Origin of the sequence: Falsihalocynthiibacter sp. BN13B15, assembly GCF_041205415.1 — a bacterium.
Taxonomy (GTDB): Bacteria; Pseudomonadota; Alphaproteobacteria; order Rhodobacterales; family Rhodobacteraceae; genus Falsihalocynthiibacter; species Falsihalocynthiibacter arcticus.
Genome location: NZ_JBGFCE010000005.1, coordinates 1 through 113,561, shown reverse-complemented (window position 1 = coordinate 113,561; position 113,561 = coordinate 1). Strand labels below are relative to the sequence as shown.

105 protein-coding genes and 1 tRNA gene (1 of these 106 running past the window's edge) are annotated in these 113,561 nt (G+C 53.5%); 60 read left to right on the top strand and 46 right to left on the bottom strand.

Annotation, left to right across the window (positions count from 1 at the left end; genetic code table 11):
- The 8 genes from ccoN to ccoS form a co-directional block, all read left to right on the top strand.
- On the top strand, positions 1 to 663 hold the final stretch of the coding sequence (gene ccoN / locus AB9F26_RS10325) for a cytochrome-c oxidase, cbb3-type subunit I (protein WP_335583713.1). Its footprint begins 930 nt before the window's first position; only the last 663 of its 1,593 coding nucleotides appear in the window; its start codon lies beyond the left edge, outside the window; it ends in the stop codon at positions 661 to 663.
- A gap of 13 nt (positions 664 to 676) precedes the next feature.
- A complete protein-coding gene (gene ccoO, locus AB9F26_RS10320; protein WP_369767970.1) occupies positions 677 to 1,402 on the top strand; it encodes a cytochrome-c oxidase, cbb3-type subunit II in 726 nt (241 codons plus the stop codon).
- Positions 1,403 to 1,413: 11 nt separating this feature from the next.
- Positions 1,414 to 1,626, top strand: coding sequence for a CcoQ/FixQ family Cbb3-type cytochrome c oxidase assembly chaperone (locus tag AB9F26_RS10315; RefSeq protein ID WP_039001894.1), 213 nt, complete (start codon positions 1,414 to 1,416; stop codon positions 1,624 to 1,626).
- Positions 1,627 to 1,628: 2 nt separating this feature from the next.
- Positions 1,629 to 2,489: a cytochrome-c oxidase, cbb3-type subunit III gene (gene ccoP / locus AB9F26_RS10310; RefSeq protein ID WP_369767969.1), complete on the top strand. Its 861-nt coding sequence runs from the start codon at positions 1,629 to 1,631 to the stop codon at positions 2,487 to 2,489.
- A gap of 271 nt (positions 2,490 to 2,760) precedes the next feature.
- Positions 2,761 to 4,203, top strand: coding sequence for a cytochrome c oxidase accessory protein CcoG (gene ccoG / locus AB9F26_RS10305; protein ID WP_335583710.1), 1,443 nt, complete (start codon positions 2,761 to 2,763; stop codon positions 4,201 to 4,203).
- Positions 4,200 to 4,661, top strand: coding sequence for a FixH family protein (locus tag AB9F26_RS10300; protein ID WP_039001897.1), 462 nt, complete (start codon positions 4,200 to 4,202; stop codon positions 4,659 to 4,661). Before ccoG ends, AB9F26_RS10300 begins: the two co-directional genes overlap by 4 nt.
- A complete protein-coding gene (locus AB9F26_RS10295) occupies positions 4,661 to 6,859 on the top strand; it encodes a heavy metal translocating P-type ATPase (protein ID WP_369767968.1) in 2,199 nt (732 codons plus the stop codon). Before AB9F26_RS10300 ends, AB9F26_RS10295 begins: the two co-directional genes overlap by 1 nt.
- A 3-nt stretch (positions 6,860 to 6,862) precedes the next feature.
- A complete protein-coding gene (ccoS, locus tag AB9F26_RS10290) occupies positions 6,863 to 7,021 on the top strand; it encodes a cbb3-type cytochrome oxidase assembly protein CcoS (RefSeq protein ID WP_039001899.1) in 159 nt (52 codons plus the stop codon).
- Here the strand turns inward: ccoS and AB9F26_RS10285 are convergent.
- A complete protein-coding gene (locus tag AB9F26_RS10285) occupies positions 7,018 to 8,403 on the bottom strand; it encodes a D-alanyl-D-alanine carboxypeptidase family protein (RefSeq protein ID WP_039002014.1) in 1,386 nt (461 codons plus the stop codon). The genes ccoS and AB9F26_RS10285 overlap by 4 nt on opposite strands.
- 263 nt (positions 8,404 to 8,666) lie before the next feature.
- The gene (locus tag AB9F26_RS10280; protein WP_335583708.1) at positions 8,667 to 9,371 is read right to left on the bottom strand and encodes an HAD family hydrolase; all 705 of its coding nucleotides are present in this window, start codon (positions 9,369 to 9,371) and stop codon (positions 8,667 to 8,669) included.
- 119 nt (positions 9,372 to 9,490) lie between these two features.
- On the opposite strand from AB9F26_RS10280, the gene clpS reads away from it, so the two are divergent.
- Genes clpS through hemF form a run of 4 tightly spaced genes read left to right on the top strand, consistent with a single transcriptional unit; the run spans position 9,491 to position 12,582 of the window.
- Positions 9,491 to 9,811: an ATP-dependent Clp protease adapter ClpS gene (gene clpS / locus AB9F26_RS10275; RefSeq protein ID WP_039001901.1), complete on the top strand. Its 321-nt coding sequence runs from the start codon at positions 9,491 to 9,493 to the stop codon at positions 9,809 to 9,811.
- Positions 9,812 to 9,827: 16 nt separating this feature from the next.
- Complete coding sequence (locus AB9F26_RS10270; RefSeq protein ID WP_369767967.1) at positions 9,828 to 10,832, top strand: methyltransferase; 1,005 nt, start codon at positions 9,828 to 9,830, stop codon at positions 10,830 to 10,832.
- A 38-nt stretch (positions 10,833 to 10,870) separates the two neighbouring features.
- The gene (locus AB9F26_RS10265) at positions 10,871 to 11,677 is read left to right on the top strand and encodes an SDR family oxidoreductase (protein WP_335583706.1); all 807 of its coding nucleotides are present in this window, start codon (positions 10,871 to 10,873) and stop codon (positions 11,675 to 11,677) included.
- 11 nt (positions 11,678 to 11,688) lie between these two features.
- Complete coding sequence (gene hemF / locus AB9F26_RS10260) at positions 11,689 to 12,582, top strand: oxygen-dependent coproporphyrinogen oxidase (protein WP_335583705.1); 894 nt, start codon at positions 11,689 to 11,691, stop codon at positions 12,580 to 12,582.
- On the opposite strand, the gene hemE is transcribed toward hemF, so the two are convergent.
- On the bottom strand, positions 12,579 to 13,610 hold the full coding sequence (gene hemE, locus AB9F26_RS10255; RefSeq protein ID WP_335583704.1) for a uroporphyrinogen decarboxylase: 1,032 nt from the start codon (positions 13,608 to 13,610) through the stop codon (positions 12,579 to 12,581). The genes hemF and hemE overlap by 4 nt on opposite strands.
- 113 nt (positions 13,611 to 13,723) lie before the next feature.
- On the opposite strand from hemE, the gene hemC reads away from it, so the two are divergent.
- Complete coding sequence (hemC, locus tag AB9F26_RS10250; RefSeq protein ID WP_369757602.1) at positions 13,724 to 14,671, top strand: hydroxymethylbilane synthase; 948 nt, start codon at positions 13,724 to 13,726, stop codon at positions 14,669 to 14,671.
- Here hemC and AB9F26_RS10245 read toward each other — a convergent pair.
- Positions 14,668 to 16,074: an FAD-binding oxidoreductase gene (locus AB9F26_RS10245; protein ID WP_369767966.1), complete on the bottom strand. Its 1,407-nt coding sequence runs from the start codon at positions 16,072 to 16,074 to the stop codon at positions 14,668 to 14,670. The two genes, hemC and AB9F26_RS10245, sit on opposite strands and share 4 nt — an antisense overlap.
- A gap of 155 nt (positions 16,075 to 16,229) precedes the next feature.
- Between AB9F26_RS10245 and AB9F26_RS10240 the strand changes: the two genes are divergently transcribed.
- A complete protein-coding gene (locus AB9F26_RS10240; RefSeq protein WP_039001908.1) occupies positions 16,230 to 16,898 on the top strand; it encodes a GntR family transcriptional regulator in 669 nt (222 codons plus the stop codon).
- A 35-nt stretch (positions 16,899 to 16,933) separates the two neighbouring features.
- On the opposite strand, the gene AB9F26_RS10235 is transcribed toward AB9F26_RS10240, so the two are convergent.
- Complete coding sequence (locus tag AB9F26_RS10235) at positions 16,934 to 19,441, bottom strand: response regulator (protein ID WP_369767965.1); 2,508 nt, start codon at positions 19,439 to 19,441, stop codon at positions 16,934 to 16,936.
- A gap of 385 nt (positions 19,442 to 19,826) precedes the next feature.
- On the opposite strand from AB9F26_RS10235, the gene AB9F26_RS10230 reads away from it, so the two are divergent.
- Positions 19,827 to 20,525 (top strand): response regulator, encoded by a 699-nt coding sequence (locus AB9F26_RS10230; RefSeq protein WP_369767964.1) that lies wholly within the window; start codon positions 19,827 to 19,829, stop codon positions 20,523 to 20,525.
- A 1-nt stretch (position 20,526) separates the two neighbouring features.
- Here AB9F26_RS10230 and urtE read toward each other — a convergent pair whose 3' ends face one another.
- The 5 genes from urtE to urtA form a co-directional block, all read right to left on the bottom strand.
- Positions 20,527 to 21,222 (bottom strand): urea ABC transporter ATP-binding subunit UrtE, encoded by a 696-nt coding sequence (gene urtE, locus AB9F26_RS10225; RefSeq protein WP_335583699.1) that lies wholly within the window; start codon positions 21,220 to 21,222, stop codon positions 20,527 to 20,529.
- A 2-nt stretch (positions 21,223 to 21,224) separates the two neighbouring features.
- Positions 21,225 to 21,965: an urea ABC transporter ATP-binding protein UrtD gene (gene urtD / locus AB9F26_RS10220; protein ID WP_369754756.1), complete on the bottom strand. Its 741-nt coding sequence runs from the start codon at positions 21,963 to 21,965 to the stop codon at positions 21,225 to 21,227.
- Positions 21,962 to 23,194, bottom strand: a complete 1,233-nt coding sequence (urtC, locus tag AB9F26_RS10215; protein ID WP_369754755.1) for an urea ABC transporter permease subunit UrtC — start codon at positions 23,192 to 23,194, stop codon at positions 21,962 to 21,964. Before urtC ends, urtD begins: the two co-directional genes overlap by 4 nt.
- Positions 23,195 to 23,198: 4 nt before the next feature.
- A complete protein-coding gene (urtB, locus tag AB9F26_RS10210; protein ID WP_369767963.1) occupies positions 23,199 to 25,154 on the bottom strand; it encodes an urea ABC transporter permease subunit UrtB in 1,956 nt (651 codons plus the stop codon).
- 67 nt (positions 25,155 to 25,221) lie between these two features.
- Positions 25,222 to 26,484 carry an urea ABC transporter substrate-binding protein gene (gene urtA / locus AB9F26_RS10205; protein ID WP_335583695.1) on the bottom strand — a complete coding sequence of 421 codons (1,263 nt, stop codon included), beginning with the start codon at positions 26,482 to 26,484 and terminating at the stop codon, positions 25,222 to 25,224.
- 141 nt (positions 26,485 to 26,625) lie between these two features.
- Here urtA and AB9F26_RS10200 point away from each other — a divergent pair, with 141 nt between their 5' ends.
- Entirely contained in the window at positions 26,626 to 27,498 is an 873-nt protein-coding gene (locus tag AB9F26_RS10200; RefSeq protein ID WP_335583694.1) for a LysR family transcriptional regulator, read from the top strand.
- Here the strand turns inward: AB9F26_RS10200 and AB9F26_RS10195 are convergent.
- From AB9F26_RS10195 to AB9F26_RS10170, 6 genes are all read right to left on the bottom strand, one after another.
- Positions 27,495 to 28,226, bottom strand: a complete 732-nt coding sequence (locus AB9F26_RS10195) for a formylglycine-generating enzyme family protein (protein WP_369767962.1) — start codon at positions 28,224 to 28,226, stop codon at positions 27,495 to 27,497. The genes AB9F26_RS10200 and AB9F26_RS10195 overlap by 4 nt on opposite strands.
- Positions 28,227 to 28,245: 19 nt before the next feature.
- On the bottom strand, positions 28,246 to 29,319 hold the full coding sequence (gene nirK, locus AB9F26_RS10190) for a copper-containing nitrite reductase (protein ID WP_369768090.1): 1,074 nt from the start codon (positions 29,317 to 29,319) through the stop codon (positions 28,246 to 28,248).
- Between the two features lie 387 nt (positions 29,320 to 29,706).
- Positions 29,707 to 31,650, bottom strand: a complete 1,944-nt coding sequence (locus AB9F26_RS10185; protein WP_369767961.1) for a nitric oxide reductase activation protein NorD — start codon at positions 31,648 to 31,650, stop codon at positions 29,707 to 29,709.
- A 3-nt stretch (positions 31,651 to 31,653) separates the two neighbouring features.
- Positions 31,654 to 32,466: a CbbQ/NirQ/NorQ/GpvN family protein gene (locus AB9F26_RS10180; protein ID WP_369754749.1), complete on the bottom strand. Its 813-nt coding sequence runs from the start codon at positions 32,464 to 32,466 to the stop codon at positions 31,654 to 31,656.
- Complete coding sequence (locus AB9F26_RS10175) at positions 32,466 to 33,830, bottom strand: cbb3-type cytochrome c oxidase subunit I (RefSeq protein ID WP_335583689.1); 1,365 nt, start codon at positions 33,828 to 33,830, stop codon at positions 32,466 to 32,468. The genes AB9F26_RS10180 and AB9F26_RS10175 overlap by 1 nt, the downstream gene beginning before the upstream one ends.
- Before the next feature lie 15 nt (positions 33,831 to 33,845).
- Positions 33,846 to 34,298: a cytochrome c gene (locus AB9F26_RS10170; RefSeq protein ID WP_039001924.1), complete on the bottom strand. Its 453-nt coding sequence runs from the start codon at positions 34,296 to 34,298 to the stop codon at positions 33,846 to 33,848.
- A gap of 300 nt (positions 34,299 to 34,598) precedes the next feature.
- On the opposite strand from AB9F26_RS10170, the gene AB9F26_RS10165 reads away from it, so the two are divergent.
- Complete coding sequence (locus AB9F26_RS10165) at positions 34,599 to 34,862, top strand: hypothetical protein (RefSeq protein ID WP_039001925.1); 264 nt, start codon at positions 34,599 to 34,601, stop codon at positions 34,860 to 34,862.
- Here AB9F26_RS10165 and AB9F26_RS10160 read toward each other — a convergent pair.
- The 3 genes from AB9F26_RS10160 to AB9F26_RS10150 form a co-directional block, all read right to left on the bottom strand.
- Positions 34,859 to 35,626 (bottom strand): FCD domain-containing protein, encoded by a 768-nt coding sequence (locus AB9F26_RS10160; protein ID WP_335583688.1) that lies wholly within the window; start codon positions 35,624 to 35,626, stop codon positions 34,859 to 34,861. The genes AB9F26_RS10165 and AB9F26_RS10160 overlap by 4 nt on opposite strands.
- 143 nt (positions 35,627 to 35,769) lie before the next feature.
- Positions 35,770 to 36,420, bottom strand: coding sequence for an OmpA family protein (locus AB9F26_RS10155; protein WP_039001927.1), 651 nt, complete (start codon positions 36,418 to 36,420; stop codon positions 35,770 to 35,772).
- 106 nt (positions 36,421 to 36,526) lie between these two features.
- Entirely contained in the window at positions 36,527 to 37,378 is an 852-nt protein-coding gene (locus tag AB9F26_RS10150; protein WP_335583687.1) for a bifunctional helix-turn-helix domain-containing protein/methylated-DNA--[protein]-cysteine S-methyltransferase, read from the bottom strand.
- A 116-nt stretch (positions 37,379 to 37,494) separates the two neighbouring features.
- Here AB9F26_RS10150 and nth point away from each other — a divergent pair, with 116 nt between their 5' ends.
- From nth to denD, 3 genes are read left to right on the top strand one after another with little or no spacing between them, the layout of a single operon-like run.
- Complete coding sequence (gene nth, locus AB9F26_RS10145; protein WP_335583686.1) at positions 37,495 to 38,142, top strand: endonuclease III; 648 nt, start codon at positions 37,495 to 37,497, stop codon at positions 38,140 to 38,142.
- Positions 38,135 to 39,127, top strand: coding sequence for an adenosine kinase (locus tag AB9F26_RS10140; protein WP_335583685.1), 993 nt, complete (start codon positions 38,135 to 38,137; stop codon positions 39,125 to 39,127). Before nth ends, AB9F26_RS10140 begins: the two co-directional genes overlap by 8 nt.
- A gap of 58 nt (positions 39,128 to 39,185) precedes the next feature.
- Complete coding sequence (gene denD / locus AB9F26_RS10135; protein WP_335583684.1) at positions 39,186 to 40,175, top strand: D-erythronate dehydrogenase; 990 nt, start codon at positions 39,186 to 39,188, stop codon at positions 40,173 to 40,175.
- On the opposite strand, the gene AB9F26_RS10130 is transcribed toward denD, so the two are convergent.
- Positions 40,172 to 40,930 carry an SDR family oxidoreductase gene (locus AB9F26_RS10130; protein WP_369767960.1) on the bottom strand — a complete coding sequence of 253 codons (759 nt, stop codon included), beginning with the start codon at positions 40,928 to 40,930 and terminating at the stop codon, positions 40,172 to 40,174. The two genes, denD and AB9F26_RS10130, sit on opposite strands and share 4 nt — an antisense overlap.
- Before the next feature lie 77 nt (positions 40,931 to 41,007).
- Between AB9F26_RS10130 and AB9F26_RS10125 the strand changes: the two genes are divergently transcribed.
- Complete coding sequence (locus tag AB9F26_RS10125; protein ID WP_369767959.1) at positions 41,008 to 41,631, top strand: TetR/AcrR family transcriptional regulator; 624 nt, start codon at positions 41,008 to 41,010, stop codon at positions 41,629 to 41,631.
- On the opposite strand, the gene AB9F26_RS10120 is transcribed toward AB9F26_RS10125, so the two are convergent.
- Together AB9F26_RS10120 and AB9F26_RS10115 are read right to left on the bottom strand one after the other, a co-directional pair.
- Positions 41,595 to 42,575, bottom strand: a complete 981-nt coding sequence (locus tag AB9F26_RS10120) for a threonine/serine dehydratase (RefSeq protein WP_369767958.1) — start codon at positions 42,573 to 42,575, stop codon at positions 41,595 to 41,597. The two genes, AB9F26_RS10125 and AB9F26_RS10120, sit on opposite strands and share 37 nt — an antisense overlap.
- Positions 42,572 to 43,393, bottom strand: coding sequence for a sulfotransferase family protein (locus AB9F26_RS10115; RefSeq protein WP_335583680.1), 822 nt, complete (start codon positions 43,391 to 43,393; stop codon positions 42,572 to 42,574). Before AB9F26_RS10115 ends, AB9F26_RS10120 begins: the two co-directional genes overlap by 4 nt.
- A gap of 148 nt (positions 43,394 to 43,541) precedes the next feature.
- On the opposite strand from AB9F26_RS10115, the gene AB9F26_RS10110 reads away from it, so the two are divergent.
- Entirely contained in the window at positions 43,542 to 45,119 is a 1,578-nt protein-coding gene (locus AB9F26_RS10110) for a DUF5928 domain-containing protein (protein ID WP_369767957.1), read from the top strand.
- Between the two features lie 24 nt (positions 45,120 to 45,143).
- Positions 45,144 to 45,524, top strand: coding sequence for an HIT domain-containing protein (locus AB9F26_RS10105; RefSeq protein ID WP_335583678.1), 381 nt, complete (start codon positions 45,144 to 45,146; stop codon positions 45,522 to 45,524).
- A gap of 8 nt (positions 45,525 to 45,532) precedes the next feature.
- Here the strand turns inward: AB9F26_RS10105 and AB9F26_RS10100 are convergent, their stop codons facing one another.
- Positions 45,533 to 46,459 carry an ABC transporter ATP-binding protein gene (locus AB9F26_RS10100; protein WP_369754739.1) on the bottom strand — a complete coding sequence of 309 codons (927 nt, stop codon included), beginning with the start codon at positions 46,457 to 46,459 and terminating at the stop codon, positions 45,533 to 45,535.
- A 107-nt stretch (positions 46,460 to 46,566) separates the two neighbouring features.
- On the opposite strand from AB9F26_RS10100, the gene AB9F26_RS10095 reads away from it, so the two are divergent.
- Entirely contained in the window at positions 46,567 to 46,746 is a 180-nt protein-coding gene (locus AB9F26_RS10095; RefSeq protein WP_335586991.1) for a zinc-finger domain-containing protein, read from the top strand.
- Between the two features lie 118 nt (positions 46,747 to 46,864).
- Positions 46,865 to 49,666: a DNA polymerase I gene (polA, locus tag AB9F26_RS10090; protein ID WP_369767956.1), complete on the top strand. Its 2,802-nt coding sequence runs from the start codon at positions 46,865 to 46,867 to the stop codon at positions 49,664 to 49,666.
- Here the strand turns inward: polA and AB9F26_RS10085 are convergent.
- From AB9F26_RS10085 to AB9F26_RS10075, 3 genes are all read right to left on the bottom strand, one after another.
- Positions 49,663 to 50,352 carry a helix-turn-helix transcriptional regulator gene (locus AB9F26_RS10085; RefSeq protein WP_369767955.1) on the bottom strand — a complete coding sequence of 230 codons (690 nt, stop codon included), beginning with the start codon at positions 50,350 to 50,352 and terminating at the stop codon, positions 49,663 to 49,665. The two genes, polA and AB9F26_RS10085, sit on opposite strands and share 4 nt — an antisense overlap.
- On the bottom strand, positions 50,353 to 50,730 hold the full coding sequence (locus AB9F26_RS10080; RefSeq protein WP_335586988.1) for a VOC family protein: 378 nt from the start codon (positions 50,728 to 50,730) through the stop codon (positions 50,353 to 50,355). It lies immediately after the preceding gene.
- An 85-nt stretch (positions 50,731 to 50,815) separates the two neighbouring features.
- On the bottom strand, positions 50,816 to 51,418 hold the full coding sequence (locus tag AB9F26_RS10075) for a DUF1285 domain-containing protein (RefSeq protein WP_335586992.1): 603 nt from the start codon (positions 51,416 to 51,418) through the stop codon (positions 50,816 to 50,818).
- A 95-nt stretch (positions 51,419 to 51,513) separates the two neighbouring features.
- Here AB9F26_RS10075 and AB9F26_RS10070 point away from each other — a divergent pair, with 95 nt between their 5' ends.
- The 4 genes from AB9F26_RS10070 to AB9F26_RS10055 are packed head-to-tail and all read left to right on the top strand — an operon-like array spanning position 51,514 to position 58,288.
- A complete protein-coding gene (locus AB9F26_RS10070; RefSeq protein ID WP_369757606.1) occupies positions 51,514 to 52,521 on the top strand; it encodes an AAA family ATPase in 1,008 nt (335 codons plus the stop codon).
- The gene (locus AB9F26_RS10065) at positions 52,518 to 53,396 is read left to right on the top strand and encodes a DUF58 domain-containing protein (protein WP_369767954.1); all 879 of its coding nucleotides are present in this window, start codon (positions 52,518 to 52,520) and stop codon (positions 53,394 to 53,396) included. The genes AB9F26_RS10070 and AB9F26_RS10065 overlap by 4 nt, the downstream gene beginning before the upstream one ends.
- Positions 53,396 to 56,209, top strand: coding sequence for a DUF4159 domain-containing protein (locus tag AB9F26_RS10060; RefSeq protein WP_369767953.1), 2,814 nt, complete (start codon positions 53,396 to 53,398; stop codon positions 56,207 to 56,209). The genes AB9F26_RS10065 and AB9F26_RS10060 overlap by 1 nt, the downstream gene beginning before the upstream one ends.
- Positions 56,210 to 58,288, top strand: a complete 2,079-nt coding sequence (locus AB9F26_RS10055) for a hypothetical protein (protein ID WP_335584182.1) — start codon at positions 56,210 to 56,212, stop codon at positions 58,286 to 58,288.
- Here AB9F26_RS10055 and AB9F26_RS10050 read toward each other — a convergent pair whose 3' ends face one another.
- A complete protein-coding gene (locus AB9F26_RS10050) occupies positions 58,289 to 58,639 on the bottom strand; it encodes a hypothetical protein (RefSeq protein ID WP_335584181.1) in 351 nt (116 codons plus the stop codon).
- Positions 58,636 to 59,337 (bottom strand): DUF599 domain-containing protein, encoded by a 702-nt coding sequence (locus AB9F26_RS10045; protein WP_369767952.1) that lies wholly within the window; start codon positions 59,335 to 59,337, stop codon positions 58,636 to 58,638. The genes AB9F26_RS10050 and AB9F26_RS10045 overlap by 4 nt, the downstream gene beginning before the upstream one ends.
- A gap of 89 nt (positions 59,338 to 59,426) precedes the next feature.
- On the opposite strand from AB9F26_RS10045, the gene AB9F26_RS10040 reads away from it, so the two are divergent.
- From AB9F26_RS10040 to AB9F26_RS10020, 5 genes are all read left to right on the top strand, one after another.
- A complete protein-coding gene (locus AB9F26_RS10040; protein WP_335584179.1) occupies positions 59,427 to 60,881 on the top strand; it encodes an FAD-linked oxidase C-terminal domain-containing protein in 1,455 nt (484 codons plus the stop codon).
- Positions 60,874 to 62,016, top strand: coding sequence for an FAD-binding protein (locus AB9F26_RS10035; RefSeq protein WP_369767951.1), 1,143 nt, complete (start codon positions 60,874 to 60,876; stop codon positions 62,014 to 62,016). Before AB9F26_RS10040 ends, AB9F26_RS10035 begins: the two co-directional genes overlap by 8 nt.
- A gap of 3 nt (positions 62,017 to 62,019) precedes the next feature.
- Positions 62,020 to 63,303 (top strand): glycolate oxidase subunit GlcF, encoded by a 1,284-nt coding sequence (gene glcF / locus AB9F26_RS10030; protein WP_369754728.1) that lies wholly within the window; start codon positions 62,020 to 62,022, stop codon positions 63,301 to 63,303.
- A gap of 58 nt (positions 63,304 to 63,361) precedes the next feature.
- Positions 63,362 to 64,168 (top strand): serine protease, encoded by an 807-nt coding sequence (locus AB9F26_RS10025; RefSeq protein WP_369754727.1) that lies wholly within the window; start codon positions 63,362 to 63,364, stop codon positions 64,166 to 64,168.
- 140 nt (positions 64,169 to 64,308) lie between these two features.
- On the top strand, positions 64,309 to 64,776 hold the full coding sequence (locus tag AB9F26_RS10020; protein WP_369767950.1) for an Hsp20 family protein: 468 nt from the start codon (positions 64,309 to 64,311) through the stop codon (positions 64,774 to 64,776).
- Positions 64,777 to 64,833: 57 nt separating this feature from the next.
- Here the strand turns inward: AB9F26_RS10020 and AB9F26_RS10015 are convergent, their stop codons facing one another.
- Positions 64,834 to 66,714: a von Willebrand factor type A domain-containing protein gene (locus AB9F26_RS10015; RefSeq protein WP_369768089.1), complete on the bottom strand. Its 1,881-nt coding sequence runs from the start codon at positions 66,712 to 66,714 to the stop codon at positions 64,834 to 64,836.
- 26 nt (positions 66,715 to 66,740) lie between these two features.
- Positions 66,741 to 67,280, bottom strand: a complete 540-nt coding sequence (locus AB9F26_RS10010) for an RNA polymerase sigma factor (RefSeq protein ID WP_335584186.1) — start codon at positions 67,278 to 67,280, stop codon at positions 66,741 to 66,743.
- Between the two features lie 114 nt (positions 67,281 to 67,394).
- Here AB9F26_RS10010 and AB9F26_RS10005 point away from each other — a divergent pair, with 114 nt between their 5' ends.
- The 8 genes from AB9F26_RS10005 (at position 67,395) to AB9F26_RS09970 (ending at position 75,294) form a co-directional block, all read left to right on the top strand.
- Positions 67,395 to 67,781, top strand: a complete 387-nt coding sequence (locus tag AB9F26_RS10005; RefSeq protein WP_335584173.1) for a hypothetical protein — start codon at positions 67,395 to 67,397, stop codon at positions 67,779 to 67,781.
- Positions 67,782 to 67,861: 80 nt separating this feature from the next.
- Entirely contained in the window at positions 67,862 to 68,653 is a 792-nt protein-coding gene (locus AB9F26_RS10000; protein ID WP_335584172.1) for an alpha/beta hydrolase, read from the top strand.
- Positions 68,654 to 68,767: 114 nt separating this feature from the next.
- Positions 68,768 to 69,844 carry a hypothetical protein gene (locus AB9F26_RS09995; RefSeq protein WP_335584171.1) on the top strand — a complete coding sequence of 359 codons (1,077 nt, stop codon included), beginning with the start codon at positions 68,768 to 68,770 and terminating at the stop codon, positions 69,842 to 69,844.
- Between the two features lie 57 nt (positions 69,845 to 69,901).
- Positions 69,902 to 71,032 carry a hypothetical protein gene (locus tag AB9F26_RS09990; RefSeq protein WP_335584170.1) on the top strand — a complete coding sequence of 377 codons (1,131 nt, stop codon included), beginning with the start codon at positions 69,902 to 69,904 and terminating at the stop codon, positions 71,030 to 71,032.
- Positions 71,033 to 71,065: 33 nt separating this feature from the next.
- Positions 71,066 to 73,000, top strand: a complete 1,935-nt coding sequence (locus AB9F26_RS09985) for an ATP-binding protein (RefSeq protein ID WP_335584169.1) — start codon at positions 71,066 to 71,068, stop codon at positions 72,998 to 73,000.
- Entirely contained in the window at positions 72,997 to 74,343 is a 1,347-nt protein-coding gene (locus AB9F26_RS09980) for a DUF6638 family protein (protein WP_335584168.1), read from the top strand. The genes AB9F26_RS09985 and AB9F26_RS09980 overlap by 4 nt, the downstream gene beginning before the upstream one ends.
- On the top strand, positions 74,340 to 74,609 hold the full coding sequence (locus AB9F26_RS09975) for a hypothetical protein (protein ID WP_335584167.1): 270 nt from the start codon (positions 74,340 to 74,342) through the stop codon (positions 74,607 to 74,609). Before AB9F26_RS09980 ends, AB9F26_RS09975 begins: the two co-directional genes overlap by 4 nt.
- A gap of 7 nt (positions 74,610 to 74,616) precedes the next feature.
- Entirely contained in the window at positions 74,617 to 75,294 is a 678-nt protein-coding gene (locus AB9F26_RS09970) for a DUF1523 family protein (RefSeq protein ID WP_369767949.1), read from the top strand.
- A 51-nt stretch (positions 75,295 to 75,345) separates the two neighbouring features.
- Here the strand turns inward: AB9F26_RS09970 and AB9F26_RS09965 are convergent, their stop codons facing one another.
- Together AB9F26_RS09965 and deoC are read right to left on the bottom strand one after the other, a co-directional pair.
- Positions 75,346 to 77,706 (bottom strand): aldehyde dehydrogenase family protein, encoded by a 2,361-nt coding sequence (locus AB9F26_RS09965; protein ID WP_369767948.1) that lies wholly within the window; start codon positions 77,704 to 77,706, stop codon positions 75,346 to 75,348.
- A 4-nt stretch (positions 77,707 to 77,710) separates the two neighbouring features.
- The gene (deoC, locus tag AB9F26_RS09960) at positions 77,711 to 78,721 is read right to left on the bottom strand and encodes a deoxyribose-phosphate aldolase (protein WP_335584164.1); all 1,011 of its coding nucleotides are present in this window, start codon (positions 78,719 to 78,721) and stop codon (positions 77,711 to 77,713) included.
- Positions 78,722 to 78,901: 180 nt separating this feature from the next.
- Between deoC and rpe the strand changes: the two genes are divergently transcribed.
- The 4 genes from rpe to AB9F26_RS09940 all read left to right on the top strand — a co-directional run bounded on the left by rpe (position 78,902) and on the right by AB9F26_RS09940 (position 84,114).
- Entirely contained in the window at positions 78,902 to 79,594 is a 693-nt protein-coding gene (rpe, locus tag AB9F26_RS09955) for a ribulose-phosphate 3-epimerase (protein ID WP_335584163.1), read from the top strand.
- A gap of 4 nt (positions 79,595 to 79,598) precedes the next feature.
- A complete protein-coding gene (locus AB9F26_RS09950) occupies positions 79,599 to 80,027 on the top strand; it encodes an arsenate reductase family protein (RefSeq protein ID WP_335584162.1) in 429 nt (142 codons plus the stop codon).
- A gap of 54 nt (positions 80,028 to 80,081) precedes the next feature.
- Positions 80,082 to 82,796 (top strand): DUF2339 domain-containing protein, encoded by a 2,715-nt coding sequence (locus AB9F26_RS09945; protein ID WP_369767947.1) that lies wholly within the window; start codon positions 80,082 to 80,084, stop codon positions 82,794 to 82,796.
- Positions 82,797 to 82,872: 76 nt separating this feature from the next.
- Entirely contained in the window at positions 82,873 to 84,114 is a 1,242-nt protein-coding gene (locus tag AB9F26_RS09940) for an Hsp70 family protein (RefSeq protein WP_335584160.1), read from the top strand.
- Between the two features lie 5 nt (positions 84,115 to 84,119).
- Here the strand turns inward: AB9F26_RS09940 and AB9F26_RS09935 are convergent, their stop codons facing one another.
- Genes AB9F26_RS09935 through AB9F26_RS09925 form a run of 3 tightly spaced genes read right to left on the bottom strand, consistent with a single transcriptional unit; the run spans position 84,120 to position 86,126 of the window.
- Positions 84,120 to 84,914, bottom strand: coding sequence for a metal ABC transporter permease (locus tag AB9F26_RS09935; RefSeq protein ID WP_335584159.1), 795 nt, complete (start codon positions 84,912 to 84,914; stop codon positions 84,120 to 84,122).
- Entirely contained in the window at positions 84,904 to 85,659 is a 756-nt protein-coding gene (locus tag AB9F26_RS09930) for a metal ABC transporter ATP-binding protein (RefSeq protein ID WP_335584158.1), read from the bottom strand. The genes AB9F26_RS09935 and AB9F26_RS09930 overlap by 11 nt, the downstream gene beginning before the upstream one ends.
- A complete protein-coding gene (locus AB9F26_RS09925; RefSeq protein WP_335584157.1) occupies positions 85,656 to 86,126 on the bottom strand; it encodes a Fur family transcriptional regulator in 471 nt (156 codons plus the stop codon). The genes AB9F26_RS09930 and AB9F26_RS09925 overlap by 4 nt, the downstream gene beginning before the upstream one ends.
- Positions 86,127 to 86,212: 86 nt before the next feature.
- Here AB9F26_RS09925 and AB9F26_RS09920 point away from each other — a divergent pair, with 86 nt between their 5' ends.
- A complete protein-coding gene (locus AB9F26_RS09920; RefSeq protein ID WP_369767946.1) occupies positions 86,213 to 87,130 on the top strand; it encodes a zinc ABC transporter substrate-binding protein in 918 nt (305 codons plus the stop codon).
- A 38-nt stretch (positions 87,131 to 87,168) separates the two neighbouring features.
- On the opposite strand, the gene AB9F26_RS09915 is transcribed toward AB9F26_RS09920, so the two are convergent.
- Complete coding sequence (locus tag AB9F26_RS09915) at positions 87,169 to 88,062, bottom strand: GntR family transcriptional regulator (RefSeq protein ID WP_335584155.1); 894 nt, start codon at positions 88,060 to 88,062, stop codon at positions 87,169 to 87,171.
- A 397-nt stretch (positions 88,063 to 88,459) separates the two neighbouring features.
- On the opposite strand from AB9F26_RS09915, the gene AB9F26_RS09910 reads away from it, so the two are divergent.
- The 3 genes from AB9F26_RS09910 to metG all read left to right on the top strand — a co-directional run bounded on the left by AB9F26_RS09910 (position 88,460) and on the right by metG (position 92,197).
- Positions 88,460 to 89,584, top strand: a complete 1,125-nt coding sequence (locus AB9F26_RS09910; RefSeq protein WP_369767944.1) for a mannitol dehydrogenase family protein — start codon at positions 88,460 to 88,462, stop codon at positions 89,582 to 89,584.
- Positions 89,584 to 90,552 carry an aldo/keto reductase gene (locus AB9F26_RS09905; protein WP_369767943.1) on the top strand — a complete coding sequence of 323 codons (969 nt, stop codon included), beginning with the start codon at positions 89,584 to 89,586 and terminating at the stop codon, positions 90,550 to 90,552. Before AB9F26_RS09910 ends, AB9F26_RS09905 begins: the two co-directional genes overlap by 1 nt.
- 115 nt (positions 90,553 to 90,667) lie before the next feature.
- Entirely contained in the window at positions 90,668 to 92,197 is a 1,530-nt protein-coding gene (metG, locus tag AB9F26_RS09900) for a methionine--tRNA ligase (RefSeq protein ID WP_335584152.1), read from the top strand.
- Between the two features lie 70 nt (positions 92,198 to 92,267).
- Here the strand turns inward: metG and AB9F26_RS09895 are convergent, their stop codons facing one another.
- The 5 genes from AB9F26_RS09895 to AB9F26_RS09875 form a co-directional block, all read right to left on the bottom strand.
- The gene (locus AB9F26_RS09895) at positions 92,268 to 93,542 is read right to left on the bottom strand and encodes a 3-phosphoshikimate 1-carboxyvinyltransferase (RefSeq protein WP_335584151.1); all 1,275 of its coding nucleotides are present in this window, start codon (positions 93,540 to 93,542) and stop codon (positions 92,268 to 92,270) included.
- Between the two features lie 109 nt (positions 93,543 to 93,651).
- Complete coding sequence (locus tag AB9F26_RS09890) at positions 93,652 to 94,299, bottom strand: ThuA domain-containing protein (protein ID WP_369767942.1); 648 nt, start codon at positions 94,297 to 94,299, stop codon at positions 93,652 to 93,654.
- 13 nt (positions 94,300 to 94,312) lie between these two features.
- Positions 94,313 to 95,410, bottom strand: a complete 1,098-nt coding sequence (locus AB9F26_RS09885; RefSeq protein ID WP_369767941.1) for a Gfo/Idh/MocA family protein — start codon at positions 95,408 to 95,410, stop codon at positions 94,313 to 94,315.
- A complete protein-coding gene (locus tag AB9F26_RS09880; protein ID WP_369767940.1) occupies positions 95,407 to 96,555 on the bottom strand; it encodes an ROK family protein in 1,149 nt (382 codons plus the stop codon). The genes AB9F26_RS09885 and AB9F26_RS09880 overlap by 4 nt, the downstream gene beginning before the upstream one ends.
- Before the next feature lie 71 nt (positions 96,556 to 96,626).
- A complete protein-coding gene (locus AB9F26_RS09875) occupies positions 96,627 to 97,322 on the bottom strand; it encodes an endonuclease/exonuclease/phosphatase family protein (RefSeq protein ID WP_369767939.1) in 696 nt (231 codons plus the stop codon).
- A 262-nt stretch (positions 97,323 to 97,584) separates the two neighbouring features.
- Here AB9F26_RS09875 and AB9F26_RS09870 point away from each other — a divergent pair, with 262 nt between their 5' ends.
- Both AB9F26_RS09870 and AB9F26_RS09865 read left to right on the top strand, forming a co-directional pair.
- Positions 97,585 to 99,879: a glycosyl hydrolase family 28-related protein gene (locus AB9F26_RS09870; protein WP_369767938.1), complete on the top strand. Its 2,295-nt coding sequence runs from the start codon at positions 97,585 to 97,587 to the stop codon at positions 99,877 to 99,879.
- Positions 99,880 to 99,970: 91 nt separating this feature from the next.
- Positions 99,971 to 100,288, top strand: a complete 318-nt coding sequence (locus AB9F26_RS09865) for an antibiotic biosynthesis monooxygenase (RefSeq protein WP_039001987.1) — start codon at positions 99,971 to 99,973, stop codon at positions 100,286 to 100,288.
- Positions 100,289 to 100,290: 2 nt separating this feature from the next.
- On the opposite strand, the gene AB9F26_RS09860 is transcribed toward AB9F26_RS09865, so the two are convergent.
- Positions 100,291 to 100,692 (bottom strand): hypothetical protein, encoded by a 402-nt coding sequence (locus tag AB9F26_RS09860; protein WP_335584145.1) that lies wholly within the window; start codon positions 100,690 to 100,692, stop codon positions 100,291 to 100,293.
- A gap of 71 nt (positions 100,693 to 100,763) precedes the next feature.
- Positions 100,764 to 102,935 carry an excinuclease ABC subunit UvrB gene (gene uvrB, locus AB9F26_RS09855; RefSeq protein WP_335584144.1) on the bottom strand — a complete coding sequence of 724 codons (2,172 nt, stop codon included), beginning with the start codon at positions 102,933 to 102,935 and terminating at the stop codon, positions 100,764 to 100,766.
- A 379-nt stretch (positions 102,936 to 103,314) separates the two neighbouring features.
- Here uvrB and AB9F26_RS09850 point away from each other — a divergent pair, with 379 nt between their 5' ends.
- The 4 genes from AB9F26_RS09850 (at position 103,315) to AB9F26_RS09835 (ending at position 106,379) form a co-directional block, all read left to right on the top strand.
- Positions 103,315 to 103,626: an ETC complex I subunit gene (locus AB9F26_RS09850; protein ID WP_039001989.1), complete on the top strand. Its 312-nt coding sequence runs from the start codon at positions 103,315 to 103,317 to the stop codon at positions 103,624 to 103,626.
- Between the two features lie 160 nt (positions 103,627 to 103,786).
- A tRNA-Arg gene (locus tag AB9F26_RS09845) sits at positions 103,787 to 103,863 on the top strand.
- Between the two features lie 1,071 nt (positions 103,864 to 104,934).
- Positions 104,935 to 105,651 carry a ribonuclease activity regulator RraA gene (locus tag AB9F26_RS09840; protein ID WP_039001445.1) on the top strand — a complete coding sequence of 239 codons (717 nt, stop codon included), beginning with the start codon at positions 104,935 to 104,937 and terminating at the stop codon, positions 105,649 to 105,651.
- A complete protein-coding gene (locus AB9F26_RS09835; RefSeq protein WP_369767937.1) occupies positions 105,627 to 106,379 on the top strand; it encodes a FadR/GntR family transcriptional regulator in 753 nt (250 codons plus the stop codon). Before AB9F26_RS09840 ends, AB9F26_RS09835 begins: the two co-directional genes overlap by 25 nt.
- Here the strand turns inward: AB9F26_RS09835 and AB9F26_RS09830 are convergent.
- Positions 106,376 to 106,729, bottom strand: a complete 354-nt coding sequence (locus AB9F26_RS09830; RefSeq protein WP_369767936.1) for a cupin domain-containing protein — start codon at positions 106,727 to 106,729, stop codon at positions 106,376 to 106,378. The two genes, AB9F26_RS09835 and AB9F26_RS09830, sit on opposite strands and share 4 nt — an antisense overlap.
- A 255-nt stretch (positions 106,730 to 106,984) precedes the next feature.
- On the opposite strand from AB9F26_RS09830, the gene AB9F26_RS09825 reads away from it, so the two are divergent.
- From AB9F26_RS09825 to AB9F26_RS09810, 4 genes are all read left to right on the top strand, one after another.
- Positions 106,985 to 108,490, top strand: a complete 1,506-nt coding sequence (locus tag AB9F26_RS09825; RefSeq protein ID WP_369767935.1) for an aldehyde dehydrogenase (NADP(+)) — start codon at positions 106,985 to 106,987, stop codon at positions 108,488 to 108,490.
- Between the two features lie 277 nt (positions 108,491 to 108,767).
- Positions 108,768 to 109,754, top strand: coding sequence for a TRAP transporter substrate-binding protein (locus AB9F26_RS09820; RefSeq protein ID WP_335584140.1), 987 nt, complete (start codon positions 108,768 to 108,770; stop codon positions 109,752 to 109,754).
- A gap of 70 nt (positions 109,755 to 109,824) precedes the next feature.
- The gene (locus tag AB9F26_RS09815) at positions 109,825 to 110,355 is read left to right on the top strand and encodes a TRAP transporter small permease (RefSeq protein ID WP_039001441.1); all 531 of its coding nucleotides are present in this window, start codon (positions 109,825 to 109,827) and stop codon (positions 110,353 to 110,355) included.
- Positions 110,355 to 111,641: a TRAP transporter large permease gene (locus AB9F26_RS09810; RefSeq protein WP_335584139.1), complete on the top strand. Its 1,287-nt coding sequence runs from the start codon at positions 110,355 to 110,357 to the stop codon at positions 111,639 to 111,641. The genes AB9F26_RS09815 and AB9F26_RS09810 overlap by 1 nt, the downstream gene beginning before the upstream one ends.
- Positions 111,642 to 111,713: 72 nt before the next feature.
- Here AB9F26_RS09810 and AB9F26_RS09805 read toward each other — a convergent pair whose 3' ends face one another.
- Together AB9F26_RS09805 and AB9F26_RS09800 are read right to left on the bottom strand one after the other, a co-directional pair.
- Positions 111,714 to 112,364: an aldolase gene (locus AB9F26_RS09805; protein ID WP_335584138.1), complete on the bottom strand. Its 651-nt coding sequence runs from the start codon at positions 112,362 to 112,364 to the stop codon at positions 111,714 to 111,716.
- 15 nt (positions 112,365 to 112,379) lie between these two features.
- Positions 112,380 to 112,766 (bottom strand): methylglyoxal synthase, encoded by a 387-nt coding sequence (locus AB9F26_RS09800; RefSeq protein ID WP_039001438.1) that lies wholly within the window; start codon positions 112,764 to 112,766, stop codon positions 112,380 to 112,382.
- Positions 112,767 to 113,561 lie beyond the last annotated feature (795 nt).

Genomic DNA, 113,561 nt, shown 5'->3' with positions numbered 1-113,561 from the left:
GCGGGGCCACACCACCTTCACTATACCGCACTGCCTGACTGGGCGACGACGCTTGGTATGGTGTTCTCGATTATTCTCTGGATGCCAAGCTGGGGTGGGATGATCAACGGTCTGATGACGCTTTCGGGCGCATGGGATAAGTTGCGCACCGATCCGATCATTCGGATGATGGTCGTCTCGATTGGCTTCTATGGTATGTCCACCTTCGAGGGGCCGATGATGTCGATCAAATCGGTCAACTCGCTCAGCCACTATACAGACTGGACCATTGGTCACGTGCACTCTGGTGCGCTTGGTTGGAACGGTATGATCACCTTTGGTGCGATGTATTATCTCTTCCCACGTCTGTGGAACAAAGAGCGCCTTTATTCACTCAAGCTTGTGAATTGGCACTTCTGGCTGGCCACAATCGGTATCGTTTTCTATGCGGCCTCCATGTGGGTCACCGGAATTATGGAAGGTCTGATGTGGCGCGAGGTTGACTCACAAGGGTTCCTTGTTTGGGCATTCGCTGACACGCTTGGCCCGAAATTCCCAATGTTGGTCGTACGCGGTTTGGGCGGAGTTCTGTTCCTCTCTGGCGCATTGATCATGGCGTATAACCTCTGGATGACTGTTGTGCGGGCCCCTGAAAAGGCCCCCGCGATGGTCGCCGCAGAATAAGGAGGGTTCAGATATGGGAATTCTCGACAAACACAAAGTCATTGAGAAAAATGCGACTCTCCTGTTGGTCGGCAGCCTTTTGGTTGTCTCCATCGGGGGGATCGTAGAAATCGCGCCACTGTTTTACATCCAAAATACGATCGAAGACGTTGAGGGCATGCGTCCTTATTCTCCGCTCGAATTGACGGGGCGCGAAATCTATGTGCGCGAAGGGTGTTACGTCTGTCACAGCCAGATGATCCGCCCGATGCGCGACGAGGTCGAGCGTTATGGTCACTATAGTCTGGCGGCCGAAAGCATGTATGACCACCCGTTCCAATGGGGTTCAAAACGCACGGGTCCAGACCTTGCGCGTGTTGGTGGCCGCTATTCGGACGAGTGGCACATCGCGCACCTCAACAATCCACAATCCGTGGTGCCCGAGTCAATCATGCCAAAATACGGCTTCCTTGAGGATAATTTGATCGATGGTAAATACATCGGCGATTTGCTTCAGGCGCATAAAATGGTCGGCGTCCCTTATACGGAAGAAATGTTGGACAACGCCCAAGCTGACTTTATGGCGCAAGCGGATCCAGACAACGACTATGACGATATGCTCGAACGCTATCCAAAAGCGCAGGTGCGCAACTTCGATGGCCAAGAGGGTATTTCGGAAACCGATGCGCTGGTGGCGTATCTTCAAATGCTCGGGACATTGGTTGATTTCTCAACCTTCACGCCCGACCCAGACCGCTAGGAGGGCGCATCATGTATACATTCTTGCGTCAGCTTGCCGACAGCTGGGTATTGCTCCTTATGTTCGCTTTCTTCTTGGGGGTGTTCCTTTGGGTTTTCCGGCCGGGAAGCAAAAAGATTTATAAAGAGACGGCAAATATCCCATTTGAACATGAAGACCACCCCGCACCCGATGTGGCCCCAAAGGCCTCAAAGGCGCCCAGAGACGAAAGTGAGGAGGCGTAGCCATGTCAAAGAAACCTGTGAAAAAACAAGATCCGGAAACAACAGGCCACAGTTGGGATGGGATTGAAGAATTCAACAATCCTTTGCCGCGTTGGTGGCTCTGGACGCTTTATGCCTGCATCATATGGGGTATTGGCTACTCCATCGCCTATCCCGCGTGGCCCTTGATCAACGGGGCGACACGGGGGGTGCTTGGATACTCAACCCGCGCCGAAGTGGCCGAAGATATTGCGTATTTCAAGGCTGCCAATGCTGATCTGCGCGAAGAGTTGGTGGCTGCGGATTTGAGCGAAGTGGCCAATAATCCCGAACTTCTCCATTTTGCCAATGCAAATGGACGGGCGGTTTTTGCAACGTGGTGTTCGCAATGTCACGGGTCGGGTGCTGCGGGGGCTGTTGGCTTCCCCAACTTGCTCGACAATGACTGGCTTTGGGGGGGCGAGATCGAAGCGATCAATGAAACAATCACCGTCGGTGTTCGCAACGAAACCAACGACGATGCGCGTTACTCAGAGATGCCAGCTTTTGGCGACATTCTTGAAGAAGAAGAAATCGCACAAGTTACGGAATTCGTTCTCTCGCTTTCAGATGATGCCGCCGATCAAACGATGGCGCTCGCTGGGGCGACCATTTTTGCAGATAATTGCGCTGCCTGTCACGGTGACGAGGCTCTAGGTGACAAAAGTCAAGGCGCGCCGAATCTTGCGGATGCAATCTGGCTCTACGGAGGTGATCGCGAAACGATCATGGAAACCGTTACCTACAGCCGCTTTGGCGTGATGCCGGCATGGAATGTACGTTTGAGCGAATCAGATATTCGCGCCGTTGCGGTCTATGTCCACGGTCTTGGCGGTGGCGAATAACAAGTTCTGAGGGCGCGAGTCCTTAGTATGGTGCTGACGTCCTGTCCTGTTCGCGCGTTTCTTAGGGCGCAGTACCAAAACAAAGGCGGCAAGCTCCTTCGGGGTCTTGCCGTTTTTGCGTTTTGCACTGCGACCAAGGCGCACAGCCTGCCTGATTTCGAATTGGTCGCAGGGACAATTTCGCGTTTGTGTGAAACTTTGATACACATCAAAGAACCGCGCGGTGATTTCCACCATTAGTGCAGTTCACTATAGGCCCAAGGAGGCGTAAATGAGCGCGTCAGACACACCACCAAAACTCTATGCGGCCCATGAGCCAATTTTTCCACGCCGCGTTTCGGGTGTCTTTCGGAACCTGAAGTGGTGGATTATGGCGGTTACGCTTGGGATTTACTATTTGCTCCCTTGGGTGCGTTGGGACCGCGGAGCGAGTCTTTCTGACCAAGCCGTGCTGATTGATTTGGCCCATCGCCGCTTCTTTTTCTTCTGGATCGAAATCTGGCCGCATGAGTTTTATTTCATCGCGGGTCTGTTGATTATGGCCGGGCTTGGGTTGTTTTTGTTTACGTCCGCGCTGGGCCGTGTCTGGTGTGGATATGCTTGTCCCCAAACGGTTTGGACGGATTTGTTCATTCTGGTGGAACGTTGGATTGACGGTGACCGAAACGCCCGTGTGCGCCTCTGGAATGCTAAGTGGGATGCGCGCAAGGTACGTCTTCGGTTGACGAAATGGGCCGTTTGGCTCCTCATCGCGGTCGCGACAGGGGGCGCTTGGGTCTTCTACTTCACGGATGCACCCACGTTGGCCGTGAATTTATTGCATGGCACCGCGCATCCGATTGCCTATACAACAATCGCTATCCTGACGCTCACGACCTTCGTTTTTGGCGGATTTATGCGTGAACAGATTTGCATTTATATGTGCCCATGGCCACGTATTCAGGCAGCGATGACCGACGAAGACACGCTCATGGTGGCTTATCGTCACTGGCGCGGCGAACCTCGTGGCAAATTGCAAAAAGCTGCGCTCGAACCGGACGTTGATGTGGCGCCGCAGGGCGACTGTATCGACTGTATGGCCTGCGTGAATGTGTGCCCCGTTGGCATCGATATTCGCGACGGACAACAGCTTGAATGTATCACCTGTGCGTTGTGCATTGATGCCTGCGACGAGGTTATGGACCGGATCGGCAAGCCGCGTGGGTTGATCGATTATATGGCCCTCACGGATGAAATCGCAGAAATGGCGGGCAAACCGCCGCGTTCGCTCTGGAAGCATATCCTGCGTCCGCGCACGATCCTTTATTCCGTGCTTTGGTCGCTGGTTGGGTTCGGCCTTATGTTTGCGCTCTTTATTCGCAGTGATATCGATTTCGTGATCTCGCCCGTGCGCAATCCGACGTATGTAACGCTTTCGGACGGTTCTATTCGCAACACATACGAAGTAAGGTTGCGCAATAAACTTGGCGATGAGCGCGGCTTTCAGGTGTCTATCACCTCCGACGCCGACTTAACTGTGCAAGTTGACGATCGCGAAAATAATGTGGTCATGGTGAACCCCGACGAGACCTTCATGCAGCGGGTTCACATCGTCGCCCCATCCGGCTCGGCCGCCGCAAAAACCGATAGCACGCCGGTAAGGATTTGGATTGAAGATACCGAAACACTCGATCGCGCCTACAAGGACACGATTTTTAATGGGAACGGAAAATGAGCAGTAAACCAATCACAGGTCGGCAAGTCTTTTTCTTTGTCTCAGGGGCGTTTGCAATTGTTATCGGGGTGAATCTCACGATGGCCTATTATGCGGTGAGTACCTTCCCGGGGCTTGAGGTGAAAAACTCCTATGTGGCCAGCCAACAGTTCAACGACAAACTCAAGACGCAACTTGCACTTGGATGGACCGTTGTACCGACGTACGCCGATGGCGTTTTGGAGATTGCCATAACGGACGAAGCGGGCACACCCGTTGAGGCACAACAGATCTCGGGCATCTTAGGACGTGCGACCCATGATCGCGCGGATACTCTGCCCAGTTTCACCTATGCCAACGGTGTTTTTAGCACGCCTGCTGAGCTTGATGTCGGCAACTGGAATTTCCGCATGCAGGCCGTTTCTGTGGATGGAACACCGTTTGAACAACGTGTCGTCATCCATGTGAAAACGAAGTAATGAGCTCTATGGCTGCCTGTCCTGCATGTGCGGCGGCGCCAGCGGCCGAAGCTCTTGCTGCGCGGGTTCAGGCCGCGACAGGCCAGCATGAACCAATTATGCTCTCGCTTCCGACGGTCCATTGCGCCGCTTGTATTTCGGCTGTTGAGCGGGGACTTTTGGCAACCAAAGGCGTGACAAATGCGCGGGTCAACCTGACGCTCAAACGTGTGCGAGTTGAAGCTGAGCCGGAGGTTGATGCCGAGGCGTTGATTTCTGTCTTGGACGGAATCGGCTTTGAAGCGCATGAGCTAGATGCCGATACCATTGCCGCGACGCAAACCGACACGGCGGGCCGCGCACTTTTGATGCGCCTCGCGGTTGCGTTTTTTGCGTCGATGAATGTGATGCTCTTGTCGGTTGCCGTTTGGTCGGGGGCCGAGGGGCCCACGCGCGATATGTTCCACTGGATTTCCGCGGCCATTGCGTTTCCTGCGGTTGGTTTCGCGGCACAGCCTTTCTTTGCGAGTGCCTTTTCGGCGCTGTCAAAGGGGCGGATGAATATGGATGTGCCGATTGCCCTCGCTATTGCGCTGGCGCTAGGCACATCCCTGTATGAGACGATGCATTCGGGGGAATACGCCTATTTTGACGCGGCCCTCACGCTAACCTGCTTCCTACTCGCGGGACGTTACCTTGACCACCGCACACGTGCGGTGGCGCGCTCGGCGGCCGAAGAGCTTGCCGCGCTGGAGGTCCCTCGCGCGATCCGCTTGAGCGATGGAAGCACCGGGGGGCCGACAGAGGAGGTGGTGCCGTTGGCAGCCCTAGCCGTCGGGGATCATGTTTTGGTGCGCCCAGGATCGCGGATGCCGGTGGACGGGGTGATCCTAACGGGCGAAAGCGAGATTGATCGCTCGCTTCTGACGGGGGAAACTTTGCCGATATTTGCCGCCCCCGGGTATCAGATTAGTGCGGGCGAAGTGAACCTCACAGGGCCGTTAGTCATTCGGGCCACGGCCATTGGCCGCGATAGTTCGCTCCATCAAATGGCCGACCTTGTGGCCATCGCCGAAAGTGGTCGTAGTCGCTATACATCCCTCGCCGATCAGGCGGCCAAGCTCTATGCGCCTGGTGTGCATATCCTTGCATTGGCCTCTTTTATCGGCTGGTATTTCTTTACACGCGACATGCGCCAAGCGATCAATGTGGCTGCTGCCGTTTTGATTATCACATGCCCCTGCGCCCTTGGACTCGCGGTCCCTGCGGTCACAACGGCAGCCTCGGGGCGGCTTTTTAAGCGCGGAATGCTCATCAAGCACGAGACCGCCCTAGAACGCCTCGCTCAAGTGGATTGCGTTGTCTTTGACAAAACAGGCACGCTAACGACAGGCACCCCGATTTTGGCGAGCACTGAACACTCGGAGTTGGATTTGGAGATTGCCGGCGCCCTCGCGAAGGGATCAAGCCATCCCCTCGCACGGGCCTTGGCGCAGATGGGAGCGGGATCGGATGTTCCAAACGCGCAGCTTGTCACAGATATTGTCGAAAAGCCGGGTTATGGGCTTGAGGGGATGTGGAACGACTTGCCGGTTCGTCTTGGGCGCGGCGATTGGCTCGGGGCTGATACGTCGGGGGCCACTGGCCCATCTACTTACCTCAAAGTTGGCGCTTCTGCCGCAGTGTCGTTTGGTTTCGAAGACACCCTTCGAATGGGTGCTGAAGAAGCTGTGCGGGAGCTTTTATCGAGGGGAATCGAAGTTCATCTTCTGTCGGGGGACACCGAAGCCTCTGTGCGCACGCTCGCGCAAACGCTGAACATTCCGACCTATAGTGCGAGGGTGCTGCCTGCGCAAAAAGCGGATTACGTGAACGCACTGTCCGAATCCCATCACGTTTTGATGGTCGGAGATGGCCTCAATGACACGGCCGCGCTTGCCGCCGCTCATGTGTCGATGTCGCCCGCGACCGCCCTTGATGCCGCGCGTGTTGCGTCGGATGTTGTGCTGCTGGGGAATGATCTTTCCGTGCTTCCTGACGCGCTTAAAACAGCCCAAAACGCGACCAAACGCATTCGCGAAAACTTCCGCATTGCGACACTGTATAATGTGATCGCCGTGCCGATCGCCGTTGCAGGATTGGCGACCCCCCTTGCTGCAGCCCTCGCCATGTCGGCAAGTTCGATTACCGTATCCCTCAACGCATTGCGCCTAAGGTAAAACATGCAGATTATCGCCTACCTCATCCCGATTTCGCTTGGCCTTGGAGCCTTGGGTCTGGGTGCGTTTTTTTGGGCGCTGCGGCGGGGGCAATTTGAAGACCCTAAAGGTGACAGCGCACGGATATTAAGCGACGATTGGGACGATGAACCTCGCCCCTAAGATGCCGGTGTAATGACTTCACAGGGGGTGCTACGGGCGGATAAGCGGCGGCAGGCGAGTTCTGCGGCATCCTTAGACATTCCCGTGAAATTTGCTTTGAAACCTTGGCTGGAACTCTGCGCCTTACGCACGGTGCCATCTAAAGTCGCCATTTCGCGGAGTGCAGTCTTGAGCAACGCACGCTCCGCTTGGTAGCGGGTATTGAATGTCCCAACCGTGACACCCCAGTATCGGTCTGTGGAATTTGAAACACGTGTCACCACGATGGGAGTTTCTTGCGCGATGTGGACTTCTGGCGTTACTGCGGCCAAAACGATGGTCTCGGAAGGCGTGTCAAAAGCTTCTGGTCGCGCTTGCGGTGCACGCGAAACTTCATCAAACTTTACGTCTTGTGCCTCACGTAACGCATCTTCAATCGTGTCTTGGAGAGAGGCCGCAATTGCATCCATTGGCACTTGCTCGGTCATGACAACCGTCGGACGCGGTATGGGGCGTAGGCTTGTGTTTACGGCGGTCACTATGCGGATTGTTTTGGAACCAGTGTTTGTTGCTGCGGCCATGGCGGCACCACTGCCGTCATTGCCAACATATGCTGGGCGTTTTGGCTTACGTATAGAGGCTGTCTTGGGGGCGCGTCGAAAGCCTAGGTCCATGAGTTCCGCAACTTTTGCGTTGCGAGATGCCGTGGAGCGCCCGCCGAAAACAGTGGTAATAATGCGAACGTTACCACGTTCAGCAGAGGCGACCAAATTGAAACCGGCCGCGTTCGTGTACCCCGTTTTGATTCCGTCGGCCCCTTTGTAGGCTTTCAAAAAGCGGCGGTTTGTATGGTTGACGGTTGCAACACCCGCATCCGCCGAAATACGCGAAAATAGGTTGTAATATGCTGGATAGTCGTAAAAGACGTGCCGCCCAAGCTTGGACATATCGCTGGCTGTCGAAAGATGTCCAGATTCGGTGAGGCCATGTGCGTTTTTAAAGGTTGTTTTGGTCATCCCCATGGCTTTTGCTGTGCGGTTCATCCTGCGGGCAAAGGCGGCTTCACTTCCTGAAATGGCTTCGCCAAGGGCCGTTGCGGCATCGTTGGCTGATTTGACCGCCGCGGCTCGAATCAGATATCTAAGTTCAATACGTTGCCCTGATTTTAAGCCGAGCTTTGATGGCTGTTCACTTGCCGCTTTCTTTGAGATCAAAACTTTGGTGTCGAGGGAAATTTCGCCGTTCTCTACCGCCTCAAACACCACGTATAGGGTCATCATTTTTGTCAAAGAAGCGGGATGTAGTCGCGTATCAGCATTGCTGGAATGCAGGACTTCACCCGTTCGCGCATCCATCACATATGCGGCATAAGGGGCTGCACGCGCCATGGTCGCACCAAACATGGTGGCGCAAATAAACGCGATCAGAATCGATCTATATTGGACGTACCGCCCTAGACGTGTTTTCACGTCGCCCGCCTTTTTATAACTGCCTCGTGCCGTCGATTTTCCGACTGACATTGTTTTGTTACAGGAACGTTAGCACAGCCGATTCATTCAGAAAACACCCAATTTTGGGAAAAAGTCGTTAAGTTTGAAAGTGTTGCATTCAATATTTTGTACCTACGTCGGCGACTTCCTCTACATGTAGGAGTTGGTACGTCTGGTTAGGAATTGTTGAACGCGCTCAATGCAGCGCCAAGATGTGACAAGTCGGGGATTTCAGCCAGTCGCTCACTGGCCACGGGCATGGTGGCGTGCTCTAATTCCCAAGTCATTCCGTGCGGTACATACACGGCACGCGCCCCTGTGGCGAGGACGGGTATAATATCGGACTTTAGGGAGTTTCCGACCATCAACACTTCATTTGGATTAAGATTGTGTCGCGCGAAAACACCACGGTAAGAGGTTTCATTTTTGTCTGATAGAACTTCCACTCCATCAAAAAACTCTCCCAAACCAGATTGGGCCAATTTACGTTCCTGATCCAGAAGGTCTCCTTTGGTAATCAGAAGAATTTTGTGATCCGGCGCCAGCATCTCGAGTGTGGATTCGACATGGGGCAACAAGTGAATGGGGTGCTTAAGCATGTCCTGACCAGCGTCTAACAATTCTTGAATAACAGTTGCTGAAACCCGCGCGTCGGTCACTTCAATGGCGGTTTCAATCATCGAAAGGATAAACCCTTTCACCCCAAATCCATAATGGCCAAGATTGCGGCGTTCCGCTGCAAGAAGGCGCTCTGCGAGGTGATCCGCCTGTGTGAAATCTTGCAACAATACGGCGAATTTGTCTTGAGTTAGGCGAAAAAAGGCCTCGTTTTGCCAAAGCGTGTCATCCGCATCAAACCCAATTGTTGATATTTTTCGCATAAATCTCTCCACCTAACCCTTCGCCCCCCCTTACATAAGCTCCAACGAACTTATATGTTCCTGTCACAAAAGAAGTGGATACTTGTGTGACGTCAATCGAAAATACCTCCCCCGCTAGGATGTCTGACAAAGATGATCCGCCAGACAACGAAGCGGGTGTTATCACAAAAACCGTCACTAAGACGGCGAAGCCTCCTATGTATAAGGTGTTGATCCTTAACGATGACTATACGCCCATGGAGTTCGTAATTTTTGTATTGGAGCGGTTTTTTGGCGTGTCGCATCAACAGGCGTTTGATCTGATGCTGACGGTCCATAAAAAGGGCATTGCCGTTGTCGGTGTTTTCTCGCATGAAGTGGCGGAAACAAAAGTGTCTCAGGTCATGGACGCCGCACGTCAAAAGCAACACCCGTTGCAGTGCACGATGGAAAAGGAATAGGGCCGCGGCCCGAATTATGCAAAATCTTCGCCTCTCTCTTGCGCTTTCTGGTGCCGCTCTTACCCTTCCCGAAGACGGTAAAATTCTTGTTCTCAACGCGGGCCCCGACAGTGATCTTTCCGCGCTGCCCCGTGAACGTGTTATCGCGGTCCAAGGGTTTAAACCCGATTTTGACGCGCTTGAAAACGCGGGCTTCACAGTCCTAACAGAAGCAGAGGGCACATTCTCGATGGCGGTTGTTTTCTTGCCGCGCGCCAAAGCCGAGGCACGAGACGCAATTGCTATGGCAAATGCGTTTTGTCCGGAAGGGATTGTTGTGGTTGATGGCCAGAAAACCGACGGCATCGACGGCATGTTTAAAGCGTGTCGCCAAAGGGCCGATTGCTCTGCTGCTATCTCAAAAGCGCATGGAAAAATCTTCTGGTTCCCAGCAGGAACTAGTTTTGAAGATTGGGCTGCCCCAAAAGAGGCGCAACTTGCCGCTCCAGGGTTTGTGACGCGCCCGGGTGTATTCTCGGCGGATGGCATTGATCCTGGGTCCGCGATTTTGGCCGCAGCACTTCCGCCGAAACTCGGTGAAGTCGTGGGTGATTTCGGAGCCGGTTGGGGCTGGCTAACGGGTGAAATCCTCAAGCGCGAAACTGTAAAAACCGTGCATCTGGTTGAAGCGGATTTTGCCGCAATTACGTGTGCACGTGAGAATATTACCGACCCCCGCGCGGAATTTCATTGGGCGGACGTGACGCGCTATAAGGCGTTGCCCGCATTTGACTCGATTGTGATGAACCCCCCGTTTCATACCTCGCGGGTCGGCGACCCCAATATCGGGAAGGCGTTCCTATCGGCGGCTGGCCGCTTCTTAAAGCCGCGTGGTGATCTCTGGGTCGTCGCGAACCGGCATTTGCCCTATGAAGCACATTTAAAAGAGGTCTTTCGTGTTGTGACTGAAGTTTCTGGGGACAATAAATTTAAAGTGTTCCACGCAACGCAACCGGTACAAAAAACTCGCGCGCCTTCGTGATCTAAACTTCCGTTTGGCGATAAAAATGAGGTTAGGGAATGTCTTTTTCGATATCAGGCAAGACGGCGATCATCACTGGGGCCGCAAACGGGGTCGGATTGGCAATCGGGCGCCATTTCGTGGCAAAAGGCGCCAATGTCATGTTTGCAGACATGGACGAAAAACGCCTGCAAAATGAACTAGATGGCCCCCTTGATGACGGTCCCGTGCGTTACTTCGCAGGGGATTTGCGCAAACGCCTCACAATTGCCAACCTTCTTTCCGCGACGATATCCGCCTTTGATCGCGTCGATATCCTTGTGAATTGCAGCCGGCAAGTTGTTGTCTCCGATCCGCTCAACCCTCTCTCGGATGGGGTGAGCAAGCTGCTTGATCAGAACCTGATGACGCCTTTGCGGGTAAGCCAAGCGGTCGCCAAACGGATGATCAAACAGGCCGAGGACGACGGCCAAAGCGAGGGATGCATCGGGTCGATTGTGAACCTATCGTCCATTGCGGCACAACGCTCCAACCCCAATTTAATGGCGCTTTCTGTGAGCACAGCAGCCTTGGATCAAATGACCCGATCCTTTGCCGTTGCAATGGCCCCGAGCCGTATTCGCGTGAACTCGGTGGCTTTTGGGAGCGTAATGAGCGCGAGTTTGAAGCATGCCCTCAAAGAGGATGCGAGTTTACGCGAAAACATCACGCGCCATACGCCTCTGGGGCGGATCGCAAGTGCAAGTGAAGTTGCCGAGTCCGTGCAGTTTTTAGCCAGTGATGCGAGTGGCTTTATGACCGGTCAGATCGTGACAATCGATGGTGGACGTACGTTGCTCGACCCCGTCGCGGCGCTCGCTCACTAGAAAGACTTAAAATGACAGATAAGATGGACACCCAGAAGGCTCAAGCTTCGAACTGGTTTGGGACGTTGCGAAACGAGATTTGTGCCGCTTTTGAAGCGCTCGAAGATAGCCAAACTGAAGGGCCCACTTCGCCGTTTCCCGCAGGTCGGTTTGAGTTGCGCGAGACTTCACGCACGTCCGCAGATGGCAGTGATGCGGGTGGTGGACTGATGAGTGTGATGCGCGGTGGCCGCGTATTTGAAAAAGTGGGTGTCAATATTTCAACGGTTTACGGCGAGCTTGGCGAGGGTGCCCAAAGGGCGATGGCCGCGCGTAAGGGGCTTGCTGGAATGGCAGATGACCCACGGTTTTGGGCCTCTGGAATAAGCCTTGTTGCGCATATGCAAAACCCACACGCGCCAGCCGTTCATATGAATACCCGCATGTTCTGGACGCCACACGGCTGGTGGTTTGGCGGCGGTTCCGACCTCAACCCTTGCCTTGAATACGAACAGGACACGGCCGATTTTCACGCGGTGCAAAAAACACATTGCGATCGCCACGACGCGCAATACTACCCGAAATTCAAAGAGTGGGCTGACGAGTATTTCTATATTCCACACCGCAAGCGCGCGCGTGGCGTGGGTGGCATTTTCCTTGATGATCACAACACGGGTGACTGGGCCGTTGATTTTGCCTTCATTCAGGATGTTGGACGCGCATTCCTAGCGGCTTTCCTTCCGATCACCGAACGGCGTCGCAATACGCCATGGTCGGAAGCCGACAAAGACGCGCAGCTCGTACATCGCGGCCTCTATGCGGAATATAATTTAGTTTATGATCGCGGAACGAAATTCGGCCTCGAGAGTGGTCATGATCCCGAGGCCGTGTTGATGAGTCTTCCACCGCTGGCGAAATGGATTTAGCCGCGTAGGGCTTTGAGCATAACGTCCACATTTGCGGGGTCCGCATCGGGCGTGATGCCATGACCGAGGTTGAAGATATGGGGCCCGTTGGACAGGGCTTCCTTGATCCGCTTAGTTTCTGAAATCAAGCGATCCCCGCCTTCAACCATGAGTTTTGGATCAAGGTTGCCTTGAACGCACCCATCTTTTTGCAATTCTTTCGCGGCCCAAGCAAGGTCAACTTTGGTGTCGATTGCAAGGCAGTCCGCGCCCGTCGCTTTGGCGAATCCCACGTAGGCGTCGCCCGCTTCCCGTGGGAAGGCAATGACGGGGATGTGTGGAAAGCGTGCCTTGAGTTGCGAAATAATGCGTTTGGTTGGTGCGAGGGCGAAATCATTGAAGTCGGCCCCTTTGAGCGAACCGGCCCAGCTGTCGAACAGTTTGACGACTTCGGCGCCCGCTTCGATTTGGGCCGAAAGGTAGGAAATCGTGCCTTCAGTGATGAGGTCGATCAGGTTTTGAAAAGTCTCACGATCGGTAGATTTTAGCGCGTGTGCGGGGCCTTGATCGGGGGTGCCGCGCCCTGCGATCATATAGGTCGCGACGGTCCAAGGGGCTCCGGCGAAACCAATGAGGGCGGTCTCTTTGGGAAGTTCGGATTTGAGGATTTTCAACGTTTCATAGATTGGGTTGAGCGTCTCGTGAATGCCATCAATACCGGTCAACTTATTGAAGTCGCTTGCGGATGTGACCGTTGAAAGGCGCGGTCCTTCGCCCGTAACGAACCAAACATCTGCGCCTAAGGCTTGCGGCAATAACAGGATATCAGCAAAAACGATGGCGGCATCAAAGCCATAGCGACGGATGGGCTGTAGGGTAACTTCCGCGGCTAGTTCTGGATTGTAACAGAGCGACAAAAAGTCTCCTGCTTGAGCGCGAGTGGCGCGATATTCAGGCAAATATCGCCCCGCCTGACGCATCATCCAAACGGGGGGCACATCGAGTGTTTCACCCGCTAATGCGCGCAATAGTTTTTTCTGTTCAGCCATTTCGTGCCCCTATAGATTTTCACGCAACACTTTTCGTGTCGTGGCCGCGTTGTCAAGGTAGAGAGGCCAACTGACGCATTGTCAGGCGCATTTGCCGCGCGTAAACACGGGGCATGAAAACAACTTTACCCACTCCCGACGCACCGCTGAATATCGGCACCCGTGGCTCTCCGCTTGCACTTGCTCAAGCCTATGAAACGCGGGCGCGTTTGATGGCAGCATTTGATTTGCCTGAGGCGGCATTTAATATTGTGGCCATCAAAACCACCGGCGACCGTGTGCAGGATCGCGCTTTGCGGGAAATTGGCGGTAAGGGCCTGTTTACCAAGGAAATTGAAGAGGCCTTGCTCGACAAATCCATCGATATTGCAGTGCATTCCATGAAGGACATGCCCGTGGAGCAGCCCGAAGGGTTGGTTCTTTCGACATATTTACCGCGTGAAGATGTGCGTGACGCGTTTATTTCGCCGACGGTCGCGCGATTGGCCGATTTGCCCCTTGGCGCGGTCGTGGGGACATCGAGTATGCGCCGACATGCACAACTCAAAAAAGTACGGCCTGATTTGGACGTAATCGAATTCCGTGGCAATGTGCAAACGCGGCTGAAAAAGCTTTCCGAAGGGGTGGCCTCCTGTACGTTTTTGGCGATGGCGGGTCTTAATCGGCTGGGTATGACACATGTTGTCGCGAGCGCGATTGAGGTGTCCGAGATGCTTCCGGCCGTGGCGCAAGGTGCGATCGGCATTGAGCAAAGGGCCGACGACGCGCGGTCAAGCGAGATGCTCGCAGCCATTCACGACATCCCGACCGGCCAGCGCTTGGCCGCCGAGCGTGCATTTTTGGCGGCACTCGATGGATCCTGCGAGACTCCGATTGCGGGATTGGCGGAAATCTCCGGTGATACGTTGCGTCTAAGGGGCGAAATTATCCGCCCAGACGGAAGCGAGAGCCTCGCAGATGAAATTTCTGGCCCCATTTCAACCGGTGCCGAAATGGGTTTGACGCTCGCGAACCGTTTACGCGCCCGCGCGCCAGAAGATTTTTTTGACTGGATGCACTAGGGCAAAATTTTCCCAGGGTTCATAATCCCGAGGGGGTCCAGCGCAGATTTAATCGCCCGCATGGTCGTAAGGGCCGTCGCGTCTTTCTTGCGCGCCATTGACCCGAGCTTTGAAACGCCGATCCCATGTTCAGCAGAAAAACTGCCGCGCAAGTCAGAAACCACATCTTCGAGGATTTCAATAATGCGTTCTTCTAGTTCGGGTGACGCAGAGCTTGGCCAAATTGTAGGATGGACGTTTCCGTCGCCGAGATGACTGACATAAAGGGTCGTCGCTGTGGGATCGATGAGCGCTAGTCGGTTTTCAAATTCCAAAATAAAAACTTCGACTTTGTCCAGCGGAACGGAAATATCGCAGTTCACAAACGGCTTTTTGTGAAACGCGAGGTCGGCTGCTTGTTCGCGACGGTGCCACATTTCTATGCGCTGTGTTTCATTCTGTGCAACCGTGGCATCAAGAATTTCGCCAGTCTCAATCATTTCAGCTAGCGCAGTTTCCAGCAGGTCCACAATCGGGATTTCGCCGATTTCATTTGGCACTGTGTCGCGTGGTGCGGTCGCGCCGATTTCGACCAAAATGTTGACGGGGTGGATTTTCTCGAACGGTGCGCGCGCGTTGGGGAAAAGTTTGGCGTGGAGTTCCATATAGCTTGCCGGCATAAATTCAAACGCTTCAACCGCGCCACCAGTGGATATTTGCAGCTTGTTGAGCAAGTCCAACGCGGGAGAAAGGGATGCGAGTGCGACCATTGCTGTGCCATATGCCGCTGGTTTTGGCACGAGTTTCAAAACTGCGGCAGTGATGATTCCAAGCGTCCCTTCGGCTCCAATAAAGAGATCGCGCAAATCATAACCGGCGTTGTCCTTATGAAGCTCGCTCATCAGGTCCATGATTTCACCGGACGGAAGCACCACTTCTAGCCCCAAACACAGCGCACGTGTATTTCCATAGCGCAGTACGTTTGAGCCGCCAGCATTGGTGGCCAAATTTCCGCCAATCATTGCTGACCCACGCGCGCCAAATGTGAGGGGGAAGCTTAAACCGAATTCTGCGGCTGCAGTATGAAGGTTTGAGAGAATGACACCCGCTTCGACAATGGCGATGCGCGCTTCTGGTCGTATTTCGCGTATTGTATTAAGCCGACCAAGAGAGAGTAAGATGGCTCCATCGGCCATAGTTGCGCCAGTAAGTCCGGTGTTTCCACCGATTGGAACGATCGAGATGCGATTCGCAGCTGCCAGTTTGACGATTTCACTGACTTGCTGAGTGTCTAGGGGCCGGACAACAGCGAGCGGATTAGAAGTGTATTTTCCCGTCCAATCTGTTGAATAAGCTAAGACGTCTGCTCCTGTCAGAACGTGCTTTTCGCCAAGTAGATTAGAAAGTTCCGCAATAATGTTCATTAAAATTCCCAATTTTGAATGTGATTGTCTCGCAAAATGGCAGGAAGTGCCAGTGAACAATTCGGAATGGAAAGCTTTCCGACGACTGGCATTTTTTTTGAAACACCTGCATAGTCGTTTGATTCAGAAAGTTGTGTCTGTGGGGGAATTCGAGAGTGCCAGAAGTTAAGACGACACGAGTGGCAGATGCCTATTTGCGTTTGAAAGAAGAGATTCTTTCAAACCGGATGCCCTCAGGGTTTCAGGCGCCAGAGCCGGAAATTGCTACGCTCTTGGGTATGAGTCGGACGCCTGTACGCGAAGCCTTGATTAAGTTGGAAGCGGAGGGGTTGGTTGAGTTGATTCCTCGAAGAGGCGCGCGCGTGTTACCGGTTTCGCTAGAAGACATGGCCGAAATTTATGAGATACTTACTGCCCTTGAACCTGAAGCTGCGGCAGCTTTGGCGCGCCGACGTCCGAGTAAGGAAGAATTAAGTGGCATGGAGCAGGCCACATTGGAGATGGAAAAAGCTTTGACGGCAAATGATCTGGATGCATGGGCCGATGCCGATGATCGCTTCCATCGGTTGCTCCTAGAATTGCACGGGAACAAGCGGTTATTGGCGATGGTTTCAGTTTTGTTCGATCAGGCGCACCGTGCCCGAATGGTGACATTGCGCATGCGAGCGATTCCAGAGGATTCCACGCGCGTTCATCGGGAAATACTGGAAGGGATTGCCGCTGGAGATGAGGCGGGGGTTGCAGAACTCTTTCGGGAGCACCGCAAACGCGCATCTTCAGAGCTATTGGATATTCTTAAAAAGTTTCGCCTTTCGGTACTTTAAGTGTGCCATACATTTTTGACAAAATTGTAAGAAATTTATGGGTTTATCGCCGAGTTTAGGGCGGCTTTCGACGCATTTAGGATGGCGGGGAGGAAAGGTAGTTCGTTGATGAAACCGTCATTTTGCCCGGCTTTTCCCATCGACTCGAGATTTGCGAGGGTTGTCTGCAGGCGCTGCGCCCCAAATGTGGACGCAGAGCCAGCTAGACGGTGAACTTGCGGTATCGAGTTTTGGACACGAAGCGGGTCGTTTATGCGAGTGAGCTCGGCGATTGTGGTTTCTGCTTCAACGACAAACCTTTTGAACAGGTCGTCAACACGAGTTTGCCCAAGTATTTCGAGAAGTTGCAAGAGGATGTCTTGGTTGACAAGGGCAACGTTGCCGGCTCGGGTTTCGGTGTCACCTTTTACCTTTCTGTGTGGCTTCAAAACCTGCGAAACAGATTTTGCCAAAATCTCGCGAAGTTTGTCGCGGACGACAGGTTTGGCAAGGCAATAGTCCATTCCGGCGGCTTGAAAACGTTTAATATCGTCAGGGAGTGCATGGGCCGTGAGGGCAATAATCGGGACACCGGAATAGTCGGAATTAGACTCTCGAATACGCTCGGTTGCAGAGACACCGTCCAAACGTGGCATGGATATATCCATGAGGACCACGTCAAAAGCGCATTCGATTGCATACTGCGCGCCCTCTTCTCCGTCCTGAGCTTCCGTCACTATATGCCCATCTGCTTCTAGCATTTCGCGTGCTACAAATCGATTTATTTGGTTGTCTTCCACCAATAGTATTTTCAAAGGCTTTTGAAGCATAATGGGCGGCGAGTCTTCTGCCGCAACTTTTGGCAAATGTACTCCTTGCTCAGGCGCATCCATATGTCTTGCAAACGGAACTCTAAACCAGAACAGACTGCCTTCTCCCTCTTCGCTTTCCACCCCTATTTCTCCGGCCATTGCTTCCACAAGACGCTTCGCAATCGGGAGGCCAAGTCCTGTACCCTCGGCTTCGCGATCAAAATTGGGGTCGAGCGTCACAAAATCGGTAAAGATTTCGCCAATGCTTTTCTCGGCAATCCCCAATCCCGTGTCTGCTACGCGAAACTCAATTGTTCCAAGATCGTTTTCGAGGTCTTCGGCTTCAATTAAAATACTCCCTCGAGATGTGAATTTGTTGGCATTGCTGACGAGGTTCAGAAGTATTTGCCGTACCGCTCCCGGATCTCCAACCACGGTTCCCAATTCGAATTCTGAGGTCCCGATTGAGAGATTATTTCCCCTTGAGCTTGCCAGAGAACGCTGACCGTCGCAAACCTCGGTTAAGATGTCGAAAAGGTTGAATGGGCGTTTTTCAGATTTTGCATGCCCAGCCTCAATCTTGGAGATATCCAGCACATCGTTCACGTGCTCTAGCAGATGGTTGCCGGATTTTACGGCAATTGTCAGGTACTGGATTTGTTTGGTGGTTAGTGAAGTCCGGGCGAGGAGGTCCAAGGTTCCGAGAAGTCCATTTAGGGGCGTGCGCATTTCATGGCTCATAACTGCGAGAAAACGGGATTTAGCTTTTTCCCCCTCGAGAGCTTTGTCACGAGCCTGCATGAGTTCATTCTCTGCTGCTAGTTGAGCCGAGATATCGCGCAAATACGCAATGAAAAGACGTCCGTCCGGGGAATGCGTCGTTCCGATGGAAAGTTCGACGGGAAATGTTTTTCCACTTTTGCGACGCGCAACAAGTTGAACACGTCCATCACCAAGTAGATGATCATCGCCTGTTGCCAAATAACGACGTATCGAGCGCATGGACGGCTCTACCCGATCTTCGGGGAAGAAAAGATCAATCATATTCCCCCCTAGCGCCTGTGCCTTGGTGTGGCCAAATAGGGTCTCAGCAGACTTGTTGAAATCTAATACAATTCCGTGTTCGTTAACGACTAAAATAGCATCGAGAGATGCCGCGGTTGTTGATGTTAGGCGGGCGTCCAGTTCCAAAATTGCTTGTTCATTTCGACAGTTTGTTCTTATTCTGAGCGATAGTATGGCTGTGAGAATCGCGATGAGGGTGGCCATAGCTGCTGCTAAGTAGGTCAGGTTTTGGAATTTTTTTGCGGCTACGTTTAATTTATTTTCCAACTGATTATCAAAAAAACGCAGCGTCTCCAAACCCATAAGGCGAATTTCCACTGACATTCGTTGCGCGGTGGATTCAATTTGTTCTGCACGGTCAAAAATCGCCTCCGGCGTGGACAGGGGTATGAATTTAATTTCCTCAATAATCCTCAAATAGCGTGAAAGCGCGGCCCGAACTTCTGGAATACTGCGAAGTGCCTTAAACTTTGGACCTGTGTTTAAATCGTTAAACTGGTGAACCATCTTTTCGTAGGCATTGCGCAAATCGTTGCTGGGAGTTTGTGCTACGCCTTCTGACTTCGATACAAAATCCGCGCTTTTCCGAAGGAGGATGGCTGCATCTCCTAGCGAAGAAAGGACCTCAACCGCACCGCCTATTTCGGATGAGTTCGCATTGAGGGCAGTCTCAAAACGCGTTGTCATTAGGACATATACCGCTCCCAAACAGATAAGTATAAGACTCCAGAACCCAATTGGAGCGATAACGGCCCGTGCATTCATTCGAAACAGTCGGGATTGGGGCATCGGGTACTGTATCCTTGTGAAATTGTGCAAACAGTTGTGGTTAGAAACCTTTGGCGTCCGTGTTCAAGATCCATTTCTATGCAGCCAAGCTTTAAGAAAAGTGAATAATTATCTAAGCTTTTTCTAAAATTGTCAGAAGTTTTGGAAGGATATTAGCAAAGGCGAAAGGATAGTCTGATAGCACCTAATGCACAGGGCGCTATACTATTGCAGGGGTGCCCAGCCCCCTAGGGGAGTATGTTAGAGTTCTGTTAAGGTCGGGGCTTCAACATAGGAGATAGCAATGGCGGCATTTGGAAACGTGGTACCATTCAATCGGGAGCCCGCGCCGTCAGAGCTGATAAACGTTGGACCGTCCTTGAGGGGTGATACATTGAAGTTCTTGGTGGCAGACGATCATGACTTGGTACGCGAAGCGATTGGTTCTTTCATAGAAACCGAGGGCGCCGTGGACGTTTTTCTAGCGGCTGATCTTGACGAGGCACTAAAAGCCATCGACGAGCAAGGTGCCTTTGATCTCGTGTTGCTGGATTACAATATGCCAGGAATGAATGGTCTTGAGGGGCTCGGTAAAGCGATTGCGCAAAACGGAGGGAAGCCTGTAGCTATCCTTTCAGGATCGGCATCGCGCAGCACGGCCGAGGAGGCCATAAGGGCAGGTGCCGCTGGGTTTGTGCCCAAAACATTGGGGTCTAAGTCGATGGTGATGGCCGCTAAATTTATGGCGCAAGGAGAAATATTTGCCCCCTTTAATTTCATGCAGAAAATGGGCCAGCCAGAGGACGTTAAAACGGGGCTGACACAGCGTGAGCAACAAGTTTTGCGTGGAATCGCGGAAGGTAAATCCAATAAAGAAATCGCCCGCGACTACGACCTTCAGGAAGTGACTGTCAAACTGCATGTCAAAACCCTAAGCCGCAAGCTTGACGCGCGCAATCGGACGCATGCCGCGATGATCGCTCGTGACCGCGAGTTGATTTAGCCTAAACGGAAACTGATTTAACAAGTTCAGCTTTTTTAAGCTCGGCTTTTGTGCCGGCAAGCGATACCGAACCGCGTGTCAGTACACAAAATGCATCGGCGAGGTCGTAGGCAAAGCTAAAATACTGCTCAACCAGAATGATTGCCATATCTCCTTGATCGCGCAAATACTCAATGACGCGGCCAATTTGTTGAATGATGTTCGGTTGAATGCCCTCTGTGGGTTCATCCAACAGAAGCAATTTGGGCTTGGTGATGAGGGCTCGGCCAATCGCAAGTTGCTGCTGCTGGCCGCCAGAAAGATCGCCGCCACGCCGCGCCTCCATTTCCTTCAAAACGGGAAAAAGTTCGAAGATTTGATCGGGCACCATGTGTTCCGATTTGGGTAGGCAGGCAAAACCCGTTTCCAAATTCTCCCGTACTGTCATCAACGGAAAGACATCGCGCCCCTGTGGCACATATCCAACCCCTTTGAGCGCCAAGGCGTGCGCTGGTGGTTTTTCCAGCGCTTCGCCATTTAAGGTATAACTTCCATCCGTGCGATGATGGGTGCCTGAAATGGCTTTCAGAAGGCTCGTTTTGCCCACGCCATTCGTTCCCATAACACAGGTCACCTGACCGCTTTCTGCTGTCAAATCGATGCCGTTCAATATTTGAGAACCGGAATAGTGCAGGGTCAACCCTTTGATTTCCAACATATCTATCGTCCTAAATATACGTCGATGACGTCTTGGTTTGAGGTCACGTGATCGAGACTACCTTCTGCAAGGACTGAGCCTTCATGAAGGACGGTCACTTTGCAATTAAGGCGGCGAACAAACTCCATGTCATGTTCAACGACCACAACCGCGCGGGTTTTTGCGGCTTCGACGAGGATATCGGTTGTTTGTTCGCGTTCGGCCAATGTCATGCCTGCGGCGGGTTCGTCGACGAGAAGCAAACGCGGTTCCTGCGCCAGTAGCATGCCAATTTCGAGCCACTGTTTTTGTCCATGCGACAGTTCGCCTGAGTGGCGCTCAAGTTGCTCCGAAAGGCCGATTTGCGCCGCGAGGGCACGTACTTTTTCGGCATCTTGTTCTGACTTTCTATAGAACAAAACGGAAAACGGTGAACGGTTCTTCTTGAGGGCCAGAAGCAGGTTATCAAAAACGCTTTGGTCTTCAAATACGGTGGGGCGCTGGAATTTTCGACCCACACCCGCTTGGGCAATTTTGGCTTCGGACATGCGCAAAAGCGACAGGGATTTCTCGCCAAACAGGACCCGCCCTTCGTCTGGACGTGTTTTGCCAGTTACGATGTCCATAAACGTTGTTTTTCCCGCTCCGTTTGGCCCAATGACTGCCCGTAATTCCGCATCAGCGATTTGAAAGCTCAGATTGTTAATGGCCTTGAAGCCGTCAAAGGATACTGAAACGCCGGATACTTCTAAAAGTGTGCTCATTCTTTGGCCTCCTGTTCCCGAAGAGAGCCCGCATCAGGGCCGAGATCTGCACCGTGGCGATTTGGCGCCAGTCGACCAGAGAAGAAGTCAAACAAGCCCCCTAGTCCACTTGGCGCGTAAAGTGTGACCAATACAAACGAGAGGCCAAGAAGGACGAGCCACCAGTCAACCCATTGAACTGTATAGAAACCAAGGGGGATATCGGGGGCTTGGCCGCCTGTGAACCATGTGGAGAGAAGCGACACGAGGGCCGCGCCGAGAACCGCTCCATAGAGGCGTCCGCGTCCGCCGATTGCAACCCAAACTGCGAGGTAGATTGAGGCGATGGGCGCCATTTCTCCGGGATTGATGATCCCTGCCTGTGGGTAGTACAGCGCGCCAGCAATCGCAGCGATGATCGCCGTCAGCGTGAATATAAAGAGTTTGTAGCTTTCGACCGAATAGCCGAGGAACCGAACGCGAGCTTCATCGTCGCGAATGCCGCGAATGACGCTGCCGAACTTTCCAGAAACAACCCATGCAGAAAGGATATAGCCAAGCCCAAGCGCAAGGGCGGACGCCCAGAAAAACCAAAGTGAAATTGCCGATTGTGGCACGGCGTCTAGGCCGGGAAGGTTCTGCAATCCGGAAAGACCATTGTTGCCGCGCAAGCCGCTTTCGTTTTGAAAGAGGTACAGCGAGAGCGCGAGGGTCATGGCTTGGGTCAGGATGGAGAGGTAAACCCCTGTGACGCGACTGCGAAAGGCAAGCCAGCCAAAGATTGCGGCAAGGAGGCCCGGCACCAAAATCACGAGCGCTAATTGGATCGTCAGACTGTCGGCAAAACTCCAGATGAGGGGAATATCTGAGCCCCCCACAACGCCGAATATTTGGTTGCCGATGGCGTCGGACACTTCTTGAACGGTGGGCGGAATGCTGGCGTCCGAGAGGGAGCTTGCGACGATGAGTTCGGTCCGAGCATACATCAGCCACATGCCGATCATATAGCCGCCAATCCCGAAAAATGCGAAATGCCCAAGGGACAAAATCCCGCAATACCCCCAAACAAGGTCCATCGCGAGGGCGATCAAGCAGAGGCAGAGCGTTTTGCCTAAGGTCTTAATGAAGCTTGTAGAAATAATGCCCACACCAAAGCCTTCAGAGAGAACTGAGACCACGAGTGTCAGGAGCGCGAGGCAGGCTATGAATATGAGGACGGACGGGTTGCGCGCAAAAAAGGTGTTTTTCATGGGATCAATCTCCTGCCGCACGGCCCTTGAGGGCGATGATGCCTTTGGGGCGGAACTGGATGAAAATAATGATAAAGATGATCATATAGGTTTGGGCTGCCAGCGTGTTTGAGGGGTTGAACCATTCGATCGATTTTTGCAGTCCACCAATCATCAGGGCCCCTGCGAGGGTACCCCAAATATTGCCGACACCCCCAACAACAACCGTCATAAAACTTTGCACGATATAGTCGTTGCCGATCTCCGAGGTTACCTTGGCGAAGAGGCCAATCGCGACGCCCGCGATCCCCGCAATACCTGAACCCAGTCCGAAAGTGAGCATATTGATGCGGTCGGGATTGATCCCCATTGAGGAGGCCATACGGGGATTTTGAGTTACAGCGCGCACTTCAAGGCCGACCCGCGTTTTCTTCATGATGAAAAGAAACAGCATCAAGAAGATCAGTGCCAAAACAAAGATCGCGATGCGAATATAGCTAATGGACACCACGTCGTTGATGGACAATGCACCATCGAGCCAAGCGGGGGAGGTGAGGGGGCGAGCTTGCGTGCCGAAGATATTTTTGGCCAGTTGCTGGAGGGCGACCGAGATGCCGAATGTCGCCAGCAGGGTTTCCAGCGGGCGATTGTAAAGCCAGCGAATGACCAGCCGTTCCATCGCAACACCGGCTGCGAAGGTCACCAAAAAGGCCGCAGGAAGCGCGATAATGAGCGAGAGCGTATAGTTCGGAACGATTTGCTGAACCACATATCCTGTATAGGCCCCCATCATGATAAACTCGCCATGGGCCATATTAATAACGCCCATCACCCCAAACGTGATGGCAAGGCCAATGGCCGCGAGGAAGTAAATTGACGCAAGTGAAAGGCCATCTAGGGTCAGATCGACAGCTTGGCTAATCCCGACTTTGACCTCAATCGCATCCAGCGTTTCACGCGCGGCGGTTGTCACTTCGGCGTTCGGCTCGGCATAGATTTCGTAGTAACTGTGGGCTGCGATGCTTGCGCGCTGGGCGGCGGCGGAAATAAGCGGAGCCACAAGCTCTTGCTCTACCAGTGTTGTATAGGCGGCTTCACGGGCTACGTCCGTATCGAGGGTATAGGTGGGTACTCCTGCGACGAAACCGTCGACAATGTTTTCTTCAAGAGCCGCGCGAATTTCTTTGTGGGTAGGGATCGGAAGCGCAAGGTTCTCCTCAATCAGGAGGGCGTAGGCCTCGTCCGGACTGATGTCTGTGTCGACTTTAAGAGTGCGAGCGACGTTGCCCGTTGGCTTGCCCAAGTCTGCAAGGGGCGACGTTTGCAGGATCGGATTGAGGGCTGCACGGGCGTCAACGCCAAGGTCGCCTTTGAGGGATTTGATCCCAGCGACGCGCAGTTGAATATCGGTTTCATATTGGACAGCCAAAAGGCGCTCTAGACGAATTTTCTCAACTTTAAGCGCGGGGTCGGTTTCACCGTCAATAGCCCCCCGAATGGCGGGCAGGTGGTAGGCCGTTGAATCGCGGCCAATCGCGACGAGGGCGTCACGGCGTTTTTCGATGTCTGGGTCCATGAGTTGGAACCGCACAAGTGCAGCACCAATCAGCCCACGAACGCCTGAATTTGGTTTGATCTGATTGATCGCGTCTTTCTCAACTTCGCCCAAGGCTTCGCCAGAGATGACGTCGAAAATTGCATAGGTTTTGGTCGGTGTAATTTTGGCGGTCACAAAACGCTTGTCCGCTTCAAGTTGCCAAAGGTTTTTCCCCTGCCATGCTTCTAGTACCATTTGAGCTTCAGGGAGACCACTGTCGCGCAGGGCGACAATCGCGGGCTCAACCGTCAGACGGGAGCTTTTGACAATGGTGGCTTCATGCGTTGCCAGAATGTCTTGGATATCGACAGGTTGGGCATTTGCGTCAACAGGGGAGACAGAGAGCACAAACGCGGTAAACAGCGCTAGGAGGAGAGTTTTCATGGGAGCCTGTCGGGGTTATTCGTGAAAAAAGAGGGCGCGAACGCCCCCTTTGAGAATTTTCAAGCGCTTAGTAGTTGGATTTTATCTGAACGCAGGTCTTTGTTTCGGTGTTGTACATGCCACAACCAAGGTCTTTCCAATCGGATGTGAGAACCGCGGATTCTGGCAAGAAGTCAGTCCACGCATCGCCCGGAACTTCAGTTGTTTGGCTGACGATATCGAATTGACCGTCTGCTTGGATTTCACCGATCAAGACGGGTTTTGCCAAGTGGTGGTTTGGCAACATAACGGCCATACCGCCCGTGAGGTTCGGGAATTCTTGGCCATACATTGCGGCGCGAACGGCGTCGACGTCGGTAGTGCCCGCTTCTTCAACGGCGTTTACCCACATGTTGAAACCGATGTAATGCGCTTCCATTGGGTCGTTTGTGACGCGCTCGTCGCCCATTCTTTCTTTCCAAGCGGCGATAAATTCGGCGTTCGCATCGGATTCTGCGGATTGGAAGTAGTTCCAAGCGGCGAGGTGACCAACAAGGTTTGCTGTATCAAGTCCCGAAAGCTCTTCTTCGCCCACAGAGAAGGCAACGACGGGGATGTCATCCGCCGAGATTCCAGCAGCGGCAAGCTCTTTGTAGAAGCCGATGTTTGCGTCGCCGTTGATTGTAGAAATAACGCCAACTTTTTTACCGTCGGCCCCTAGGGCAACAACGTCTGCCACGATTTTGGACCAGTCAGAGTGACCGAACGGTGTGTAGTTTACGAAGATATCTTCAGCCGGAATGCCTTTGTCTTTGAGGTATTGCTCAAGGATTTTGTTGGTTGTGCGCGGATAAACATAGTCAGTGCCAAGGAGGGCGAATTTTTCAACGCCAAGCTCATCAAGGAGGTAGTCGGTTGCAGGGATGGCTTGCTGGTTGGGCGCCGCACCTGTGTAAAATACGTTTTTGGAGCTCTCTTCGCCTTCGTATTGAACGGGGTAGAATAGCAGACCATTAAGCTCTTCGATCACTGGAAGAACTGATTTGCGCGAAACCGAAGTCCAGTTGCCAAAAATAACGTCGACATCATGAACGGTGAGCAATTCGCGCGCTTTTTCCGCGAACAATGGCCAGTCGGATGCTGGGTCAACAACAACGGGAACAAGCATTTCGCCATTCACGCCGCCTTTGGCATTTTGCTCATCGATGAGCATCAACATCGTATCTTTGAGGGTTGTTTCCGAGATCGCCATCGTGCCGGAAAGAGAGTGGAGGATGCCAACTTTAATGTCGGCGTGGGCTGCGGTTGCGAGGGTTGCAACGGCTGCTGCTGTGGAGAGAAGTTTCTTCATCGTGTCAGGTTCCCTATTGTCTCTGTGGCGCAGTTCGGTCCGCGCCTAGGAAATAGGCTTAAAAAGCTATTGTGTTGCTGTCTGTAGCAAAATATAGCCTTATGTGTTGCAAATAATGCAACGCTTGAAAAAGGCAACACCGTGCGCCACCTCCAAATCTATCGTGCAATCAAGACAGTCGCAGAGCAGGGATCTTTCCGTAAGGCATCGGAATTATTGGGGATTTCGCCATCTGCACTTGTTCGGCAAGTGAAGGCCGTGGAGGAGGAACTTGGCGCGGAAATTTTTGACCGCCTTTCTGTGGGCGTTCGACTGTCGACCGTCGGAGAAATATACCACCGCCACTTTATTGGGCACCTTGCTGAATTAGATCGCGCAAATGGAATCGTGGCAGATATGAAGGGCGTGCGAATCGGGCAAGTAAACCTTGCCGTTAGCGCACCGTTTTTATTGGGGTTCCTGCCAAAAGAGATAGCCGCCTTTCGTGAACGCCATCCGCGCGTTAGTTTTTCGGTAGTGACCGGGGACAGCGACAGCATCAACGAAATGCTCCTGGACGGGCAGGCGGATTTGGGCCTCATCCTCGAACCCAAACCACGGTCAGGCGTCGAAACGATCTTGCAGGAACATGGGTCGATTTCACTCGTTTTGGGGAAGGGCAGCAAAACGGTCCTCTATCCCCACGAACTCGAAGATCACGACGTTATTTTGCCCACAAATGGCACGGGAATGCGGAACCTTTTGGATACGCATTTTGCCCAAGCGCGGTTAAATATTCATCAAATTCTGGAGATGGACACATTGGTTCCCCCGCATGTGTCCCCGCTGCCAAGTTTGCAATTCTGGCCAACGCTTGCACTGGATGCAGACATTGTGCAGCAAATGGGTGGACAGGTGGGGATCATGCAAAGCATGCCACGTTGCAACATTGCCCTATGCCAGATCGAGGGCCGCCCGTTGCCGATCGCTGCGGCACGCTTTGTTAGCCAGTTGGGTGCCAGAATCGGAGCTTAAACTCCGGGAACAGGGGTGTCTGTCATGAGGCGCAGGCCAAGGTGCGCTGGGGGCGACCCGACGGCGCATCCGCCGCGCGCGGGATCGCGAGTGAAAATCGGGATGGCTGCGATGTGTTCACCTGCTACAAAATAGGCGGGGCATTTGGCCAAATCCAAATTACCCGAGTCTCCCGAGTAACAATCGGCGGTCCATTCCCACACGTTGCCGTTCAAGTCGACAATACCCTCTGCGGTGGTTTCAAAGCTGCCCGATGGGCGCAAGGAGCGATTGATTTCAGGCTCCATTAAGTATGTTGAAGCCCAAGATAATTCCGGATCGGTGAAAATGGGGTCTTTTTCTTCGGGCAAAACCTCATGGGCCATTTCGTTCCACTCGTTTTGGGTGGGGAGGCGAAATGCATGCCGCGAAGCCGCATTAACCCATGTCAGGTATTCGTTCACGTCCATCCAATTGAGGTTCGTCGCAGGGAAATCTTCGCCCGTTTTGCGGATTTTCATTTTCTGAGAGCAGGCATCCGCATCAAAACAGCGGTTCCACTCGGCTGCCGTGACTTCGAACTTTTGCACCAACACACTGCGTCCATCGGAAAATTCAAATGCTTCCATTTGAGGAATGTATTGCATATCGGGGCCCCTGAGAGGCCTCAAAGTTATGGCGGCAATGCCCAAACCCAGCCCAACAAGGGCAGTTACGCCGATGATGATTTTTGCTCTGAGTTTGGTCATTGGTTTTCTCCGCTAAGTTTTAAACGCCCATTGGACGTGGCGCGACAACTTGTTCCATCAGGTCATTGTCCCATTCACCTTCGACAACAAAGTGTGCCGATGCGCCCAGAAGAACAGCCTCGATGAGGTTGTGATTGACATAGGCGTAGACGCCCGGCTGCTCAAAGGTGTACATCGCCGCCCCTGCGGAACCGCCGCGGATGAACCATGTTTCCATGCCGGTTTGTGGCGAGTCAGTGAATGAGCCGCCTTCCCAGACAAAGTTCCCATGACCACCAATAAGGTGTGGGCGGGTGTCACGGTTGGCTTGGGCGTGGATCATTAGAACGGTGTCGCCGACCTTGGATTTAAGTGCGTTTTCTCCAGTCAAAGCACCAACCGCACCGTTGAATACGGAGTGTGTTGGGATAAGAGTGCGCATGGCGTCGAGGCTATCGGAATAGTCTTCGCCCGCGCTTTCGTACTGGATGTACTCGCCTTCTTCGTCCATTGGCAGGTAGTAGTCTTGCTCGCCGATATAGGCGATTTGGTCGTAGGTCAGCCCATTGCCGTCGCCGTCTTTCAAGCCATCTCGTGGCAGAACCATAACCGCGCCGTTCATGCCGTGGCATACGTGGTATGGGATCATCGCACCGCCGGGGGCACAGTGATAAACAAACACACCGGGTTTGGTTGCCTTCCAGCGTAGAACCGCTTCTTCACCCGGAAGAACGTGGGTCAAGCCACCGCCACCAAGCGCGCCAGTTGAGGCGTGAAAGTCGATATTGTGTTCAAACACGGAGTTTTCTGGGTTGGAAATTGTCAACTCAACATAGTCGCCTTCGTGCACGATAATCATCGGACCAGGGACGGAACCGTTATAAGTCAACGCCCAGATTTTGGCGTCTGTATCTTCGTCGACAACCATTAATCTTTCTTCGGTAACAAAGCTGACTTCGACGATTTTTGGGCCACCTGTAGCGACTTGCTCGTGTTTTGGAGCCATTGGTGGCATCACCATTTCTTGCTTTACGCGAGGCAGGTGTGACAGGTCGACGGCTGCCGCGGACACTGTTGTTTTCTCAGCGACGGGAAGAACGAGGCCTTTGCCCATCGAAGGTACATGGGGTGCGCTGCGGCGGGTTGTGGCGAAGGATGGGGCTGCGCCTGTCATCATTGCAGCACCCGCCATTGCGGTACCAGTCAAGATTGTTCGGCGCGATGGTTGGAATTCTTTTTTTGTTGAGGCAGTCATTTTTTAGTCCTTCCAATTCAATGTCACGCACATTTGCGCAACTTCAATTAAGTGTCTCGGCCCTTCGTTGGGGCGGGATAACACGTTCGGTTGGCGCGGTTTGTATGTGTGCGCCGTTGGGGACTTTTTGACTGTGCTACCGAGTCTGCGCCTTGATGGAGATCAAGAGAAACAAAGAAAATTTGCACTTTTTGGGAAGGTTCGGTGAATTTTTAAGGGAAGGGTGGTTGGCTACGGCGCGCGCTCTTACGCGCCGATAAGTTGCTGGTATATCTGGGGCAAAGCCGTCGTCAGGTGGTCTGGATTCGGAATGACGCAATACCTTCCAGCGCCAAACATGCGTGCAAACCAAGCCTTTGACTTCGCGTCGATAGTGATACCAAATACCGCTGCCCCCGCGCGTTTTGCTTCGCGGATTGCCATCCGAGTGTCTTCGATTCCGTGGCGGCCTTCGTAGTGGTCAAGGTCGTTGGGTTTGCCATCGGTGATCACCAGCAACAGTTTGCGTTGTTGGCTTTGGGCCATGAGATCGACACTGACGTGACGAATTGCGGCACCAAGGCGTGTATAAAACCCGGGTGCCATTGCGGCGATACAAGATTCGACGTCACGACTCATGGGCGCATCAAAACTCTTGCAGCGATTCACGTAAACGCGGTTGCGTTTGAGGGATGAAAACGAGTTGATCGCGAAAGTGTCGCCACAGGCGTCAAGGCCCCATGCGAGCGCGGCCATGGCTTCGCGTTCGATGTCGATGACTTGGCGGTTGTGCACGCTGCTTTGGGTTGAACGTGAGGTGTCGAGCAAAATCGAGACAGCCAAGTCGCGCGCTTGGGGGCGGGACTGTCGCCAAATCCGGTCATTGGAAAGGCCGGTTGCCGCGAGGTCTACATGGGCGCGGACGGCGGCTTCCAGATCAAGGTCTTCGCCGTCGGGTTGGCCCGAGATGATGACGCGGCCCGGACGCAAAGCCTCAAACTGACGGCGCACGGCGAGGATGCGACGCTTGGCTTTTGGGTCGGTTTGAAAGGTTGCAGCGATATCGGTAGTGGGGGCTTCGGCGTCCAATACGCGTACGTGGTCGGGCATATAGACTCCCGTGCGGGTGTCCCATTCTGGGTAGGTAAATTTTCCGGAAACAGCTTCACGGTCCACGTCCTCGGGGGCAAGGTCGAGGTGGAGCTTGAGTTTTGTGGCGGGGGCTTTACTGGTTTGTCCAAGGCCAATCTCGTCTTGATCGTCGGCGGCCTTTTTTGCATCTTCGTTGTCGTCATCATCGATGCGACGGTTGAGGTTCAGGAACTCCGCCCAGCTTAGGATGGCTTCAAATTTGTGGAGGATCAAGCTGTCTTGGCGCTCTGCGAGGTCGGATTTACGACGACGGGCGCGGTGTGTTTTCTCGGAGGTGTTCTCTTCGGGTGTGCCTTCTGTTTCGCGATTTTCGACGCCGCTTGGGGCGGAAAATTGAACAGTGCGCAATTCGGGCCAAATCGGGACAGGAAGGAAGGGTCGATAGCCACGTGGGGCTGTAAGGTCCTCTGGCAGTTGGCCAGAAAGCACATGTGCCAAAAAGTCCGAGGCCAATGAATCTGTGGGGGCAGGGCCACCAAGAAGGTGACGTAAAACGGCCTCAACGGCGGCTTCGTGTTTGGGAAGTTTTTGCACGCGCCGCGCAGAGAGGCTGGCTGTTGTAAGGTCAGTATACAGACCCACGAGGCCGGGGCAGTTTTCCTGCGTGGCTTGGGTCATATTATAGGCCGCAGTGAGGGCGGCAAGGTCGGCGCGTAGGGCGTCTTCGATCTCAAGAAATGGAACGGCATGGGCCGTGGCGGCGGTGAGCCAAAGGTAAAGTGCGGCGTTGGCTTCGCGGGCGGGAAACAGGGCGAGGCGTGCGGGAAGGCGCAGGGCCTCCCCGTCAAAGCTTGTGCGCGGCAACTCTTCTGCTTCTGTTCCCAAGCGGCGTAAAAGCGATAGCCGGTGGTGGCTGCGCTCATCTTCTGTGGGTCGAATTTCAACCGAGGGGGTGCCGCCGAGCGCGCGGAAAAAAACGGCCAAGCGTCCCGAAACTTCGCCAAGGGTTACGGCGGCTTCGGGATAACGTTGGGGCGTTTCTATTCTGCTGGCAAGACTGTGCCAGAGTTTTCCGATGGTCTCTTCGGGTTCCCAAGGTTCAAACTCTAGTTTTGCCATGATCTATCCAAATACCGCTGTGACCAGATCCATCAATCCGGTTTTAACGTCTGCGTCATCGGTAAGGGGCTCAATCATCGCGGCTTCAATCGCGCGTTCAACGCTCATGCCACCTTGGATCAGAGTCGCCGTATAGACGATCAAACGGGTTGAAACGCCTTCTTCGATGTCTTGGCCCTTGAGTGCGCGAAGCTTGTTGGCCAAGCGCACAAGACCCTTGGCGCGATCCGCATCGAGACCAGTTTCGCGCGTGACGACGGCGATTTCCTGCGTGGCTTCGGGGAAGTCGAAGCTGAGCGAGAGGAACCTTTGGCGGGTAGAAGGCTTAAGCGTTTTGAGGATGTTTTGGTAGCCGGGGTTAAAGGAAGCCACGAGCATAAAGCCAGGAGCGGCCACAAGCTCTTCGCCCGTACGATCAATCGGCAGGATACGCCGGTCATCGGTGAGAGGGTGGAGAACAACCGTGACGTCTTTGCGCGCCTCGACAACTTCGTCGAGATAGCAAATCGCGCCTTCGCGTACGGCCCGTGTGAGGGGGCCATCGACCCAAACGGTTTCGCCGCCTTTGAGGAGGTAGCGCCCGATAAGGTCGGCCGCAGAGAGATCATCGTGGCACGCCACAGTATAGAGGTGGCGACCGAGCTTAGCGGCCATGTGGGTCACAAAGCGTGTTTTTCCGCACCCTGTCGGCCCCTTAAGAAGGAGCGGCAGATCATGGGCGGCGGCGGCTTCAAAAACCGCACATTCGTCCCCTTGGGGGAGGTAGAAGGGGGCGTTTGCCGCCCCCCCCTCGTTGATGAGATTATCCTTAGCCATTATTCAGCCGCCTCTGCTACTGCTGCAGTGATGATTTCGCGACGTGGCACGAACACCGAGTAAAGGAAGAGGAGCATTCCGATAAAGAATACCAGTCCAGCCCCAAAACGCATCCAGTAGAACAGGGCCAAAGCATCCTGTACGTCCATGTAATAGTCGCCAACAACACGTTGCATATGGGTTTGAATTGTCCCTGCAAATGTTAGAACGAAAGTCATGAACACCATCCCACCCGACATCAACCAGAAGGAAATCATGTTGAGAACTTGGTTGTATGGATCACGGTTTTTCAGGATTGGCATAGCGTAGGTCATGATTGCCAAGTTGAGCGCGACATACGCACCATAGAAGGCCAAGTGACCGTGCGCGGCGGTGATTTGGGTGCCGTGGGTATAGAAGTTCACCCCGTGCAATGTGTGGAGGAAACCCCAAACACCCGCGCCAAAGAACGCCAAGGTTGCACAACCGAGCGACCAAAGAAGGGCCGCCTTGTTTGGGTGGTCGCGGCGCCCTTTCCAAACCATGACAAAGGCAAAGGCCATCATGCCAAAGAAGGGAACAACTTCGAAGGCCGAGAAGATCGAGCCAACCCACTGCCAGTATCCCGGGGCACCAATCCAGAAGTAGTGGTGGCCAGTTCCCAGAATACCAGAGAAAAGCGCGGTCGCGACGATGACATAGAGCCATTTTTCGACGATTTCACGATCAACACCGGTGAGTTTGAGCATCAGATAGGCCAAGATCGAAGCCATGATCAGTTCCCAAACGCCCTCAACCCAAAGGTGAACCACATACCACCAGTACATTTTATCCAGCGATAGGTTGTCAGGGTTGTAGAACGAGAACAGGAACAACAACGCTAGACCCCAAAGGCCGAGCAGAAGAGTATTCGTGATCACGGTTTTCTTGCCCTTAAGGACAGTCATCGAGACGTTATACAAGAAAATCAACGCGGCAATGACGATCCCAGCTTTTACCCACTTGGGTTGCTCAAGGAATTCGCGCCCCTCTTTTCCAAGGAAAAAGTTCCCCTCAAAAAGGTTGAACACATAAGTCACCACAACGCCCAATGTCCCAATTACCAAAATGGCAAGCTGGATATAGGCAAGTTTTGTGGAGTGGATTTCGCGTTCGGCTTCCTCGGGAATGAGGAAGTATGCGGCGCCAAAGAACCCAAGCAAAAGCCAGACAATCAGGCTGTTGGTGTGGAGCATGCGCACGATGTTGAAGGGAAGTACCTCCGAAAGTGTGTTCGGAGAGACATAGATCCAGCCTGCGAGTAAACCGCCAAGGATTTGGATCGCAAAAAGCCCGAGGGCGCAAATAAAGTACGCGTAGGCAATTTTCTGAGTTTTATATTTCATTTCTGCGCTCCTTTCCTAGCCTGCCTCGGTGGGCGGCCAGCCTTGAGTGTCGATTGTGCCTGTCCAAAGGAGGAAGTCGCTTAGAGCGCGCATTTCTTCGTCAGTCAGATTGAAGTTGGGCATTTGACGGCGGCCTTCGATGCCGGAGGGCTGTGCCTCCATCCAGCCTTTTAACGCGTCAAAAGCGTCGTCTGGGTCGTCATCAACCCCCCAGCGGATCATTACATTACCCACTTCGGGGGCAAAATACGCTCCCTCGCCGAGGATCGAGTGGCAGTTGATACAGGCCTTGTTCTCCCAAATGCGTTTACCGTGGGCGACACTCTCGGTCAGCGTTTCCGCGTTCGTTGAGGTCGTCACGATGTAACGATGCGAGTGAATAGAAAGGCCGATAAAGATGGCAATAAAAAACAGGGACCCGCCATAGAAGATATTTCGGGCCATGCTTTTGGTCAGGACGTCGCGCATTGCGCTCTCCTTCGTCGAAGGGTTACGGATAGAACGGCAATGAGGGTTCAAAAACATGCGCGCCTTGATCAAGGTCAAGTTGAACGCGAATAAGCATTACAAATGCCACTTAATTCTGAGTGACGTGTGATTGGGGCACTGTGGGCCAGATTTAGACCGAGAAATGCATTAGAAACAGACATTAGGGTTGTGGGTGACGCAGGTTTACAGGGGGTAGGCTGCGTCACCAATTTGACTAAGATCAAGGTTTCGCCAGAATTTTTGGCATAGCTTTCAGCATCAAAACCGCAGGAAATTATGATGCAATCAGCCAAGAGTACCCCGTCAACAGAACCCAAAGTTTGGTCCCTTCGAACTTTGACCCTTGTGTTTTATCCGTTCTGTGCGACAGCGGCGGCCATTAATTTATTCATGGTTTTCCTACTGTTACAAGCGCTGGGCGTGCCGGCAATTTCGCCTGTTACGGCGCTTTGGTTTGGGGTGATTACCGGACCCGTTTTAAGCTGGATGGCAGGGAAATGGGTGCTGCGGTTGATTCTGGAAGCGAGCCCAAAAAACGCCTAACGTCGCAATTCCTGTTCGAGACGTTGTTTTGCAATCGCCTCGTTCTTGTCTGCCTTTTCTTTTTCAAACAACGATCGCTCCACGAAATCCAGATGCGCCAGCGTCGCAGCTTTTGCAGCAACGGGATCACGCGTCTGAATGGCGGTGTTGATATCGCGATGCTGCTCAAGGAGCGTGTCGCGGGTGGTGCGTTGTTTAAACATGATCTGGCGGTTGTAAAATACGCCCTCGCGCAGGAGCTCGTACATCGCGCGCATCATATGGAGCATCACCGTGTTATGGCTCGCCTCAATAATTGAAAGGTGAAATTCGGCGTCAAGCGCCGCCTCTTCGGTGGGATTTCGCTTCGCGTGGGCCGCTTCCATTTTGGCAAAAAGCTGATCAATCACCTCTAGATCTATGTCCGAACCCGTTTGCGCCGCGCGCTCTGCCGCAAGTCCTTCCATGTCCCTTCGAAAGGACACGTAGTCAAAAAATGCATCATCATGCCGCCCGAAAAGACTGACCAAGGCGGAAGAAAATGCAGACCCCAAAGCTTCAGAAACATAGATTCCAGCCCCCGCCTTGCTGGTGAGCAATCCTGCATTTTGCAGTTCGGAAATGGCTTCGCGCAAACTGGGACGTGACACGCCCATGCGATCGGATAATTCGCGCTCCGACGGAAGGCGCTCCCCGGGACGCAAAATGCCTCGCAAAATCAACCGTTCGATTTGGGAAACGACGGATTGAGCAAGTTTTTCCGATTGGATTTTTTGAAACGGCATGAAAGGTCCGGTGGATTGCGGCGTCAGAATTGGTAAGAATATATGACCGATAGGGGGAAATAACAACTGTAATCCCGCGTGTGCCAAACCCTAAATTCAAAGCGGGCGCTGGAAAATTCCGCGCCCGCTTTGAATGATAACCCTTAGTTGGTTGGGTGAATGACGATCTCGACCCGACGGTTTGCTGCCTTGCCCTCTTCTGTGAGGTTGCTGGCAACGGGGCTGTCTTCGCCTTTACCAACAGCAGATACCCGTCCGCCTGACACGCCCGCCGACAATATTTTCGCCATGACAGCGTCCGCACGACGTTGCGAGAGGAGGAGGTTGTGCTCGGCGGTTCCCGTGTTGTCCGTGTGGCCATAAATCGTGACGGTGGATTTAGGGTAGTTCTGAAGGTTGGTCGCAAGGGCGCGGATTTCTCCATCAAGGCTCGATTTGACCGTGGAGCTGTCGGAATCAAACAAAATGCCCTGTGGCATAACGACGATCAATTCCGTACCCGTATTGACGACATCGATGGCGCTGTTAGTAAAGCTGGCATCAAGGTCTTTTTTCTGTTGGTCAAGCGCGCTGCCAATTGCGGTGCCAACGATGGCGCCTGCTGCGGCTCCGAGGGCGGCGTTTTTGGGGCTGCCCGATGTCGCGCCAATGAAGCCACCCAAAAGGCCCCCAATAATGGCACCGTCTTTTGTTTTGGACTGGCTTTCGCCTGTGACGTACCCAGGGTCCGTACAGCTGGCTAGTGCCAGAACAGCGGCGCTTGCAAGGAGGAGTTTGGACTTTGTAAGGATCATCTAGGACCTCTTTCTGTTGCTCGATTTTGCCCTTTTTACAACGGAAATTGCAGCAAGTGATAGCACAAACACACACCACTGCGCGATTTGTTGCCTGAATGTTTTCCTAAGAGGCGGCGCGTTCGGACTGTGCTGTTTCATAAGCAAGCATGGCCCGCTTGACCGGGAGGCCCCAATGATACCCACCCAACCCGCCGGATTTGCGCAATGCGCGGTGGCATGGAATGAGCCAACTAACCGGATTTCGCCCCACGGCTGTGCCCACCGCTCGAACTGCGCGTGGACTGCCGATGCGCCCAGCAATCTCGGAATAGGTGGTCACTTGGCCGCTCGGAACATTCAGCAGGGCTTCCCAGACTTTGATTTGAAACGGCGCGCCAATCAGATGCAAACTGGCTTGGCCCGATTGCTCCAAAGCTGCGGTGACCCATGTTTGGATTCTGGCAGGCTCTTCGATGAAATTCGCAAAGGGCCAGCGGCGATGTAAGTCGTCATAGGTGGCTTGGGTGCCCATTTCGTCGGAAAACCCCATACCGCAAAGGCCTTTGTCGGTTCCCATCGCCAAACATGGGCCAAAGGGGCTTTCAAACCAACCCGTAAAAATAGTGAGGTCCGCGCCTTTCTTGGCAAATTCGCCGGGGCTCATGGCCTCCCAGCGCAAGAAGAGATCGTGCAGTCGGCCGCTCCCTGAAAGGCCCGTTTCGTGGGCAACAGCGAGGGTCGTGAAATTGTTTTTTAGTAGAGTTTTGGCGTGATCAAGGGTGAGGTATTGTTGATACCGCTTGGGCGACACGCCGACCCAACCCGAGAAGAGGCGCTGGAGATGCGCGGGGCTCATTTGTACTTCGCGTGCCAAATCTTCGAGCGCTAGGGGGACGCCGCCCGCCGCGTCAACGGCTTCGATCGCCCGTTTAACAACACCGTAATGGTACTTTTTTTCGAATGTATTGTCCGACATGGGAAACTCCTTTGCATCTATCATAATCTACCGCTGATGTGGGTCGATCCATTTCTTGCGCAATTCGCCGATTTTGAATACTTGCCGCATTGGTCACAAAAGGGCATATGGTTCGCATGGCAAAACAGATGAGCTATCATACGATCCACCAGATTTTTTCGCGCTTTCAAGAAGCCGAGCCTGAACCCAAAGGCGAGTTGGACCATACCAATGTCTATACATTGGTGGTGGCCGTTGCCCTTTCGGCGCAGGCCACGGACGTTGGCGTTAATAAGGCCACCAAGGCGCTGTTTGAAATTGCCGACACCCCGCAAAAAATGCTCGACCTCGGACTTGAGGGGCTGACCGACCATATCAAGACCATCGGTTTGTTTCGCCAAAAAGCCAAAAACGTGATGAAAATGAGCCAGATTTTGGTGGAAGAATATGGTGGAGAAGTGCCGTCTTCGCGCGCGGCTCTTGAGAGCCTACCTGGTGTGGGGCGCAAAACGGCGAATGTTGTTTTGAACATGTGGTGGGATATTCCCGCACAGGCCGTGGACACCCATATTTTCCGGTTCGGGAACCGCTCTGGCGTCGCTCCGGGCAAGGATGTAGTGGTCGTTGAACGCGCAATTGAGGATAACATCCCCGCTGAATTTCAACGCCACGCGCATCACTGGATGATTTTGCACGGGCGGTATACATGCAAGGCACGCAAGCCGATGTGTGGCACCTGTCTCATCCGTGATCTCTGTGAATTTGAGGATAAAGAATATGACTAAGAAGTACCAAACTGTCGGGATCGGGAATGCGATTGTTGATGTGATTACGCAAGCGGATGACAATTTCCTCGAAATGATGGGGATCGAAAAAGGTATCATGCAACTTGTCGAACGCGAGCGCGCTGAAGTACTTTATGGATCGATGAAAGATCGCGTTCAAACGCCGGGTGGATCGGTGGCAAACGCCTTGGCAGGGCTCGGGGGGCTTGGGCTTTCAACGGCGTTTATCGGGCGCGTTCACGATGATGCGCTCGGCCGGTTTTATGCCGATAAAATGGCTGCGGGCGGCACAGTGTTTGTCAATCCGCCAGTTGCGGGCGGTGATTTGCCGACATCGCGCTCAATGGTTTTTGTCTCTCCTGACGGGGAGCGCTCGATGAATACCTACCTCGGCGTTTCTGCGGATTTGGGACCTGAGGATGTCTCGATAGAGGTGACGAGTCAGGCGGAGATTTTGTTCCTTGAAGGGTATCTTTTTGACAAACCTAAGGGCAAGGAAGCCTTTGAACTGGCCGCGAAATCCTGCCAGTCGACAGGCGGAAAAGCGGGAATTGCGCTGTCGGATCCCTTCTGTGTGGATCGTCATCGCGATGATTTTCGACGCCTGTCACGCGACCTTGATTTCGTCCTTGGGAATGAACAAGAATGGTGCGGCTTGTATGAAACCGACGACCTAGATGTGGCGCTCGGACATGCGGCGGTTGATTGCGGGCTTGTAGCCTGTACGCGCTCCGGATCAGAAGTTGTTATCCTACACGATGGTGAACGCGTGACTATTCCGGTAAAACGGATTGTTCCGGTTGATGCGACAGGTGCTGGTGATCAATTCGCGGCTGGGTTCCTTTATGGGGTTGCAACGGGGCAAAGCCTTGAAGTTTCAGGTAAAATGGGCTGTGTTGCTGCTGCTGAAGTTATTCGCCATGTGGGGCCACGTCCGAACGAAGACGTAAAAGCCCTTTTCCGAGCGGCAAACCTCTTAGGATAATCAATCCTTTCCCTCCTCGGATTTCCACCTAAACTGCTGGAAATCCGAGGAGGGAAAAATGCACGTATTGATAATTGGCGCGGCCGGTATGGTCGGGCAAAAACTCACCAATCGATTGGCGCATTTGGCGGGCCTTTCTGGCCGCGAGATAACGCAGTTAACCCTCGCGGATGTGGTGGCGCCCGCGGCACCCGAAGGTTTTGGCGGCGCGGTCACTCTGCGGGCGGCCGATATTACGGCGCCCGAAACCGCGCTTTCCCTTGTCGCGGAGCGTCCCGACGTGATTTTTCATCTTGCGGCCATCGTTTCGGGCGAAGCGGAAGAGAAGTTCGACAAGGGATACGCCATCAATCTCGCAGCGTTTCAAACCCTCCTTGAGGCTATCCGCGCGCAAAGCACACCGAACGCCCCCTACGTCCCCCGCCTAGTGTTCACCTCCTCCATCGCCGTATTTGGCGCGCCTTTTCCAGATATCATCGATGACGAATTTCACTCGACCCCGCTTACAAGTTACGGCACGCAAAAGGCCATTTGCGAACTTCTGGTTAATGACTATTCCCGCAAGGGTTTTGTCGATGGCGTGGGTATCCGCCTCCCTACGGTCTGTATTCGCCCCGGAAAACCCAACCTCGCAGCCTCAGGTTTCTTTTCCAATATTATGCGTGAGCCGTTGATCGGGTTAGAGGCTGTTTTGCCCGTTTCCAAAGACGTGGTGCATTGGCATGCAAGTCCGCGCTCGGCCGTTGGCTTCTTAATTCATGCCGCACAAATGGACACGCGCCTGCTTGGGGCGCGTCGTTCGATGTCCATGCCGGGATTGGCAGCAAGTGTTGGCGACCAAATTGCAGCGCTTGACCGCGTGGCAGGAGCGTCATCGGTCAAGTTAATAAAATCTGTGCCCGACGAAAAAATCATTCAAATTGTGCAAGGATGGCCTCGGACCTTTGCGCCCCAAAGGGCTATTTCCCTCGGGTTTCAATCTGAGAAAACTTTTGACGAAATCATACAGGTTCATATCGAAGACGAATTGGGAGGCACCCTGCCTTAACCATTGCGCAAAATTCGGTCTGCAACACTTGGTGCAAGGCGGTGGAGGATCCGGAGCATTTTGGTGCGTTCGACCCAAATGCGTTTCTTAAGGTTTTCGACCCCGATTAAAACCTCCTCGGCAGCATCAATAGGTCGCATTTTTTTGAGTGGGTCACCGCGAGAGAGAGCCGTGTCGACAAGGGCCATGACGGCTTCGCTGACAAGAATACGGGTTTTCGCATCTTCGCATTGATATCGAAGGGTTTTGGTAAAACTACCCAAGCCCGCTTTCGTTGCACAATAGACTGGTGCAGGGGCTTTGGGAGAAATTGCCAAACCCGATGTCACATTGACGATACAGGCGTTTGGCTGCGCGCTTAAGAGCGGCAGAAGGGCGTTGCATAACCCGATGGGTGCGGTGAGATTGATGGCGATTTCACGTTGAAATGTGGCAAGGGAAGTGCGCTCTGTGGCAAATAAATCGGTGTGTTCCATGATTGCGGCGTTATTGATGAGGCCTGCGCAATCTGGGTGTTCAGCCGTGACCCAATTTGCTACGGCTCGCACCATTTCTGGGTCTTGGAGGTCAGCGGCAAGGACGAAAACTCTATCGAGATGCTCTTGGGCCAAACGTTCGAGTTCGGGCTCATCGCGCGCAACAGCAAGTACAGTCGCGCCCCGCGCAATCAGCAGGTCCGTCAATGCGCGCCCGATACCACGCGTCGCGCCTGTTACAAGGATCGTTTTGTTTTGAAAAGAAAATTTGTGAGACATTAGGCACCAAGTTTAACTGTGAAAAGGACGTTTCCGTGATAATGTAAGGAAAAGCTCACATTGGAAACTCGCGTTCTATGGCTAAAACATCACTGCAGCTGACCCCCAAGAAAATACCGATTCAAACGCGCTCTAAAGCGACTGTTGAAGTGATTTTGCAAGCGACGGCTCATATTCTGGAAAGCGGTGGCCTGGCGGTTCTTACCACGAATTTGATTGCCGAGAGGGCGGGGGTGAGTGTGGGGTCGGTCTATCAGTATTTCCCCTCCAAGGAGGCGATATTGATCGAATTGGTGCGACGAATGCGCCAAGATCTGTGTGAAGACCTTGAGGAAGCAAGAGACTCGATTAGAGGGCTTGGCTTGCGGGAAGCGGTCGAAAAGATGGTGCGGGCCAGCGCTGCGCACCATATCCGCGCTCCAAGACGCGTGGAGGTTTTGGAATATGCGGAATGCGAGTTACCGATGACTACAGAAATCGAGGCTTTAAAACGTCGTTCCCTTGCTGCGGTTCTTTTTGTTCTCAATCGTTACGACATCATAGATGCGCCGACTGCTGCCTTTGATTTAAGCGCAATGTGCAAAGGGGTTATTGGCGCGCAGGCCCAGATCGGGTGCAAAGATTTTGAACCGGTGATCCGGCGCCTCACCGACGCCGTTTGTGGTTACCTTTTGGGAGCGCCGGACGAGAGCAATTCGTAAAAACGTTTCGCTCCTATGTTGGATCCACAAGCAATAATTCCGATATTTTTACCGGCAAGTTCGCTCTTGAGCGGCCCGGTGATCGCAGCCGTCGTCGCGGTACATGCTGGTTCCGCGACGATCTTGAGGCCGTCGAAAAGCACAGTCATCGCACGTGTCATCTCGTCGTCTTCGACCTCGACCATTTGATCCACATATCGTTGCGCAAGACCAAAGGAATAGGGCATGGCGAGGGGGGAGCCCAAACTGTCCGCGATGGTGTTAACCTTGTCCAATCGCTGGGGACTGCCTATTTTGAGCGACCGAGACATGCTGTTTGCCCCAACGGGTTCGACGCCGTAGATGCGAATGTTTGGATGAATAAGTTTCGCCGCCAGAGCAAGCCCACTTATCAAACCGCCGCCTCCGACGGGAATAATCAGCGCGTCCAAATCGGGCGTGTCCGTTAATATCTCAAGGCCAATGGTTGCCGCACCCAGAGTCATATAGGGACTTTCGAATGGGTGGAGGGGCGTTGCGCCCGCGGCTGAAAGAATGTCCATGCGTGCGAAGGCTGCGGTGATGTCTTCGGCCAACTCAACTTCGGCCCCAAGCGCAATACAGCCTTCAATTCGCGCCGAATCCGTTGTCTTGGGCATGATGACCTTAGCCGAAATATCGGATTTTTTCGCCCCCCAAGCAACGGCCAACGCGTGATTGCCACCACTAACCGCAACAACGCCTGCCGCGCGCGCGGTTGGGTCCATTGCAGCAATCGCCAACAGAACACCGCGCGCTTTGAACGTGCCTGTTTCTTGAAACAGCTCCATTTTCATAGTCACTTGAGCATCGGCAGGAAGACCTACAATACGGTCAGAACTCAACCTTACCGAAGGCGTGCGAATAATTTTTCCGCGCAAGGACTCGGCGGCGATTTTTATATCGCGAAGGTCTGGATAGCTCATTTCTCACCAAGTTTCGCGTGGACTTCATCAAGATCGACAGGCTGTAGCGGCATCTTGTTGGCCGGATTCTCAAAATCATATTGAAAAAGGCGGAAATCACGTTTGTAAATTTCATAAACGAGATGCATGGATAGATCGTCGAAATAGTCTTCAACGGGGTGCAGGCGCTTTGGCCCATGGCCTTCACTTTCATTGAAACGCGGAATTTGGGCGAGATCCACCGCATGAGGCGTTTCAATCGCGTTTAAAACCTCTTGCATTCCTTCGTTAAAACGTTCGGTGAATATGATTTTATTATACTTCCCGCCGTTGTTAATAAACGTCGAAACATGCCCCGACATCGCGGACCAATGGATGTCTGGATCCATCGGGCGGCGCCAACGAATGCTGTCGCGGGCAAACAAAAGGAATCGGCGAAAGCTCTTTACTTGATCAAATTCGAATCCTGTTTCCGGATCGCCAACTTCGATCCCGTATTTCTGAACCAACAAAGGTACCAGATTGCCACGATACCGTTTTCCATTGCGTTGAATGCCGCAGATTTTATCGAAAAAGGAGCTTAGAATACGGGTGTAGGGGTTGCGGACACAGGTGAAAGCGTAACTTTCGTGGCCTGTCACGTTGCGCTCTATAATGGGCTGGCTGGCTTCAATGGCCCATTTATGCAGCCCCGCTTTTGAGTCGTGAATGTCGCCGTCAAAAAACGTGCCGTGATCGGAGTAATACATGATCTGCCCGATGGTCGAGCAGGCGCATTTCGGAACAACGCGGTATACCACGCTTTCACTCTCGGTCATCCAAGTGCCGGGAAAGCCCATATTTTTATCGTCTCCAATAGTGTGCCCGAACAGAAATACGCGGTGCTGACTTGTTTTTGCACAAAAAAGCAAAGAAACGCTGTTTATTCAACGCCTGTTAGCGTTATTTGTGTAAACAATCTGGTATAATAAGGGTTTTGTTTCGTAAATGGCAAAAATCGCCTACATTCTTCTGTGCCACAAGGATCCAGAAGCCATTATTTTGCAAGCCAAGCGTCTGACCGCTACTGGTGACTATATGGCGATTCATTTTGACGCAAGCGCCAGTCCAGCGCATTTCGCCGAAATTGGCGCAGCCCTGAAGGGCAATTCAAATGTTGTTTTTTCAAAAAAGCGGATCAATTGTGGATGGGGGGCGTGGAGCCTGGTGCAAGCCACGCTTTATGCTGTTGAGGCCGCTGAAAAGGCTTTCCCGCGGGCGACGCATTTTTACATGCTGTCTGGCGACTGTATGCCGATTAAATCGGCGGTTTATGCACACCAGTTTTTAGACAATACCGATATCGATTATATTGAAAGTTTCGACTATTTCGAAAGTGATTGGATTAAAACGGGGATGAAGGAAGAGCGGCTTATTTATCGCCACTATTTCAACGAACGCACCCAAAAATGGCTTTTTTATCAAAGTTTCAATCTCCAGCGCAAACTGGGATTCTCGCGCGAAATTCCGTCCGATATTCAGGTGCAGATCGGCAGCCAATGGTGGTGTCTACGTCGCCGGACGATAGAAGCAATTCTTCGGTTTACCAAAGAGCGTAAAGACGTCATGCGTTTTTTCCGCACCACGTGGATTCCGGATGAAACGTTTTTCCAAACGGTCGTGCGCCATCTGGTGCCAGTAGTTGAAATTGAAGCGCGGACACTGACGTTTTTAATGTTTTCGGAATATGGAATGCCGGTGACGTTTTACAACGACCACTATGATATGCTTGTGAGCCAAGACTTTCTTTTCGCACGCAAAGTGAGCCCCGAGGCCGAAGAACTCAAACTTCGCTTGGGGAAGCTTTATGCAAGTGAGAACGCGGATTTCCCAATTTCAAGCGAGGGTCGAAGCCTGTTTAAGTTCCTGACAGGGCGAGGGCGCGAAGGGCGCCGGTTTGCGCCGAGGTTCTGGGAGGCAGAAGCAACCATGGGGCGCAATCGTGAACTTTTGATTGTTGCCTGTAAGAAATGGCATGTCGCCAAGCGCCTGGTCGACGGCATTCGCCGCTCCTCTGATTTTCCCGTCATCGAATATCTTTTTAACGAAGAAAATACGCCGTTGCCCGATTTGGGCGGTATTCAGTCCACGATTGGCAAACGCACGCGGCATCGGCGCGCGTTGGTGCGGATGTTGTTTGACTACTATGAAACCGACAAAATGGTTATATGTCTGGACTCTAGCAATCTGGACCTCATACAGGATTTTTACGCAGATCGCAGTAAAACGAAACTGCTGGAGATCAATTGTGACTTTTCTGGCGATTATCTGGTTGGGCATGCCATTCGGGTTGGCCTTGCGGGGGAAAGCCCGTCAGAGGAAACCATCAACTCCTTGATGCCAACAATTCAACAAGATTTGGTGTATGAATCGGATGCGATCCGCGACGCGAATTTCCCCATGCACTTTCGCATCCTGCAAAAGAATTCGCCTGCGAAAAATGCGATTCCTCTCGCAGAGTTCCTTGATGCCACACCTGAAGACGCGCTAAGACTCGCCGAAATTGACCACTTATTCTCTGATTAAACGCTGTCGCAAAAGGATGCCCCTATGGCTTATCTCTATGATTCCGAAAACATTTTCGCCAAGATCCTCCGAGGGGAAATTCCGAATGCTACTGTTTTGGAAACTGACCACACGTTGGCATTTCGCGATATTACGCCCCAAGCCCCCGACCATGTTTTGGTAATACCTAAGGGGCCGTATGTGAATTTTGATCACTTCGCAATGAATGCGAGTGATGCTGAGATTTTGGATTTTAACCGCACAATCGGCACTCTTTGCGAAATGCTCAAGGTGCAGCCAGGCGAGGGTGGCAATGGGTATCGCTTGATCGCCAATTCAGGCGAAGCCGCAATCCAAGAGGTGCCGCATATGCACATGCATATCCTCGCCGGCCGTCCCCTTGGTCGCATGCTAAATCCTGCTTAAAGTTACAGTTATTTTGCCGTTAAGGCCAAAAATGCGTCCTCAAGATCAGGCTCTTCGGTGCGGACATCACGAATGGTGATGTTTGCGTCGCGGAGCGAGTCGAGGATTTCACTCGCCGAAGTAGTGGTGCTTTTGTAACTGATCGCGAGCGAGCCATCGGCGCGGCGTGTTAGTGTCGTGTCTTTGGGAGGCGTGTATTCTGCGGCTGGGCGATCTGGTACAATGACCAGTGTTTTGGTATCCAAACGGCCCACCATAGTTTTTGTATCTTCGCGGACGATTAACTCGCCATGGTTAATAATGCCGATCTCGTCGCACATTTCCTCGGCTTCTTCGAGGTAGTGGGTCGTCAAGATGATCGTCATGCCCTGCTGGTTCAACTTGCGCACGTTGTCCCATAGCATCTGGCGGATTTCGATATCTACGCCAGCGGTCGGCTCGTCCAAAACCAAAATGTCGGGATGATGTACGAGGGCTTTGCCCAGCAAAAGACGCCGCTTCATACCGCCCGAAAGCGACCGCGCATAGGCGTCTGCCTTGTCAGTAAGGCCAATCATTTCAAGGATTTCGTCGCTTTTGCGTTTGGATTTCGGAACACCATATAATCCAGCCTGTACCTCAAGTGCTTCGCGCGGCGAAAAAAACGGATCCATGTTGAGTTCTTGCGGCATGACCCCAATAGAGGCGCGCGATTGACGGGGGTTGATGTCCTGATCAAACCCCCAAATTTTGACGTTTCCCGCGGATTTCACCACAAGCCCCGCCAGAATATTAATGAGGGTTGATTTTCCAGCTCCGTTTGGCCCCAACAGTCCAAAAATACTGCCTTTGGGGATCGCGAGATCAATCCCTTTCAAGGCCACTTTGGGCGCTTGATTGCGTTGCGCAGCATAGGTCTTTTTCAGGCCAGTAATTTCTAAAGCGTTCTCAACCATTTCCATCATCCCGCATCGGTTTTCGATCTTGCCCCGAGGGTGTGGATCGCTATCATGCAGCAGACTTAAGCCCGAAGACCGTCTTCGACAAGCTAAACGGAGCCATCATGACCATAGAAGCCCCTGAAATCGTTATTGTAGAGCAAAGCCGTGTGGCCTGTGATGGAGGCGAAGGCGCGCTGGGACACCCCCGCGTATGGCTTTTTATCCCCGAAGAAACAGGGTTTGTTGAGTGTGGCTATTGCGACAAAAAGATCATCCTCAAGGGCGGCTCGGCCGACACCTAAATTCTTTGCAGGTAGATTAAAATTCCTTCAGGAAGCCCCAAATTGCGCAGCATTTGGGTGGTGAAGACCTGAGTGATATGCGAAGGTTGTCGCACATAAAAATCGAAAAGGGCGCGCTATGGAAACCTCATTTGGCAAAGGCTGTCATCTACATTTGATCGATGGCTCGGCGTTCATTTTCCGCGCGTACCATGCCTTGCCTCCGCTAACGCGCAAGTCTGACGGATTGCCCATCGGGGCCGTCGCCGGATTTTGCAACATGTTGTATAAGCAAGTTGAGGACAACAAAGGATCAGACGCGCCGACGCATGTTGCCGTCATTTTTGATCACTCTGGCAAAACTTTTCGTAATGATCTCTATGACTTGTACAAAGCCAATCGTCCGCCAGCCCCAGAGGATTTGCGGCCTCAATTCCCGCTAACCCGCGATGCAACCCGCGCGTTTAATATCGCCTGTATCGAGGTTGAGGGCTTTGAAGCGGACGATATAATCGCGACCCTTGCCCGCCAAGCGGATGAGGCAGGGGGGCGCTGCACGATTATTTCGAGCGACAAAGACATGATGCAACTCGTCGGTGGCGGGGTTGAAATGCTCGACGTCATGAAAGGCAAGCGCATCGATCGAGAGGGTGTTTTCGATAAATTTGGCGTTGGTCCCGAGCGTGTTGTCGATGTTCAGGCTTTGGCGGGAGATAGCGTTGATAACGTGCCCGGCGCGCCCGGAATTGGCCTCAAAACGGCAGCGCTTTTGATCAACGAATATGGCGATCTGGAAAGTCTTTTGGCGCGGGCTGGCGAAATCAAACAACCCAAGCGCCGCGAAAGTCTTCTCAATAACGAAGCACTCATCCGCGTTTCGCGCTCCCTTGTGAAGCTCGACACGCATATGGATTTGGACTTCACGCTCGAAAGCCTTGAGATTCGCGAGCCTGAAGCCGAAGCACTATTGGCTTTCCTCAATGAGATGGAATTCCGTACACTCACGAAACGGGTGGCCGATAAAATGGGCGTCGCGGCCCCAATCGTTGTGGAAATCAGCGGGGCCAGTGCGCCCACAGCCTTACCGACGGTGGCGATTGATCCCGAAAAATACGAATGTGTGCGCGACGCCGCTGGGTTGCAAAAATGGATCGACGCGGCGTATCGGCGGGGCTGGGTTGCGGTGGATACCGAGACCACGGGTCTGAATGATATGATCGTTGATTTGGTCGGCATATCTCTGTGCATTGAGGCAGGCGAGGCCTGTTATATTCCGCTCGCGCATCGCGCAGATGCTGGCGAAGACCTTTTTGCAACCAACACGTTGGCCGATGGACAAATGGCGCTTCAGGCGGCGCTTGATATGCTCAAACCGATGCTCGAAGACCCGTCGATTCTAAAAATCGGCCAGAATATGAAATACGACGCCAAGATTTTCAAACGCTATGGCGTTTCGGTCGCGCCGATCGATGACACGATGTTGATGTCCTATGCAATGAACGCGGGCTTGCATAATCACGGCATGGATACGTTGAGCGAACGCTATCTTGATCACACGCCGATTCCGATTAAATCTTTGCTTGGAAGCGGAAAATCCGCGATCACCTTTGATCAAGTGCCCGTAGACGAAGCCGTAAAATACGCCGCCGAAGATGCTGATATTACTCTGCGTTTGTGGCAAATATTCAAGCCACAGTTGCACCAGAAACAGGTGACAACGGTTTACGAAACGCTTGAACGTCCGCTCGTTCCTGTGCTGGCAGAAATGGAAATGTACGGGATCAAAGTAGATCGGGATACCCTGTCGCGGATGTCCAACGCCTTTGCCCAGAAAATGGCGGGCCTAGAGGCCGAAATTCACGAGATTGCGGGCCAAAGTTTCAACATCGGCTCCCCTAAACAGCTTGGGGAAATCCTGTTCGACAAGATGGCCCTTGAGGGTGGAAAAAAGGGCAAAACCGGCGCCTATGCGACGGGCGCGGATATCCTTGAGGACCTCGCTGCCGAAGGACATGATCTACCCGCCCGCGTTTTGGATTGGCGGCAGTTAAGCAAACTTAAATCCACCTATACGGACGCCCTTCAGACCCATATCAATCCAGATACGGGGCGTGTGCACACGTCCTATTCCATCGCCGGTGCCATCACAGGGCGCTTGGCATCGACCGATCCAAACTTGCAAAATATTCCTGTTCGAAGCGAGGAAGGGCGGCGCATTCGCGAGGCCTTTATTGCCGAAGAAGGCAAAACCCTCGTCAGCCTCGATTACAGTCAAATAGAGCTGCGAATTCTGGCGCATGTGGCAAATATCGAGAGCCTCAAACAGGCGTTCCGTGACGGGCATGACATTCATGCGATGACCGCGAGCGAAATGTTTGACGTACCGCTCGACGAAATGACACCCGAAATTCGCCGCCAAGCGAAGGGCATTAACTTTGGGGTGATCTACGGCATTTCAGGCTTTGGACTTGCGCGAAATCTGCGAATTCCGCGCAAAGAAGCGCAGGGCTTTATTGACCGCTATTTTGAGCGCTTTCCCGGAATTCGGACCTATATGGACGATACCGTGCAATTCGCGCGCGATCACGGTTATGTCGCGACCCTCTTTGGCCGCAAAATCAACACGCCTGAAATCAACGCCAAAGGGCCACAGGCGGGGTTTGCCAAACGCGCCGCGATCAATGCGCCCATTCAAGGGACGGCTGCGGATATTATTCGTCGGGCGATGATCCGGATGCCGGCGGCGATCAAGGACCTGCCCGCCAAAATGCTCCTTCAGGTGCATGATGAACTGATCTTCGAGGTCGAAGATAGTGCCGTTGACGAAACGATCGAAGTTGTCCGTAACATCATGGAAAACGCGGCAATGCCAGTTGTAAAACTGGATGTACCATTGACTGTGGATGCGGGGCGCGGCGCGAATTGGGCACGGGCGCACTAAAGGGTCGGGCGATGATTTTCGATGGCGTAAAAATCCACGAGTCGCTTGCCCACGCTATGTTCAAACGGGCCTGTCTCGGTGAGGGATTTCATACGATCAAGGCGGAACATACGGAAATCATTCCGTAATTCACACCATCCGACCAAGGTCCAAACCTTGCCCCAAAACCAAAGTCCAAGCGGGCGGACGTGGCGTTCGCTTTTGGTGCCGTCGCCATTTTCGTAGTGAATGAGCAGCATTTGTTGGCGATCCACGGCGGATTCAATTTGGTCGATGACTTTGCGTTCTGCATCGGAAAACCAATGACGGTTGGGTGCGAAAATCTGAACCTTGGCTACATTTTTTCGGGCTTCCTCAGGGAGAACGGCTTCGATTTTTACAAGGGCTTCTTGGGCGGCAAGAGCCATATCTGACCCACCCCAAGCGCGTAACATGCGCGCGCCCGCAACCAGTGCGGTGATTTCCTTGCGGTTGAACATCAGCGGCGGCAGATCATAGCCTTCCCGCATCAAATACCCAACGCCAGCCTCGCCATCAATCGGAACCCCCGAGCCGATCAAATCCGCGATGTCGCGATAGATTGTCCGTTCGCTTACCTCCAGCCGATCCGCCAAAATGCGGGCCGTAAGGAGCCGACCGCCGCGCAGATATTGCACGATCTGAAAGAGGCGGTCGGCTCTTCGCAATTAGGTCGCCACTTCAAAGAGGCCGATGGAATTTCCATCTGGGTCCGCGATATATTGGAAGCGCCCTGAAGGGATGGTCACAGGCTCGCGCACCACGGTCGCGCCCGCGTCTTTGGCCCGTGTGATCGCGGCTTCAAGGTTGCCGTATATTGCCAAATGTACTGTTGGACCGGTGCCTGTTGGCGCGGGAGTGCCTGCATAAATATGGCCCGCAATGGCGGCTTGGTCTTGCATAGGAAAGAAGATGATTTCCCCGCCACCGAATTCTTCGATTTTCAGCGGAGTGTCGAGGACAGCACTGTAAAATTTGCGCCCCGCTTCAAGGTCGGTAACGGGAATTTCGGCCCAGACGACCGAGTGTTTAGGAGAACTAGACATGAATATGTTCCTTTGAGTAAGTGTTCGTAGGACCCTTTTTACATACCCCTCCTGACAGCATTATGTCAGGAGCCTTGCGCGATGTTCAAACTAATTTGCTTTGGGCGAGGATTGGGAAAAACACCCCTCCCGACCAAATGCCGAAAAACGGCGTGCCTTCAATATCTTGTGTGTCGCCAATATCGACGAGTCGGTAAAAACTTTTTCTATCGATCAGGGCTTCAAGATTGGCGCGCACCAAAACATAAGGCGCGGGTTCGCCGCTGTCAGGATCAATGGTGACGCGAATCGGATGATCGGGTCCTGCGGTCACGTCGTCGCCAACATGGGTTGTGAACGTGAGGGATTGCTCTGCGCCTGTTCCCTCGGCGTTGAAATCGATCGCAACAAAAGGCGCGTCGTCCACTTTGATGCCCACTTTTTCAACGGGCGTCACAAGGAAATAATCCTCACCGTCCTTGCGCAAGATGGAGGAGAAAAGTTTGACCAAACCCTTACGCCCGATGGGGGAACCGAGATAAAACCAAGTCCCATCGCGCGCGATCCGCATATCTAGGTCACCACAGAACGGCGGGTTCCACAAATGAACGGGCGCTGGCCCCCTTTTGGTGGCCTGTTTTGCCGCGCTGATGATGCTCGTTGGCAGCTCAGATTTTTCTGGGCTAGAATCCGCTGGATTTGACGGCATTTTCACGATCTTTTCATCTGAATTCGCTTTTGTCATTTGTACCTCGCAGGATTAACGACTTTAATGCAGCTTATATTTGAAAACGGAGGTAATCCATGCCTGAAACGGAAAATCTGGTCGCAGAGATCGAACTCTTGAGCGAAAAACTGGCCGCGGCCAAGGCCAGTCTAACCCAGAAGTTCATCGGGCAGGAAGGTGTTGTCGACCTCGCGTTGTCTGCCCTCCTGTGCGGCGGGCATGCGTTGCTCGTTGGTTTGCCAGGCCTGGGAAAAACCCGATTGGTGGACACGTTATCGACGGTTATGGGCCTTTCGGGGAACCGGATTCAGTTTACGCCGGATTTGATGCCTGCGGATATTTTGGGGTCTGAGATTTTAGATACGGACACGGACGGGAAGCGGGCGTTTAAGTTTGTTCCCGGTCCAATTTTTTGCCAGCTTTTGATGGCCGACGAGATCAACCGCGCCAGCCCACGCACGCAATCCGCGTTGCTTCAGGCCATGCAGGAACATGTTGTCACCATCGCGGGCGAGGAGCGCAGCCTTGGCGAGCCGTTCCATGTTTTGGCTACTCAGAACCCGATTGAGCAGGAGGGGACATATCCGCTTCCAGAGGCGCAGCTCGACCGGTTTTTGGTGCAAATCAACGTGAGTTATCCCGACCGTGCCACGGAACGAGCGATCGTTTTGGCGACAACCGGCACGCAGGATGCACAGGTGCATGAGGTCTTTACTGCTGCCGAATTGCTAGCCGCTCAACAGGTGCTTCGGCGCATGCCTGTCGGCGAACAGGTCGTGGATATGATCCTTGATTTGGTGCGTACCTGTCGTCCAGAGGACGAAACCTCCCCAGACTTTATTCGCGAAACCGTGGCGTGGGGGCCAGGTCCGCGTGCGGCGCAAGCGCTCATGATGACCGTTCGTGCAAAAGCCCTTTTGGCGGGGCGGCTTGCGCCCAATATCGATGATGTGATGCAATTGGCGGAACCCGTATTGTCGCATCGGATGGCGTTAAGCTTTGCGGCGCGCGCACAGGGCGAAACGCTTCCCGACATCATTGCCAAAGCTTGCGCAGAAATTACGCGCGTTAAGGCGGCTGCATGATTTCTACGTCCGCTCCCATACGCGAACGGGCCGAAGGACTTGCCTCAGCGCTTCCTGGATTGCTAGCGGCTGCCAATCAATTGGCGGCATCAGTGCAAACAGGCGAACACGGGCGGCGGCGTAGTGGGGTGGGTGACGAATTTTGGCAATACCGCCAAGCGGTTGCAGGGGATTCCCTGCGGGATATTGATTGGCGTCGCTCGGCACGTTCGGATGTACATTTCATCCGACAAAAGGAATGGCAGGCGATGCAAACGGTCACATTATGGGCCGATACGTCGCAAAGCATGCGGTTTTCGTCTTCACCACAACACGCGACCAAAGCCTTTCGCGCACAGCTTCTTACGCTCGCAATTGCGGTTCTTTTGCACCGAGGCGGAGAGAAAACTGCCCTTCTTGGCGACCCAACCCCCGCTAGCGCAAGTCGCGGTGCCCTAACGCATTTGGCGCAGGAGCTTGAGAAAATGGCGGACGACGTCGAATTCGGCGCTCCCATGCGAAGCACTCTGCCAAAGAACACGCAAGTCGTGCTGATTTCAGATTTTCTTGGCGACACGAAAGCCCTTCGGGAGCTGTTGAATTCGGCGCAGGGGCAAGGCGTGCGCGGTGCGATTGTGCAGGTTCTTGATCCGCAGGAAATCGCGTTCCCGTTTGAAGGGCGCAATGTTTTTGAAAGTCCGACGGGCGCGATTCGACATGAAACTCTGAAAGCGCGGGGGCTTAAGGCGCGCTACCATGATCGGCTCGCTGAGCGGCAGGCGGTGTTGCGAGATTTGGCGCGAAGCTCGGGGTGGCAATTCACCGTTAATCAAAGCGATAGCGCGCCGCTTCCCGCCCTTTTGTGGCTCTATTCTGCGCTAAGTGTGGGGCGTTGATGTTTACGCTTGGTCCTCTTGGCTTTGCACAGCCCGCCTTTTTGCTCGCGCTGGTTTTCTTGCCCATTTTATGGTGGCTTTTGCGCGCTGTACCGCCTGCTCCTGTGATCCGGAAGTTCCCAGCAGTAGGTCTGTTGCTCGGCTTGAAAGATGAGGAAAATCAAACGGATCGCACGCCATGGTGGTTGCTCGTACTGCGCATTTTTGCTCTGGCGGCTGCCATCATTGCCTTTGCAGGTCCATTGCTCAACCCTCAATCCTCCGAGCCGGGAGAAAACCGCAATCTTTTGATTGTCGCGGATGCAAGTTGGGCGTCGGCTCCCGGATGGTCATCGAACCAAGATCGTTTGCAGTTGGTCCTAAAAGACGCCGCAAGGAACGGAAATTTGGTGGCATTTTTGCCCCTGACGGATGTGCCCACCACTCCGCTTTTGCTTGAATCCGCCGAGAATGTTTTGACCCAATTGCCGTCCATGGCTCCGCGCCCATGGTTGCCGGATGATGACTCGGCTATCGCTTTGGTTGATGCGTTTGCGGCGCAACAATCGACGCCGATGTCCGTGCTTTGGATGTCGGATGGATTGGAACGGGCAGGGCGCGGGGCGCTTCTTGCAAGCCTTGAAGATGTTGGACCTGTGCGTGTTTATGAGGGGGCGCATCAAACCTTGGCTCTTGGGCCTGTAAGCTTTGAAACGGGCGAAGTTTTGGTGCCTATTTTGCGTAAAATCAGCGCTTCTGACTTGGAAATTCAAGTGAATGCAATTGGCCCTGATCCGTCGGGAACGACGCGTGTTTTGGCCCAGTCTTTGGCGTATTTTGAGGCGGGGCAAACCACGAGCGAAACACGGTTTGATATGCCACCAGAAATACGCAATCGGATCACTCAGTTTAGCATCGCTGGCCATGTTTCTGCGGGAGCAGTCGTTTTGACCGATGAAGCGTTGAAGCGTCGCGAGGTTGCGTTGTTTTCGTCTGGAAGCGAAGATGAAGCCCTCGCGCTCCTTGATCCGCTCCACTATTTGCGACAAGCTTTGGTGCCCACGGCCGATCTGGTCGACGGCCTTATTGCCGAAACCCTTTTGGCGCGACCCGATGTGGTGATTTTGGCCGATGTCGCCCAGCTTTCCGAGGGCGATAGCGCGGCCCTTGAAGACTGGGTGAAAGATGGCGGATTGCTCGTGCGTTTTGCGGGGCCGCGCCTTGCTGCGAGCGACGTTAGCCGCAGTTCCGAAGACCCGCTTATGCCTGTGCGTTTACGGGTTGGTGGGCGTAGTATCGGTGGTGCCATGAGTTGGGGCGAGCCGCGTGGTCTCAAGGAATTTCCCACGGCTTCCCCTTTCTTTGGCCTAAAAATACCAAGTGATGTTGTGGTCAATTCACAGGTGGTCGCAGAACCCGACCCTTCTCTTGCCTCGCGCGTTTTAGCCAGCCTTGAAGATGGCACACCGTTGGTAACACGCAAGGAATTGGGTGATGGGCAAGTTGTGTTGTTCCATGTGACCGCCAGCGCGCAATGGTCCAGCTTGCCAATTTCAGGTTTGTTTGTCCAAATGATGGAGCGACTGGCGATTTCGTCACAGGCTTCGCGCCCTACCGAGGAAGACTTGGCGGGTACAATTTGGTCCCCCGTCAAGGTGCTGGATGGTTTTGGGCAACTAATCCCGCCTCCAAGTACGCTTGCTGGAATTAAGGGCGAAATACTGGCATCCGCGCTGGTTTCTGCCGCCCTTCCACCGGGGCTATATGTTAGTGATAAGCGTCAAACCGCGCGCAATACTATCGCACAAGATCAAACCCTTCAGCCGCAAGTTTGGCCCTCCGCAATTCCCGTTGATCGTGGCGGATCGGTGGAAGAGCGCTCCTTGAAAGGCGTGCTTTTGGGGCTGTCTTTGGTTGCATTGCTTCTTGACGTCATTGCATCGCTTTGGGTGTCTGGGCGCTTTCACGGCACGCGGACTTCAAGCACAATTGCGGTTTTTGCGACGCTCTTTTGTGTGCAGGGTATTGGGGCCGAAATCTGGGCCCAGACAGCCTCTCAAACTGAAACACTAACCATTGATGAAAAGGCCTTTGCTGCGACAAGTGAAACGGTCATGGCTTATGTTATTACGGGCGACGAAGCTGTGGACGAGGTGTCACGTGCGGGCCTATGGGGACTTGGAAGGGTGCTTTTTCAACGCACATCTATCGAACCCGCTGATCCCATAGCTATTGATTTGGAAAAGGATGAATTGTCCTTCTATCCGATGATTTACTGGCCAATTACCACGACCCAAACCCTGCCATCACCTGCCGCCTATGCCCGTCTAAACAGGTATTTGCAAAAGGGTGGCCTCATCCTGTTTGATACCCGCGATGCCGACGAGCAAAGGTACAAAAGGGTCACCGAAAATACCCGAAAGCTGCGTATGTTTGCCCGCCAACTCGATATCCCGCCCCTTGAAGAGGTGCCATCTGACCATGTTTTGAATCGCAGCTTTTATCTGTTGGAGGAAGCCGCGGGACGGTATGTCGGTCCGCCGGTTTGGGTCGAGGCCGCCCCTGCGGACGTGGAACTCGCCGAGGGGATGCCGTTTCGCAATTTAAACGACGGGGTGACGCCGGTTGTGATCGGTGCCAATGACTGGGCCGCGGCATGGGCGATTGCGCCTAATGGCAATCGTCTCTTTACCGTTGGGCGCGGGCGTGCGGGGGATGAGCAACGCGAAATGGCCTATCGTTTTGGGGTGAATTTGATGATGCACGTCCTGACCGGAAATTACAAAAGTGATCAGGTCCACGTGCCTGAATTGCTCGAACGACTGGGGCAGTAAATGACGCAAACCATTCTTTTTGACCCCCTGCTGCCCCTGCCGCTCATTTTGTTTGGGATTGTGACGTCGGTTTTCGTCGTCGGGTTTTCCTATTGGCGCGGGTTGTTTGGCTGGCCTCTACGGTCGTTTGCACTGACCGTTCTCTTCCTCACACTCCTCAATCCCGCGCTGCAAAGCGAAGATCGAGACGCAATGTCGGACATCGTTCTTATTTTGCAGGATAAGTCTTCCAGCCAGTCCCTCTCAGATCGGGAGGCCCAAAACGCTTCGGCGCTTGCCGCCTTGCGCCAAAAACTTGCGGCGTTGCCTAATACGGATATCCACGAAGTGTCTTTTGGCGATGGTGAGGCGGATTCTGGCACCACGCTTTTTGGCGCGCTGTCGGCGGCCCTTGCGGAAATCCCAGAGGCGCGTGTCGCGGGAATCGTTATCCTGAGTGACGGTCAAGCGCATGATATTCCAACGGAAGACGCGCTGAATGAGCTGACATGGCCGGCGCCGATTCATACACTTTTGAGCGGCCGAAAAGGCGATTGGGACCGACGCCTCGTTCTCTCCAAAGCTCCCGGATTTGGCATCATTGGCGAGCCTGTAATGCTTACCGTTTTGGTAGAGGATCAAGGGGCCGTTCCGCCGGATGTGGGGCCAAATGCTCCGCTCTTGATCTCCATTGATGGCGGCCCGACGCAAAGTTTTGAGGTTCCCATTGGGCAGGAACTTGAATTGCCGCTTACGCTTGCGCATGGTGGCCTGAATGTCGTGCAATTTGTCGTTCCTATGGCTGACACGGAACTCACGGATCGCAATAATACCGCTGTACTTCAAATCAATGGCGTGCGGGATCGCTTGCGTGTTTTGCTAGTCTCTGGCGAGCCGCATCCGGGGGAGCGTACATGGCGAAACCTTTTGAAATCAGACAGTTCTGTCGATTTGGTCCATTTTACCATCCTGCGCCCGCCTGAGAAACAGGATGGCGTACCCGTCTCGGAGCTATCATTGATTGCTTTCCCGACACGCGAATTGTTCCTTGAAAAAATTGATGATTTCGATCTAATTATTTTTGATCGCTACAAGCGGCGCGGTATTTTGCCTGCGAGTTATCTGGAGAATGTAGCCAATTATGTGCGTCGCGGCGGTGCAGTTCTGCTTGCGGCTGGGCCAGATTTCGCATCGGTCGAGAGCCTGTATTTCTCGGCCTTGTCCGAAATTTTGCCCGCCGAACCCACGGCGCGTGTTCTTGACGAAGAGTTCCGCCCGAAGGTAACAGAAACGGGGCAAAAGCACCCTGTGACTGAAGGTTTGCAAGCGGGACCTGAGCCTGAATGGGGCCGGTGGTTGCGGATGGTGGAGCTTGAAGCCAAATCCGGACATACGGTGATGTCTGGCAAAAGCGGCGCTCCCCTCCTGCAATTGGATCGGGTTGGCGAAGGGCGCGTCGCGCTTTTGGCGAGCGACCATGCTTGGCTTTGGCATCGTGGCTTTGACGGTGGTGGACCCCAGCTGGAACTCCTTCGCCGCTTGGCGCATTGGATGATGAAAGAGCCTGAGCTTGAGGAAGAGGCGCTATCGGCCTCCGCTGTGGGTTTGGAAATGAAGATCGTTCGGAGGACTTTGGGTGGCGATGACGCGCCTGCGCCAGATCTCGTGACGATCACGGCTCCAGATGGCAGTCTGGTCGAAGTCCCCCTTGTTCAATCCCGCCCTGGGCTTTTTGAAACAACCTATTTCGGGACAGAATTTGGACTCTATCGCTTGTCCCAAGGCGCGCTTTCGTTTGTGATCGGCATGGGGCCTGCCGCCCCGCGAGAGTTTGTGGAAACCGTGGCCACCTCGCGTGTGCTTGCACCCTTGATCACACCGACACAGGGAGGGATACTGAACATGGAAGACGGAACGCCAGACGTTCGCACTGTGCGTTCTGGCCGGAATGCGTCGGGAGCTGGATGGATCGGATTCGTCCCACGCGGCGCTTTTGTCACCACGGGAATTTCGGTGAGCCCATTGGTTCCCGCGTGGATTTTGCTGGTCTTGATCACTATGATGTCCATAGCCGCATGGCTGCGCGAGGGTCGCAGATAGCTATTTTAGATCAACGCGGTACGGCTCGGATGTCTCGCCATCTGTAAGGCAATTGGCCTGAATGAAGACATGGGTGACCCCATCAGGAATGGAGATTCCCGTAACGGATCGGGTAAACGGCTGCTCGTTTTCATGCGGATGTGCGAGGGAACGTTGGCCTAGGATAGAGCCGTCCGGAGCGATGATCTTCCAACCGTCCGCATAGTGGTCCCACCCCGAATCCGGATGCAGAATTGAAACGTCAAATCGCCATTTTGTGCCTGACTGGGACGCGACCACATGTTTGACAACGGCCGGATCGGCGAAGGCAGGGGCCGCGAAGAATACTAGTAAGGCTACAAGGCGTTTCATGGTGTTTTACCCTCAAGAAGGACGGCCCGAGAATGGGACGCAAATTCGCGCCGCCATAGGACAAGACTCGTCACAATTGTGGATATAATAAGGGGCCATGCACCCAACATCCATGCCAAACATGCTAAGGCGTAGTAAACTGTTCGTAATCCACGGTTATAGCTTCGCGCAGCGGTTATATTGATTTCACCGGATTGTTTCGCGCGAATGAGGGCCATTGGGTCTTCAATTTCGTTTGGCGCGGCGGCCATGACCACGGCCGCATATCCGAACAATCGATGGGACCAGACGAAATTGAGAAATGCGCTGGCGAGCATCACCAAAACAAGCAGGATTTTTATTTCCCATACAATGGCGGGCGCACTTTCGATGGAGAAATCGCTGGCGAGACCACGAAGATGCTCTTGATTTCCAATGAGCGCCAACCCGCCACCAATGCTAATCATACACGCCGACGCAAAAAATGTGGTGCCTGTGCGTAGGGTTGCAAGGATTGTCGCGTCAAAAATCCGTGGCTGTCGCGTCACATATTGGACCATCCATTCACGGCGGTAGTTCGCCATAAGCGAAGACGTGGACGGATTATTGGGGGTCGGGTTTTCAATCCTCCAACCAAGAAACGTCCAGCTGAGCAGAAGAAATGCCACGGCAACGGCATCAATCACGTCAAAATATGTAAATCTAGCAAGGAGTTCCATGGCGGTTACATTAGCGCGCGCGATTGGGGGTTGCTAGATCAAAAAATTGGTTATAATTTCTTACCAATTCAAAACTGCAAGGTGAAATTATGGAAATGCCAACCCCCGATGTAAAGGTACTAGATCGCAAATCGCAGATCGTTTCGCTCCTGCAGGCCGTTCTTCACACAGGCACGGTAATTCACGATGAAATCGAAACCCGCGCCTATGAGTGTGATGCGCTGACGGCCTACCGTTGTCCGCCGATGTGTGTGGTTTTGCCAACGACAACCGAAGAAGTCGCCGCCGTTTTGAGGATATGCGCGCAAGAGAACGTTCCCGTTGTGCCGCGCGGGGCAGGGACGTCGCTTGCCGGAGGTGCGCTTCCGACCGCCGATTGCGTTGTTTTGGGCGTGGCCCGCATGAACGAAGTACTCGAAACCGACTACGACAATCGCTTTATCCGCGTGCAAACGGGTCGTACCAATTTAAGCGTATCCGGTGCGGTTGAGGAGAACGATTTTTTTTATGCGCCCGATCCAAGTAGCCAGCTTGCCTGTGCGATTGCGGGCAATATTGCGATGAATTCTGGCGGTGCGCATTGCCTGAAATATGGGGTTACGACGAACAACCTGCTCGGTGTTCGAATGGTGACGATGGAGGGCGAAATTGTCGATATTGGTGGGGCCCATATGGGGGCCGCAGGGCTTGATTTATTGGGCGTGATTTGTGGTAGCGAAGGGCAGCTTGGAGTTGTCACCGAAGCCACCCTGCGCATTCTTCCCAAACCCGAAGGCGCGCGGCCCGTGTTGATCGGCTACGACAGTAATGAGGTCGCAGGCGCTTGTGTGAGCGACATCATCAAGGCGGGGGTCTTACCCGTCGCGATTGAGTTTATGGACCGCCCTTGCATTCGCGCTTGCGAAGCCTTTGCTCATGCGGGCTACCCCGATTGCGAAGCGCTTTTGATTGTCGAGGTTGAGGGAAGCGATGCCGAAATCGCGCACCAGCTTGACCTGATCAAAGCGATTGCCATGCGCCACAATCCCGTCGAATTTCGTGAAAGCAAATCTGCCGAAGAAAGCGCCGCGATTTGGCTGGGCCGTAAGTCGGCCTTCGGTGCAATGGGGCAAATCAACGACTATATGTGTTTGGACGGCACGATTCCTGTTTCCGAGTTGCCGCTCGTTCTGAAGCGCATCCGCGAACTCTCGGCTGGCTACGGCCTTGATGTGGCAAATGTTTTTCACGCAGGCGATGGCAACATGCACCCGCTGATCCTGTTTGATGCAAACAAAGCGGGGGATCTGGAAAAATGCGAGGCTTTGGGGGCGGATATTCTGCGGCTTTGTGTGGAGGTTGGCGGTTGTTTGACGGGCGAGCACGGGGTCGGCGTAGAGAAGCGGGATTTGATGTTGGACCAATACACAGAAGCGGATTTGGAGGCACAGTTGCGAGTCAAAGATGTGTTTGATCCAATGTGGCTGTTGAATGCGGCGAAAGTTTTTCCCCTTTCAACAACAGAAACGCGGCGTGCTGCTAAGGAATTGATCCCCAATGACTAAATCTCAAATCAATTGCCCGCGTTCCGAAAAAGAGCTTGCCGAATTTGTGCGGGATGCGAGCCGCGCGATACGTGTTACAGGCGGAGATACGCGCAGAATTGGCTCCACTCAGGCGGAGGATGTGGTGAGTACTTCCGCGCTTTCCGGAATTACGCTCTATGATCCAGGCGCACTCACTTTGGTTGCAAAATCAGGCACGCCCCTTTTGGAAATCGAAAATGCACTCGCTGCCGAAAATCAAAGGCTGGCCTTTGAACCGATGGACCATCGCAGCCTGCTTGGAACGCAAGGGACTTCGACAATCGGCGGGGTGGTTGCCGCGAATGTGTCTGGCCCACGGCGGGTGCAGGTTGGGGCCTGTCGGGATCATCTTTTGGGGGTTCGGTTTGTCGATGGGCGCGGCGATGTTATTAAGAATGGTGGCCGTGTTATGAAGAATGTGACGGGCTATGATTTGGTTAAACTGATGGCGGGCAGTTATGGGACATTGGGAATCCTGAGCGAAGTTTCCCTTAAAGTTTTGCCACAAGTCGAAGCGGTCGCGACGGTTCTGATCAAAGGTCTAACCAATTCCGAAGCGGTTTCGGTGATGTCCCGCGCGATGGGATCGCCTTATGAAGTGTCTGGTGCGGCCCATATGCCTTTGGGTATGGAGGGCGAGGCTGCGACAACGCTACGGGTCGAAGGTTTTCACGCGTCGGTTGCTTACCGGGCGCAAGCTTTGGTCGAGATGTTCAAAGGGTGCTCTGACATCACAGTTCAAACGGACCCCACACGGACCGCTGCTGCGTGGCAAGGAATTAGCGAGGCCGCGCCCTTTCACAATGAAGCGGGTGACGTTTGGAAAATTTCCTGTGTTCCGAGCGATGCCCCAAGGTTGGCGCAAGCCGCAGGCGGCAAAATCTTGTTCGATTGGGCGGGCGGATTGATCTGGGCGCTTACGACCGAGGGGCACGATCTTCGCGTTGATCTGGGGGCTTTTGATGGGCACGCCACGCGTATTCGCGCGGGGAAAGACACCGTTGCCGATATCCCAACCTTCGCCCCAGCGCATCCTTTGATTGAACGGCTGTCGGTGGGGCTTCGCGAAAAGTTTGATCCACGTGGGATCTTAAATCCAGGTTTGATGGGATAGAAAATGCAAACGAATTTCACACCTGACCAGCTTAAAGATCCGGAGATTGAACGCGCCAACGAGATTCTGCGGGCCTGTGTCCACTGCGGATTTTGCACGGCGACTTGCCCAACCTACCAAGTTTTGGGCGACGAACTCGACAGTCCGCGCGGGCGCATTTACCTCATCAAGGATATGCTCGAAAGCGGGCGACCTGCTGACGAGAAAACCGTGAAACACGTGGACAGATGCCTGTCGTGTTTGGCCTGTATGACCACGTGTCCCTCGGGGGTCCACTACATGCATTTGGTCGATCAGGCGCGTGCATATATTGAAAAAACTTACAAACGCCCGTTTATGGATCGCAGTTTGCGCTGGATGCTGGCGCAGATTTTACCCTATCCAAAACGGTTTCGGCTTGCCCTTTTGGGCGCAAAAATCGGACGACCCTTTGCCTTTCTGATGCCTGATGCACGGCTTAAGGCGATGCTCGAAATGGCACCCAAAACGATCCCACCTGTGAGTCGCAACGATGACGCCCAAGTCTTTCCCGCGATTGGCCTGCGCAAAAAACGGGTGGCGTTGATGACGGGTTGTGCACAAAAAGCGCTGAATACGGATATAAACGATGCCACCATCCGCCTTTTGCGGCGTTTGGGCTGTGACGTTGTTATTGCCAAGGGGATGGGATGTTGTGGAGCATTGACCCACCACATGGGGCAAGAAAAGAAAAGCCACGCGAGTGCGGCGCAAAACATCAAAGTTTGGATGGATGAGTTCCGCACTGACGGGCTTGATGCGATTGTCATCAACACGTCTGGCTGCGGAACGACCGTCAAGGACTACGGACATATGTTTCGCAATGATCCTTTGGCGCAAGATGCCGCAAAAGTGTCGGACTTGGCGATGGATGTGAGCGAAGTTTTGATGCAACTCGACATGCCAAAAGGTGAGGATCAAGGCCTGCGGGTTGCCTATCATTCCGCCTGTTCCTTGCAGCATGGGCAGCAAATCAAAACCCATCCCAAAACGCTTTTGAAGCAAGCTGGTTTTGAGGTTGTAGAGCCTGCCGATGCGCACCTCTGTTGTGGGTCCGCAGGAACGTATAACTTGATGCAACCCGAGATCAGCGCAAAACTGAAGGAGCGTAAAGTTGCAACGCTCGCAGCGAAAAAACCGGACGTTATTGCCGCAGGCAATATCGGGTGTATGATGCAAATTGGACGGGCCGCCGGCGCCCCAATTGTTCACACGGTAGAACTTTTGGACTGGGCGACTGGTGGGCCAAAACCGCCTGCAATGAACTGAGTTCGGCCATATTGCTGCCTTATCTCGGAAATACTACCGGGGAAGCGACGGAGGAAATATGCGCGGACTGTTGGCAATAATTGTGGTTCTGGTTGGCCTTGGTCACGCGCAGGCGGATACGTTGCGCAAGCTTTCAACTGGCAACGATAGTCGCGGATGGGAGGCTGTTGGTCGCCTCAATATCGACCGCAAAACCATGTGTACGGGCGCCCTGATTGCGCCCGATTTGGTCCTGACTGCGGCGCATTGCCTTTTTGACAAAACGACCAAAGAGCGGGTTGATCCAGAAGGTATCGAATTTTTGGCTGGGTGGCGCAATGGTCGCGCGTCCGCCTATCGCTGGGTTGCGCATGCCGTTACACATCCCGACTATATCTTTGATACCGAAAATGTGTCGCAAAAAGTAGAGAATGACGTCGCACTTCTGCGCCTCTCACAACCCATCAACAGCACGTCGATCATCCCCTATGAAACGGGCGCTTCTCCTCGCAAAGGGGCAACTGTGGGCGTGGTTTCTTATGCGCATGATCGGGAAGCCAGCGCGAGTCTACAAGAAGAGTGCAAGGTTTTGGCGCGGCAAAAGGGCACTTTGGTTTTGTCTTGTGATATCGACTTCGGCTCGTCGGGTGCGCCGATTTTTTCGATGCGAAACGGGTATCCAGAAATTGTGTCGGTAATTTCCGCAAAGGCCGAAGCGGGCGGGCGGCAGGTTGCGCTTGGAACCTCTCTTGCGGAACCGCTCGCGGTTTTGTTGGCGGAAATGGCCGCAGAGCCGACGGTTTTTGAAAAAGGCTCGCCCAAGTTCCTAAACGGCAACAGCCATACGGGTATTGTCCGCTCTGGCGCGAAGTTTTTACGCCCTTAGGTTTTTCCGACGCCCCTCTTGAAAGCCCCAAGAACGTTCCCAAATTAAAATGTACCGAGGCGCCAATATTGGGTCTTGGTTCGTGCCTGTCCCCTCGGGAAGGCTCCATTTTAACGTTGTTGCTCATCAGGAGAATGACCATGCGAAACTTTGATTTAGCTCCCCTATACCGTGCCACTGTTGGTTTTGATCAGATTGCCGATCTTATGGATCGTGTCCGCTCGACCGACCAAGCACGCCCAAGCTATCCCCCTTATAATATTGAGAAAACCTCTGCAGAAGGATGGCGTATCTCTATCGCCGTTGCTGGTTTTGCTGACAGCGAACTTTCGGTTGAACTGCGCGAAAGCGAGTTGATCGTTGCGGCGAAAAAAGAAAGCGACGACACCACAACAAGCTATCTCCATCGCGGAATTGCGACCCGTGCCTTTGAACGCCGGTTCCAGCTGGCGGACCACGTGCATGTAACGGGCGCCACCCATGAAAACGGTATGCTTTCGATTGATTTGAAGCGGGAAGTTCCGGAGGCGCTTAAGCCACGGCGCATCGAGATTTCCAGCGGTGATTTGGCCGACAATAAGAAGATTGAAGCCAAACCCGTTAATTAATCGACGCTAAACGAATGGAACGGCGCGCAGAATTTGCGCGCCGTTTTTTTGTGGGAATTAGTTGCCGTTCGCCATGGATTTTGCCAGACGCATCAAGGTGACGGCCTCAGCGCGATAGCCAAAAGCGTCCACGCCTTTTGCGCCTTGTGCGAGGGAAATCGCCTCGTCCCAACCCCAGTCCCCCAGATAGGTATCATCCCGCAATAGCTGACCAAAGCCCGCCATTGATGCTGCAAATTGCGTATCTTCTGAGGTCTCGCCCATCCCTGCATTAATTGGAGTGGTGATGAGTTCACTTTGTGTTTCGCCTGGGGTCTTGTAGCGAATTTTGAGGAAGCCAAGTTCGTCACTCGGCGTCGGTACGCTCTCTTTTGTACCATAACGCAACTCATCGTTTTTAATGGCACTAGAGCCAACAGGCGTGATTTCATATAACGCAGTCACGGTATGCCCCGCGCCGATTTCGCCTGCGTCAACTTTGTCGTTGTTGAAATCCTCACGGTTGAGTACGCGGGTTTCATAGCCAATCAGCCGATATTCGGCGACTTGGGACGGATTGAACTCAACCTGAATCTTCACGTCATTGGCGATGGGGAAAAGTGCGCCCGTCAGTTGATCGACAAGTACCTTTTGGGCCTCGGCCAGCGTGTCGATATAGGCGGCCTGTCCGTTACCATTCTGGGCCAGCGTTTGCATGGTTGCATCGTCGAGGTTGCCACGGCCAAATCCAAGAACCGAAAGATAGGTGCCTTCGTCGCGTTTTGTTTCAATATAGGATTTGAGCGCCGCTGGATCGTGAATGCCAACATTGAAATCACCGTCCGTCGCGAGCAATACACGGGTAACTTCGCCCTCTGACTGCATGGATTTCGCAATCGTATAAGCTTGCTGCAGCCCTTCTTGCCCCGCCGTGCCACCGCCCGCTTCGAGGCGATCAAGCGCGGCAAGGATGGTGCTGCGTTCGCTGGCCGCAGTGGGTTCCAAAACCTGTCCTGCGGAGCCCGCATAGGCCACAATCGCGACCTGATCTTCGGGGCGCAATTCGCTGAGCATTAAGCGGAAGCTTTGCTTCAGAAGGGGCAGTTTGTTTTGGTCTTGCATGGAGCCAGACGTGTCGATGAGGAACACCAAATTCAGCGGTGGGCGAGTATCCGTCGCGGGGGGTGCCCCTTGAATGCCGATATGAACCAGTTGCGTACCCGCGTTCCATGGCGTGTCCATAACTGTCACGCTTGGCAAAAACGGCTGGTCGCCCTGTGGCGCCTTATAGGCATAGGGGAAGTAGTTGATTATTTCCTCAATGCGCACAGAGTCTGGATCGGGCAAATACCCGTTGGTGATGGAGGACCGCAAGATCGCGTAGGAAGCCGTGTCTACGTCGATCGAGAAGGTTGAAACGGGATCTTCTTTGGTGGTTTTTAGCGGATTTGGTGCTGCGTTGGAAAAGGTTTCAGACTCGGACATGTCGTCGGGGAAGTAGAACTGCGGTTCGATACTTACCGCTTCCTTGCTGAGGCGCGAGAGGGAGGTTGCAGGCGCCGGGCTCGTCATTTGTACGATGGAGCGGCCCGCCAATTCGTCTGCGGGAGCGACCATCATGTCAACAACCTCATCTTGAGCGAGCATGCTTTCTTCAAGCAAAGATTTAGCGCCTTCAGACGTGGTGGCTTGTGGGGCAAGTGGCGTGTTTTGCAACTCCACGAAAATCACACCGACACCAACGGCGGCAATTGAAGTTGTAATCGCAAGACCTGTGCGGGACGTCATTGCAGTGAACATATTTTTTACTCCTGAAATCCAGCCCGCCCGAAGTGGCGTGCTTTCAGAAGTAGGACGGGGCTCAACCACTGATCCTTGGAAGTTTTTAAAGTTTTTTTCCGCCAGCGCGATATCGGCCCGTTTTTTGGCGTCATCAGGCGCGGGAATGTCGGCCATCATGGCCTTTAGGGCGTCGAGATCATCGTTCATGGATAGCCCTCCTTTTGGTGGTAGGCGCGCAGATGTTTTTTCACTTCTGACATGCGCCATGCAATTGTGCCCTCGGAAACGCCGAGGATTTCGCCCGTTTGGGCATGGGTCAATTCCTGTCCAAGGATCAAGGAAACGGTGTCGCGCAACTCATCCGGCAAGGCCGTGATCGCGGCGGCCAGCCAGTCTTGTTTCTCGCGCATTTCGTCGTTATCCGCTTGGCGGCCAATTTCCCACCCTCCCCAGCCGTCGGAGGCCTTGGCGTGGGTTGCGTGGCGTCGGCGACGATCGTGGGCGGCATTGATCGCGACACGATAGAGCCATGTCGTGAATTTCGCCTCGCCCCGAAACCGCGCGAGTTTGGCGGGGAGGGCGGCGCAGATGTCTTGCGTCAAATCTTCGGCTTCGGCACGACTTCCCAAAAGGCGAAAGCACAGTCCAAAAAGACGGTCGTAATGCCGCTGCAACAGCACACCAAAGGCTGTGCCGTCTCCATTTGCGGCAGCCAGTGCCAAAGTTTCGTCATTTGTTTCCATTAGCATCACAATGAATAGGACGCGCGCCAAAGGTCAATCCTTGGTGAAGGTTTGAAATAAATTATTCGGGGCGGGTGTGATGCGCTAAGCTGTTTGAAAATAAGGAGAGAATTTATGCGACTAAATGTGATAGGAGCCTGTGCGGCGGTGCTGCTTTTGGTAATTTCGGATTGGCTTCACTTGCCCGAGGCCTTCGGTGCCCATCCCTACTGGTCTGGAAAAGTGCTGTTCATTGGTGGCGTTATCGGTATTTTTGGGGCATCTGCCTTCGCGGTTTTTGGCAGCCATATTCGTATGGTGATCCCCCTATTCTTGTTTGATACGGTGCTCGTTTTCGGGGCGATTTCCGCATATATGGGCAAGATGAAATTCGCGGAATCTTATGCCGAAAACGCCTTGTCGGGTCAGTTTTGGTTCTTAGGCTGGATTGCGATTGCTGCCGGAATGTCGGGTTTGATCGCCACCGCCGCGCGGTATTTATGGCGTTCCTCAGACGTTTGACGCTTACGGAAAGGCAACACGGGTTGCATTGAAATCTGTTCACCGTAAGGTGCAGAAAACTCGATTTGGAAGGCCAGAGAATGGACATGGACGACGCCTACGCAAACGCGAAATACATTCCTAATGCGTCAAATTTCTTGGAGCAATGGGAAGATAGCGCCCGTGAATGGCGCGAGATGGAAAATGCGGCGGGGCGGCTTCAGGTCAACCTCTCTTACGGCGCCCATGAGCGCGAGAAATTCGATCTGTTTTTGCCGTCTGGTCGTCCCGAGGGGTTGATGGTTTTTGTGCATGGTGGCTATTGGTATCAGTTTGATAAATTTCGCTGGTCCCATTTTGCAGAGGGGGCTACGGCGCGGGATTGGGCCGTAGCAATTCCAAGCTACCCGCTGGCCCCCGAAGCGCGGATTTCCGAAATCACGCAGAGCATCCGAAAAGCGATCGAAGAAGCCGCCAAGCGTGTGCGTGGCCCGATTGTATTGGCGGGGCATTCCGCTGGCGGGCATTTGGTGGCGCGGATGCTGTGTGAGGATGGGCTTGCCCCCGAAATCGCCGCGCGCATCAAAACCGTTGTGCCCATCTCGCCGCTCTCTGATTTACGTCCCTTGATGGAGACCAAAATGAACGCGGATTTGCGCTTGGATTTGGCTGAGGCCGAGGCCGAAAGCCCGCTCCTCCTGCAAAAGCATGTTGACGTTCCCGTGACCGTTTGGGTCGGTGGCGCTGAACGTCCCGCTTTCTTGGATCAAGCCCGTTGGCTCGCACAAGCATGGGAGGGGGCAAGTTTACATATCGAACCCGGACAGCACCATTTTAATGTGATCGATGGCCTCAAAGATCCAGAGAGCTCGTTGATGAGAGCCCTTTTCTGATTTAACCGCCCGAACCCCCAATGTGTTCTTACAAAAATATCAATGTCCAATACCTGTTAAACGCAGTATAAATCCCCAAATATTAGATCACTATTCAAAATAACGAGGAACCCCATGGCAGATTTTGAAGCCCAAATTATTGAGTCCCAAAAGCAAGCGGCCGAGACACAGCAAAAAATGGCTGACCTTACAGGGCGCATTGAGTCTGCTCGTGCCAAGATGAAAACGGGTGCCGATGTTACGATTGATATCGAGAATGCCACGCTTGACGATGTTCATGCGCATACGCAGTTGATGAATGAAAATATCGCCGAACTCATTATGGGACTTGACGATGTAACTGCTGGATTCTCGAAAGATTTCGAAGAGTTACGCAATAAATCGGGTATCGAAAAACTGATTGGTATCTTCTCGCGCGGCAAGTCCGAGAGCATGCGCCAAGAGCGGATGCGCGAGGCCAGCGTTGACGACAAGTTGCAAGACTTGATCGCGAAATCGGATGTTATTGTGACATTGCTCGAAGGCCAACTCGCAGAGCTAGTGTCCCAACGCGAGAAGGTTTCAACCAACCTGACTGAGACTTTAGACGAGCGTGAAGCCGTGGTTGGCGAGCTTGAAACGCTCCGAGTGGACATCCTTGCGATGGACCCTAAAATTATCACGCTGGAAGGCAAGATTTCCGTTGAACAAGACGCCGCTGCCCGCACAAAGCTTGAAACAGAACTCGCGAAGTTGAACACGACGTTCAACGAGAAAGTGCAGCTGGAGCAGGTAAAACTGGCCAATTCCCAGACACTCGAGCGCTATATCGAAAAGGGCAAAACCTGGATCGACTCGTTGCAAAATCAAGAAGCGACCCAGATGGTTTTGATCAATAAATTGCAGACGGACACCAAGCAACGTGTTGTTTTGTATGATGCTTTGACAAAATCCCTCAAAACGGCGCAGCAACAAGACGTGGCGCACCGTATCAATGAGATTGGTGTGCAAACCGACAAGGAAGCGCAAACCGCGATGGCGGCGATTGGCACGGCCACGAATGCGAAAATGGCGGACATGATGGAAGCGCACGAAGATCACATGGTTTTCGCTCGCAAAGTTTTGGAGCAAAAGGCCAAAGCGGATGAGCGCTTTGCGCGCCGGTTTGAAGCCATCGTCGAGAAGCACGATAAAAACCTCTATGGAGGCTGATCGGGCCACCAAAGGGACGTAATCTTGTGGCGCAGTGGCAATTTGGAACGGTCAAAAATGACGATCAAAGAAGACTTAATGAATGACCACGTCGGACTAACCGACACCTTTGCTGCGCGCCGCTATTTTGCCAAATTTGAAACGATCACCGGCCATCTTGAAACCGTGGCCGACATGATGAAAGATGAGCAACGGCTGTCTAAACGGGACCGCAAAGTTGTGCTGGATTATGTGCAGCGTTTAGGGCGCACGTTTCGCGCGTTAGCCAATAAGTATTTGTTGACTGGGCGCGACACTGGAACGTTTTTCGGTAGTCTTTCTATCGATAGCACCGAGAGCGGTTTTCCCGTTTTCCATGAAATCCTGAACATGGCCGCGGATGCGCAGCAAGCCGAGCGTCATTTGCGCAATATGCCAAGTATCGAGGCCCTAAAAGACGATATGGTGCGCACGATTGTTGGCGATCTTGAGATTCCGACCAAGCTGCAATTCGCGATGTCACAGCGTAAATACTACGAGGCTTTGCGGGCAAACGAAATGTTCTGGAATCGCAATGATCCAGAGCTTCTGTGGGCAGGAACCGTCGACAATCGGCGCAGTTTTTTGGTGCATTGGGCCGTTTACGACAGCGAAAGCAACTTGCCCGTTATTTACTTGATGGATGTTGAGGACACGGGCGCAACCGCGCTTCCCAAGGACACCCGTCGTTGGCCACAGGCCCAAGCCAAGTTGATGTCCCAAAGCGTGGCGGGCCTGAAATTGGTGACCATCGCAAAAGGGTTCGACCTTGATTTCGATGACCTTCACCCAAAACGTCTGCGCCGCCTGTATGTTGGGCCGATGTACAGTAGCGCTTTCACGCAGCAAAACGGCCCCATTCGACAGGTATTAGAAGACGCGCACTCCCCGCAGGGAGAAGATTGGGCGCTGGCTTGGACAGTTGAAACCCTCGAAAGCGAACGGGTTGTTGAGGAAAAATCTGGCTGGTTTGGTAAAGTAGAGCGCGAAGTTTTTGCCCTTGATCCCTTTGGCGCACAGGGCGTGGAATCAGGCGCGACGCGGACACAGAGGTCTCTCATTTTACCCCAAAAGCCTTATCAAGTTTTGGATGATTTAAAGATTCCAGGCTTTGCAAATGTGCAGAAATTCGTCGTCGCGCCCAATGGGCGTGTCATCAGCTATAATTAAAATGCCCGTTACATTAGAAAATAGGATGTCGATATGAGCCTGTCGAGCGATCAAATGGAACTGCGCGAAGAGGATATTCGCAAACATTATGATGCGGCATCGGCGCTCTTGGTGGGCTTTGACCACACCCCACGTATTGGCAAAGGCAAGGACACGTCGGGCGCTGAAAAATCGGCCGGCCTCGGAACGCGGCGGCGGTTTCGCAGCACAACACCGGGCCTTGTGACGCGCAGCACTGCTCGCCCAGAGGGGGTCCAGCTTGTTGCCCGCATAGAGGGGGCAGATGAGGCCGATCCGTTGACGTCGCCGCTTCAGGCCAGCGCGATGCATGCCTTGCGGCGCGCGCTTGCGATTTCGCTCGCAGTATCGGAACAATTTGGCGAAACAACCCATCTTGCCGCATTGAAACGCGATAATTTGGCGGGAGCCCTTCAGGAGGCGCGTCGGACGGAATTCACAGAGCTACTTACGGCGGAAGCCCTTATTTCTCTCCATGTTTTCGCGAACTCCTGTGCCTATCTTTTGGCATCCTTTGTGGGGGAAACCACGGTGGAGGTCGGCGAGGTTGAGGAGGTTTTGACGGACAACGGCCAAATCGCCTTGCACGGCGCGCTTTGGGAGTTGGATCAGGATATCGGGGCCTTCGCGACGGAGGACGCGCGGCTTGCCGCGACGATCTTGGCGTATTGCGAACAATTGATGGAAAAAGTTACCCTGCGTGCGCAAAATGTTACGACTGTGGGGGCCTTTTCGAGTGCGACTTATCACGTTGAAGCCGATGATTTGACGATCGCGGGTTTTACACCTGCTGGCCGTGGGAAAAGCACCAAACTCACCATGTCGTTCAAGAAACCGAACGAGGTTGTCGGGAACCACATCGCCAAATATCAATCGATGAAACTGGCCAAGATGTTGATGGCCTATGATTTTGACCGCAAGCTTAATCCCTTTGCCGAGCTTGGTGGCTTCATCTTTACGTTCATGGGCGATGGCGCGCCCGGAACCGGAAAAACGACGCTTATCCAAATGATGGCGGGCCTGATCAGTGAGTATTGCAATGTTGCGGGCTATACCTTCCGGTTTCAAAACCTGAGCACGGATAATATCGATAGTTATCAGGGCAAGTCGGGACAAAATGCCAAGGCGTTTATCAACAATATTCTCGATCCAAACGTCATTGGCTTTGGCACTATTGATGATATCGACCAACTTGCAGGCAAGCGAGGTGATCGACAATCCAGTGCGGGGCAACTCGAAATTACCGCAGTATTGATGGAGAGTTTCGCGGGCGCAAATACCGTCGTGCGCGGGAATTGTACCTTTGGGATGTTCAGCAATTATCCCGAGAATGTCGATGACGCGTTGCGGCAACGTGCGGGCGCGCGCTTCCTTGTGGATGGACCGCAGACACGCGACGATTATATCGACATTCTGAGCCTTCTAATGGGGGGGAATCACGATATCCCGCTAGGAAAGCACAATTTATTTGAAGCGCAGGAAATCAAAAAAGCCGTCGCCGCAAGCTTTGATGGGCATTCAAAACCGCACGAATTGGGCCTGCTCAACGTTTATGATCGGGTGCATTCTGACCTCGGAGACCTCGACACGATTGCCAAGATCGGAACCTATTTAAAGGCCATTCAGGAAGCGGACCCACGTTTTACGGGGCGGGCCATCAAGAACATCACGGACGCTGTCAAAGTGCGTGCGATGGACTTTGAATTACCCGATGAATGGATGGAAAACCCGGAGTTATTTTTGTTCAAACCCTACGATGAGAAGCGCGCAATGATCGAAGATATGCGCAAACCTATTAACGTTGAAATGGTGATTCAAGAGGTGAACCGTTACGCGGATTCCGAATTCCGATATGCCGATAAATCCGACGAAGTGGCGATCGAAAACGCCGTTCGCGATATGGAACGCATGGAAGAAGCGAAACGGCGGTATCTTGGGGGGCACGCATGATACGCCTAATCCAACGCGGTTTAATGTTCGGAAATCTCGTTCCTGTGAGGTCGACCGTGCTCGTGGCGCGGTACAACGCGGCGTTGAAATTGCTCATTGGCAAAGAAACAGTGCTGACGGATTTCCACATTGATCTGTCAGGATACTCGCCCGAAATCGGCGATGAGTTTGGCGATCATTTATACCTCAATCAGGGGGGCTGTAACCGTCAATTTATTCTTCTGACGACGGAACAAAAACGAGCGCCGTTGTTGAATGCACAGTTCTCCACAAGTCGTCGGATTTTACGACAGTTCATTGAGCAGAATGAGGCGGAGCTTTTTGCCCTGACGGCCCGTGATGCGGTTGGCGGAGAATTGGAAAACTCGGTGTTTTCGGTGAGTGATCCCGCGCATATTTTGGACATCCGCACAATCGTTGTGCGGGCGGATACAACCCAGTCCCACGTTGCCAATGCAGAGGTTCTGTCCGAAAAGATTACCGATTTCAAATCGCGCCCTGATGCGTGGTGGGATGATGTCCTCATAGCAGAAATGATTGAGTTAGCAAAGAAAACCGGCGATGTGACACGCAATCCTGTCACCCTTAAAGCTACAAAATTTCAGCAAGATGATTTTTGGACGAAGCATTTCGGCGGGTTGTATGTTTTCCGAGATGTGGAGCATCCCGCAGCAATCGCTAGCAATGGGCGCGAGGCAGTCGAAGGCCTCCCAATGGAGTTTGTTTTCGGCATCAAGGAACGCACAAAAATTGCGCAGTTTCTTTCGTTGAATGATTTGGTGGAACCCATTTGGGAGGGAAAATCCGTCGATGCTCCTTCGATCCTACGGCAGAAAATGGATTTCATCGCCATAGATGTCGCCGCGGAAATGGGTGCGGATTTGGCGAAGGCGGATCGGCGAGAAATCCGCAATTTGACACGAAAATATGCTGAGAACCTACCGCAGGAATACATCGAATTGGCGAAACTATTGCGCTGGTCCGAGGGCGATGGGCCGTGGCCGCGCTTAAATTCCAACGATGCGGCGTATTTCTATACTTTGCGGGCGCGGTCGGGTCCAAATTTTGATCTGGTCAATATGTTGCTTGCGGAATTATCGCCAAAAGACATACGTCAGCTCTTTATTTGCCACAAGGAACAGTTTTACCAACGCTACAGCACATGGGCTGATAGCAAGAAAACCTATGTCGCGGATTTTCTTGTGTCTGAGTATCAAGTGGATAAAGTTGGGGCACGCGAGGCGCTGTTTGGGGGGGAGAACTCGATGGCCGAACCAGAAACTATAGTTGAGGATATTATCGATCGAGTTGGCCCGTGGGGTGCCGTGAGGAGGCGTTCATGATCTTTACTCTTGTGCGGCAGTTCTTTTTTGCCTTCGTAGGACTGTCCGTTATCTATTTGATTTCGCGCTGGTTTGCAGCGTCGCTGCGTCGTGAGGACTTGGAGGAGGAGTTCGACGAAGAGATCAAAAATGGGGATCGAGAGGCCTTTATTGAGGAGGGGATGGAGCGGTATCGCAAGTCGTTTCGTCGTAAAGCGCTTGTTCTGATCTATGTCATTCCCCTTGTTCTTTATGTCATCGTTCTCTATTTAATCAATTTTTATTGAGGTCGTCATGCGCTACGTGAAAATAACTTTCTGGGTCTTGCTCGTTACGACGATCTTTGCTTTTTTCCACTATAATCTCCCGCAGCGCGACATCGTGCGCATCACGGGGACTGAGATTATTCGGGCCGATTTTTCAGGATCGAACAGTTTCTTTTATGCAGAACCAGACAGCGGTGCCCAAGCGGCCACCAACCGCGATTTACGTCTCGTGAACGCGGCGTATGACGGCGGAAAAATCATTGTCTACCGCAATGAAGACACCGGAATTTTCAACTGGCCGCCTTACTTCAAGATAAACAGTTCAAACCTCCAGGCGGAGGCTGCGGATTTGATTTCGTTGCGCGACGACCCAATTTGGGTCGCGGTTACCCACTATGGCTGGCGCAGCGAGTTTTTGTCGATCTATCCAAATGTTATCAAGTTTAAAGTTGTCGACGGGCCGGACGTGCGGCTTATCCCATGGATGAGCATCGTCATCCTGCTCGCGTTTGCTGGTTTGATCTTCTGGCTTTGGCGGGTGTGGGTGCAATTCCGCGAACGCAAAATCGACCCTTTGCTGGATGATGCTACTGAAGCCTTTGAGGCCGCAGACCAGCGCGCGGATGCCGTTAAGGACCGCGCGCGCGGTGTTTGGGGACGGTTCAAAGCGTGGCTTGAATCTTGGCGCGCAAAGCCACGTAAATAGGCTTAACTGGAATTGGGCGCGCATCGAACGGTTCGACGAGCGCCCATTTTTTTACTCGCCGTAGGGAATCCAGATGTTTTTCACTTCGGTGGCCTGCATGAGGAATTCGCGTCCCCCCCCTTGAGTGCCATACCAATCGCGCGCGTGGCCCTGATTGAGCCATGTGCGTTTGAGGTTGCTCGCGGAGCGGCGTTCAAGATCTCCTGAGATATCGGTGGACGAGAAGTTCCAAATCGCGTCGACGTCCATATGGTCGGTGAGAGTTGCGCCAAGACCGCTGTGTTCGCCAGTGATGATATTCACAACACCTGCAGGAACGTCAGACGTATCAAGCACTTGATAGAAGTCGGTTGCCGCCAGTGGGAACGGCTGGCTTGCCACAAGGACGCAGGTGTTGCCCATCGCAATTGCCGGTGCCATTACCGAAATCAAGCCAAGCAATGGCGCTTCGTCAGCACAGAGCGCGCCGATCACACCCACAGGTTCTTTCATCGCTAAGGCGACGCCGCGAATGGGAACACCATGGGCAAGCCCATCGTATTTGTCGGCCCAAGCGGCATAGGTGAACAGGCGGCTGATGGTGGCTTCGACCTCCGCCTTTCCGCTGTGTTTTGCGGATTTTGGTTGCATGGCGTCTAGGGTCTTGGCAAATTCTTCGGCGCGGGTCGAAAGGTTTTCTGCGATGTAATAGAGAATTTGCGCCCGCAAATGTCCTGTGGTTTTTCCCCATTTTGACGCGCTATGGGCCGCTTCGACCGCATTGCGTATGTCCTTGCGACTCCCGACGCCAACATGTCCGAGCAAGGCCCCTTTATGTCCGTAAACGGCTTTTGAGTATCCACTATCAGGACGTGCCTGCTTGCCGCCAACATAGAGTTTGGCGGTGCGGTCAAGGCCGTTCACCTTCACCGTGGTTGGCTCGGGGATGGCCTCGACAGGCGCGAGTTTTTTGGATTTGGATTTGGATTTTGTATAGGCCGAAAGTCCTTCCCAACCGCCTTCGCGTCCCATGCCGCTTTCCCGCACGCCGCCAAAGCCAGCGGCCGCATCAAAGAGGTTGGTGGCGTTGACCCAAACAACACCCGCAACAAGTTTAGGGGCGACGTCAAGGGCGAGGTTGACGTTCTCAGTCCAGAGGGTCGCCGCAAGGCCATAGCGCGTGTTGTTGGCGATTTGGACCGCTTCGTCAGGGGTGCGGAAGGTGGTCGCGCAGAGGACAGGGCCAAAGATTTCTTCCTGCATCAAAACCGATGATGTGTGAAGGTCGGTGATCAATGTTGGTGGGTAAAAACAGCCATCGGCAGGCATTATGCAAGGCGCTTGGTAAACGGTGCCCTCGTTGCCGTGGTCTGCGACAAGGCGCTTGATGGTCGCGAGTTGTACGGGGTCCACGATTGCGCCCACGTCGATACATTTATCGAGCGGATCGCCGATGCGCAGGCTGGCCATACGCGCGCGCAAACGAGCGTAGAAATCTTCGGCAATGCCTTCCTGAACCAACAGGCGCGATCCGGCGCAACAGACTTGGCCTTGGTTGAACCAAATCGCGTCGACAAGCCCTTCGATGGCGCTATCGATATCGGCGTCGTCAAAAACGATGTAGGGGGATTTTCCGCCCAATTCTAACGTGAGAACCTTGTTTTGTCCCGCTGTTGCTGCGCGAATTTTGCGGCCAACTGCGGTCGAGCCGGTGAAGGCCACTTTGTCGATCCCCTCGTGGGTAACAATAGCTTCGCCCGTGGCACCATCGCCGGTGACGATGTTGACGACCCCATGTGGTAGACCCGCTTCTTGACAGATTTCCGCAAAAAGCAGCGCCGTAAGGGACGTGTATTCCGCAGGTTTCAAAACGACAGTGTTTCCCATTGCAATCGCAGGCGCGATTTTCCAAGCCAGCATCAGGAGCGGGAAGTTCCACGGAATGACCTGACCACAAACACCAATGGCTTCGGCGTCGGGAAGTTCGGCTTCCATCAATTGCGCCATGCCCGCGTGGTAATAGAAGTGCCGCGCGACCAAAGGAATATCGATGTCCCGGCTCTCACGGATGGGCTTGCCGTTGTCGAGGGTCTCAAGGACCGCAAAGAGGCGCGAATGCTTTTGCACCAACCGCGCGATGGCATAGAGGTATTTCGCCCGCGCATGTCCCGATGTTTTGGCCCATGGCCCTTGCGCCGCGCGGGCTGCTTTTACGGCGGCGTCAACATCGCTTTGGGTGCCTTGGCTGATGATTGCGAGGGTCTCGCCATTGGCGGGGTTTTTGCTCGGGAAGCCTTTGCCGGGCTTGGTGAAGGCGCCGTTGATGAAATGGCCAAAACTGTCGCCGCGATCCACCAGCCATGCAAGGGCTTCGGAGGCGCTTTCGGGGGCGGGGCCGTATTCCATTGTATCAAAAATCTCTTTTACTGTCATGGTCTTATCCAATCGCGTGGCGGTGGGCGGCGGAATAGCGGCCGGTAACATGGTGCTCAAGTTGGCGCTCTAAGTCGCCCAAAAGCGAGCTAGCACCAAAGCGGAATAAATCGGGTTCCAGCCAACGGTCGCCCAACTCATCCTTGATGAGGGCGAGGTACGTAACCGCGTCTTTGGCCTTGGAGATGCCCCCCGCCGGTTTATAGCCAACGCGATAGCCCGTGCGCGCGTGATAGGCACGGATGGCGCGGATCATCACGAGGGTGACGGGGAGGGTGGCGTTTACTGGTTCTTTACCCGTTGATGTTTTGATGAAATCCGCGCCTGCCATCATGCAAACAAGGCTCGCGCGGGCGACATTGCGTAGGGTTCCAAGCTCGCCCGTTGCAAGAATTGCTTTGACGTGGGCATCGCCACAAGCTTCGCGCATAGCCCGCATTTCGTCGTAGATTGCTTGCCAGTTGCCCGTGAGTGCGTGGCGGCGGGAGATTACAATGTCGATCTCTTTTGCACCCGCTTTAACACTTTCACGAATTTCTTCTAGGCGTAGGTGGAGGGGAGATAGACCCGCAGGGAAACCTGTTGATACGGCCGCAACGGGGATACCCGTTCCTTTGAGGGCGTCGACCGCCGTTTCGACCATATCGTGATAAACGCAAACCGCGCCGGTGGTGATCGGGGGCATACCGAGCGCGTCGAGAATATCCGCGCGTACGGGATGGGCGGCCTTGGCGCACAGGCGTCGCACGCGACCCCAAGTGTCGTCGCCGGAGAGTGTTGTAAGGTCGATCAACGTAATCGCTTTGAGCATCCACGCCGCTTGATAGTCTTTTTTGACGGAGCGCCGTCCAGAAATCGAGGCAGCGCGGCGCTCAATCGCGGAGGTGTTCGCTTGCGCCGAAAGGACCCAGTCCAAATCAAGGTCCATCCCAGGATTGCGTGGCTCGTGGACTTGCGGCAATTGCGCGGTGGCAACAGCGGCGGTTTTTACCGTCGTCTTGGCTTGGTTTTCCATCAAAGAGGCTCCGGATTGATCAGGACAAAGGGTCTCATTATTCCTTCGTTATTGCAAGTTTGACCGTTTGGTCAAGGATTGGTGTGTCGGAATGGCAAAATCAGAGTGTTTTCAAGGCTCGCAAAGCAAGGTAGGTAGAAGAAAGAGAGCCTAAAACCCGCTTAGCCCACGGAGACCCCAATGAGTTTTGACCGTAATATTAAAATCGCCCCGTCCATTCTTGCCGCAGATTTCGCCAACTTTGGTGCCGAGATTTTGGCGGTTCAGGAGCAGGGGGCGGACTGGATTCATGTTGACGTCATGGACGGGCATTTTGTGCCAAATATTACGTTCGGTCCAGAGACTTGTAAAGCGATCCGTCCCCATATCAAAGGTGTGATGGACGTGCATTTGATGATTACTCCGGTCGACGCCTACATCGAAGCCTTTGCCAAATCCGGTGCCGATATTATTACCGCCCACGTCGAAGCAGGCCCTCACGCGCACCGCACAGTACAGGCGATCCGCAATGCGGGCGCCAAGGCGGGTATTGCGCTCAATCCAGCTACGCCCGTTGAAAGCATCGAGTATCTACTGGATATGATTGACCTCATTTGTGTGATGACGGTGAACCCCGGATTCGGTGGGCAGAAATTCATTCATAGCCAAATAGATAAGGTTAAAAAACTTCGTGCCATGGTTGGAGATCGTCCCATTCACATCGAAATTGATGGCGGCGTGACCCCCGAAACAGCGCCTCTTGTGACGGCTGCAGGTGCAGATGTTTTGGTCGCGGGATCGGCAGTATTCTCTGGTGGTAGTGTGCAAAACCCAGCGCCCTATGGCGAAAATATCCGTGCAATTCGGGCGGCGGCCGTGGCGGCACAGGGCTAAAGGGATGAACAGCACCATCTACCACAACCCAAAATGCAGCACGTCGCGGTTTGTTTTGGAGATTATGCAACTCGCTGGCGAAACTCCGGAGATTGTGTTGTATCAGCAAGTCGGGTGGACGGAAGATCTGTTGCGCACGATTTTGACGGACGCGAAACTCTCGGCGCGCGATATACTGCGCACCCGCAATACGCCCGCAAAAGAGCTTGGCCTCATGGACCCTGCGACACCAGACAGCGAGATTTTACGTGCGATGGTTGCGGACCCAATGTTGGTCGAGCGCCCAATCGTGCGTACCTCTGAAGGGGTCGTTCTTTGCCGCCCTAAAGAAGTGATTTTCTCGGTGCTGAACGACCAGTCTCCGCGGACCCTAATGACAGCCAAAGGCGAGAGTTTTCAAATTCCGTGGGACGAGATTTTAGAGCAAAGTTGACAGGCGCAAGGGGCAGCCCTAGGAGTCTCCGAATAAAAACAAGGGGAGAGCGGCGTGGGATTATTCGACTTAGGCGGTGTTTTGATCCCGCTGGCCTTTCTGTGGATGATCTTTACCCTTTTCCGCCAAAGCAAAAAACTTAAAGATCTCAGCGCGCGTATGGACGTTCTGGAAGCGTCAAACGCGGCCACGGACACCGCACCCAGTGAAGCGGCATTGCCGGCACCGGAAGGTTTTGTTCCCGCGTCGGCAGCAGTTGTCGAAGATGTAGCACCCACAGTCTGGCCCACGTCCTCCCTCAAAGAAGTGCAGACACCAGAACCCTCAAAAGCCTTCGTTCTGACCTCCGAAAATGCGGCGGCGGTTTCAGACTGGCTCAAAGAAAAATGGTTCCTCGCAGTTGCGGCGCTTTCGTTCGTATTGGCGGGCGTATTCTTGGTGCAATACAGTGTGGAAAACGGAATCCTGACCCCTGTTTGGCGCGTCATAGGGACCCTTACCCTAGGTGCCGCCTTGATAGCTGGGGGCGAATGGGTGCACAGACGGGCCAGTGATGAAACGGGACACGCCGCAGCACTTCCGTCGACGCTGTCGGGTGCTGGGATCGTTCTATTGTTCATCGGCGTGTTGGCGGCGCGGCAAATGTATGGCCTCATTGGCGCGGAGATGGCTTTTATTGGTCTTGTGGCCGTGTCCTGTGTGGCGCTTGTCCTTGGCTGGTTCTATGGCCCGTTTCTGTCGATTGTTGGTTTGCTCGGAGCCTCGCTGGCCCCGTTTCTTATCGGCGGGGCCAGTACGGCTCCGAATTTCTTATATGCCTATTTTGCCCTTATTTGCCTCGTCGGATTGGCGATTGATACGGTGAAACGCCGTGCGTGGGTTTCGGTTTTGTCGATAGTTGCGCCCTATTTTGCGGCAATGGTTTTGTTTCAATCGGGCACTACGGAAGGCGTTTATTTCTTGGCGTTTGCCCTGATTGTTGCCGCGGGCGCCACGGCCATCCCCGTACGAACCCTATATCCCAACCACGAAGGCACATCCGTTGGGCAGGCGGTTTGGCGTCTTGTCCGAAAGGATTTCTCGTCGTCAATGGAGACGCTGCCGACCGTTGAGTTCCCGACGCGGCTGGCGTTCGGTACGTTTGTTGCGGCCCTTGTCGTCATTCTAGCAGTTGGGGCGGATGCTCCGAATGCGACCACCGCGTGGGCGGCCATTGGCGCGGCTATGCTCCTGTTTGTGGCCACTAATTTCTGGCTCCGTGCAGCACCCGCTCTTTGGGAATTGGCGATGGGGCCTGTGGTGGTGTTTCTGGCCTTGATCACCCTTGAAGGGATCAATCGAGGGCCGTTGCTCGCGGAATTTAAAGCGGGTCTGACGCGCGCTCCAGAGACCTCCCTTCCAACAACCGTTTACGTTCTCGTCGCGCTCGGAATCGCGATGAGCTGCGTGCTTTTTTGGCTGGGGAACAACCGCAAAAATGGTCGTTTTGCCTTGAGCGTCGGTGCCGCAGTTACGGCCAATGCCACGCTTGTTGCGCTCGAAGCGTTTTGGCAACCCGTGTATGTTTTAACCGCGAACCTATGGGCCGGTATCGCGATGTTTGTCGCCGCGTTGATGGTCGGCATGGCGCATCGGGTCGCCCGCTTGGACAGCCCTGATAAACGCCGCGCGACCATCTTTGCGATGTCGGCCCTCTCCCTGATAAGCTTTGCGCTTACGATAATGTTGTCACAAGCGGCGTTGACGGTGGCCTTGAGCGTTATGGTGCTACTTGCCGCTCTTCTTGAGCGTAAATTCGACATGCGGCGGTTGGCGTATTTTGTTCAGGTCGGCACGATCGTTGTCTCTTACCGGTCCTTTGTCGACCCTGGATTTTGGTGGATTTACCGTGTTTCGACGCTGGAATTCTCTTTGGTTGCGATTGCAATTCTTGGATTGATCGCGGCGACGTTTGTCGTCCTGAGAACCCGAGACCAGAAAGGCGCGCTTCTGGTTGTGGAATCTGCGTTCTGGAGTCTTGCGGCCATGTTTGCCAGTGTCGGCCTCGCGCGTTTGGTGGATTATTTGGGCGGCGGCGATGAAATCACGGTTTCGTTGGCGGCCTTGGTGGTTTGGGTCTCGGCGGCCAATCAGTTGTACCGCGCAAAGCATGGCGCGCGCATGTTCCGGATCGTGCGGCTTGTACTTGCTTGGATCTTTGGCATTTTGGGAACAGTGTTGATGCTCGTCGAACTGATTATTTTCAATCCAGTTTGGGGCTTAGAAGCTAAGTCCGTTATCGGCCCTATCCTCCTAAACTCTTTGATCATTGGCTATGGTGGTTTGGCCTGCCTCTTTGGATTTATCGCATGGAGTATGACGCATCTGAAGCTGCGGACGCGAAAATTCTATGCAGGGCTTGCGACCCTCTATGCGGTGATTTTCGCCGCGCTTGAAGTCCGCCATATCTGGTGGGGCGGCGATATGGAAGACTACCAAGGGGTGTTTGATGGGGAGTTATATAGCTATACCATCGCGATGCTTTTATCCTCGGCGGCGCTTTTATTCTATGCGTTTTCCCGTCGCAATTTGATGCTGCGGCGTTTTGCTATGATCGGCATTGGTCTCACGATTGCGAAGGTCTTTCTAATCGATATGTCAGGGCTTGCGGGCCTCATTCGGGTCGCTTCCTTCCTTGGCCTCGGGTTGTCACTTGCGGCGCTTGCGTGGATCAACGGCAACATGACGCGGCAGTGGGATCGCAGTCCAAATCAAAACGACAACAGTTAGCATTCAGATAGGGTTGTATCTCTCGCATGACGGGCCTAAAGAGCGCGGTTCCTGCGGACGATAAAGGTGCCAGACGATGAATGCTTTGGGAATTGATTTTGGGACATCCAACTCTGCGGCGGGTGTTTTGGTCAACGATAAACCTTTCTTGATTGAGGTTGAGGCGGGCGAGAAAACATTGCCAACAGCCGTGTTCTTTCCCCAGAATTCGGCGGAAATGCGGATCGGAAGTGCAGCCAACCGCGCCCTAATTCAAGGCGAAGAGGGGCGTTATATGCGCGCCCTCAAGAGCGTCCTTGGGACGTCTTTGATGCATGAAAAGCGTCGGATAATGGGCGCCGAAATGACGATCAGCGATATTATCGCGCGGTTCCTTGAGGTGTTGAAAACTCGGGCCGAGGCCCAATGTTATACGACATTTGAGCGGGCGCTTTCGGGGCGTCCCGTGCGGTTTCACTCCAAGGATGAGGGGCGCAATACGCAGGCGCTGGCCGATCTGACGGAATGCTACCTAAAGGCGGGTTTCAAAGAAGTATCCTTCATGCCGGAGCCCGAAGCCGCGGCCTTGGCCAGCCATGCGCGCCAAGATGGTAGCCTTGGATTGGTGGTTGATATTGGCGGCGGGACCTCGGATTTCACGGTGTTTCGCACGCAAGCTGGCACGCAGGAAATTTTGGCGAGCCATGGTGTGCGACTTGGAGGAACCCATTTCGATAAACGGCTCAGCGTGCGCCATGTGATGCCACTTTTGGGCAAAGATTCCTTGATTGGCAAAGAATTCGGAGAGGGCGCATTGGCCGCCCCGAGCGCGATATTTCAAGACTTGGCGACTTGGGAGAAAATCCCGTTTCTCTATACGCAACAGACACGGTTGGCGATGGCGAAGCTTGGGAAGCTGGCACTTGAACCCGTGTTGTTTTCACGCCTGCTCACGGTACTAACCGAGGAGTTGGGGCATGAGGTCGCCTTTGCTGTCGAGCGGGCTAAAATTCTGGTGAACCAAGAGGACCGCTCCGACGCGCGAATTGATATGAAAATGATTGAAGCGGGCCTCTTTGCCGTCATGTCAGACCAATCCATGGCGGACTCCCTTGCGGAATATGGCGCGGATATTCGCGATGCAGCCAAGGAAACGCTCGTGTTGGCTGGCGTGTCGGAGGCCCAAATCGAACAGGTCGTTTTTGTTGGGGGTTCAAGTCTTATGTCGATCGTGGATGACGGCATGCGGGCCGTATTTCCCGCCGCTGAGTTCATGTATTCAGAGGCCTTTACCGGTGTTGTCGACGGGCTTGCTATAGCGGCGTCCCGTCAAAGCTAAGCTGGTTAGCCAGACCGGAGGGGCAGCCGGACGAGCGAGGCAACCGCAAAAAAAATCGCGACCACACAAACGATAGTGGGGCCTGCCGGCGTGTCGTAAATCAAGGCCGCTTGTAGTCCCAACACGACGGATGCCGCGCCAATTGCTATGGCAATAAATGCCATGCTTTCGGGTGTTTTGGCAAAGGGGCGCGCGGCGGCGGCGGGCATGATGAGCATCGCTGTGACCAGTAAAACTCCGACAACCTTGATCGCAACAGCCACAACTAGTGCCAGCGCGATAGTGAGGATTAGTTGTTCGCGTTTGGGGTTGATTCCGCTGGCATAGGCCAAGCCTGGGCTTAAAGTCGAGGTGAGAAATAGAGACCAACGCCAGACCAAAAGCGCGAGGATAACGGCTGCGCCGCCCCAAATTGCGGCTAAATCCATGGTCGTTACAGCAAGGATTTCCCCAAAAAGATAGGCCATAAGATCGACCCGCACACCATCGATAAATGAGATCGCGACGAGGCCAAAAGCGAGCGCGGAGTGGGACAAAACCCCGAGGAGGGAGTCCGTTGAATGGTTGCGGCCACTGAGGGTTGAGACGAGGATTGCCATCAGGAGAGCGACGGCAAGGACGCTTGCGAAGACCGAGATGGAAAACCCGAGCGCGATTGCGACGCCGAGGATCGAGGCATGTGCAGTTGCGTCGCCAATATAGGCCATCCGCCGCCAGACAACGAAACACCCAAGTGGTGCGGCCGCAAGCACAAGACCGAGGCCGGCCAATGTGGCGCGGAGCATGAAATCATCCAGCATTTTGATTCTCGTGGCCACAGTTTGGGCCGTGTTCATGGTCGTCGTGGCTGTGGCTATGTTCGTGGCGGTACAGCGCAAGTGCGCCCCCCGTTCCGGTGCCAAAGAGCGCACGGTATTCAGGTGCCGAGGCCACGATATCGGGTGTTCCGTGGCAGCACACATGACCGTTGAGACAGACGACGCGATCGGAGGCGGCCATCACAACATGCAGGTCGTGGCTGACCATTAAAACGGCACATCCGAGTTGCGAGCGCACGTCTTCGATCTGTTGGTAAAAGGAAGCCGCTCCGGGTTGATCGAGACCCTGTGTGGCTTCGTCGAGAATAAGCAAGTTGGGTTTATGGAGCAATGCCCGCGCAAGCAGCACGCGTTGAAGTTGCCCCCCCGAGAGGTCGGCCATCGCGGTGTCGGCGATATGTCCAGCGCCGCCAGCGTCCAACGCCGCAGTGACCTCCGCAAGGGGGTGGCGTGTTGGCAAGCTGAGGAAGCGTTTCACAGAGAGCGGCAGGCTGGGATCAAGTTGGAGTTTTTGCGGGACGTAGCCGATCTTGAGGTTTCCCGCCCGCGTGATTTTTCCGTCGCTCGGGATCGCGCCAATAAGCGCCCGCAGAAGGGTGGTTTTGCCCGAACCGTTCGGTCCCACAAGAGTGACGATTTCGCCTTTTTCAATGTGAAAATCGACGGCATCCAGCGTTGTTTTTGACCCAAATTTTACCGTGAGCTTTTCTGTGGAGATCAGTTTCATACCGTGTCCGATTGGCAATTTGGGCACAGACCGAGCGCCTCAACAACGGTGCGTTCAATTTTGAAACCGAGGTCGCTTGCCTGTTCATTTAGCAGAGGGGCGCAGAAGGTTTCGACGACACCATCGCATTTTTTGCAGATTAGAAAGGCGGGCGCATGATGCTCTCCGGGATGCATACAGGCGGCAAAGGCGTTTAGGCGTTCGATCTTATGGGCAAAGCCATTGGACACCAGAAAATCAAGCGCACGATAGGCGACAGGAGGTTGGGAGCCCAAGCCTTCGGTGCGCAGATGGTCGAGAATTTCATAGGCCCCGAGAGCACGATGTTCGGTCAGTAGGATTTCCATCACGCGTCTGCGGACGGGTGTGAGTTGGAGCTTCTGCGCGCTACATTGCGCCTCAACCGACGCGATGCCGGACACGATGCAATCCTTGTGGTCGTGGTGTTCAAATCCATGGGTCGACATAAGATCTCAGTCTGTTGGGTTCCTGCTTGTAATGTTATATTATTACATATAAGTCGAGGCCAAATTTAGTTTTAGAGGAAAAAAAGTTGAAAAATCTATTACCCGTATTCGTTGCCGCCATCGTTTTTGGACAATCCGCACATGCCAAGGCGCCCAATGTCGTGGTTGATATCGCGCCGATCTATGCAATTGCCGCGCAGGTTATGGAGGGTGTTGGGACGCCCACATTGATAGTGGAACAAGCGGCCTCGCCGCATGATTTCTCATTGCGCCCGTCACATGCACGCGGACTTCAAAACGCGGACGTTGTTTTTAGTGTCAGTCCCGACCTAACGCCATGGCTTGTGAAAAGCTTGGAGACTTTGGCCAACGGGGCCGAAATTGTGTTCTTGGCAGAGGTTTCAGGGACGAATTTGTTGGAGGCACGCGAGGAGGAAGAGCACGCCGATGAGGAAGAGCACGCCGATGAGGGGGGGCATGCGCATGGTGAATTTGATCCCCATAGTTGGCTTGACCCAGAAAATGCGGTGCTCTGGGCGGGGGAAATGGCGCGTATTCTGACGGAAATTGACCCTGAAAACGGGTCGGTATACAAAGAGAATGTTGCGACTTTTGAAGCTCAGATGGCCGCGCTTGCGCAGGGTATCCAAGAGGGGTTTTCCGATCTCGGCGGAGTGGAATACTTTGTGTATCATGATGCATTTCAGTATTTTGAAAAACGATTTGATGTCCCCTCCTTTGGGGCGATAACAGATACAGAAGCTGTTGATCCAGGGCCACGCAGGCTACAAGAGGTGCGCGACAAGATCGCTCAGTCGAACGTCAAATGTTTGGCTGTTGAGCCCGGGTTTAGGTCGGGAATCCTTGACGCGATTGCCCCAAATGGTGGGCTGGACATCGTGCAAATGGATCCATTGGGGGCGACCTTGCCTTTAGACAAAAACCTATATGGCGCGACGCTCGCAAATATGGCGCAGGCGCTGGCCGCGTGCCTTAAGCGTTAAGCTCGCGGAAGCGGGCGGCGCGCCTCAACGCGCGTGCCCTAGTCCCACACGACACTATCCAAAAGAGTGCGCCGCGCGGTTTTCAGGTGGGCCGTGAACCCAATCTTTGCCGCTTCCTTGTTGCCCGAAAGGAGCGCTCGAATAACCACCAGATGCTCCTTGGCTGCCTGCATATTGCGCTCTTTCTCGTAGGTTTTATTCCACCGGTAATGAAAGTGGAAAATCAGCGAAATGAGCACATAGAAATCGGAGATGAACCGGTTGCCAAGCTTTTCTATAAGCACACGGTGGAAGCGCTCATCTAGGCGGGAAAATTTGAGGTAGTGGGTGTCGATATTCTCGAGTAAATCAACGTGAGCCACCTCAAGCGCTTGTAGCTCTGCGCGGGATTCAGCGGACATGGGAGTTTCACAAAAATTCCGCAGCGTCCGAAGCTCAAATATTTCGCGCACGTCAAACAACTCCTCGGCGAAATCACGGGTGAAGCCAAGGAGCACCCAGTGGCGATTGGGTTCTTTCTCGATCAAGCCAAAACGGGAGAAGCGGATGAGATATTCGCGGATCGCTGACGAACTAACGCCGAATTCTCTTGCCAATTCACTTTCTCGAAGGACCGACCCAGGTGCCAAATCGCCACCAAGAATATAGTCCATAAAAAGAGTGTCGACTTTTTCACTGGCCGAGCGTGTTTCCTCAATTGCGAAATAGTCGATAGGGGCGGGCATGCGAAGAACGGTTTTTAACCGGCCGTCCCAATGAATAATCTTGGTTTGATCTAAATGCTCCAAAACGACCCGAATTGTCGTGCGGCTTGTTTTAAGTTTTTTGGCAAGTTCGGTTTCTGGGGGCAGTTGGCTGGCGATATCATGGTCGCAAATATAATCCAAACATCGGTTGTAAGCTTCTTTGTAAACACTATTGCTGCGCGACACGGATGGCTCTCAATGCTGGCTACTCAGGGTGTGGTGGTATGTTTCAATCACAAATTTTTGTTGTTGGCAAAAAGTTTTCTTGGTGAAGTTGGGCGGCGAATTCCCGACCAGTTAGGACACTAGTATGGGGTGGTCAAAATTTCGAGTTATTGATTTGCATGCGCGCAGTACAGCCTCTGCAAATACTGATGGTCCTGCATCATTGACCCGAGGACTTCCCAGAAGCTATGCCACATAGGAAGGGTTGCGGCAAGTTTTTATTGCATAAAAATACATATCGGTGTTGTTCGAACATGTGCTACGAGATAGCCTTCACAAGAACGCGGCGAGAAAGCGTTGGCGAGGGGTTACTTCCAAGGTTAAAGGCCAATGATTTTGAATAAATGGGATGAAAAGAATGAATAAAGCGACCGAAACACCTATTTTTCAGTTTGGAACAAGTCGATTTTTACAAGCGCATGCGGATCTTTTTATCGACGAGGCCTTGAAGTGCGGGGAGGCTGTGGGAAAAATTTCGGTAGTGAAAACCACGGGGGATTCCTCAAGAGTGGCGCGCCTTGAGGGCTTGACCCAAGTTGATGGATATCCAGTGCGCATCAAGGGTTTGCAGGGAGGAGTTCCGATCGACAGCGAGCAACGTATTCAATCGGTTGCGCGCACATTTACGACCGCACAGAACTGGGAAGCGTTGGTGGCGTGTTTTGTTTCCGAAGCACAGTATGTCATTTCCAACACGGGGGATCGCGGGTTTGCAACGCAGCCTGCGGACGGCGGAAATACTTTTGATCAAGCGATGTCCTACCCTGCGAAATTGGAACTGCTCCTTCGGGCCCGCTTTGAGGCGTCGGCGTGGACATTGACGGTGATGCCTATGGAGTTGATCGTCAAAAACGGTGCGATTTTGAAGGCCCGCGTGCTTGAACTCGCGTCGGGGCAATCGCCGCAGTATTTGGAATGGTTAACATCAGACGTGCTTTGGATGGACTCGCTTGTGGATCGGATTGTCTCTGAGCCGCTTGAGCCCGCAGGGGCGGTAGCCGAACCCTACGCGCTTTGGGCGGTTGAATATCAGGCCGGATTTGTCGCGCCCTGCGTTCATCCGTGCATTGATATCGTTGACGATTTAGAAACTCCCGAGGCTTTGAAGCTGTTTATCCTCAATTTAGGGCACACGTATTTGGCCGACAATTGGCGTGCCGAGGAAACACCCCCAGCTTATGTCCGAGAGTATCTTGATAATGCTACTGTCTTGGCTGATCTTAACGATTTATATGAAGCTGAGGCTATTCCAGCCTTCACAGCTGCAGGCCTTGAAGAAAAAGCCCGCGCTTATGTGGAAACGACGATTGATAGGTTTCGAAACCCGTTTTTGGATCACAAGATCGCCGATATCGCGGGAAATCACGCTGAGAAAATCCAGCGCCGCATTGCAGATTTTTTAGCTTGGGCGCACAAGAACGGCGATACCAGTCTGAAGCCGCGACTAGAAAACATTGTACAAAAAGCAAAAGAGGAATCGTAATGTTCGCCAAACGTAGAGTTGGGAAAACCGAAGTCGAAACAAGTCTTGTGTCATTTGGCACGACGGGTATTGCAAACATTTTTGTCGAGGTCTCGGAGGAGGCTGCGCAGGCGGTTTTGGAGGCGGCGTGGCAAAGTGGCATTCGTTATTTTGATACCGCGCCACACTATGGCCGCGGGCGCGCAGAGGCGCGTTTAGGGGTTTTTTTGGCTACGAAATCGCGAGATGAGATTGTTATCTCAACCAAAGTTGGGCGCGTTTTGCGGCCAGGAAAACAACTGGCCGTCGCCGAAGATTTCGTTAATCCACTCCCGAATGACGTGCATTATGATTATTCCGCGAAAGGCTTTGAAGAGAGCCTTGCCAGCAGTGTGGAGCGCCTTGGAACCGATCGGATTGATATCGTTTTCGTACACGATATCGGCGTTGTGACACATGGTGCGGGGAATGCTGCTCATATGAAAGACCTCTTGGAATCGGGTTTGCCCTATCTTGAGAGCCTTAAAGAACAGGGGAGAATCGGGGCCTATGGTCTGGGCGTGAATGAAAATGAGGTCTGTGTGGAGGTGCTAAAATCCCACCCCTTGGATGTTATTTTACTCGCTGGACGCTGGACCTTGCTAGATCGGACCGCCGAAGCCGAATTGATTCCGATGTGCCGTGAAATGGGCGTGAGCCTCGTATTGGGCGGGGTTTTCAACTCGGGTATTTTGGCGACGGGGCCGACGGAGGGCGCTCGTTTCAATTATGCTCCGGCAAGCGCCGACATTCTGGCGCAAACGCGTGCCTTGGAGGAAAAATGCGCTGCCTTTGATGTTCCACTTGCGACGGCCGCCTTGCATTTCGGGTTTTCAAAACCCGAAGCTGCGAGCGTTTTAATCGGGACGGGAAAAGTCTCCTCCCTCACGCGCAATTTGGAAGCCATCCAAGCGCCGTTCCCCGAAGCCTTGGCTAAAGAGGTTTTCTAAAACGCGCGCGGGGGATTTCTTGGTTGCCGCGCGGGGAGACTTGTATAAAACAGGGGCTTGCCAATATATCCGGTGCGTACCGGAGCTTTCTGCGCTGTGAAATAAGGTGATTAAAATGACGAAAAGCTATGTGACGACGCCCATCTATTACGTAAATGCGGCCCCTCATTTGGGACATGCGCATACGACCGTCATGTGCGACATCCTCATTCGCAACAGGAAAGCCAACGGGGTTGAAACGCGATTTTCGACGGGGTGCGATGAGCACGGCCAAAAGAACCAAGAGTCCGCCGAAAAGCTGGGCTTGCCCGTAGATGAATACCTTGATCTGCGCTCGGCGGAATTCAAGAAAGCGTTTGATTTGTTGAACGTGGATTACGACTATTTTGTCCGCACCAGCCGCCCGTTCCACAAAGAGCGCGTGGCCCAAATGGAGCAATCCATGATGGACGCGGGCTTGATCATCAAGAAGGAATATTCGGGGATTTACTGTAAGGGCTGCGAGCAGTTCAAGACGGATTCTGATCTGAATGAGGACGGGCAATGCCTTGACCACTCGAACCTTTTTGTCGAGGAAATCACTGAGGCGAATTACTTCTTTCCGATGGAGCCTTTCCGTCAACGCTTGTTGGATCACATCGCGGAAAATCCCGATTTTGTGCAGCCACAGAAGTTTTTGACCGAGCTTAAAAATATGCTCAAAGACCCGCTCGAAGATCTGTGTATTTCGCGGCCAAAATCGCGGGTTTCCCTTGGCGTTGAGCTGCCGTTTGACTCTGATTATGTGACCTATGTTTGGTTTGATGCGCTGATCAACTACCTCACGAACTTGGGCTGGCCGGATAATAATTACCAAGACTACTGGGCCGAAGTTGAGCATGTGATTGGCAAGGATATCCTTAAAACACATGGGGTATACTGGCCGATCATCCTTATGGGCATGGGCGAAACCCTTCCTAAGAAACTCTCGGTACACGGGCATTGGCTGGGAAGTGGCGGCGTGAAAATGTCCAAGTCGCTTGGCAATGTTGTGGACCCGTTGGTTGTAGTTGAGAAGTTCGGCGCGGATGCGCTGCGCTATTATCTTGCGCGCCATATGCGGGCCGAAAACGACAGCCAGATTTCTGTGGAATTGATCCAGACCGCGTATAATGGCGAGTTGGGAAATAAGGTCGGAAACCTGCTGTCGCGGGCGGCTAAATTCGCCTCCGATCGGTTGGACGGCAAAGTGCCTGCGAAGGGGGCTTTGACGGCGGAAGATGACGCCGCACGGGCCGCAGCGATGAAGGCCGCACTTGGGTTTGCCAATGTGTTTAAGCTGGCGGAAATTTCGTCCCGCACCGAAGCTTTGATCGTGGCAGCAGACGAGTTGAATACCTATTTCACCGAGCAAGCGCCGTGGAAGTTGCTCAAAGATCCAGAAACTGAAGCGCGGGGACAGACTGTTTTGTATGTGACGCTTGATAGTTTGCGGGTGTTGCTGGAGGCCTTCCGTCAAATCATTCCTGTGTCGGCAGATAAAGCCTTGGCGATTTTGGATTGCCCGATTGAAGTGGGGCCTATTTGGACCCCGAAATTGGATCGCTTGCAGAGCGGTGCGCAGTTTGGGGAAGTTATTCCGCTGTTTCCGCGCATTGCCGATTGAGGCGATAAATGGTCGAAAGTTTAAAAAAGGGCGCCTCGAAAAGGCGCCCTTTTTAAATTCTTTAAAGTTTTTAAACTTCGGTTGAAACCATCCCGATGCGTGCCATTTCGACCCAATAGTCGGGGAATGTTTTTCCGACGCAATTTGGGTCTTGGATAATGATGCCCTCCACCCGAATGGCCGCGAGGGCGAAGCACATGGCGATGCGGTGATCGTTGAATGTGCGGATTTCGGTGGTTGCGGCATCGGGTTTGATGTCGGGTGCGCCGTTTACCAAAAGATCGTCGCCCTCGACGGTGGCCAAAGTGGCGTTGATTCGGGTGAGGCCTTCGCGGAGGGCTTCGACGCGGTCGCATTCTTTGACGCGTAGATTTTTCAATCCGATAAAGCGCACCGGTGTTTCGTTGAAGGCCGCCAAGACAGCCAATGTTGGGACGGCGTCTTGCATTTGAGAGCCGTCCACGACGGCGGGCATGTGGGGGAATTGGCGGATGACGTCGAGCGCTTTGGCATCGGGCTGGGCGGTTTCGCCTTCTTTGGTGTTGGAGATTGTGACCTCGCCCTTGGAAAGCGCGTCGGCAGCCCAAAGGTAGGTGCAGGCGGAGTAGTCGGGTTCGACCGCATAGTCGGGCGCGCGATAGTCGCCAGCGGGAACGATCCATTTGCCCGCGGGGTCGGTTTCGACGGTGACGCCAAATTCCTGCATGATGCGGGTTGTGACATCGAGGTAGCCTGCGCCGTCGAGGCCATTGGCGTTTTTGAGAGCGATTGTGAGGCCTTTTTCAAGGCGGGGTGCAATCATCATCAGGGCGGAGATATATTGGGTGGAGAGGCCAGCGTCGATTTCAACATCGGTGGCGAGGTTTTTGGCGCCACCGGTGAGGGTGACGGGGGGGCAGCCCGTGGCGCTTGAGGCGGTGAAGCCAAGGTCGTTGAGGGCGGAAATGAGGGGCTGGATGGGGCGGCGCTGCATGTCTTCGTCGCCGTTGAGGACGGTCGTGCCATCGGCCAAACAGGCAGCGGCGGTGAGGAAACGGGCGGTTGTGCCCGCGTTGCCGACGAAAATCTCGCCTTTTGGGGGGACGAGTTTGCCTGTGCTTTTGACGATGGTTTCGACGGGGTTCACGGCACTGACCGAGACACCGAAATCGCGCAGGGCTTGGGCCATAAGCTCGGAATCCTTGCTTACTAAACAGCCTGTGAGTTTGGTTTCGCCCACAGAGAGGGCGGCGAGCAAGAGGGCGCGGTTGGTGATGGATTTGGAACCGGGGACGGCGACGGAGCCTTTGAGGGTCTGGTCGTTGACGGACAAAAGGATCTTGGTGTCAGTAGAGGGGTGCGTCATTTGGAGATCCTTGCTGTTGGCGGTCATGCCTGTTTTACGCAGGCGTGCGCGGTGTCGCAACAGGGGATTCCGAGGCTGGGAGGTTTCAGCCTCGGAAAGATGTTGAGGGTTAGCGTGCGGCCCAAAGGGCGCCGCGTTCCATCAGGGTTTTCATCTCAGGGACGTTAAATTCATCCGCGATGTGGCCCAAGGCAGAATAGAAGACGCGGCCCTTGCCGAAGCGGCGTTTCCAAGCGACGGGCATGGTGACACCGTCGATTTCGTCAAAACGGCTGCCGTCGAATGTGGTGGTTGCGAGGACCTCAATCGAGGGGTCGATGTGCATGTAATATTGCTCGGAATGGTAGGCGAAATCGCTAAGACCTGCTGTGATCGGATCGTCGGTTTTGACGATTTGGATGGTGTAGTCGATGATATCGCCCGGATGGGCAACCCATTGGCCACCAGTCATAAATTGATAGTCTGGTTCGTTGCGGAAACTGTCGCACATGGTGCCGTGGAAGCCCGCAAGGCCCGACCCAGCGCGCACGGCGGCGAGGAGATTAGTGAGCTCTTCTTTCTCGATGGTCGACATGGTGATGACCGGCATGATGAGGTCAAAACGACCCAAATTTGGGTCGGCGAAGGCTTCGGTGGAGGCGTCGAGGGTGACGTCGAAACCTGCGGCTTCGAGGGTGGATTTCATGACGTTTGCGCTGGCTTCGGGGGTGTGGCCTTCCCAGCCACCCCATACGATGAGGGCAGTTTTCTTGGACATTAGATTTTCCTTTTTAGAGTTGGCCAAAGGGCAATTGGTCGGAGAGAGCGGCGGGGCGGGAACATTGGTGTTTGAGGGAGATTCGACGGCCCGTTTCGGCGGATTTCAGGATGGATTCCATAGCTTCGAGGACATGGAGCGAGAGTTCGAGGCTGGCGCGGTGGGGGCGGCCGTCAAGGATGGCTTGGGCCATGTCCGCAAGGCCGATGACGCGGTAATTTCCGTCGCCGTATAGGTGGGATTGGGGGAGGGTTTCCCAGTCGCCTTTGCCTTTGCTGACCTGAATGTCGCCCTCAAAATGATTGGGGTCGGAGACGATCATGGAGCCTTTGGAGCCGTAGAGTTCGATGTGATTGTGATCGTGTTTATGGACGTCGAAGCTTGTTGTGAGGGTAACTTGGGCGCCGCAGGTGAAGCTCAGGATTGCGGAAATATGGGTTTCGACATCGACGTTGAAAACCTCCGCTTGGCGCGGGCCAGAGGCGATTTCGCGCTTGGCGTAGGAGGCTTTTGCGACGCCTGTGACGGCCTCGATGGAGCCGATCATGTTGATGAGGGCAGTGATGTAATAGGGGCCCATATCCATGAGGGGGCCGCCGCCGGATTGATAATAAAAGTCGGGGTTTGGGTGCCACGCTTCGTGGCCGGGGCACATCATATAGCAGGAACCCGCGAGAGCCGCGCCGATGGTTCCCGCGTCGACGGCGTCGCGGGCAGTTTGGTGTGCGCCGCCAAGAAATGTGTCGGGGGCGCAGCCGACGCGGAGGTTTTTGCGCTTGGCGAGGGCGGTGAGTTGGGTGGCTTCATCGACGGAAATGGCGAGGGGTTTTTCGGAGTAAGCGTGTTTGCCAGCTTCGAGGATTTTGAGGCCCACAGGCACGTGGTGTTGGGGGGTTGTGAGGTTGAGGATCAGCTCAATTTCGGGGTCGGCGAGCATGTCGTCGACCGTAAGGGATTGAATTCCATAGGTTTCGGCCTTGGCGGATGCTGCGTCCATATTGATGTCGGCGCAGGCGACGATGGAAAGAACGGGGAATTGGGGCGCGGCTTTGAGATAGGCGTCGGAGATGTTTCCGCATCCGATAACGCCGACCTTGATGGTGTCTTTCATAGTGCCTCCTGCGCGATCCATGGCGCTTTGTAGAATTCCTTGAGCACAAGCGCTGTGGCCCCGAGCGCGACATGTTGCAGGTCTAGGGGCAGGAATTCGAGTTTTGTGGTTTGGAAATTATCTGTGGTCGCGTTGGCGCGAATGCTTGTGGTGATTTCCTGCGCGTATTTGGTGAGGAAAGAGGCGCTTTCGCAAGTTGTGACCAAGGTGTCGGGGTTAAACAGGTTCACGGCATGGGCGAGGGATTGGCCAAGGATGTCAGCGAGGGGTTTTGCTTGGGAGGGCGCGAGGTTTGAGAGGATTTCGCCTGTCGTTTTATGTGAATGGAATGCTTTTGTTAGGGCGGATTTCGAGAGGTAGGCTTGGGCGCAATCGGTTTGGCCGCAGGCGCAAATTTCGGCTGATCCGCGCACTTTGGTGTGGCCCAACGCGGGTCTTAGTTTTGAGGTGTTTTGGGCAGAGTCGGGCGGGAGGAAGCACATTTCTAGGATGTCATTCAGGACGACGACGGCGCAGCTTTTTTCAGCGCGGTCGTACCATTGCTTCTTGAGGGCGAGAAGCTCGGCGTGGTTTTCGAGGAAGATGGCGAGGCCGGTTTTCTCGTGAAGGGCTTGGGGGAGGTGCGGGGCGATTTTTGCGAAGTCGGCACCTTTGGCACAGGTTCCTGTGCGGGGGTCGATTAGGCCTGAAATGCCAAGGCAGAGGCCGTTGACTTTTCGGCTGTCGATATTTGCGGCGGCGCAGGCCTCAAGGAGGTGGGAGGCGATGAAATCAGTGAGAGCGTCGGGAGGTAAGTGCAAGAAATCCTTTGAGTGATGGGCCGTGAGGATGACATCGCCGCGAAAGTTGGCGAGGGTGAGGGTAAGGCCATTTTCCGTCAATGCGGCACCAAACGCATAGGCCGCATCGGCAACGAGGGCCAAGTTTACGCGGGGGCGGCCACGGGAGGCTTCGTCGGTGTGGCTGACCTCGATGAGGCCCGTTTCAAGGAGGCCGCCAGTGATTGCGGAGACGGTTGTACGACTGAGTTGGGTGAGATCGGTGATTTCGACGCGGGAAATAACTTCGTGTTTGCGAATCGTCTCAAGGACGCTGAACTTGTTGATTTCGCGCATTAATAAGGGGTCTGAGGTTTTGAGAACCATTCAGGAATCCATTTAGTTTGGAGTCCTGAATAAATATTTTCGGCGCATTTTTCAAGCAGAGTTTCAGCAGATTAGAGGCTGTCTGTGTCGAGATAGATCGGGAGGTGGTCGGAGGCCTTGCGGGTTGTGTCGGATGTGAACACGCGACATTCGGAAGAAACGACCTCACGCGAGACGACAAAACGGTCGAGGGGCAGTTTGGGGCGGGCGGTGTGAAAACTCGGCCCTGGTGTGAGGACGTCGAACTGTTTTTCAAAGACCTGACAGGCGGCACCGTGCATGCGCCATTCGTTAAAATCACCGGCAAGAACGCAGGGAGTTCCCGAGGGCATACTCGCCATATAATCCGTCAGTGCGGCCGCTTGTTTTGCGCGCATTGTTGTTTGTAAGCCAAGATGTGCGCCGATGACGCGGAAGGGTTTGGACCCTCTGGCTTGAAAAAGGGCGGAAACCGCACCGCGCGGTTCAAACGAGGGCAGGGGGACGCGCTCAAAGGAGAGGAGTTCGACGCTTGGCCCGTAGAGGATCGCGTTGCCATGCCAGCCGACACTCAATGGGCGCTCGGCGATATCGACGAAATCGTACTGAATTCCGTCTGGATCAACAGGCGAAGGGAGCGTGCCTTGTCGGGAGCCCACCCGTTTGTCGACCTCTTGCAAAAGAACAATGTCGGCGGAAATTTCACGGAGAACTTTGAGAATTCGGTCGGGATCGCGCTTCCAGTCAAGGCCGACGGATTTACGGATATTATAGCTGGCGATGCGCATTTTAAATCATTCGTCTTTGAAAGGTCGGCGTAATGGTGACGTATGACGGGGCGAAGCACAAGGTGTCAACACCCATGAAACGTTCCGATATCGGCGAGTCTGCGTACGGCGCTGTAGGGGGGATTTAAGGCCAGTTTGATAGGAATGACCTCTGTCTGGGCCTTGTGCCTTTTGCTCTCAAAACAAGACCACCACCGTTTTTAACGTGCTGTAGTGGGGTGTTTTGGGGCTGCGGATCCCGTGAATGTGGAAAGGGTTATTGATGAACAAAGCGATTACAGAGGGGCTGGTTTTTATGCCGCCGACATTTGCAAACGGGTTGGATGTTTGGTCCTCTCAGAATGGGACGGCGGGGTCGGATACATATGCGGGATCCGGAAATGCGGCCTATGTGCCCGCGGATCAGGATTTTGGCGGCTGTTTGGAATTGTTGAAAACGCAAACGACTCAACAGCTTCGCTGGATGGGTGAAACGCCGATGCTGCCCGGTTGTTATTTGCGCGTCACGGCGCGGGTGAAGGCAATCAGCGGGAATTTGCCTTCGGTTCAGATCGCGGGTTGGGCCGGTGGTGCTGGGGATGCCCATGTTGGGGGCGTTGTCGAAGTAGGACCGACCAAAGCGTTGACCTCCTATGGCGGTATCGTTGCGGTGTCTGCGATTGTCGGCACGGGCGCACGTTCGGGCGTTGATATGGCGTGGGGCATGGCGCCGTTATATGGCCACTTCGGGCTGAACCTGACGGGGGCCAACGGAGCCGTCGTGCGGATTGACGACATCAAAATCGAAGACGTCACCAGCGTGTTTCATCGCACAATGATGGATTGGGTTGATGTGAAGGATTACGGGGCGATTGGCGATGGCGTGACCAATGATGTCGCGGCGTTTGAAGCGGCGGATGCGGCGGCAAACGGGCGGGAGGTTTTGATCTCGGACGGGGTGTATTCCCTTCCGAGCAACGTGACGTTCCAAAACCGCGTGAGATTTCAAGGCTCGCTGACAATGCCCGTAGAGGCACGCCTTTCGTTGACGAAAAACTATAACCTTGGGGCCTATATCGCGGCCTTTGGCGGCGATGAAGTCCTTGCGTTTAAGAAGGCGCTTCAAGCTCTGTTTAATTATACCGACCATGAGTCGCTGGATATGCAGGGGCGCCGGATTGAACTGACGGAACCGATCGACGTTCAGGCGGTGGTTAGCAATATTTCGTCCTTTGCTGTGCGGCGGGTGATTAGAAATGGCCAGTTCAACGTTGTTTCTGGACCGAATTGGAATGATGTGGTGGTGACGTCCATTGCCTCTTATTCCACGGGTAATTCTAATGAGCTCACAAGTGTCGCCAATATTGCGAATATTCAGGTTGGATCGCTGGTTCAGGGCGCGGGTGTGGGGCGTGAAATCTATGTAAAGGCGGTGAATGTCGGGGCGCAAAAGCTGACGTTGAGCCAGCCTCTTTTTGCGGCGGCGGGCACCCAGAACTACACCTTCAGGCGGTTTAAATATGTGCTTGATTTCAGTGGCTTCTCGGGATTGGACAAGTTCGTACTGTCGGATATTGAATTTCAATGCGCGGGGACGGCGAGCGCGATTTTGCTGGCGCCGGACGGATTGACGTTCCAAGTGCGGGATTGCTTTATTACTAAGCCGAAAGATCGCGGGATCACCTCGCCGGGGACGGGATGTCAGGGGATGCTGATTGATCGCTGCCAATTCCTGTCCAATGAACAGAGTACCCGATCACAAGACCGGTCGTCTGTAGCCATCAACGTCAATTCTAACGACTCTAAAATTCGCGATAATCGCGCGGTAAAATTTGGTACTTTTGGCGTTTGGAACGGCACAGGGCACCTATTTTCTGGCAACCATTGGTTCCAAGGCGATGGCGAAACGGACGGTATTCGCAAGGCGGGTCTGGTGTTCACAACTGCTAACCCCAAGGCGACGGTGGTTGGGAATTATGTTGATAACAACTTTATCGAAATCACAAATGAGCATGATTCCTCGCCCGATTTTAACAACGAATTTGCCTTTGGTGGACTGACGATCACGGGGAATATTTTCACGGTAAATGACGTTGCACCGTGGTTCCATTGGATCGTTATCAAGCCTTACGGGGCGGGGCATTATCTCTCAGGGCTGAATGTTTCTGGCAATGTTTTCAGATCGTTGAACGGAAATATTGACCGTGTTGACCATGTAGATGAAACCTATGCAGGGCTTGATATGAATTCGGCGCGCAATGTTATTGTGCAGGGGAACACCTTTAATTTGGTGAACCAGCCGATTTATAATCCCCTGACCTTTAAGCACGTGGAGAATTCGGATTCGGCGAGTTGGGTGGTTTCGACGGAGTCGCATCTTCCCTTTGGGGGCATGACCAAATCGATGGTCGGCCTTGTGCCGGATGGCAAAATTCTGCGCGCGTCCAACACCCATGTGACGGAATTCCCGTACTGCGCCCTCAAGCAAGGCGCGGATCAGGACGAGGTTCGCGTTAAGTGGTCGCAGGCCTGTCGCGGTACCGTTCATTTGACGGTGCGGATGGATAATCCCGTGTAAAAAAGAAAAGCGGGGGTGCGGAAACGTGCCCCCTTTTTGAATTTGGCGTTTTTTCTTCTATCAGCTAGGCTGAAAGGAGAGGAGGACATTTATGCCAATTATTTCCGTCGCCGCCCCCGTTCAAACGGTCATCACTACTTTTGAAATGACCCCGGGTACCTGTCAGGATTTGCTCGACGCACTGACCGACGCCTATGAGGTTTTTATCAGCAAACAACCCGGATTTATTGGGGCTGGGTTGCATGTGAATGATGCGCAAACGCGGATTGCCAATTACTCGCAATGGACGCGGCGCGAGGATTTTCAAGCGATGCTGCGCACGGAGGAAATGCGGGCTCGTAATCGCGCGATTAGCGACCTTTGCAAGAGTTTCGAGCCCGTTATGTATGAGGTGTCAGCAGTTTTTTAACTCTATTCAGGATACTGTGCTTGGCATTGGGCAATCCATGCAGCGGAGGCATCTTGGAGGGAGGATAGTTTGATCTTGAGATCGGCTAGAATGCGCTTTTGTTCGGCGACATCGATTGTTTGCGGAGTTTCTACCGTGCGAGTGTAGGTTTGTGGGCAGGCATAGGCGCGCCGATTCCCGTAATAACAGGTTTCGTAAACCGTGTAGGGCAAATAGGAAATGTCGATGGCATAGCCGCGCGCGATGTTTAACTCGGTTTGTTCCGCCAGAATTGCAACCGTTTGGTACTCGCGCGTGGCGCCGTTGATACAACGTTGCTGTGGCGTGGCGCAGGCAACCAAAACCATTAAGCCCGCGAGCGTTGCCGCCAATCTCAGGTGATTGCTTCTGGGATGAACACGCAAGGCTTTCTCCAATCGGGCCAAATATTCAACGAGGTTAGTCGGTTTTAACGCGCGAGAGAAGCCCTCCCTTTCTAGAACTTAGCTTCGGATTTGCCGCGATAAGCGCGGGTGCCGCTTTTGCCTGCCGTGCTGCGACCACGTTTGTTGTTTGCCGTTTCGCTTGCCGCTTCAATCGCGGATTGGCGGGCCATGGGATCGTTAGAAACGGCAAGTTCGACCGCTTCCAAGCGCCGAACCTCGTCGCGCAAACGCGCCGCTTCCTCGAACTCCAAATTCTCGGCAGCTTTGCGCATATCCACCCGCAAACCGTCGAGATGCGCGGATAGATTCGCTCCAAACAACGGTTTTTCGATGACGGCGGTGACGCGGTTCATGTCGACGTCGCCTTTGTAGAGACCCGAAAGAACATCCTCGACGTTTTTCTTGATGGTTGTCGGGGTGATGCCGTTTGCCAGATTGTGGGCGATTTGCTTGTCGCGCCGCCTGTCAGTCTCGCCAATCGCGCGCTCCATGCTTCCGGTGATACGATCCGCATACATGATGACGCGGCCCTCGGCGTTACGCGCGGCACGGCCAATGGTTTGGATCAGCGAGGTTTCGCTGCGCAAAAAGCCTTCTTTGTCGGCGTCGAGAATGGCGACAAGGCCACATTCCGGAATGTCCAAACCCTCGCGCAGAAGGTTGATGCCGATCAGTACATCAAAGGCCCCTAGGCGCAGGTCGCGGAGGATTTCGATGCGCTCAAGGGTATCAATATCACTGTGCATATAGCGCACTTTGATGCCCTGTTCATGCAGGTATTCCGTTAGATCTTCGGCCATGCGTTTGGTCAAGGTTGTGACCAAAACGCGATAGCCCCCCGCGGTTACTTTGCGGACTTCGTCAAGAAGATCATCAACTTGGGTGGTGACAGGGCGGATTTCAATGATGGGGTCGAGCAGCCCCGTTGGTCGGATGATTTGCTCGGCAAAGACGCCGCCCGCTTGCTCCATTTCCCATTTTGACGGGGTCGCGGAAACGAAGATCGATTGGCTGCGCATGGCGTCCCATTCCTCGAATTTGAGGGGGCGGTTGTCCATACAGCTGGGGAGGCGGAAACCGTGTTCCGACAGCGTGCTTTTGCGACGAAAGTCGCCTTTATACATGCCGCCGATTTGGGGCACGGAAACGTGGCTCTCGTCGGCAAAAACGATGGCATTATCGGGGATATATTCAAAAAGGGTGGGGGGCGGCTCACCCGGGGCGCGGCCCGTGAGATAGCGCGAATAGTTTTCGATCCCGTTGCAAAACCCCTGTGCCTCGATCATTTCAAGGTCGAATTTCGTGCGTTGCTCGATGCGCTGGGCTTCGAGAAGTTTGCCTTCGCTCTCGAATTGTTTCAAACGAATCGCGAGTTCGGATTTGATTGATTTGATCGCCTGAAGCAGGGTCGGGCGGGGGGTCACATAGTGCGAATTCGCATAGACGCGAACCTTTTCGAGCACATCTGTACGCTCACCCGTGAGCGTGTCGAACTCGGTGATTCCCTCAAGTTCGTCGCCAAAGAAGGAAAATCGCCAGCCGCGATCTTCGAGGTGACTTGGCCATATTTCGAGGCTGTCGCCGCGCACGCGAAAAGTTCCGCGCGAGAATCCCGCGTCGTTGCGTTTGTATTGTTGCGCAATGAAGCCGGCCATGATTTCGCGCTGGACATAGGTTTCGCCAGCGACCAAATCCTGCGTCATTTCGGTATAGGTTTCAGGGCTCCCGATGCCATAGATACAGGAGACGGAGGCCACGATAATGACGTCATCGCGTTCGAGGAGGGCGCGTGTCGCCGAGTGGCGCATGCGGTCGATCTGTTCGTTGATCTGGCTCTCTTTTTCGATGAAGGTATCGGAGCGGGCAACATAGGCTTCGGGCTGGTAATAGTCGTAAAATGAAACGAAATATTCGACGGCGTTGTCGGGAAAAAAGCCTTTGAATTCAGCATAAAGCTGGGCTGCGAGGGTTTTATTGGGCGCAAGAATGATGGCGGGGCGTTGGGTCGCCTCGATCACCTTTGCCATCGTAAAAGTTTTGCCCGTACCCGTGGCCCCCAGCAGGACTTGGCTCTGCTCACCGGAGTTTATTCCGTCAACCAGCTCCCGAATGGCAGTTGGCTGATCGCCTGCGGGTGAGAATTCCGAACTCAGCACAAATCGCTTGCCGCCTTCGAGTTTTTTGCGGCCGTTTGGGTTTTGTGGGGTCTGTGGGACGTTCATGAATCAGTTCCTTATTCGCCCACAGATTTGATCACTTTTTGTTCCACTTCAAGGGGGCGGAGGGGGATTTCCGTGCATTTGTTAATAATGTGTTACGTGTTTAGGTTGAATTTTATGCAAAGTAATGCAACTTAAGCGAGTTTTTTACTTGCTTGGGGTAATTCTGGTGCGTAGGTTAACCAAGTAAGCAGCAGAAATGATTGTCGATCTAAGCGCACCCACCCACCCCACCCACCCCGCTCCCAGTTTAGGTCGACAATCTACTTCCCCCCCCCAAGAGAAGATAATTATCATGATGTCGCGCACCTTAACGTGCGTTCATACTTGCAATGCGGGCTGTTTCTTTGCGATAAGACTTCAAGTTTTTCAGGAGACCGCCATGCGCGCCCGTATCTATCAGCCAACCAGAAATGCCATGCAGTCGGGCATGGGAAAATCTAAAGTCTGGGTTCTTGAGTTTGCGCAAGCTTCCGCGCGTGACGTAGACCCATTGATGGGGTGGACAAGCTCCGATGATATGCAGAGCCAAGTTCGGCTTCGGTTCGACAGCAAGGATGCGGCGCTTGAATACGCCCGCGCCAATGGCATTGAGGCGAGTGTTCAAGAGCCAAAAACACGCAAGCCAGTTATCCGTGCAGGCGGCTACGGCGAAAATTTCGCAACGAATCGTCGGGGCGCTTGGACGCATTAAGTCGCGCTGGCGTGAGCCCTCGAACATGGTGGGGCCGTTCCATTTCCAAAAAGATGGGCTGTGTAAACTGAAAATTGCGCATAGTGCGGGGTTTTCCGCTTGAAATTCATGCCCGTCAGGCTATGAAAAGCAAATAGGTGCATCTCGCACCGAACAATGTGGTCCCATAGCTCAACTGGATAGAGCACCTGCCTTCTAAGCAGGGGGTTTCAGGTTCGATTCCTGATGGGATCACCATTTAGCCATTTAATTGTCAGCAGTCGCCTAAAGACAGATTCGACGTCTTCGCGGAGGTGACGAGCCCCGTAGCCTTGCCATTTTTGAGTATGGTTTTTACTGAGTTTGGATTGCGCCTAGATTTGTAAACGCTTTCCTAGTCGCGCCTCTTATTCCTGACTAGCGTTTTCAAGTCAGAGCAATCATGGAACTTTTTATGCGTCAACTCCGTGGCATTCCTCCCTGATTAGAAAGACCATTTATTGCTATTTTGTTCGTGCGGACAGGGAGGGATCCCGGTGGCCTAGAACGTTGAAGACGGTGGATTTTTGACCCACGTTGATTTTAATTTGCGGCCATCCGAGATCAGAATCTTGCGCAATGCATCCGCTAAAAGCGCTTTCGAGATATTTGCGGACACTCGTTGTCGGCTGGGAAGGTGTTCTATCTGCAATATGCCATTTTCATCAAATTTCATTTTTCGCCGTCTAAAATCGCCGGTCTCTAAGAAATCTGCCAAGGCATCTGGTTGATGTTTCCCCAAGGTTAACCTTACCCCTTTCGTAGCAGAGAATAGCGAGCGGTCAGGTTCAATTCTGAGTAACTCACCTGATAGAATGTGAGATAGGGACAAGCGGCAGGTTTTGAATTCCCCGAACCCCATTCAACGGCTTATTCACATCGCGTACTCGCGCTAACAAAAGTTGGACCTTATACAAAACTTGAGGTTCCCCAATTGAAAGCAATTCAGCGTCATTCAAATCGGGAGGCGTGAGCTTTAATTGTATTTGCGATCCCTTTACATTTGATAGCTTGGCTTTCTGACCCGTTTTGTATTTGTGATAAATCTTGCGCGCTGGCGTCATTTCATTGCCACCTGATTTATGGCCCGTGTCAGGTTTTAGAAATTTTACAGGCCTCAATGTACGAAATTGCGGGCAGTACTTCCTATTTAGTTGTAATTCACCCCGTAAGGGATGTTTTATAGAAACTTCACCCTTTATCTTTACAAATATTTGACAAATATAACAGAGGCATTTACAAATTGGAGGAGGCGCATCTGCGTCACAAGATTTTAAAGGGCTGCTCGACATGAAAGAAACTGACGCTGAACTCCACGAAATATTGATGAAAGTCAGTACGGCGACTCTGACAACCGCTATGTTTAAGCGTGGCTTTAAGAATATTTACATCCAAAATATTCATCGTATGAACCCGGGTCCGAATATGGTCGGATACGCTTATACGCTGCGCTATATTCCCGCGCGTGAGGACTTGGACGGGTTGGAAACTTTCGCCGATCCCCAAAATCCACAACGCAAAGGAGTCGAAGAATGCCCAGAAGGCGCGGTATTCGTGATCGACTCGCGGGGTGACGCGAGTGCTGCTTCCGCAGGTGGCATATTGGCGACGCGATTGAGCGTTCTTGGATGTGCAGGCATTGTGACCGACGGGGGATTTCGCGATGCCCCCGAGATTTCGAGGATGTCGATGCCTGCCTATCACAAGCAACCAAGTGCCCCAACGAACTTGACCAAGCATCACGCAATTGGCATTAACGAACCAATTGCTTGCGGTGGGGTTTCGGTGTTCCCAGGAGATATTCTCGTGGGGGATAACGAGGGCGTTGTCGTGCTGCCCAAGCATATTGCCCATGAGGTCGCAAACGAGGCAATTGAGATGACTGCATTTGAGGATTTTGTGCTTGAGCGTGTTCAGGCGGGCGCATCAACCTTCGGACTATATCCGCCGACGGATCCGGCAACAAAGGACTTATACTCAGCGTGGCGAGAAAAGAACAATCGATAGCAGAGATCGACAGTAATACGGCATTTAGAACTGCGGGACGTCCCGTCAGGGATCGAACCCTTTCGGATCGTGCCTACGAACGCATTGTCTCGATGATTGTTTTAGGCGAGTTCGCGGTCGGGGTTAAATTACCGACGGAACATGTTCTTAGTGAGAGTCTTGAGGTGAGTCGGCCAGTTCTGCGGCAGGCTTTAAAGCAATTGCGCGAAGACGGTTTGATCGTGTCGCGGCAAGGGTCGGGATCTTACGTTCAGCGCCGCCCCGACGGCTCAGTGTTGGATTTTGCACCCGTCGGATCGATTGCGGATATCCAAAGAACTTTCGAATTTCGGGCCGCCATCGAAGGGGAGGCCGCGTTTCTTGCGGCCAACCGGCGCACTGATCGGGATTTGCAAAAACTTCAAACGGCCTACGACGAACTTGACCGATGTGTGCAGGCAAACGAGCTTGGCGTGGATGCTGATGAGGCTTTTCATGCGGCAATTTGTGAATCAGCAGACAATCAATATTTCACCTCGGCACGGAATTCCATGAAGGCGAATATCCTCACGGGCATGAATCTTACGCGCAACCTCTCGCTGACAATGCCCGCCTCGCGCCTTGAATTGGTACAGGGCGAGCACTTGGCCATTCTGAAAGCGATTAAGGTGTCTGATGCCGAGGCTGCGCGTTTAGCAATGCGAGTGCATGTTGAAAATGCGCGAAAACGCGTTTTTGACGGCGCTTAGGAAGGTACTTTGTTGAGGCTGTGGGCTTCGAGGAAATCATCGCGACAAGGCGTGAAGGCATCCATCAAAACACCCCCTTCGAGGCAGAGGCATTCATGCATCGCCAGCGACGGAATGAGAAGCGAGTCGCCAGCTTCCAAAATGTGTGTTTTCCCCTCAAGGGTGAATTGGAACTTCCCCGAAGCCACAACGGTTGTTTGAGTGTGGGGGTGATTGTGGAGTGCACCGAGGCCCTCTTTGGCAAAGCGGAACTCAACCATCATAAGGTCATCGTTATAGCAAAGAATACGACGTTCGGCCCCCGGTCCTGATATCATCCAGTCGGAGGGGGCGTTAATATTTTGCGTCATGATGCGCCTTTAATTAGAGGAGAATTGATGTTTATTTGTAAAATCACATGCGGATGGTGTCAACGCGTCTTCGCAACACACCACGGCGTTTGAGCCGCAATCAAACGTGCCGCGCTGTGAAATTCAAACGCACTACTCTCGGTACAGGTGGACTTCCTGCTTGTTTAGCAATTCTCATCTGGTACCGATGTGCCAACACCGTGCGGATATTTGCGCGGCGAAATGCAATAGACTATGCCAAGGAGGGCGAGAATTATGTTGATGGGTAAACACCTTATTGCTGGAGAATGGGTCGAAGGCGAAGGCGTCTTTGAAAACACACCTGTTTCTGGCGTTGCGGACAAGTTTTCCGTTGGATCGGCTGAATTGGTTGATCGTGCTGCACGTGCTGCGGAGGAGGCCTTTGTTGAATATGGCGTCTCTACACGGGCGTTCCGTGCGAAGTTTCTGCGCGAAATCGCGGATCAAATTGATGCACGCGGCGAAGCAATTACGGCAATGGGAACCAAAGAAACGGGCCTTCCCGAAGGTCGCTTGAATGGCGAACGTGGTCGCACGGTTGGGCAACTTCGCCTCTTTGCAGACCATATCGAAAAAGGCGATTATCTGGATCGCCGTTTTGATGCTGCTCTCCCTGATCGCGAGCCGCTTCCTCGTCCTGAGATTCGCATGATGCAACGTCCTATCGGACCTGTTTCTGTTTTCGGCGCTTCCAACTTCCCGCTCGCGTTCTCCACGGCGGGTGGCGATACGGCGGCGGCGCTCGCTGCTGGGTGTTCTGTTGTTGTGAAAGGCCACTCTGCCCACCCCGGTGTGTCGGATATTGTGGCGCAAGCCATTCATGCGGCGATCGAAATTTGCGGTGTGCACCCCGGTGTGTTTAGCCAAATTCAGGGCGGAAATCGCGCTGTTGGTCAGGCCTGTGTTCAACATCCACTGATCAAAGCTGTTGGTTTTACAGGCTCACTTGGTGGTGGCCGTGCCTTATTTGATCTTTGTGCGGCGCGTCCAGAACCCATTCCGTTCTTTGGGGAATTGGGCTCGGTTAACCCGATGTTCATGCTGCCACATGCAGTGAAAACCAAGGGCGCGACGCTTGGCGCTGGCTGGGCTGCCTCCCTTACGATGGGCGCAGGACAGTTCTGTACCAACCCCGGAATCGCGGTTGTTTTGGAAGGTGACGAGGGCGCAGCTTTTGTCCACGCGGCGCAAGTTGCCCTCAAGCAAGTCGGCGCACAAACCATGCTGACGGACGGAATCGCAGCGGCCTATCATTCAGGTCGTGACCGTGTTGCAGGCTCGCAAGGCGTTCAAACGCTGCTCACCACGACATGTGATTTGCGCAACGCGACGCCCTATCTGTTCCAAACCACGGCGTCCGAATGGCTCGCGAATGAAGAACTTGGCGAAGAGGTCTTTGGCCCCTTGGGTCTTGTTGTCGTTGCCAAAGATGAAGCCGAAATGCTCGCGGTTGCGAAAAGCCTCGTTGGGCAGCTCACATGTACGTTGCACATGGATGACGAAGATGCGCCATTGGCCCGTCAGTTGCTCCCGATCCTTGAGCGCAAAGCTGGTCGTGTGTTGGCCAATGGCTTCCCGACTGGCGTAGAAGTTTGTGACACAATGGTGCACGGCGGACCTTATCCTGCATCCACGAACTTTGGCGCGACATCGGTTGGAACCCTTTCTATCCGTCGTTTCTTGCGTCCTGTAAGCTATCAAAACATTCCGGTTAGCCTTCTTCCGGCTGATTTCTCTTAAGAAAAAGCGTTCCTATTTGAACGCGAAGGGCCTGCATTCTTGTGGGCCCTTTTTGATTCGCGCGTTGAAAGAGTTCCAAATCGATTCCAATGAGCCTTACTTCCTCCCATCTTGGCGCAATTTTCCAATTGTTTTTGTGCACTAAAGTTTGGTGACATTTTAAATGCCTGTTTTTAAAAGACTTAAAATTACGTTGTGAGATATTTGCCCTGTTGCTTTTACAACTTTTTACAAATATGTTGATTTTAATGTAAATCAGGATTTGGGAGGATCCCTCATGACGACATCTATTAATAAAATTTGGGCAGGCGCTGTAGGCGTAGCAATGGCTTTTGGCGCGACTGGCACAATGGCAAAAGACCTGCGCGGCTGGAATATCCACGTCGAAGACTACCCTGTGTCCTATGGCATGGAAGCCTTTATCGCAGAAGTTTCTGAAGCGACGGCTGGCGAAATCAGTGGCAAAGTTTACCACGGCGGTGTCCTCGGAAGCCAACCGGATGCGATCGAGCAGCTTCGCCTCGGCGCGCTTGATTTCGGCGTATTCAGTCTCGGTCCGATGGGCCAAGCGGTTCCTGAAGCCAACGTTGTTTCGCTTCCCTTCATCTTTAAATCCATCCCTCAAATGTATGAGTTGATGGACGGCGCTGTTGGCGATGCTATCGACGCGGGCATGCAGAAAAAAGGCATCAAAGCTCTGGCCTTCTATGACGCTGGCGCACGCTCTTTCTATAACTCGATCCAGCCTGTGAACGTTCCTGCGGACGTTGAAGGCATGAAAGTTCGCGTTATGAACAACGATTTGTTCGTTGGCATGATCGAATCTTTGGGCGGCAACGCGACACCAATGGCCTTTGCTGAAGTGTATCAGTCGATCAAAACGGGCGTTGTCGACGGTGCGGAAAACAACCCACCATCCTACGAATCCACAAACCACTTCCAAGTTGCGAAATTCTACTCGTTGTCCGAGCACTTGATCATTCCTGAGTGCCTTTGCATGAGCCTGAAAACTTGGGAAGGCTTCACGCCAGAGCAGCAAGTCATTGTAAAAGCAGCAGCGATGGATTCTGCGAAACTACAGCGTGAATTGTGGCAGGCCCGTGAAGCGGCTTCGATGGAAAAAGTTGTCGCAGGTGGTGTTCTTGTGAACACAATCGAAGATAAAGCCGCGTTTCAAGCCGCAATGGCTCCGGTCTACGACCAATACCTCGCTGCCAGCCCAGATATGGCGGGTCTCGTTGAGATGATCCAAGCTGCGGATTAATCTGCACGATATCAAAGAGTCGCGCCGCCCTTGCATCTAGGTCGGCGCGTTTTTTTTATGGGAGATGAAAATGAGCGAGCAGCGGAAATGGACGGATAACCTCATCCGTTTCAACAACACTCTCAGTAAAATATGCATTGTCACAGGCGCGATTGCCGTCACTGTGATGGTTCTCACCTTCGGTTGGTTGGTCTTTGGCCGCTATGTTTTGAACGTCACGCCGACATGGGTTGAGCAACTGGCCCTTGTGTTGATTTGTTATATTACGTTCCTTGGGGCCGCTGCGGGCATTCACACAAGAAGCCACCTTGGCGTCACCCTGTTTCGCGATATGTCTCCGCCCAAAGTTCAAGTTTTTCTGCTTATCTTAAGCGATCTCATTGTGGCGGGGCTTGGCTTGGCAATGTTCATATATAGCGTCAAACTTACGATTTTCGGCTGGTCGACATTGCTTCCCATGCTGAATGTTCCCGAAGGGATACGCACAGGTTCCGCCGTTTTCTGTGGTGCGCTTGTTTTTCTCTTTTCCGCATCGCGTCTTTTGATCATGGTTTGTGACCCCGAAAAACGCGCAGCTTATCTCTCCGAGGGGTTAGAATAATGGAATATGGTTTGCTCATCCTTTTGGGCGTATTTTTTGGCGGCGTGATCATTGGTATGCCGGTCGCTTTTGCCATGGGCGCTGCGGCATTGGGCGCGTTTTGGTTTGAAGGGTTCCCCCTTGTCACCACATTCCAGCGCACGATTTCCGGCGTCGCCAGCTTCCCCCTCCTTGCCATTCCGTTCTTTGTCCTTGCAGGCGAAGTGATGATGCACGGCGGTATCGCCATCCGGTTGGTGCGTTTTGCCTCTACGCTCGTTGGGCACGTTCGCGGCGGTTTGGCCTCGGTGAATATCTTTTCCTCCATGCTGTTTGGTGGAATTTCGGGATCAGCGATTGCGGATATTTCGGCGCTGGGGTCGATCCTAATCCCCGTGATGAAAGAGCGCGGCTATCGGCCTGACTATGCGGTCAACGTCACGGTCACCTCGTCGATTGCGGGTATCGTTATCCCGCCCAGCCACAACATGATTATTCTCGCGGTTGCCTCAGGTGGGGTAATTGCGGTTGATAAGCTCTTTTTGGCCGGTGTTATTCCCGGTATTCTGATGTGCGTGTGTTTGGCCATTGCCGCCTATGTTATCGCGATCAAACATAAATATCCCGCTGAACCTTTCCCCGGTTGGGGCGAAGTTGCCCGCACGGGGGCTGTTGCGATCCCGGGTCTGTTTACCGCAGTTATCATTATCGGTGGTGTTCTTGGTGGTGTGTTTACCGTTACGGAATCTGGAGCTTTCGGCGCGATCTATGCCCTCGTTTTGACGGGGCTGATCTATCGCTCGCTGAGTTATGCGGGCCTGAAAACTTCGGTTGTGAGCACGGTTAAAACTACGTCGATGGTGATGATCCTCATCGGTTTTGCCTCGGCCTTTGCCTATCTTCTGGCGCTCTATCAGGTGCCGATGAAGCTTAGTGACTTATTGCTCGCAATCTCTGACAACAAAATCGTCATTCTGATCATGATCAACATTATCCTGCTTGTTTTGGGCATGATCATGGATATGGCAGCGTTGATTTTGATTTGCACACCGATCTTTTTGCCCATCGCCCGCGACTTGGGAATGGACCCTACGCAATTTGGCATCATGATGCTGGTGAACTTGGGTCTCGGCCTTTGCACACCGCCCGTTGGCACCTGTCTCTTTGTGGGATGTGCCGTGGGTAAAATCAAAATCGAAGAATGTCTAAAGACGATCTGGCCGTTTTATATCGCAATTTTGGCCGCGTTGATTTTGATTACCTATGTGCCGTCGTTCTCGCTGTTTCTCCCGTCTTTGATGGAGTGACGCGCGAACATTAAAAAACGGGTCGCACCAGAAATGGTTGCGGCCCGTTGGCGTTTTTAGGCGTGGGTCACCCTAGTCCCATTCAACACCGAATTCGCGCACCAGCCCTTGAATTTGCGCCTCGCTCAGAAGATTTGGCGTCATGCCGCGTGTCAGTAACGCGAGCTTGGCGGTTTCTTCCAATTCTTCCATCGCGTTGGCTGCGGCCTCAAGGTCCTTGCCAGCGACCACAGGGCCGTGATGGGCCAAAACGACGGCGCTGCGCTTGCCTGCGAGCCCACGGATGGCACCGCCCATCGCGGGATCACCGGGCATGAAATACGGCAGTAGGGCCACTTTCCCAAGGCGCATGACCCCGTAGGCCGTGATGGGCGGTAACATGTTGTCAGGGTCGGTGTCGGGCAGGGTAGAAAGCGCCACCGAGTGGCAGGAGTGCAAATGAACGATCGCCCCCGCCTTCGCGCCGCGTGTGTCATAGAAGGCCTCATGGAGGGCCATTTCCTTCGTTGGCTTGTCCCCGCCGATATGGCTCAATTGCGCATTAAAACGCGAAAGTCGCGCAGGATCAAGGCGGCCAAAACAACTCCCCGTTGGCGTAACCAAAAGCCCGCCATCCTCGGTGCGCGCGGAAATATTGCCACTGGCCCCACTGGTTAAGCCACGATCAAAAAGCGATTTGGCAATGGTGCAAATATCTTCGCGTAAGCGCGTTTCTGGTGTCATGTCTGCCTCGTGGGGTTATTTTGGAGTATCAAAATGGGCCAGAACCGCATCTGCGGTCGTTTTATTCACAGCCAAGTTCGTGTCATACAGAATCGCAAGCCGCAGCAATGATTTCACGTCAACATCGTGGGGTAGGGCCGAGAGAGGATCGACAAAAAACACAAGCCCGTCGAGCCTTTCCTCCGCGATCATGGCGCCAAGCTGCGCATCGCCCCCCAAAGGGCCGCTTTTGAGGAGAGTGATGTCCAGCCCCAGTTCCGTATGCAGCCGCCCCCCCGTGGTCCCTGTGGCAAATAGGCGATGCTTAGACAGCTCCGCTACCCGTGGGCGCGCCCATTCGATCAGCGCGTCTTTCATGCCGTCATGGGCCACAAGGGCGAGAGATTTTTGGTGGGCGGGCATCCTATGCTCCTGAAAAATATTCGGTTGCCTTTGGGTAAGACCCCCAGCGCGCCCTGTCAATAAATCGCGTGTTTTCAAGAAGCGCCTGTGCGTGCGCACCCTGTGTGAGAGGGGACAGGCTACGAGACAACGTCTTCGCTTTCTGGATCACTCCAACCGTTATTGTTCGGGGTATTGGTTCCGAGGTAAAATTTTGGGTGTTAAGCATTTTTCTCAACGCCGCCGCAAAAACAGTTCGAAGCTTTGTGCACCCCTAAAATAAAGAGAGATCTAACGATAGCAAATTTTAAAAATACTATGGTGGAGCCTAACGGAGCCGTGTTGTAGGCGAAATATCCAAATTTTTTCAGATGGTTGTTCGCCGAGTGTGTTCTTGTCCGGTACACGTTACTGTAACGCTTTTGGGTGAGGTCTGTCCACACTGGCAAGCGGTAAGGCCTGTTTGTAATCAGCGGGCGCTGGGAGGATTAATGGACGTCATTGTAGTGATGGCTGAAGATCGCGTGTACTTTGGGTTTCCGTGTCCTCTTCATTTATTACGCATAGGTTTGCCCGCACGGCATGGCTTCTAGGACTAGGGTGTATGCAAGCAAAGCGCTGTGGGGTATTAACGGGCACCACCGTAGAGAGAGGTGGTCGCGGAATTTCGGACCAGTTGTTAAGGTGGATCGCACGATGAGAGAAGTGATCCAGAATGAAAAAACGAAAGAACCATTCGCCAGAGTTCAAAGCCAAGGTCGCGCTTGAAGCAATCCGCGAGGAGATGACGCTTGCGGAGTTGCCCAAGAAGTATGG

What these genes read in the sequence shown, in the direction of transcription:
- ccoO (WP_369767970.1), top strand. Translation starts at nt 677, where the DNA reads ATGGGAATTCTCGACAAACACAAAGTCATTGAGAAAAATGCGACTCTC.
- AB9F26_RS10315 (WP_039001894.1), top strand. Translation starts at nt 1,414, where the DNA reads ATGTATACATTCTTGCGTCAGCTTGCCGACAGCTGGGTATTGCTCCTT.
- ccoP (WP_369767969.1), top strand. Translation starts at nt 1,629, where the DNA reads ATGTCAAAGAAACCTGTGAAAAAACAAGATCCGGAAACAACAGGCCAC.
- ccoG (WP_335583710.1), top strand. Translation starts at nt 2,761, where the DNA reads ATGAGCGCGTCAGACACACCACCAAAACTCTATGCGGCCCATGAGCCA.
- AB9F26_RS10300 (WP_039001897.1), top strand. Translation starts at nt 4,200, where the DNA reads ATGAGCAGTAAACCAATCACAGGTCGGCAAGTCTTTTTCTTTGTCTCA.
- AB9F26_RS10295 (WP_369767968.1), top strand. Translation starts at nt 4,661, where the DNA reads ATGAGCTCTATGGCTGCCTGTCCTGCATGTGCGGCGGCGCCAGCGGCC.
- ccoS (WP_039001899.1), top strand. Translation starts at nt 6,863, where the DNA reads ATGCAGATTATCGCCTACCTCATCCCGATTTCGCTTGGCCTTGGAGCC.
- AB9F26_RS10285 (WP_039002014.1), bottom strand. Translation starts at nt 8,403, where the DNA reads ATGTTTGGTGCGACCATGGCGCGTGCAGCCCCTTATGCCGCATATGTG.
- AB9F26_RS10280 (WP_335583708.1), bottom strand. Translation starts at nt 9,371, where the DNA reads ATGCGAAAAATATCAACAATTGGGTTTGATGCGGATGACACGCTTTGG.
- clpS (WP_039001901.1), top strand. Translation starts at nt 9,491, where the DNA reads ATGTCTGACAAAGATGATCCGCCAGACAACGAAGCGGGTGTTATCACA.
- AB9F26_RS10270 (WP_369767967.1), top strand. Translation starts at nt 9,828, where the DNA reads ATGCAAAATCTTCGCCTCTCTCTTGCGCTTTCTGGTGCCGCTCTTACC.
- AB9F26_RS10265 (WP_335583706.1), top strand. Translation starts at nt 10,871, where the DNA reads ATGTCTTTTTCGATATCAGGCAAGACGGCGATCATCACTGGGGCCGCA.
- hemF (WP_335583705.1), top strand. Translation starts at nt 11,689, where the DNA reads ATGACAGATAAGATGGACACCCAGAAGGCTCAAGCTTCGAACTGGTTT.
- hemE (WP_335583704.1), bottom strand. Translation starts at nt 13,610, where the DNA reads ATGGCTGAACAGAAAAAACTATTGCGCGCATTAGCGGGTGAAACACTC.
- hemC (WP_369757602.1), top strand. Translation starts at nt 13,724, where the DNA reads ATGAAAACAACTTTACCCACTCCCGACGCACCGCTGAATATCGGCACC.
- AB9F26_RS10245 (WP_369767966.1), bottom strand. Translation starts at nt 16,074, where the DNA reads ATGAACATTATTGCGGAACTTTCTAATCTACTTGGCGAAAAGCACGTT.
- AB9F26_RS10235 (WP_369767965.1), bottom strand. Translation starts at nt 19,441, where the DNA reads ATGACAACGCGTTTTGAGACTGCCCTCAATGCGAACTCATCCGAAATA.
- AB9F26_RS10230 (WP_369767964.1), top strand. Translation starts at nt 19,827, where the DNA reads ATGGCGGCATTTGGAAACGTGGTACCATTCAATCGGGAGCCCGCGCCG.
- urtE (WP_335583699.1), bottom strand. Translation starts at nt 21,222, where the DNA reads ATGTTGGAAATCAAAGGGTTGACCCTGCACTATTCCGGTTCTCAAATA.
- urtD (WP_369754756.1), bottom strand. Translation starts at nt 21,965, where the DNA reads ATGAGCACACTTTTAGAAGTATCCGGCGTTTCAGTATCCTTTGACGGC.
- urtC (WP_369754755.1), bottom strand. Translation starts at nt 23,194, where the DNA reads ATGAAAAACACCTTTTTTGCGCGCAACCCGTCCGTCCTCATATTCATA.
- urtB (WP_369767963.1), bottom strand. Translation starts at nt 25,154, where the DNA reads ATGAAAACTCTCCTCCTAGCGCTGTTTACCGCGTTTGTGCTCTCTGTC.
- urtA (WP_335583695.1), bottom strand. Translation starts at nt 26,484, where the DNA reads ATGAAGAAACTTCTCTCCACAGCAGCAGCCGTTGCAACCCTCGCAACC.
- AB9F26_RS10195 (WP_369767962.1), bottom strand. Translation starts at nt 28,226, where the DNA reads ATGACCAAACTCAGAGCAAAAATCATCATCGGCGTAACTGCCCTTGTT.
- nirK (WP_369768090.1), bottom strand. Translation starts at nt 29,319, where the DNA reads ATGGGCAAAGGCCTCGTTCTTCCCGTCGCTGAGAAAACAACAGTGTCC.
- AB9F26_RS10185 (WP_369767961.1), bottom strand. Translation starts at nt 31,650, where the DNA reads ATGGCAAAACTAGAGTTTGAACCTTGGGAACCCGAAGAGACCATCGGA.
- AB9F26_RS10180 (WP_369754749.1), bottom strand. Translation starts at nt 32,466, where the DNA reads ATGGCTAAGGATAATCTCATCAACGAGGGGGGGGCGGCAAACGCCCCC.
- AB9F26_RS10175 (WP_335583689.1), bottom strand. Translation starts at nt 33,830, where the DNA reads ATGAAATATAAAACTCAGAAAATTGCCTACGCGTACTTTATTTGCGCC.
- AB9F26_RS10170 (WP_039001924.1), bottom strand. Translation starts at nt 34,298, where the DNA reads ATGCGCGACGTCCTGACCAAAAGCATGGCCCGAAATATCTTCTATGGC.
- AB9F26_RS10165 (WP_039001925.1), top strand. Translation starts at nt 34,599, where the DNA reads ATGCAATCAGCCAAGAGTACCCCGTCAACAGAACCCAAAGTTTGGTCC.
- AB9F26_RS10160 (WP_335583688.1), bottom strand. Translation starts at nt 35,626, where the DNA reads ATGCCGTTTCAAAAAATCCAATCGGAAAAACTTGCTCAATCCGTCGTT.
- AB9F26_RS10155 (WP_039001927.1), bottom strand. Translation starts at nt 36,420, where the DNA reads ATGATCCTTACAAAGTCCAAACTCCTCCTTGCAAGCGCCGCTGTTCTG.
- AB9F26_RS10150 (WP_335583687.1), bottom strand. Translation starts at nt 37,378, where the DNA reads ATGTCGGACAATACATTCGAAAAAAAGTACCATTACGGTGTTGTTAAA.
- nth (WP_335583686.1), top strand. Translation starts at nt 37,495, where the DNA reads ATGGCAAAACAGATGAGCTATCATACGATCCACCAGATTTTTTCGCGC.
- AB9F26_RS10140 (WP_335583685.1), top strand. Translation starts at nt 38,135, where the DNA reads ATGACTAAGAAGTACCAAACTGTCGGGATCGGGAATGCGATTGTTGAT.
- denD (WP_335583684.1), top strand. Translation starts at nt 39,186, where the DNA reads ATGCACGTATTGATAATTGGCGCGGCCGGTATGGTCGGGCAAAAACTC.
- AB9F26_RS10130 (WP_369767960.1), bottom strand. Translation starts at nt 40,930, where the DNA reads ATGTCTCACAAATTTTCTTTTCAAAACAAAACGATCCTTGTAACAGGC.
- AB9F26_RS10125 (WP_369767959.1), top strand. Translation starts at nt 41,008, where the DNA reads ATGGCTAAAACATCACTGCAGCTGACCCCCAAGAAAATACCGATTCAA.
- AB9F26_RS10120 (WP_369767958.1), bottom strand. Translation starts at nt 42,575, where the DNA reads ATGAGCTATCCAGACCTTCGCGATATAAAAATCGCCGCCGAGTCCTTG.
- AB9F26_RS10115 (WP_335583680.1), bottom strand. Translation starts at nt 43,393, where the DNA reads ATGGGCTTTCCCGGCACTTGGATGACCGAGAGTGAAAGCGTGGTATAC.
- AB9F26_RS10110 (WP_369767957.1), top strand. Translation starts at nt 43,542, where the DNA reads ATGGCAAAAATCGCCTACATTCTTCTGTGCCACAAGGATCCAGAAGCC.
- AB9F26_RS10105 (WP_335583678.1), top strand. Translation starts at nt 45,144, where the DNA reads ATGGCTTATCTCTATGATTCCGAAAACATTTTCGCCAAGATCCTCCGA.
- AB9F26_RS10100 (WP_369754739.1), bottom strand. Translation starts at nt 46,459, where the DNA reads ATGGTTGAGAACGCTTTAGAAATTACTGGCCTGAAAAAGACCTATGCT.
- AB9F26_RS10095 (WP_335586991.1), top strand. Translation starts at nt 46,567, where the DNA reads ATGACCATAGAAGCCCCTGAAATCGTTATTGTAGAGCAAAGCCGTGTG.
- polA (WP_369767956.1), top strand. Translation starts at nt 46,865, where the DNA reads ATGGAAACCTCATTTGGCAAAGGCTGTCATCTACATTTGATCGATGGC.
- AB9F26_RS10080 (WP_335586988.1), bottom strand. Translation starts at nt 50,730, where the DNA reads ATGTCTAGTTCTCCTAAACACTCGGTCGTCTGGGCCGAAATTCCCGTT.
- AB9F26_RS10075 (WP_335586992.1), bottom strand. Translation starts at nt 51,418, where the DNA reads ATGCCGTCAAATCCAGCGGATTCTAGCCCAGAAAAATCTGAGCTGCCA.
- AB9F26_RS10070 (WP_369757606.1), top strand. Translation starts at nt 51,514, where the DNA reads ATGCCTGAAACGGAAAATCTGGTCGCAGAGATCGAACTCTTGAGCGAA.
- AB9F26_RS10065 (WP_369767954.1), top strand. Translation starts at nt 52,518, where the DNA reads ATGATTTCTACGTCCGCTCCCATACGCGAACGGGCCGAAGGACTTGCC.
- AB9F26_RS10060 (WP_369767953.1), top strand. Translation starts at nt 53,396, where the DNA reads ATGTTTACGCTTGGTCCTCTTGGCTTTGCACAGCCCGCCTTTTTGCTC.
- AB9F26_RS10055 (WP_335584182.1), top strand. Translation starts at nt 56,210, where the DNA reads ATGACGCAAACCATTCTTTTTGACCCCCTGCTGCCCCTGCCGCTCATT.
- AB9F26_RS10050 (WP_335584181.1), bottom strand. Translation starts at nt 58,639, where the DNA reads ATGAAACGCCTTGTAGCCTTACTAGTATTCTTCGCGGCCCCTGCCTTC.
- AB9F26_RS10045 (WP_369767952.1), bottom strand. Translation starts at nt 59,337, where the DNA reads ATGGAACTCCTTGCTAGATTTACATATTTTGACGTGATTGATGCCGTT.
- AB9F26_RS10040 (WP_335584179.1), top strand. Translation starts at nt 59,427, where the DNA reads ATGGAAATGCCAACCCCCGATGTAAAGGTACTAGATCGCAAATCGCAG.
- AB9F26_RS10035 (WP_369767951.1), top strand. Translation starts at nt 60,874, where the DNA reads ATGACTAAATCTCAAATCAATTGCCCGCGTTCCGAAAAAGAGCTTGCC.
- glcF (WP_369754728.1), top strand. Translation starts at nt 62,020, where the DNA reads ATGCAAACGAATTTCACACCTGACCAGCTTAAAGATCCGGAGATTGAA.
- AB9F26_RS10025 (WP_369754727.1), top strand. Translation starts at nt 63,362, where the DNA reads ATGCGCGGACTGTTGGCAATAATTGTGGTTCTGGTTGGCCTTGGTCAC.
- AB9F26_RS10020 (WP_369767950.1), top strand. Translation starts at nt 64,309, where the DNA reads ATGCGAAACTTTGATTTAGCTCCCCTATACCGTGCCACTGTTGGTTTT.
- AB9F26_RS10015 (WP_369768089.1), bottom strand. Translation starts at nt 66,714, where the DNA reads ATGATGGCCGACATTCCCGCGCCTGATGACGCCAAAAAACGGGCCGAT.
- AB9F26_RS10010 (WP_335584186.1), bottom strand. Translation starts at nt 67,280, where the DNA reads ATGGAAACAAATGACGAAACTTTGGCACTGGCTGCCGCAAATGGAGAC.
- AB9F26_RS10005 (WP_335584173.1), top strand. Translation starts at nt 67,395, where the DNA reads ATGCGACTAAATGTGATAGGAGCCTGTGCGGCGGTGCTGCTTTTGGTA.
- AB9F26_RS10000 (WP_335584172.1), top strand. Translation starts at nt 67,862, where the DNA reads ATGGACATGGACGACGCCTACGCAAACGCGAAATACATTCCTAATGCG.
- AB9F26_RS09995 (WP_335584171.1), top strand. Translation starts at nt 68,768, where the DNA reads ATGGCAGATTTTGAAGCCCAAATTATTGAGTCCCAAAAGCAAGCGGCC.
- AB9F26_RS09990 (WP_335584170.1), top strand. Translation starts at nt 69,902, where the DNA reads ATGACGATCAAAGAAGACTTAATGAATGACCACGTCGGACTAACCGAC.
- AB9F26_RS09985 (WP_335584169.1), top strand. Translation starts at nt 71,066, where the DNA reads ATGAGCCTGTCGAGCGATCAAATGGAACTGCGCGAAGAGGATATTCGC.
- AB9F26_RS09980 (WP_335584168.1), top strand. Translation starts at nt 72,997, where the DNA reads ATGATACGCCTAATCCAACGCGGTTTAATGTTCGGAAATCTCGTTCCT.
- AB9F26_RS09975 (WP_335584167.1), top strand. Translation starts at nt 74,340, where the DNA reads ATGATCTTTACTCTTGTGCGGCAGTTCTTTTTTGCCTTCGTAGGACTG.
- AB9F26_RS09970 (WP_369767949.1), top strand. Translation starts at nt 74,617, where the DNA reads ATGCGCTACGTGAAAATAACTTTCTGGGTCTTGCTCGTTACGACGATC.
- AB9F26_RS09965 (WP_369767948.1), bottom strand. Translation starts at nt 77,706, where the DNA reads ATGACAGTAAAAGAGATTTTTGATACAATGGAATACGGCCCCGCCCCC.
- deoC (WP_335584164.1), bottom strand. Translation starts at nt 78,721, where the DNA reads ATGGAAAACCAAGCCAAGACGACGGTAAAAACCGCCGCTGTTGCCACC.
- rpe (WP_335584163.1), top strand. Translation starts at nt 78,902, where the DNA reads ATGAGTTTTGACCGTAATATTAAAATCGCCCCGTCCATTCTTGCCGCA.
- AB9F26_RS09950 (WP_335584162.1), top strand. Translation starts at nt 79,599, where the DNA reads ATGAACAGCACCATCTACCACAACCCAAAATGCAGCACGTCGCGGTTT.
- AB9F26_RS09940 (WP_335584160.1), top strand. Translation starts at nt 82,873, where the DNA reads ATGAATGCTTTGGGAATTGATTTTGGGACATCCAACTCTGCGGCGGGT.
- AB9F26_RS09935 (WP_335584159.1), bottom strand. Translation starts at nt 84,914, where the DNA reads ATGCTGGATGATTTCATGCTCCGCGCCACATTGGCCGGCCTCGGTCTT.
- AB9F26_RS09930 (WP_335584158.1), bottom strand. Translation starts at nt 85,659, where the DNA reads ATGAAACTGATCTCCACAGAAAAGCTCACGGTAAAATTTGGGTCAAAA.
- AB9F26_RS09925 (WP_335584157.1), bottom strand. Translation starts at nt 86,126, where the DNA reads ATGTCGACCCATGGATTTGAACACCACGACCACAAGGATTGCATCGTG.
- AB9F26_RS09910 (WP_369767944.1), top strand. Translation starts at nt 88,460, where the DNA reads ATGAATAAAGCGACCGAAACACCTATTTTTCAGTTTGGAACAAGTCGA.
- AB9F26_RS09905 (WP_369767943.1), top strand. Translation starts at nt 89,584, where the DNA reads ATGTTCGCCAAACGTAGAGTTGGGAAAACCGAAGTCGAAACAAGTCTT.
- metG (WP_335584152.1), top strand. Translation starts at nt 90,668, where the DNA reads ATGACGAAAAGCTATGTGACGACGCCCATCTATTACGTAAATGCGGCC.
- AB9F26_RS09895 (WP_335584151.1), bottom strand. Translation starts at nt 93,542, where the DNA reads ATGACGCACCCCTCTACTGACACCAAGATCCTTTTGTCCGTCAACGAC.
- AB9F26_RS09890 (WP_369767942.1), bottom strand. Translation starts at nt 94,299, where the DNA reads ATGTCCAAGAAAACTGCCCTCATCGTATGGGGTGGCTGGGAAGGCCAC.
- AB9F26_RS09885 (WP_369767941.1), bottom strand. Translation starts at nt 95,410, where the DNA reads ATGAAAGACACCATCAAGGTCGGCGTTATCGGATGCGGAAACATCTCC.
- AB9F26_RS09880 (WP_369767940.1), bottom strand. Translation starts at nt 96,555, where the DNA reads ATGGTTCTCAAAACCTCAGACCCCTTATTAATGCGCGAAATCAACAAG.
- AB9F26_RS09875 (WP_369767939.1), bottom strand. Translation starts at nt 97,322, where the DNA reads ATGCGCATCGCCAGCTATAATATCCGTAAATCCGTCGGCCTTGACTGG.
- AB9F26_RS09870 (WP_369767938.1), top strand. Translation starts at nt 97,585, where the DNA reads ATGAACAAAGCGATTACAGAGGGGCTGGTTTTTATGCCGCCGACATTT.
- AB9F26_RS09865 (WP_039001987.1), top strand. Translation starts at nt 99,971, where the DNA reads ATGCCAATTATTTCCGTCGCCGCCCCCGTTCAAACGGTCATCACTACT.
- uvrB (WP_335584144.1), bottom strand. Translation starts at nt 102,935, where the DNA reads ATGAACGTCCCACAGACCCCACAAAACCCAAACGGCCGCAAAAAACTC.
- AB9F26_RS09850 (WP_039001989.1), top strand. Translation starts at nt 103,315, where the DNA reads ATGCGCGCCCGTATCTATCAGCCAACCAGAAATGCCATGCAGTCGGGC.
- AB9F26_RS09840 (WP_039001445.1), top strand. Translation starts at nt 104,935, where the DNA reads ATGAAAGAAACTGACGCTGAACTCCACGAAATATTGATGAAAGTCAGT.
- AB9F26_RS09830 (WP_369767936.1), bottom strand. Translation starts at nt 106,729, where the DNA reads ATGACGCAAAATATTAACGCCCCCTCCGACTGGATGATATCAGGACCG.
- AB9F26_RS09825 (WP_369767935.1), top strand. Translation starts at nt 106,985, where the DNA reads ATGTTGATGGGTAAACACCTTATTGCTGGAGAATGGGTCGAAGGCGAA.
- AB9F26_RS09820 (WP_335584140.1), top strand. Translation starts at nt 108,768, where the DNA reads ATGACGACATCTATTAATAAAATTTGGGCAGGCGCTGTAGGCGTAGCA.
- AB9F26_RS09815 (WP_039001441.1), top strand. Translation starts at nt 109,825, where the DNA reads ATGAGCGAGCAGCGGAAATGGACGGATAACCTCATCCGTTTCAACAAC.
- AB9F26_RS09810 (WP_335584139.1), top strand. Translation starts at nt 110,355, where the DNA reads ATGGAATATGGTTTGCTCATCCTTTTGGGCGTATTTTTTGGCGGCGTG.
- AB9F26_RS09805 (WP_335584138.1), bottom strand. Translation starts at nt 112,364, where the DNA reads ATGACACCAGAAACGCGCTTACGCGAAGATATTTGCACCATTGCCAAA.
- AB9F26_RS09800 (WP_039001438.1), bottom strand. Translation starts at nt 112,766, where the DNA reads ATGCCCGCCCACCAAAAATCTCTCGCCCTTGTGGCCCATGACGGCATG.